A 112228-nucleotide genomic window follows, 5' to 3' on the forward strand; every position below is an offset into this window, starting at 1 on the left:
CGCCGGATAGATTTAAGCAAGCCAACCACACCACCCGTTAATCAGTATTGCAAAAATGGGGGTGACCATAGATTTTTATGGTCAGCCTAGAATCAGTCAAGAATCAGATGCGGCAAGAACCGGCTCGAATCCTTGGTGATCAGGCTGTTGTCTTCGCGCACACCAATCCCCGCCGCCTGATCACCGATTACCCACGAGCCGATCAGCGTGTAGCTGTCGTCGAACTTCGGCAACGGGGCAAATTCCTGCAGGATGAAGGGCGCGTCGGTGTAGGGCCCATCCTCTTTGACGATCAGGCCTTCGGCAGTCTGCAGCTCGATGTTGGCGCCTTCCCGGGAGAAATACGGCTTGCGCACCCAGCCCTTGGGTACCGCGCTGCCCGGATTCGGGTCGAGGTGCGCGGCCAGCAGATTCGGGTGGCCCTTGTGCAACTCCCAAAGCAGGGGCAGGGCGCCCTTGTTGGAAAGAATGGATTTCCACGCCGGTTCGAAAAACTGGGTGTCGCACTCGGCAATCGCCGCGCCGAACGGCTCATGGAAGATGAACTCCCAGGCGTGCAGCTTGAAGAGGTGCGGGATCCAGCGATCTTCGAGATCCACGAAACGACCGTCAGCGCTCAGGCCGATGTCTTCGATGTCGATGTGCCGCGATTCGATGCCGACCTTCTCTGCGATCAGTCGCAGGTAATCCGTGGTGCCTTTGTCTTCCACCGAGTCTTTCATCGAGGCGAAGTAAAACGGCCGCGTGAGTTTCAGTTGGGCAAAGGTTTCGTGCAGCCGGGTGTCGATGCTGTTGAACTGGTCGGCATGACGCGGCAGCATCCCGCGCTCGATGCATTGCTCCAGCCAGCCCCACTGAAACGCCGACGCTTCATAAAGGCTGGTGGGCGTGTCGTAGTTGAGTTCGAGCAGCTTCGCCGGGCCGTTGCCGCTGTAGGAGAAGTCCATGCGCCCGTACAGATGCGGATGTCCTTCCAGCCAGGACGTTCGGATCATGTCGTAGTACGGCGCCGGAATGCTCAGACGATCCAGCAGTTCTTCGCTGTGCACGACGCGGTCGACCAGGTCCATGCACATCTCATGCAGCTCGGTGGTCGGATCCTCCAGATCGTTTTCGATCTGCGCGAGCGTGAACTGGTAATAGGCGCGCTCGTCCCAGTACGGCTCGTCGTCGATGGTGTGAAACAGAAAACCGAGGCTTTCGGCGGTCTGTTTCCAGTCGTGGCGTTCGGCGCAGTGGATCTTCTTCATGGTCAGCTGCTCGAACGGCCCCAGCCGCCCCAACCGCTGCGTGCGCTGGACTGGCTGCCGAAACCGCCACGGGAGGTGGACGACGCCACGTTGACCGGTTTGCGGTAATCGCTGTCGTAGTCGCGCTGGCTGCGGCTCGGTGCCGACTCGATCCGCCGGTTCAGCGTCGAAGTGTCGTAGGTCTGGCGGGTATTGCGCTCACGGTAAACCGGCCGCGAATCACTCGCGCGGTTGTTGCTCATGGCATTGCCGATCAGCCATCCGGTGAGCCAGCCGTTGCCTGCACCGCTGGACGAGTGCGAAGTGCTGGTCTGATTGCTTTGCACGGCAGCCGCATCGCCGGCAGGCATCTGCGCATTGGCGATCGCATCGAGGTTCTGTGCCGGCTCACCGTCCTGCGGCACCTTGAAGCCACCGAGTTTCGGCACGAAACGGCCGGCGGAATTTTTCTGACACCAGTCAGCGGCAAAGTCCGCGTCGCAGGCAGCCTTGTCGTCGTAGGCCGGGGAGATCCGCCGGTGTTCGGCCAGGGCCGCGACGTAGGCGTTCGAGCAGACATCGGGCGCCAGTTCGGCATCGACGCATTGTTCGACGCTCTGGAAGTTGCGTTGCTGTTCCTGGGCGGCCACTTCACCGGAAATCGCCAGGGCCACCGAAGCGGCCAGCGACAGTTGAACGTACTTGCTTCGTTTCATCTCAGGCTTCCTGCCGATCAGTAGGACGGGGTCATGCACGCGGCGTTGAGCATGCCGACGCTGATCGCCACCGCCGCCACATAGATGCCCGCAGCGATTTCACCGTTGGCGATGCGCTGGGACGTGCCCTTGAGCACCAGCCCGGTCGCCAGGAAGGCCAGCAATTGCACCACGGCCGCGATCACCGCCCAGAGGACGAAGTCGAGAACGTTGATCGAATGAGCGATCACGTTGCTGGCCGGAATCGCGAAACCGATGATTGCGCCGGAAAGGGCAATGGCGGCGGCGACGTTGCCGGAACGGATCAGCTCGAATTCCTTGTGCGGCGTGACGCGGGTGTAGACGAACTGAAACAGCATGAACAGCAGCACGGCGCCGATCAGGTAGGCAACGAAACCGACCAGTGCGGCTTTGTTCAGGGAAATGGACAACGCTTCCAGCATGGAAAACTTCCTTTTAGATGGTGCTCAAATCGGTGGTGTACAGCGAGATGCCCAGCGAGGTGCTCAGGCTGACGGTGCCTTCTTCGTCCTGTTCGACGGAGAACAGCAAGAGCTCGCGGCGATCGGTCAGGCCGGTCTCCCGGGCGTATAGCATCGAGTGATGATTGATGGTGTAGGACTCGTCCGGGTTGATCACCTGTTCGGTGAGCGGCACCAGTTCGGTCTGGCCACGTTCGGTGCCCCATTCACGGGTGTATTCGACACCTTCTTGACGATAGGTCGGCAGGCCGATCTGACTGTTCGGGCCGGCCAGGCGCTGCAGTTCGGCGTCACTGTTGACCGTCACATAGCTGACGTAATTGAACAGCGTCACCGACTCGATCTGGTCGTCGCCCGTGACATGGATCTGTACCCAGAACTCTTCGTCGTTCAGATAGTAGCGATGCAGTTTGTTCGACTGGCCGAGGTCGATCCAGCCGGCGCTCCAGATGGCCTGGGCGTCGGGAACCCGCACTGAAGTGCTGCCGTCGAGCAACAGGCCGAGGGTCGTGTCGAAGCGGATCGCCTTGCCCTGCGCCAGTCCGAGCGGGCCGCCGGCAGACTCTGACGCCGGCGCGGCCGACTGCCAGTTGCTGGTGCCGAGCAAATCTTTGAACCATCCCATGGGTACATTCCTTGAAGCGGGTGGAGATATTCGTTGGCAAAACGCCGCTAGTGTACCGGCCTCGTGGCGAACGAGCAGGCAAAAAAGAAGGGCACCCGGTGCCCTTCTTTTTTCTCGCCGCCGTTACTGGGCGGACTTCTGCTTCAGACGCTCGAGGATGGCGTTGGCGCTGCCTTCGTTCGGCGTGATGCCGGCTTCGCGCAGCTTGCGATCCAGGTCGTTGCCGGTCGACGCATCGGCCAGCTCGTCGGCAGCACTCAGCTCGGCAGCGCGTTGCTGTTGCTTGGCTTGCAGACGGTTCAGGGTGCCGACAGCGGTTTCCAGCTTGCCGTTGGCGCCGCCGCTGGCGATCGAAGCACTGACCTGCGCTTTCTGCACGCTTTCACGGGCCTTGGCCATGTCCACTTGCTGGCGCAGGCTCTTGATCCGCGCTTCGGCCTTGTTGATGTCCTTGCGCATGTTGTCGGCGTAGGTGCCGAACTCGTCGCTCTGCTTCTTCTCGACGCCCAGGTCGTTGGTCAGGGTCGAGATCGCTTCGGCCACTTCCAGCGCCAGGTCTTCGCGGCCGGCGTTCAGGGCGGAAACAGCCTTGGCTTCCAGGTCCCTGATCTTGGCTTCGTACTCGCTCACGCGGTCGGCGGAGAGTTTGTGCTTGGCCATGATGGTGACCAGTTCGCGACGGGCGTTGGACAGCGCGCTGTCGGCGTCACGGATTTCCTGATCGAGGATGCGCAGGGCCTGTTGGTCGGCGATCGCTTCGCCGACTTCATTGGCGCCGCCGCGCAGCGCGGTGAACAACTTGCTCCAGATGGACTGAGTCATTGGATATTCCCTGTTGATTACTTGAAGAAGTGTTCGAAGGCTTCGCTGGCGCGCTGCACGTTGTCGACCAGGGTTTTCACCTCGGTGACCACGTTGGTCAGGCTCGAATCGGCACTCAGTGCACCGAACATGTTGTAGACGGTCTGGCCGTTGGGCATGGTCTCGATGCCGATCGACGACAGCGGGAACATTTCCCGGCTGCGCAGTACAGCGTCGTTGAACGCGCGCACGTCGGTGATCGAATCGATGTCCACCAGCACGGTGTCGACGATGATCTGCTGACCGGCGAGGGCGATGTGAATCGGCAGACCGCCGAATTCGTTCATTTCCAGCTTGAGGCTGGGTTCGGAGCTCTGGATCAGAGACAGCGTGATCTCTTGCGAAGCCACCTCGTCCAGCGCCTTGAAAGCGTTGTAGAGGCTATCGATATTCCAGTTGTTGCCTGCGCTCATGTAATTCTCCGACATGAAAGAGCCAGCCAGAATCGGTTGGCGTAGCTGTTGCTCCATTTGCTTGAGCAAGCTTCGGTTTTCCGGAAGCACCCAAGTTTCGTGTTTCACATAACCGGCGGCAGCCAGGCCCGCGCGCATCTGCTTCATATAGAAGCTCGACGGTTTTTTCGCGGACGGTGTCGAGCGCACTCCCTTCGGGCTCTCCGATTTTGTTGCTGGGGAGTTGCTTTTCATGGCGATGACTCCGTTATGAACATCTCACGCGTGAGCCACACTACAACCAATTCAAAGTGCCATCAATGGCTCACGCGTGAGATTTTTATGACACGCGAAAAAACGCCCGCAACTAGGCGGGCGCAGGTTTTCCGGGTGTGTCCTAGCGGGGCTCAGTGGCTGGCAGCGAGGAATTCGTCGGTGGACACCACGCTGGCGTAGGCAAACCCCAGCGCCGACATGAACGCCGCATGCACGTGGGCGGCGGGGACGGTCAGGCCGTTGAATTCCAGATCACGGCTGGCGCAGGCATCGTGAATCACCGTGACGGTGTAGCCCAGATCTGCCGCCGCACGAGTGATGCCGTCGACGCACATGTGGCTCATGCTGCCGACCACCACCAGCTCCTTGATGCCCTGTTCGTCGAGGATCGATTGCAGTTCGGTTTCGCGGAACGAGTTGACGAAGTGCTTGAGCACCACCGGCTCATCGGCGCGGTTGAGCACTTTCGGATGCAGCTTGGCGCCTTCGGAGCCCGGAGTGAAAAACGGCGCCTCGGGCGAGGTGAATTCGTGGCGGATGTGCACCACCGAATCACCGGCCTCGCGGAACGCCGCGATCAACCGTGCGGCGTTGTCGGCGGCGGCCTCGGCACCGGCCAGCGGCCACTTGCCTTGGGGGAAGTAGTCGTTCTGGATATCGACTACGATGAGCGCTTGCTTGGCCATGGGTGTGTCCTCGAAGTGAACGTTGGGTGTGGGCTCAGTATTGGCGCTGGCCACGTTTTCGAGGATTGGCCGCACCGACAATACACAGGGGAAAACTGACAATGGACGCGAAACCGGCGGTCGTCGAACTGGGTGTGCTGATCTATCCCGGCGCGCAGCTGGCGGCGGTGCATGGGTTGACCGACCTGTTCGCGGTGGCCAACCGGGTCGCTGCCGAGCACCAGAGTGTGCAGTTGCCGCGCTTGCGTGTCAGCCATTGGCAGGTCGAGGGCGATCAGACGCCGGTGCGGGTTCACGACAGCGACCCCGGCGCCGAAGCCGGTCTGGTCGCGGTCGTGATTCCGCCGTCCATTGGCGGTTTTTCCGCGGCCCAGGTGCCCGCCGGGCTGATTCACTGGCTGCGCGAGCAACACGCCAGTGGCGCCACACTCGGCGGGGTGTGCGTCGGTTCGCTGCTGCTGGCCGAAAGCGGTCTGCTCGACGGTCGCAGCGCTACCACGCACTGGACGTCGGCCAAGGCGTTCGCCGAACGGTATCCACATATCAACCTCAAGGCTGACACGCCGATTGTCGATGACGGCGACCTGATCACCACGGCCGGTTTGATGGCCTGGTCAGAACTGGGGCTACGGCTGGTCGATCGTCTGCTCGGGCCGAGCATCGCCAGCGCGACCGCGCGGTTTCTGGTGGTGGAACACAGCGACAGCGCCAGTGCCTGCGGCAGCAATTTCGCCCCGATCCTCAATCATGGCGACGGCGCGATTCTCAAGGTTCAGCACTGGCTTCAAGGCAATGGCGCGACCGATGTTTCACTGACGGCGATGGCCGAACGCGCGGGTCTCGAGGAGCGTACGTTCCTGCGCCGTTTTCGTGCGGCGACCGGCCTGAAACCCACCGAATACTGCCAGCACCTGCGGGTCGGCAAGGCCCGGGAAATGCTCGAATTCACCAACGGCACCATCGACCACATCGCGTGGACGGTGGGCTATCAGGATCCGGGAGCTTTTCGCGCGACGTTCAAGAAAATTACCGGGCTGGCGCCGAGTGAATATCGCACGCGATTCGGCGTGAGTCCGCCGCCGGCCGTGGCGAAGTAATACGCACTCGTCGTGCAAAATGCCGGAGCCCACAGCGCAGTCGTGCAGATTGAAACAGGCGCGGTGCCAGCACGGGTTTTTCAAGTGGCTGATTTTCTAAGTGTTTCAGGTAAACCCCGGTTGGCCTGATCTCTGCACCCTCTGACCTACATTCAACAAGCCGTTGGAAGGGGGACGCATGACCCCGACATCCCGCAGGAAAGTGGTCGTCGCCCACTCGGTTCGACCCGGCGCGCCGCAACATGAAGTGCAGACCAACAAAGCCCTCGCGCGATGGCTGGCGCAGATCCTCGGCCTCAAGTTCGGCGGCAGCTACGACGCCGAAAAGCATCGCGGCCGGGATATTTATCTGCTGCCGACCCAGACCCTCGTCGGCGCGGCGGCCCGCGAACTGGGTGTGAGTGGCCCGGATGATCTGTGGGGCGGTTTCGTCGAGCACGATTTCATCTGCACCAAAGCCATCAGCCACGGTTTGCGCAGCCATCAGGCCCATGCGCCGCACGGCTGGTCGCCGCTGTTTTCCGAGCGGGTGCGCACCGTGGTGCTGGACGGGCTCAGCGTCTTTGCGCTGGAGGATGCACGGCCCGCCGCCGAACATCTGTTGTACAGCGGACCGATCCGGATCAAGCCGATTCACGCCTGCGCCGGGCGCGGTCAGGAAGTGATCAAGAGCCTGGATGCGTTCGACGAATTTCTCGCCCGACCCGAGGCTGGAGAACTGTTCAGCGATGGCGTGGTGCTGGAGCAGGATTTGAGTCAGGTGGTCACCCACAGCGTCGGCCAGTCGTTCATCGGCGACCGGGTGCTGAGTTATTGCGGTGATCAATACTTGACCAAGGACGCCCACGGCGAAGAGGTGTACGGCGGCTCGAACCTGCTGGTGGTGCAGGGCAGTTACGAGGATCTGCTGGCGCTGGATCTGCCCGACGACGTGCGTCTGGCCATTCAGCAGGCGCAGGTGTTCGACCGGGCGGCGGACGAAGCCTATCCGCGTTTCTATGCCTCGCGGCGCAATTACGACATCGCCCAGGGCCTGGACAGCGAAGGCCGGCCGCGCAGTGGCGTGCTCGAACAGTCCTGGCGCATGGGCGGCGCCAGCAGCGCGGAAGTGGCGGCGTTGCAAAGCTTCGTCAACGATCCCTCGATGCGCGCGATCCGCGTATCGTCGGTGGAAACCTATACCGATCAGGACCTGCCGGCGGATGCCATCGAGGTGTATCGCGGGCCGGCCGAGAACAGCGACTTTCTCCTCAAATACGTAACGGTCAAATCCTATGACGGCTAGAAGCGAAAGCATTCAAATCGACATTGATGATGAACAGATGAGCGGGACATTCCTCAGTCCCAAATCGAAAGTCCCCGGCGTGTTGTTCGTGCACGGCTGGGGCGGCAGTCAGGAGCGGGATCTGGAACGGGCCAAAGGCATTGCCGGCCTGGGCTGCGTGTGCCTGACGTTCGACCTGCGCGGGCACACCGGCGGCACCGGCATTCCGCTGAGCCGGGTGACCCGCGAAGACAATCTGCGTGATTTGCTGGCGGCCTACGACCGGCTGCTCGCCCATCCGGCACTGGACACCTCGGCCATCGCGGTAGTGGGCACCAGCTATGGCGGTTATCTCGCCTCGATCCTCACCTCGCTGCGTCCGGTGCGCTGGCTGGCGCTGCGAGTGCCGGCGCTGTACCGCGACGAGCAATGGCACACGCCCAAACGCGATCTGGACAAGGCCGACCTGCGCGATTATCGCGGCACCCTGGTGCGCGCCGACAGCAACCGCGCCTTGCATGCCTGCTCGCAATTCACCGGAGACGTGCTGCTGGTGCAGTCGGAAACCGATGACTACGTGCCCCACGCGACGATCATGAGTTACCGCGCCGCGTGTCAGCAGACGCACTCGCTGACCCATCGCATCATTGATGGCGCCGACCATGCCCTGAGCGATCCGACCTCGCAGCAGGCCTACACCTCGATCCTGGTCGACTGGATTACCGAGATGGTGGTGGGCGAGCGGTTGAGCATCATTCAGTCGCGCTGATCAGGACTTGGGTTTCTTCTCGATCCGCAACGCCTTGGCCTTGGCTTCCACCACCAGGTACATCAGCACGGTGATCAGCAGCGGCAGCAGGAAATAGATCGCCCGGTACGCCAGCAACCCCGCCACCAGACTGCCGCGCGAAGCCTCGTGTTGCAGCAGCGCCACGAACACCGCTTCCAGCACGCCGAGCCCGGCGGGAATGTGGGTGATGACCCCGGCAATCGCGCTGATCAGCAGCACCCCGAGCACCAGCGGATAGTCGAGCTTGCTCGGCAGCAAGGTGAAAATCACCGCCGCCATCAGCGACCAGTTCAGCGCCCCGAGCAGCAATTGCAGGACCGCCATGCGCAGCGACGGCAGGTTGATTTCCACCCCGCGAATCGACCACTCGCGCCGCCGGGAAAACTGGCAGGCGACCAGATAACCGGCACTCACCAACAGCAGCAACACACCAATGCCCTGCAACGCATCACTGCTGACTTTCCAGCCCGGCGGCATGCGCACCAGCCCGCTGCTGAATACCACGCCGGCGATGGTCATGTAGCCGAACCAGTTGGTCGCCAGGCTCAGGCCGAGGATCTTGGCGATGTTGCTTTTACTCACCCCGAGCCGCGAATACAGGCGATAGCGCATGGCGATTCCGCCGACCCAGGCGCTGAGGTTGAGGTTGAACGCATAGCTGATGACGCCCACCGGCAGGATCTGTTTCCACGTCAGGTCCTGACGAATGTAAGTGCGGCCGATCAAATCGAAACTGGCGTACACCAGAAAGCTCAGCAGGGTCAGGCTGGAGGCGATGATCAGCGTGCGCACCTTGAAGTCGGCGAGGGTTTGCAGCACTTCGGCCCATTCGATACGGCTGGCGAACATCGTCAGCAAAACGATCAACGCAAGAAAGAACAGCAGGGTCAGCGGACGTTTCCAGCGGCTCCAGCGAGACTTGCCCGCCGGTGCCGGATGCACCGCCGCGTGGGCTTCGGAATGGCTCATGACGGATCGCTCCCGGCGGCATGGGTAAAGGGTTTGAGCCGTGGCTTGTGCGCCGGCAGCCAGCCGGCCATCGCCGGGAAATGCCGCAGGAAGTGAAACACCAGAAAGCCCACGGTCATGTGCCAGATCCGCCCGCGCGGCGACTTCGCGGCGTCCATCGCCTTGCAGTGGTTGTGGCTGAGGTCTTCGAGGCGTTCGAACAGGTGGCGATTGAAGGCGCGGTCGCGGATCAGCACGTTGGCTTCCAGGTTCAGCGACAGGCTCAGCGGATCAAGATTGCTTGAGCCGACGGTGCTCCATTCCTCGTCCACCAGCGCCACTTTGCCGTGCAGCGGCCGCTCGCAATATTCGTGAATCTGCACCCCGGCCTTCAGCAGATAATCGTAGGTCATGCGCGCGGCGAGTTTGGCCACCAGCATGTCCGGCTGCCCCTGCAGAATCAGTCGCACCTCGACCCCGCGTCGGGCTGCATTGCGGATCTCGCGCAGCAGGCGATAGCCGGGAAAGAAGTAGGCGTTGGCGATCACCACCCGCCGTTGGGCGCGGCGCAGTACCTGCAAATAAACGTCTTCGATGTCGGTGTTGTGCCGGTCGTTGTCGCGAAACACCAGGCGTACCTGACCGTCGTGATCATCGAACGCCATCTCCGCGCGGCGCTGTCGGCGCCGTTGCCACCAGAATCTTGCCCGACCCGGTCGGCCGCTCTGCAGCAGGGCGAAATGATGGATGTCGGCCACCGCCGGGCCCTGAACCTCCACCGAATAATCCTGCTTCGCTTCGGGGCCGAAATCGGCCAGGTGATCGCCGGAAAAATTGATCCCGCCGATGAACGCAATCAGCCCGTCGACCACCACGATCTTGCGGTGCAGGCGGCGGAACCAGTTGGTGCGAATGCCCAGGCGCTTCGGGGCCGGATCGAAGATTTGCAGATGCACGCCGGCATCGCTCAGCGCGGTGAGATAACCGGTGCTCAGTTCGCCACAACCGAAGCCGTCGAGGCTGACGGTGGTACGCACGCCACGCCGGGCGGCATCGATCAGGATCTCCTGCAATTCCTTGCCGACCTTGTCTTCGAAGACGATGAAGGTCTCCAGCAGGATTTCGCTTTTCGCCGCGCGCATCGCTTCGAACACCCGGGGAAAATACTCCTCGCCGTTTTCCAGCAGCTCGAGCCGGTTGTTGCCCTGCCAGCGATACTCGACATCGACGGTGCCCGGCTCGCGAACGGGCGGGGTGATACTGACCGGTTCCACGGCGGATTTCTCCAACGGTGCACTGCTCATAGTTCTATCTCCACCGACAGCGGCGCGTGGTCGGAAAGGTGTGACCAGGGACGGTTCGCCAGCACTTTGGGTTGACTGGCTTTTAGGTTGCGCACGTAGATCCGGTCCAGGCGCAGCAGCGGCATGCGCGCCGGGAAGCTGCGAGCCGGTTTGCCGTGATGCGCCGCAAACACTTCACGCAGGCCACAGGGTTCAAGCAAGGCATCGGCGCGCTGGCGCCAGTCGTTGAAATCGCCGGCGACGATCACCGGCGCGTCACTGGGCAGCTCGGAAAGGCGTTCTCGCAGCAGGCCCAGTTGATCGTTGCGATGGCTTTCGCGCAGGCCCAGATGAACGCAGATCGCGTGCACTTCACGGTCGTCTCCCGGCAGGCGCAGCACGCAATGCAACAGGCCGCGGTTTTCGTGGCCGCTGATCGAAACGTCGAGGTTGTCATGGCGCACGATCTGGAATTTCGACAGCACGGCATTACCGTGATCGCCGTCCGGGTACACCGCGTTGCGCCCGTAGGCAAACTGCGGCCAAAGGCTGTCGGCGAGAAACTCGTACTGCGGCATCGTCGGCCAGTTTTCGTAGCGTTTGGGATGGTGCTCGTGGGTGCCGTGGACTTCCTGAAGAAACACCACATCGGCGGACACGCTGCGCACCGCTTCGCGCAATTCCGGCAGGATGAAACGCCGGTTCAGTGCGGTGAAGCCCTTGTGGGTGTTGACCGTCAGCACGGTGAAACGGCGCACCGTGCTGATGACCGTGGTCTGCTCGTCGGTGAAGCCGACCGGCTCGGGAATGCTCATGCGAGTACCCCTTCGGCGGCCGGTTCGCCGGGCACGGTTTCGAGGTTCTTATCCAGATCGAATCGCTGCAACAGGCTGCGGGCATCGAAAGGCGCGCGAACCTTGATGTCGTTGTCGAAGTAGCAGAAAACCTCGCGGGATTTACGGGCACGAGGCTTCAGGCGCGGCGCGATCAAATGGGCGTCGCCCGGTTGCCGGCCATGGTGCCAGGCGTCGATCCGTTCGGCCCAGCGTTGCAGCGCGGCGCGGGTGTAGCCGCTGGCGTAGAGCTCTTCGGCACCGTGCAGGCGCAGGTAGACAAAATCGCTGGTGAGGTCTTCGCGGTACGGCCATTTCCCGGCGGTGTCGGCGATCACCAGCGCGGTGTTGTAGCGTTTGAGCAAGCGCACGAAGTCGGGGTCGATGAAACTGTCGTTACGGATTTCCACGGCATGGCGCAGCGGTTTTTTACCGTAGGCTTTCATGCTCGCGTGGCCGTGCAGGTGTGAGTCGTGCTGACGGGCGAGGTCGGCGGCGGCCTGGGTGTCGTGGGGCAACTGATCGAGAAAGGCTTCGAAACGTTCGGGGTCGAACGTGAAGTTGGGCGGGAATTGCCAGAGGACCGGGCCGAATTTTTCCTTCAGTTCCAGCACCCCGGAGGCGAAGAAATTGGCCAGGGGTTTTTCGATATCGCGCAGGCGGCGGATGTGGGTGATGAAGCGGGGCGCCTTGATGCTGAACACGAAGTCATCCGGCGTCTCGGCGTACCACTGGGCGTAGCGTTCGGGCCGTTGCAGGGCGTAGAACGATCCGTTGATTTCGATGCTGTTGACCGCCCGTGAGGCGAACTGCAATTCGCGTTTCTGCGCCAGCCCCTTGGGGTAAAAGTCCCCGCGCCACGGGGCGTAACGCCAGCCTGAAATACCGATATGAATCGTTGCCATGCCGCCCTCCCGTCGAAAGTCCCCGTACGGCCTCTGTCTGTGGATGACTGCGGGCGGTTCGGGAAAGTTTCGACGGGATTACGGACGGTCAGGCTGCGCCGGATCAGTGCCCGGTGACGATCCGGGCCGAGCCTTCGGCGGGTTCGGCATACACCGGGCCCAGGCGATCGAGGCGACCGCTCCATGCCGTCAGGGCCAATGCCACCAGCACCACCAGTCCGCCGATCCATGCAGTGTGAATCAGGCCGATGTGCTCGACGATCAAGCCGCCACCCCACGCGCCGCCGGCAATCCCGAGGTTGAACGCGGCAATGTTCAGGCCCGAGGCCACGTCCACGGCGTGCGGTGTGTGATGTTCAGCCTGACGCACCACATACACCTGCAAGCCCGGCACGTTGCCGAAGGCGACTGCGCCCCAGACCAGCACGGTGGCCAGCGCCAGCCATGGGTTGCCGGCGGTGAAGGTGAGCACGAACAGCACGGCGGCGAGCAGGGCGAAGATGATTTTCAGCGCGCTGATCGGCCCGCGTTTGTCCGCGAGTTTGCCGCCCCAGATGTTGCCGACTGCCACTGACACACCGTACACCAGCAACACCAGGCTGACGGTGCCGGCGCTGAAGCCGGAGATGTCCTGAAGGATCGGCGCCAGGAACGTGAAGGCAATGAACGAGCCGCCGTAACCGATGGCCGTCATGGCGTACACCAACAGCAGGCGCGGTTGCTTGAGCACCTGCAATTGCTGCAACAGCGATGCGGGTTTGCTGTGGGCAATGTTGTTTGGGACGTACAGCACGCTGCCGATGAACGCGATCACGCCGAGCGCCGACACGGCGAGGAAGGTTTCACGCCAGCCGAAATGCTGACCGATGAACGTGCCCAGCGGCACGCCGGTGACCAGTGCCACGGTCAGGCCGGTGAACATGATCGCAATCGCACTGGCGGCTTTTTCCTTGGGCACCAGGCTGGTGGCGATGGTCGAACCGATGGAGAAGAACACGCCATGGGCCAGACCCGTGACGATCCGCGCCAGCACCAGTGATTCATAACTCGGCGCCAGCCAGGCCAGCAGGTTGCCGAGGGTGAACAGCACCATCAGCGACAGCAGCAACAGTTTGCGCGGGACTTTGCCGGTGAGGGCGGTCAGCACCGGTGCACCGATGGCTACGCCGAGGGCGTAGAGACTGACCAGCAGACCGGCGGACGGCAGGCTGACGCCGAGATCGGCGCCGATGGTGGGAAGCAGGCCAACGATGACGAACTCGGTCGTCCCGATGGCGAAAGCGCTGAGGGTCAGCGCGAGCAAGGCAATGGGCATGACGGCACTCCGGTGGGGGATTGAATGGAGCGCAGTGTCGGGGTTTGGTGGGGGTGGAAAAATACGGGGATGGGCATTTGATATTTGACCTGAGAGCAAAGATCAAAAGCTTACCCCCTCATCGGAACGCCGCCCGCCCAGCCCTCCCGAAACGTCGGACCGCCCCCAAGGGGGCGAGGGGGAAAGGGAGCAGATCTTCATGCTTTTCAACACCTGAGTTCGACCTCGATCTTCCAGGTCGACGGAACTGGATTCGGCACCTCGGTCGGCTCCCTCTCCCTCCGGGAGAGGGCTGGGGTGAGGGGGCTCTTGAACTTTGCCGGCCAAATGTCGATCAGTTCCTTACAGGTTCAACCAAGGGAGCTCTGCGTTTTGACCAGGTTCAGGATCGCGATTCTATTGGGGGCATTGCTGTTATTCGGCGGCAATGCAGTGCAAGCCGCCAGCCTGCCGGGCGTTCCGGCGGCCAGTGAAGAGCCGGCCAAACCGGAGCCGATCGTCCAGGGCGGTCTGCTCGGCGCCATCAGTTCCAGCATCGACGACGTGCAGGACAAACTCGATCTCAACGAGCATCTGGTCGACGCCTGGCGCCTGCGCGCCGACCGGGCGGCGGATGAAGTCGACAGGCTGGTCAATCAACCCTCGAACCGCTCCGGCTGGAGCGTGGCAGGGGATTTCCTGATGCTCTCCGGCGTGTGGCTGGGCACGTTTGCCGTGTTGACGGTGCTCGGCAGCGTGCTGGGCAAACGCCTGCGGGAAGGGCGCTGGCTGCGCACCCGCCAACGCAGTCAGGACCTGCTCGGTTACCTGTTGCCCTACACGCTGCCCGCGCTGATCTGCCTGCCGCTGACCCTGTACGTCAGCCATTTTCTGTCGGCCTCGGTCGGTCGCGCGCTGGCGCTGTGTTTTGCCTACGCCACCAGCAGCGGGATATTTTCCACATCGATGCTGTTGTGTGTGGTGGTGATGTTCAACACCGGCCACAAGCGCCGCGCGGTGCAGATCATCCGCGACTACTGCCCGAAACCGCTGTTCCTGATCGGCTTTCTCGCTGCGTTGAGTGACGCCCTGACCAGCCCGCAGATCGCCCGGCAACTGGGCGGCAACATCACCAGCAGCATCGCGGTGTTCACCGGTCTGCTGGCCTCGATCATCTTCGGTCTGCTGGTGATTCGCCTGCGTCGGCCCGTGGCGCATCTGATCCGCAATCGCTCGCTGGCCCAGCGTCTGAAACAGCCGTCGCTGCAAGAGTCACTGCGGATTTTTTCCGGGCTCTGGTACTGGCCGATTGTGCTGATGGTGCTGGTCTCGGCGGTCAATCTGATCGGCATCGGCGAGGACAATCAAAAGGCCCTGCGTTGTGCGCTGTTCACCACCGTGCTGCTGATCGGCACGGTGTTCCTGAGCACCGTGCTGCAACACCTGTTCAAGTCGCGCAAGGCCGAGGCGATCCAGCGCAGCAGTGCCTACAAGGAACGTTTCCTCAGCCTGTTGCACGCCTTGCTGCGGATCGTCATCGCGATTGCGTTCATCGACATACTCGGGCGGATCTGGGGCGTGTCGCTGCTCGACTTCGCCCAGAGCAGCACGGTCGGTCGGGCGATCAGCAATGCCCTGAGCAGCATCGGGTTGATCTTCCTCGTGACGTGGCTGCTGTGGGTGGTGCTCGACACGGCGATTCAGGAGGCGCTGAAACCACCGGTCAGCAAACGCTCGGCGCGCCAGCCCAGCACCCGGGTGAAAACCATCCTGCCGCTGTTGCGCAACGCGATCAAAATCATCCTGGTGGTGATCTGCGCGATCACCACCATGGCCAATCTCGGGATCAACGTCGCGCCGCTGCTGGCCGGTGCCGGGGTGGTCGGCCTGGCCATCGGTTTCGGCTCGCAGCAACTGGTGCAGGACGTGATCACCGGGCTGTTCATCATCATCGAAGACACCCTGTCGATCGGCGACTGGGTGGTGCTCGATTCCGGGCATGCCGGCACGGTCGAAGGCCTGACCATTCGCACCTTGCGCCTGCGCGACGGCAAGGGCTTCGTGCACTCGGTGCCGTTCGGTCAGATCAAGGCGGTGACCAATCAATCGCGGCAGTTTGCGTTCGCGTTTTTCTCGGTGCAGTTCACCTACGACACCGATGTCGACAAGGCCATCGAGCTGATCCGCGAAGCCGGGGATTCGATCCGCGAAGACCCGTTCCTCAAGTACAACCTGCAAGGGCCGCTGGATGTGTTCGGTGTGGACAAGATGGACCTGAACGGCGTGGTGCTGACCGCGCAATTCCGTACGGTTTCCGGTGGGCAGTACGCGGTGAGCCGCGCGTTCAACCAGCGTTTGAAAAAGCTTGTGGATAACAGCCCGTGGGTGCATTTCGCGCAGACTTATCCACAGCAGGTTTTGCTGCCCAAACGCCAGGAAGAAGAGGTGGCGCCGGCGCATTCGTCGGTGGTGTTGCCGGAGCAGGCGCGCACTCAGTGACGGGTCAGCCTGTTGCGGATTTCGCTCATGGCGGCGGAGTCCAGCTCCACCCAGAATTGTTGCTTGCCCGCGACCTCGGCAGCGACCGGCAATCCGTCGCGATACACCAGCCGATTGCTCGCCAGCGCCGGTACTTTCGCGCCCGGCAACAAGGTGCCGGCGAGGTTCAGCGGATCGACGCCGCACACCGCAATCAGGCTGCCGTCATGGGGGCAACGGCGGACTTCGCGCAACAGCGGAATCGCCTCGGGCAGGGCGAATTGCTCGCCGGCCAGACCGCTGACAAACCGACCGCCACGAATCTCGCCCCGGGCCTCCAGCCGATGGAACGTGCGCAACAGTTCGCGCCAGCTCGGCAACCAATCGGCTTCGCGTTCCAGCAGGCGCCAGAACACCACGCCATAGCGGCGCAACAAGGTCATGGCGACGTGTTCGAGAGTTTCAGGTGACGCTGTTTGACGGTTTTCCACAACCGGCCCGCGACGCAACAACGCCCAGCGCCCGGCATCGTCCATGCCGCCGACAAACGCACCGCGCCCGCGTCGACTGCTGCGCTGCTGGCGCTTGCTCGCCGGGGTAATCAGCGCCCGCAATCCGGCAAAGCTGTCAGCATTCACAAGCCCGGCGCCGACCAGTTCCTGCAAGGCGATTTCCAGCTCGGTGCGCAGCAGGTGCGCTTCATGCATCAGCTCATCGAAAAACAGCGCGCCGTGCTGGCTCAGCGCGTCGAAAACCTTGCGGGTCTTGGGCGACAGTTCACTGACCGGCGTCTGCTCGGCCAACGCACTCCACAAGCCGACCTGACTGCGCGGCAACAACACGATCGGTGTGCTGCGCAACGCCGTGCCGCTGATGTTTTGCCGGGCACTGAGGCGAGTCCACACCAGTTTTCCGCTGCGGCACAGATCGTCCAGCCAGCTCGGTGAATAGTCCTTGAGCCGCGCGGGAAGGAGGTCGCTGTCCCACGCCGAAGCTGCAGCTGGGTAGCCTTCGAACTGACCGACAATCGCCGGCAACACGCCGTTGCCCTGACCACGGGTTGACGGGGACAAGTGCTGCCAGTCGAACAGAAACCGCATGAAATCCTGCAATGCCACCGGCTCGATTTCCCGGCGCAGACGCTTGACCGTGTAGCGGTGAATGCGCGCCAGCAGATGCCGTTCGCACCATTCCTCAACGGTCGATCCCGGCGTGAAGTGGCCGCGCAGTACATAACCTTCGCGCTCCAGATGAGCGAGGGCTTGATGAACAGAGGCCGGCATCAGGGCCAGCGGTTCGGCAATCGCCGCCAGCGGTAGCGGGCCGAATGCGCCGAGCCGCGCGCGGATCACTTCGATCAGTGCGTCATCGGCTGCCCATGGTTCGTCGAAACCGGGCAACGCGGGCAGTGCCGACTGCGCCTGTGGATAAAGCGCTAGCAGACAGGTCAGGCGTTCTCTTGCCAGCCACAGTGAATGCTCGGGATCGATCTGCAACTGGCAGGCTCGCCCGGTTTCGGCCAGGGCACTCAGCCAGTCGCGCCACTGCGGATTGGCCTCGACTTCACGGTCGCTGATGCAGGCCAGGCTCATCAGCGCTTCGTGCATTTCATCGGCGCTGTTCGGCGTCGTCCAGGCCTCTTCGCGCACGGCGTTGATCGCGTCGGCGTCCAGCGCACCGAGGTCATCGGTGGATTGCGGATCGCTCCAGCGGCGGTTGAGCACGGCCTGGGTGCGCCGCTCTTCCAGCGGCGCATCGTCGAGAAAGGTGTAGGGGCGGGCGCTGAGGATTTCCGCCGCCAGCGGCGAGGGCGCCGGCAGGTCACGGGCGATCAGGCGCACTTCGCCGCGCTCCATGCGCCGCAGGAGTTCGAGCCAGCCTTCGCTGTCCATCGCCTCGTGCAGGCAGTCGTCGAGGGTCTGCTCCACCAGCGGATGCTCGGGAATTTCCCGTTCGCCGGCGAGGTTTTCCAGGCAGGCGATCTGATCGGGAAACACGCTGGCGATCAGGTCTTCGCTTTTCATCCGCTGCAATTGCGGCGCGACCTTGCGCCCGCCGGTGTAGCGCGGCAGGGCCAGCGCCACGCCGGCATTCCAGCGCCAGCGCACACCGAACAGCGGCGCATCCAGCACCGCTTGAATCAGGATGTGCTCGGCGCTGTTGCTGTGCAGGTAACGCCAGACTTCATCGAGTTCGAAACTGTGGCTGGTGGACAGTGACAGCACTATCGCGTCTTCGCTGGCGGCAGCCTGCAATTCGAAGTTGAAGGTGCGGCAGAAACGCTTGCGCAGGGCAAGGCCCCAAGCACGGTTGATGCGACTGCCGAACGGCGAATGAATGATCAACTGGGTGCCGCCGGACTCGTCGAAAAACCGCTCCATCAGCAGCGTGTCCCGCGACGGCAGCGCGCCGAGGGCGAGGCGGGCGCGGGCCAGGTATTCCACCAGCTGTTCGGCGCTGGCCAGGTTCAGGCCGAGGGTGTCGGTCAGCCAGTCGAGGGCCGGTTGCAGGTTGCCGGGGCTGGCGCTGAGCAATTGATCGAGCTGCGCGTGCAGGCGCGCCACGGCCGCCGACAACTCATCGCTGCGTCCCGGTGCTTCGCCGAGCCAAAACGGAATGGTTGGCGGCTGACCCTGGGCGTCCTCGACCCGCACCTTGCCGGTTTCCACCCGCAGGATGCGATAGGAGGCGTTGCCGAGCTGAAACACGTCGCCGGCAATGCTTTCCACGGCGAAGTCTTCGTTGACGCTGCCGATGTTCAGGCCCTGGGGTTCGAGCAATACGCTGTAGTCGGCGTTGTCGGGGATGGTGCCGCCGCTGGTGACGGCGGTCAGCCGCGCGCCGCGTCGCCCGCGCAGGGTTCGGCTGACGGCGTCGCGGTGCAGGTAGGCGCTGCGGATGCCCTGACGGCCGTTGTAACCCTCGGCGAGCATGCCCAGCAGCGCCTGATAATGTGTTTCGTCGAGGCGGGCGTAGGGCTCGGCCCGGCGGAACAGCGCGAGCAAATCGTCCTCGGCCCATTCCTGGCAACTGACCTCGGCGATGATCTGCTGTGCCAGCACATCCAGCGGTGCTTCGGGAATGTGCAGCGTATCGAGTTCACCCCGGCGCACGCAGTCGAGCAGGGCGGCGCATTCGATCAGGTCGTCGCGGGTGGTGGCGAACAGGCGCCCCTTGGGCGTGCCGCCAACCTGGTGTCCGGAGCGGCCGACCCGTTGCAGAAACCCGGCAATCGAGCGCGGCGAGGCGATCTGGCACACCAGGTCGACTTCGCCGATATCGATCCCCAGCTCCAGCGACGCGGTGGCGATCAGCACTTGCAGCTCGCCACGCTTGAGCCGCTGCTCGGCGTCGAGGCGAAACTCCTTGGCCAGACTGCCGTGGTGCGCCGCCACCGCGTGTTTGCCGAGGCGTTCGCTCAGGTGCCGGCTCAGGCGTTCGGCCAGGCGTCGGGTGTTGACGAAAATCAGCGTGGTGCGGTGTTCCCGGGCCAGGGTGGCGAGGCGGTCGTAGACCAGTTCCCAGACGTCATTGGCCATCACCGCCGACAACGGCACCGGCGGCACTTCGATGCCCAGATCCCGTGGGCGCGCGTGGCCGATGTCGATGATTTCGCACGGGCGCTCATGGCCGACCAGAAACCGTGCGACCGCATCGATCGGTTTTTGCGTGGCCGACAGACCGATGCGGGTCAGTGGTTCAGGACACAGCGCCTGCAAGCGTTCGAGGCTCAAGGCCAGGTGACTGCCGCGTTTGCCGGCGGCGATGGCGTGGATCTCGTCGACGATCACCGTGCGCGTGGTGCCGAGCATTTTGCGGCCGGATTCCGAGCCGAGCAGCACATAGAGCGATTCCGGGGTGGTCACCAGAATGTGCGGCGCGCTCTTGCGCATGGCGGCGCGGTCTTTCTGCGGGGTGTCGCCGGTGCGCACGGCGGTGGTGATTTCCAGCGCCGGCAGACCCATTTGGCGCAACTGGTCGGTAATCCCGGCCAGCGGGTTCTGCAGGTTGATGCGGATGTCGTTGGACAGCGCCTTGAGCGGCGAAACGTAGACCACCAGGGTTTCGTCCGGCAGACCGTCCGGGGTTTCCAGGCCACGGTGGACCAGATCGTCGAGCACCGCGAGGAATGCGGTGAGGGTTTTCCCGGAGCCGGTGGGCGCGGCGATCAGCGTCGAACGGCGCTGGCGGATCAACGGCCATGCGCGGGCCTGGGCGGCGGTCACCGTCGGGAATGTGCTGCTGAACCAGGCGCTGACGGCGGGGTGGAAGCCTGCCAGGGCCGCGTCCTTGGGAAGGGGCAGATTCATGGCTTCAGTTATGCGGGTGGGCGGGCGAAGTTGCAAGTACCGCTCGGGATCTACACTTTACGGGTGACGGTTGCGCACTAAACCCGCAAAATGCAACGATTCCGGCAATTATCGACGACGCTGCCACGAGCATCGTCGCCAAAGCCATCGTTCCAATCAGACTGGGCCTGCTGACTCTATGCGAATGCGCCTTATGTTACTGGGCGGCGGAAATGCCCTTGGGCAGGCGCTGATTCGCCTCGGTGCAGAGGAAGACATCGGTTTCCTCGCCCCCCGCCCGCCCGAAGACGGCTGGGATGCCGCGAGCCTGACCCAATTGCTCGACGACACCCGTCCCGATGCATTGATCAACCTTGCCTACTATTTCGACTGGTTCCAGGCCGAGGCCGTCAGCGAAAGCCGTCTGGCCGGGCAGGAACGCGCGATCGAGCGACTGGCCGAACTGTGCCAGCACCACAACATCGTGCTGGTGCAGCCGTCCAGTTATCGGGTGTTCGACGGTTCCCGCGCCACCGCCTATAGCGAAAAGGACGAACCGGTGCCGTTGGGCCTGCGCGGTCAGGCCCTGTGGCGGATCGAGCAAAGCGTACGCGCCACCTGCCCGCAACACGTGCTGCTGCGCTTCGGCTGGCTGCTCGACGACAGCCCGGAAGGCACCCTCGGGCGCTTCCTGGCCCGTGCCGAACAGCCGGAAGAATTGCTGCTGGCCGACGACCGCCGTGGCAATCCGACCCCGGTCGACGATGCGGCGCGGGTGATCATCTCGGTGCTCAAACAACTCGATTGCGCCGCGCCGCTGTGGGGCACTTACCATTACGCCGGCCACGAGGCGACCACACCGCTGGCGCTGGGCCAGGCGATTCTCACCGAAGCGCGCGGCCTGCACCCGCTGGCCATCGAAGCGCCGACCGCCCAGGCCCACGCCGCGCGGCCGGATGCCGCCGAAGAGCCGCAACACGCGGTGCTCGCCTGCAAGAAAATTCTGCACACCTTCGGGATCAAGCCGCGCGCCTGGCGTGCCGCGCTCCCGGGCTTACTGGATAGGTTTTATCGTCATGGCTGAAGGCCCTGTTCTCATCACCGGCGGCGCCGGTTTCATCGGTTCGCACCTGACTGACGCGCTGCTTGCCAAGGGCCATTCGGTTCGGATCCTCGATGACCTGTCGACCGGCAAGCGCAGCAATCTGCCGCTGGATAATCCCAGGGTCGAACTGATCGTCGGCGATGTGGCCGACGCCGCATTGGTCGCGCAAGCGATGCAGGGTTGCAGCGCTGTCGCCCATCTGGCCGCGGTGGCTTCGGTGCAGGCGTCGGTGGACGATCCGGTGAAAACCCACCAGAGCAATTTCATCGGCACGCTGAACGTCTGCGAAGCCATGCGCGAGGCTGGCGTCAAACGTGTGCTGTACGCCTCCAGCGCAGCCGTCTACGGCAACAATGGCGAAGGCGAGTCGATTGACGAAGACACGCCCAAGGCGCCGCTGACGCCTTATGCGTCGGACAAACTGGCCGGCGAGCAGTACTTCGATTTCTATCGCCGCCAGCACGGTCTGGAACCGGCGATCTTTCGCTTCTTCAACATTTTCGGCCCGCGTCAGGATCCGTCCTCGCCGTACTCCGGGGTGATCAGCATCTTCAGCGAACGCGCGCAGAAAGGCCTGCCGATCACTGTGTTCGGCGATGGCGAGCAGACCCGGGATTTCATGTACGTCGAAGATCTGGTCGATGTGCTGGTGCAGGCGATCGAAAAGCCGCAAGTGGACGTCGGTGCGGTGAACGTCGGCTGGAATCAGGCGACCAACCTCAAGCAGATGCTGGCCGCGCTCGAAGCGGTGGTCGGCGAGTTGCCGCCCGTCAGCTACGGTCCGGCGCGCTCCGGTGACATCCGTCATTCGCGGGCGAACAACAGTCGGTTGCTTGAGCGATTCAAGTGCCCGACGCCAACACCGATGAACGTCGGGCTGGCCCGTCTGCTCGGCCGCTGAGCTTCTCGCAGACATGAAAAAGGCGCCTTTTGACAGGCGCCTTTTTCACGGCCGGAATTCGGGTTTAACGCCGGTTTCCTGTAGCGAGGGAGCTTGCTCCCCGGTCGATTGCGTAATATCGCCGTCAGTTCTGAGCCTGCCCGCCACCAAGCCTCATTCACCACCACGTGAACGTTCTTTGATTGCTGCTTAGAACTTGTAGCCCAGACCGACCATGTACACAAATGGATCGACGTCGACATTCACTTTTGCGCGAGTGCCCGGCGCCACGGCGTTGTTCTCGACGGTGGCGCGGGTGTCGATGTCGATGTAGCGCACCTGGGCGTTGAGCATGATGTTGTCGGTCAGCATGTAGTCGGCGCCGACCTGCCAGGCCAGGCCCCAGGAGTTTTTCGCCTTGAAGTTGCTGAAGCCGTTGGACTGGGCTTCGCTGCCGACGTGCTCGTCGTAGATCCAGGTGTAGTTGATGCCGCCGCCGATGTACGGCTGGAAGGCCGACTTCGCGTCCAGCGGGTAGTAGACGACGCTCAGGGTCGGCGGCAGGTGTTTCAGGGTGCCGAGTTTGCCGTTGGCGGCTGGCAGGGCAGTGCCCTTGAGCTTCACGTCATGTTCGAACGGGGACGCGGCCAACAGCTCGATACCGATGTTGTTGGTCAGCATGTAAGCGAAGTTCAGACCCAGTTGGGTGTCGCTGCTCATGGTCGCCTTGCCGCCCAGGTTGGTGCCGCTCAGCGGACCCTGATCGACCTTGACGCTGGAGCTGTCGGCCTTCGGGTTGACGGTGATCGCACCGGCACGAACGATGATGTCGCCGGCTTCGTGGGCGTGGGCGAGCGGGGCTGCGAGCGCGAGGGCAAACAGCGAGGCGCTGAGCAAGGACTTGTTCATGGAAGCTCCCAAAGGACGTTAAAAATGTTTGATGTCCTATGGTACGAATCCGTCTGATACGGTCTTTTGACTCAGCTCAATGAAACAGTGATGGGCGGTTTTTTTGTGGAACCTTTGCTCGCAAAGCCGATGGAGCGGGCTATAACTGACTGCCGGAGTTACTCCGGCAGCTCGTACACATAAATCTTGTCTGCTTCCATCTGATATCCGGCGTCGGCCAGTTCGCTGGTGGACTGCTTGACCTGCAACGGCCCCTCCACCCAGTACGGCTGATACAGCTCGTCGAGCTTCACGCCGAGTTCGCTTTTCACGTGCACGATCTGGTTCGACGGCGGTGGCGGCACGTGGATGCAGGCGCCGAAATACGGCACCAACAGGAAGTCCGTGGTGCGGCCTTCTTCGCTGACTTCCAGCGGCACGATGTAACCCGGCAGACGAATGTTCTGGCCGTCGAGGCTTTGCACCACGGGGGCGTTGGGCATGTCCTGCTTGGCTGCCGGCGCCGATTCGGCCGACAGCGCATCGCTCATCTTCGACAGGTCATGCAGCGGCGTCATGTTCGGCACTTCCGGCGCCGCGTCCGGCGGGATCATCTCCGACCAGGTCAGATCTTTCGGCGCCGCCGCCCACACGGGCAGGGCGACCAGCAACAGCAGCGCAAGCACGGCGCGGGGCATGGTGAACATCCTCATAATCGGATCGACAGGCCATCGGCCAATGATTGGCGATACGCGCGCCAGGCCGGCACGCTGCCCATCAGCAGCGCGGCAGCCAGAATGCCACCGAGCAGCGTCCATTCATACTCGCTTGGCCAGGCCAGCGGCAGATACAGCCCGTAATTGGCCTGCACATAACCCTGAGCAGCGGCGATGCCGAGGTACAGCAACGCCAGCCCGGCGATCACCCCGGTCAGCGCCAGAGCAAAGGCTTCCAGCACCAAAAGACTTGCGATATGCCACGGTCGCGCGCCCACCGAACGCAGGATCGCCATCTCGCGGCGGCGTTCGTTGAGGCTGGTGAGAATCGCCGTGAGCATGCCGATCAATCCGGTCAGCACCACGAACAGCGAGACCACGAACAGCGCTTTTTCGGCGGTGCTCATCAGGCTCCACAACTCCTGCAAGGCCACGCCCGGCAGGATCGCCAGCATCGGCTCGCCACGGAATTCGTTGATCTCCCGTTGCAACGCGAAAGTCGAAATCTTGCTGTTGAGGCCGAGCATGAACGCGGTGATCGCTTGCGGCGTCAGGTCCATGTTGCGCGCCTGATCGGCGCTGATCCGGCCGTTGCCACGGGCCGGCACACCGTTGTGCCAGTCGATGTGGATCGCCTCCATACCGCCGAGGCTGATGTGCAGCGTGCGGTCCACCGGGGTGCCGGTGCGCTTGAGAATCCCGACCACGGTGAACGGCTTGTCGTCGTGCTTGACCAGACTGATCGCCGCCACACCGTGGGCCAGCACCAGTTGGTCGCCGAGCTTGTAGTGCAGCGCCTCGGCCACTTCGGCACCGAGCACCACTTCGAACGGATCGGTGGCGAAGGCGCGGCCGTCCGCCAGTTCCAGATGTTGCTGGCGACCGTACTGGTAATGCTCGAAATAGGCTTCGGTGGTGCCCATCACCCGGTAGCCGCGATGGGAATCGCCGAGTGACATCGGGATCGCCCACTTCACCTTCGGGTTGCTGGCGAAGTGTTCGAAGCTGTCCCAGCGAATGTTGTTGGTGGCGTTGCCGATGCGAAACACCGAATACAGCAACAGGTTCACCGAGCCCGAGCGGGCGCCGACGATCAGGTCGGTGCCGCTGATGGTGCTGGCGAAACTGGCCTTGGCTTCGGTGCGCACCCGCTCAACCGCCAGCAGCAGGCAGACGGAAAGCGCGATGGCGAAAGCGGTGAGCAGGGCGGTAAAGCGGCGGTTGGCGAGGCTGGCCATGGCCAGACGGAACAGATACATCTCAGACCTCGGCAGACGTGGCGGCGCGATTGAGTTCGGCCAGGGACAGGTGACGGTCGAACAGCGGCGCCAGGCTCTGGTCGTGGCTGACGAACAACAGGCTCGAGCCGGCTTCGCGGCATTCGGCGAACAGCAGGCGAATGAAGTTTTCCCGGGCGTCGTAATCCAGTGCCGAGGTCGGTTCGTCGGCGATCACCAGTTCTGGCTGACCGATCAACGCACGGGCCGCGGCGACCCGCTGTTGCTGACCGATCGACAGCGAATCGGCGCGGCGACTCAGGATACTTTCGTCCTTCAGACCCAGGTGGGCAAGCAGGGTGGCGGCGGCCTGATCTACGCTGCCGTGACGCTGTTTTGCACGCTCGGCACGCAGCTTCGAGAAGTGGCACGGCAGTTCGACGTTCTCGCGCACCGAGAGAAACGGCAGCAGGTTGAACTGCTGGAAAATGTAGCCGGTGTGATCGACGCGAAAACGATCACGGGCGCCGGCACCCAGGTCGGTCAGTTCCTGGCCGAGCAGGCGAATGCTGCCGCGGCCGGGTTTCTGCACCCCGCCGAGCAGGCCGAGCAGGGTGGTCTTGCCGCTGCCGCTGGGGCCCTTGAGGAACAGGGTTTCGCCGGCCTCCAGGCGAAACGCCGGGATGTCCAGCAGCGGCGGGTGGCCGGGCCAGTTGAAGCCCAGGTCGGACAGTTCGATGAGTGCTTGGGTCATGGCGCCGTTTCGTGTCAGAACTTCAGGGCGGCGGCCTTGGCCGTCACTTCCGTGCCTTGCTGGCCGCTCGGGCTGATCAGTTGTACCTGAATTTTCTGGGTGGCCGGGAAGGTGTTGAACAGGTTCGCCAGATCCAGGGTTTTCAACGCACCCGGCGCCGCACAGCTGAACTGGTAGTGGGCGTGGATTTCGCTGTGGTCGTGATGGTGCTCGTGACCGTCCTTGCCGGCTTCCTCTTCGTCATGGTCGTCGGCATCCGGCTTGTCGCCGAACAGCGGGCTTTCCAGTTCCTGGCTGGTGACTTTGCAACCGGCGGCGGCCGGCAGGCTGAACAGCGCCAGCGGTTTTTCCAGCTGCGCACGCGCGGCTGCGACCTTGGCCTTGTCGGCATCGCTGGTGGCGACGTGCTCAAAACCGACGAGGTTCATCGCCGGGCTTTCCAGCTCCAGTTCCAGAGTCTGGCCGTCGAGGGCGGCGTTCAGGCGTCCGACGCCATGTTCGTGGGCACCGAGGCTGCCGTGCTCATGGTCGTGATCATGCTCATCGGCGGCATGGGCGATGGCCAGCGGCAACAGGGCAAACGGCAAAGCGAGCAGCAGACGACGCATGGCGGTCTCCGGGAAGTAAAGTGAAGAGTTTGTTATGTAATCTTATAACGAAAGTGCGCAGAGTTTGCCCGCCCGCTTGGCGTTACACAAGTCCCATGGGAGCATGCAGGTCAGAAATGTGCGGGAGCGAAGCTTATGTTGCGGATACGCGGAACCGTCGGCGAATTGCCGGTGGATTTGACCCTGGAACTGGATGAAAGCGACTGGGCGCGGCTCGGTGCGCAGTTTGGCGTGCAGGTGCAGACGGCCCAGCCGCAGGCAGCAGCGGCGGCGCCTGTGGCGAAACCGGTGAATCAGGATGACGCGTTGTGGCAGGTCGCCAGGGATCTGTTGCGCAAGGCCGGACAACTCAGCGGGCCGGAATTGCTGGATCAGCTCGAAGGGCTGACCGGCAGCGCGGCAGCGGGCAAGCGCTTGCTGGTGCGCCTGCGTCATTCATCCGATGTGAAAGTGCTGAGCGGCGGGGATACGCCGCTCTACAGCTGGATCGAGTAGGCGCTTAGTACAGCGCCGCAAACACCTTGCGCCGGTAAGCGGTCACCAGCGGGTGATCGTTGCCCAGCAGTTCGAACACTTGCAGCAAGGTCTTGTGTGGCAGGCCTTCGCCGTAGCTGCGGTTGCGGATGAACAGCTTGAGCAGGGCGTCCAGCGCCGCTTCGTATTGTTGACGGGCCAGTTGCTGGATCGCCAGTTGATACACCGCTTCATCGTCCTGCGGGTTTTGCGCCAGACGGCTCTTCAGGTCGGCGGCGTCCGGCAGGTCGCGGGCCAGACCAAGGAACTTGATCTGCGCCTTGGCACCGGCCAGTGCAGCCTTGTGCTCGTCGCTCTTGACCGCGTCGAGCACGGTTTGCGCTTCGCCCAGCTCGCCGCGTTCGGTCAGGCAGCGAGCGTAGAGGATCAGCGCCTTGGCGTTGGTGTTGTCTTCGCCCAGCAGCGTAACCAGTGTCGCTTCAGCGTCGGCGTAACGGCCTTCGTCAAACAGTGCCTGAGCCTGTTCGAACGGATCGGCGGCGGACGGCACCGGCATCTGCACATGCGGTTCAAGCAGGGCGCGCACGGCGGATTCCGGTTGCGCACCGGCAAAGCCGTCCACCGGTTGACCGTCCTTGAACAGCACCACGGTTGGCAGGCTGCGGATGCCGAAGCGCGCGACGATGTCCTGCTCGATATCGCAATTGACCTTGGCCAGCAGCAACTCGCCCTGATAGCTCTCGGCGATGCCTTGCAGCATCGGCATCAGCGCCTTGCACGGCGCACACCATTCGGCCCAGAAATCCACCAGCACCGGTTTTTGAAAGGAAGCCTCGATCACCGACTGGTCGAAGTCGGCCGTCGTGGCGTCGAAGATGTACGGCGTTTGCTGACTCATGGGGTATCTCGTAAAAGCGTGAATGGGGCAACTATACGGTCAGGCGCGGGCCGCATGGTAGAGGCTGACATGGCGAAACTCTTCGGGCTCGGCCAGATCAGGCAAGGTCATGGCTTCGAGCATTTCGATGCGCCGGTACAACGGATGACGGAAATCCCGAACCCGCGAATCCGCCACCAGCGCTTCGCGGCCACGGCTCAGGAAGGCATCGAGCAGCGGCAGGTTTTCCCGATCGTAAAGAACGTCGGCCACCAGGATCAGATCGAAGCGATCCGCCTCGGCGAAGAAATCCGTGGAATAGCTCATCTGCACATCATTGAGTTCGGCATTCGCCCGACAGGCGGCAATCGCCAGCGGGTCGAGGTCGCAGGCCACCACCTCCAGCGCTCCGGCTTTCACCGCCGCGATGCCGGCAATCCCGGAACCGGCGCCGAAATCCAGCACCCGCTTGCCTCGCACCCACTCGGGAAACTCCGCCAGATAACGCGCCACCGCCAGACCGCTGGCCCAGCAGAAACTCCAGTACGGCGGCTCATGCAGGATTCGTTGGGTTTCTTCCTGGCTGAATTCGCGCGCCATGTTGTCGCCGTCGATCAGCCACAGCTGCAAATCGGTGTCCGGCAACGCACAGGCTTTCAGTCGGGCGTCGCCGAGCAATTCGCCCAGCGACTGTTGCAGGTCTAACGGTGCATTCATGGTGCTTTTACAAATTGCAGCTGGCCCAGCGCCTGGGTGGTCGGCTGAGTGATGGTCTGCGACGGCAGGTGCAGGATCAGCTGGCCGGACTGGCTGGCGCGGCCGCGCAGTTCAACCCGCGCCCCGGCCGGAAAAGCCTCGGGGTTGAAGCGCAAGTGGAACGGCAGAATCTGGTTGTTGCCGATCAGGCTGGAACTGGCGAGCAATTGTTGCGGGCGATCTTTTGCGTCGATCACCAGCAGCGCCAGTTCGACTTCGGCACCGGCCGGCACGCCTTGCAGGGTGCCGCTCAGTTCGCGCTGATAGGCCGGCAGCGGGCCGAGGTCGGCGGCTTCGCGGGCTTTTTTCTGCGCCTGTTGCGGCGCCGGGCCCGGCGTGGGCGGCTGAGGCTTGGGCGCATCGCTGCCACAGGCCACCAGCAGGCTGAAAACACTGAGCAAAACGAGCGGTCGTAGGGACATTGGCGGCTCCAGCAAAATGAAATCCATGGATCAAACGATCATGGCAGTCTGTATACCGCAAAGCCTATGGCTTGTCTTGCCACCGGGATGCGCTACCATGGCCCTCCCTTTTTTTGTTGCCAGCCACCATGCACTGTCCCTTCTGCGGTGCCAACGACACCAAGGTCATCGACTCGCGTCTGGTCGCCGAGGGCGAACAGGTGCGCCGCCGGCGTGAATGCCTGGCCTGCGGCGAACGTTTCACGACGTTCGAGACGGCCGAACTGGTGTTGCCGCGCCTGATCAAAACCGACGGCAGCCGCCAACCGTTCGACGAAGAAAAACTCCGCGCCGGCATGCAGCGCGCCCTGGAGAAACGTCCGGTGAGCGTCGAGCGCCTCGAATCCTCGCTGGTCCATATCAAGCACAAGCTGCGCGCCACCGGCGAGCGCGAGGTCAAGTCCCTCGTGGTCGGCGAACTGGTGATGGCCGAGCTGCAAAAGCTCGATGAAGTCGCCTACATCCGTTTCGCTTCCGTGTACCGCCGCTTCCAGGACCTCAACGAGTTCCGCGAAGAGATCGACCGCCTGGCCCGCGAACCGGTGAAAGAATGACCACCGCCGCCGAGCAGGCCATCCTCGACGCCCACTTCATGGCCCGGGCCCTGGAATTGGCGCGCAAGGGGCATTACACGACGCACCCCAATCCACGGGTTGGCTGCGTGATCGTGCGTGACGGGCAGATTGTCGGCGAAGGCTGGCATGAACGTGCCGGCGAACCTCATGCCGAAGTCCACGCCCTGCGCGCCGCCGGTGAACTGGCCCGGGGCGCCACGGCTTACGTGACCCTCGAACCTTGCAGCCACCACGGTCGTACGCCGCCGTGCGCCGATGCGCTGGTGAATGCCGGTGTTGGCCGGGTGGTCGCGGCGATGCGTGATCCGAATCCACAAGTCGCCGGGCGCGGTCTGCAGCGTCTGGCCGATGCCGGCATCGCCACCGAAAGCGGTGTGCTGGAGGCCGAAGCCCGCAAGCTCAATCAAGGTTTTCTGAAGCGCATGGAACACGGCTTGCCGTTCGTGCGGGTCAAGCTGGCCATGAGCCTTGACGGTCGCACGGCGATGGAAAGCGGCGAGAGCCAATGGATCACCGGCCCTGCCGCGCGTGCGGCGGTGCAGCGTCTGCGCGCTCAGGCCAGCGTGGTGCTGACCGGCGCCGACACGGTGCTGGCCGACGGTGCTCGCCTGACCGTTCGCGGCGAAGAGCTGGGGCTGGATGCCGAACAAACCGCGCTGGCCCTGAGCCGTCCGCCGCTGCGGGTGTTGATCGATGGTCGTCTGCGAGTGCCGCTGGATGCGCCGTTCTTCAAGGCCGGCCCGGCGCTGGTCGCCACCTGCGTGGCCATCGAAGAACAGTACGCCCACGGTCCGGAATGCCTGATCGTGCCGGGCGATGACGGTCAGGTCGATCTGCATCGATTGCTGATCGAACTGGCCAACCGTGGCGTCAATGAAGTGCTGGTCGAGGCCGGTCCTCGACTGGCCGGCGCATTTGCCCAGCTCGGTCTGGTCGACGAGTTCGTGATTTTTATCGCCGGCAAGTTCCTCGGCTCCACGGCGCGTCCGCTTCTGGACTGGCCGCTAGCCTATATGAAGGATGCGCCGGAGCTGAAAATCACTGAAATTCGCGCGGTTGGCGATGACTGGCGAGTCACTGCAATCCCTGTCTCATCGGCGAGCGTATAATTCCCGGCCATCGCGTTAGCGCTGGCTTCGTTCTCAAGGAGAACCCCATGTTTACCGGCATCATCGAATCCATCGGCAGTATCCGCGCACTGACCCCAAAGGGCGGTGATGTGCGGGTGCATGTCGAAACCGGCAAGCTCGACCTGAGCGACGTCAAACTCGGCGACAGCATCGCGGTCAACGGCGTGTGCCTGACCGCGGTTGAACTGCCGGGCAACGGCTTCGCCGCCGACGTCAGTCGCGAAACCCTCGACTGCACCGCCATGAATGACCTGAAAAGCGGCAGCCCGGTCAACCTGGAAAAAGCCCTGACCCCGACCACCCGTCTCGGCGGCCATCTGGTCAGCGGTCACGTCGACGGTGTCGGCGAAGTGGTTTCGCGCAGCGACAATGCCCGCGCCGTGGAATTTCGCATCCGCGCGCCGAATGAGCTGGCGAAGTACATCGCCCACAAAGGCTCGATCACCGTCGACGGCACCAGCCTGACCGTGAACGCGGTCGATGGCGCTGAATTCCTGCTGACGATCATTCCGCACACCCTGAGCGAAACCATCATGGCGTCGTACAAGCCAGGTCGTCGGGTGAACCTGGAAGTCGACCTGCTGGCGCGTTATCTCGAGCGTCTGCTGTTGGGCGACAAGGCTGCAGAGCCAACGTCCGGTGGCATCACTGAAAGCTTTCTGGCCGCCAACGGCTACCTCAAATCCTGACTGAAGGGGGTGCCTTGTGGCGCTCAATAGCATCGAAGAACTGGTTGAAGACATCCGCCAAGGCAAGATGGTCATCCTCATGGATGACGAAGACCGCGAGAACGAAGGCGACCTGATCATGGCCGCCGAATGCTGCAAGGCCGAGCACATCAACTTCATGGCCAAGCACGCCCGTGGCCTGATCTGCATGCCGATGAGCCGCGAGCGCTGCGAAACCCTGAAGCTGCCGCTGATGGCGCCACGCAACGGTTCCGGTTTCGGCACCAAGTTCACCGTCTCGATCGAAGCCGCCGAAGGCGTGACCACCGGCATCTCCGCCGCTGACCGCGCACGCACCGTGCAAGCGGCCGCCGCGAAGGACGCGAAAGCCGAAGACATCGTCAGCCCGGGCCACATCTTCCCGCTGATGGCCCAGGCCGGTGGCACCCTGGCCCGCGCCGGTCACACCGAAGCTGCCTGCGACCTCGCGCGCATGGCCGGATTTGAGCCAAGCGGCGTGATCTGCGAAGTGATGAACGATGACGGCACCATGTCCCGTCGCGCCGAACTGGAAGCTTTCGCCGCTGAACACAACATCAAGATCGGCACCATCGCCGACCTGATTCACTACCGGATGATCCACGAACGTACCGTTCAGCGGATTGCCGAGCAGCCGCTGGACAGCGAACTGGGCCAATTCAACCTGGTGACCTATCGTGATTCCGTGGAAGGCGACGTGCACATGGCACTGACCCTGGGCACCGTTTGCGCCGAAGAACCGACCCTGGTTCGGGTGCACAACATGGACCCGCTGCGCGACCTGCTGATGGTCAAACAACCGGGCCGCTGGAGCCTGCGCGCCGCCATGGCTGCGGTCGCCGAGGCCGGCAGCGGTGTGGTGCTGTTGCTCGGTCACCCACTGGATGGCGACGTGCTGCTGGCGCACATCCGCGAAACCGGCGATCAGGCGGCGGTGAAAAAACCGACCACCTACAGCATCGTCGGTGCCGGTTCGCAGATCCTGCGTGACCTCGGCGTGCGCAAAATGCGCTTGATGTCTGCGCCGATGAAGTTCAATGCGATATCCGGTTTCGATCTGGAAGTTGTAGAATACGTGCCCTCCGAATAATGACCGGTTGTTTCCGGCTCCGAATTCGCGGCAAATAAATCACTGAGGGACGCGAAACAGACGCGTCCCGGCTCTTTAAGAGATCTGACGAATGACCCTGAAGACCATCGAAGGTACCTTCATCGCCCCTAAAGGCCGCTACGCTTTGGTAGTGGGCCGCTTCAACAGCTTCGTGGTTGAAAGCCTGGTCAGCGGTGCAGTTGATGCCCTGGTTCGCCACGGCGTGAGCGAAAGCGACATCACCATCATCCGCGCACCTGGCGCCTTCGAAATCCCGCTGGTTGCGCAGAAAGTCGCCCAGAAAGGCGAGTTCGCAGCAATCATCGCCCTGGGCGCGGTCATTCGTGGCGGTACTCCGCACTTCGAATACGTGGCTGGCGAGTGCACCAAGGGCCTGGCCCAGGTGTCCATGGAGTTCGGCGTACCGGTCGCTTTCGGCGTCCTGACCGTTGATTCCATCGAGCAAGCCATCGAACGTTCCGGCACCAAGGCCGGCAACAAAGGTGCTGAAGCTGCCCTGTCCGCTCTGGAAATGGTCAGCCTGCTGGCGCAGTTGGAGGCCAAGTGATTAGCGACGAAAGCGATCGTTTCAACCCGCGCGATCCGAAACCTGCGGATGCCGGCAAGCCATCGAAAAGCGCCAAGCGCCGCGAAGCCCGTCAGCTCGCGACCCAGGCCCTGTATCAGTGGCACATGGCTCGGCAGTCGTTGAACGAGATCGAAGCGCAGTTCCGGGTCGATAACGATTTCACCGATGTCGACGGTGCTTACTTCCGCGAAATCCTGCACGGGGTTCCGCAGTTCAAGACCGAAATCGACAACGCGCTCACGCCTTGCCTGGACCTGGCGATCGAAGAGCTGGACCCGGTTGAACTGGCAGTTCTGCGCCTGTCCACCTGGGAACTGCTCAAGCGCGTCGACGTGCCGTACCGCGTTGTGATCAACGAAGGTATCGAGCTGGCCAAGGTGTTCGGTTCGACCGACGGCCACAAGTTCGTCAACGGCGTGCTCGACAAGCTGGCTCCGCGCCTGCGTGAAGCTGAAGTGAAGGCGTTCAAGCGCTGATTGGCGCTTGAACACTTTTTTCAGCCATGGGCGAGTTTGAGCTGATCCGCAATTTCTTCGCCGCCGCGCCTTGTGCGCAGGGCGGCGAAGGCGTTGCACTGGGGATCGGCGATGACTGCGCCTTGCTGGCGGTTCCTTCCGGGGAACAGCTGGCGGTTTCCACCGATACGCTGGTGGCCGGCGTGCATTTCGCCGATCCCTGCGATCCGTTTCTGCTCGGTCAGCGCTCGCTGGCCGTGGCGGTCAGCGACCTCGCTGCCATGGGCGCCATGCCCGTCGCCTTTACCCTTGCCCTGACTCTGCCGACGGTGACTGCCGATTGGCTGCAAGCCTATGCCCGCGGCTTGAACCGCATGGCGCAGGGCTGCAGCGTGGCACTGGTTGGCGGCGATACGACGCGCGGGCCGTTGAGCCTGACCGTCACCGTGTTCGGCCGCGTCCCGGCCGGCAAAGCGCTGACCCGCAGCGGCGCACAACCGGGCGATCTGCTGTGTGTCGGCGGTGAGCTAGGCAATGCCGCCGGGGCCTTGCCGCTGGTGCTGGGTCAGCGTGACGCCGAGCCTCACATCGCCCAGCCGCTGCTCGATCATTACTGGTCGCCGCAACCGCAACTCGCCCTCGGTCAGGCCCTGCGTGGCAAGGCCACCTCGGCGCTGGACATCTCCGATGGCCTGCTCGCCGATTGCGGTCACATCGCACTGGCTTCGAAGGTTAGCCTCGAAGTCGAGCGCGAGCGTGTTCCGCTGTCGGATGCGCTGGTGGCGTTTCTCGGTCAGCGCGGTGCCGAACGTGCGGCGTTGAGCGGCGGCGATGATTACGTGCTGGCTTTCACCTTGCCGTCCGTCGAGTTGCCGGCGCTGCTCGCCGATGGCTGGCCGATCCATGTGATCGGCCGCGTGACGCAGGGTCAGGGCGTGGTGCTGCTGGATCGCGACGGGCACGACATCACCCCGCAAATCCGGGGTTATCAACATTTTCAGGAGTCACCGTGACAGATCACCCGAAACAGGTTCCGGCCGAATTCGTTCCGCCGTCGGTCTGGCGCAATCCCTGGCATTTTCTCGCGTTCGGCTTCGGCTCGGGCACCTTGCCCAAGGCGCCGGGCACCTGGGGCTCGTTAGTTGCGCTACCCTTTATCCCGTTGTGGCAGATGCTGCCCGACTGGGGTTACTGGCTGATGCTCGGAATCACCATGCTGTTCGGCTTCTGGCTGTGCGGCAAAGTGGCCGACGATCTGCGGGTGCACGACCACGAAGGCATCGTCTGGGACGAAATGGTCGGGATGTGGATCACCCTGTGGCTGGTGCCGGAAGGCTGGTACTGGTTGCTCGCCGGGTTCCTGGTGTTCCGCTTCTTCGACATTCTCAAGCCGTGGCCGATCCGCTGGATCGACCGGCATGTTCACGGCGGCGTCGGCATCATGCTCGACGACGTGCTGGCCGGCGTGTTCGCCTGGCTGGCGATGCAGGGACTGGTGTGGATTTTCGCCTGATTTCCAGGCGTGGATGAGGGACACAGGGATGACTCGACGCTGGTTGGCGATAGTGGTTTTGACCTTGCTTGGCGCCATGGCCCAGGCACAGGACGCAGCGCCGTCGGTCATTCACCTGGCCAGCGAAGAGTGGGAAGACTACACCGCCGCTGACGGTCATGGCCTGGGCTGGGATGTGTTGCGCAAAGTGTTCGAGCCGGCCGGCGTGACCCTGGATATTCGCACTGTGCCCTACACCCGCTCGGTGGGTTTGGTGCAGTTGAAGGAAGCCGACGCACTGGTCGGCTCCTATCGCGGTGAAGCCGAGCAGGTGCTGTACCCGAAATGGAATTTCGATTCCGACCACATCTACGCGCTCGGTCTGGCCAGCAATCCTTCGCCGACCCAGGCGACGCTGGGCAAATACCGACTGGCCTGGGTGCGCGGCTATCGCTACGAAACCTACCTGCCGAACGTCAAACGCTTCAACCAGATCGAGCGCCGCACCGGCATCCTGTCGATGCTCAAGCAGGGGCGGGCGGATTACTACATTGATGCGTTGACGGAAATCGAGGCGGTGGTGAGAAACGCCGCCGATCCGTCGCAGTACCGTTATTCACATCTGGCGGAATTGCCGCTGTACCTCGGTTTCGCCGACACTCCGCAAGCCCGCGCACTGATGTCGATCTACGACCAGCGCATGGAGCAACTGGTGAAAAGCGGCGAGTTGAAGCCGATCTTCGAGCGCTGGAAGCAACCGTATCCCTTCGAATGAACGCGATAAGGGCGAGCCTGTTATCAAACTTTTTGATCGTTATGGCCGATAATTCAGCCTAAGCGCCTGCGGGAACCTGCTGTTACAATGCCGCCCAGCGAATCTTCAGACTTTTCAGATCAGGAGCACACCGGTGCCTGTCGTTTTTGTCGCCGCTTCCAAGCTGCCAACGCCTTTTGCGCAATTCACCATGCACGGTTTTCTCGATGAAGCCACCGGCCGCGAGCACGTTGTGCTGAGCCTGGGTGAGATTGCCGACGGTGCCCCGGTACTCGGCCGTCTGCACTCCGAATGCCTGACCGGCGATGCCTTGTTCAGCCAGCGTTGCGACTGCGGTTCGCAACTCGAAGGCGCCCTCAAGGCCATCGCTCGTGAAGGCCGTGGCGTGTTGCTGTACCTGCGTCAGGAAGGGCGCGGTATCGGTCTTTTGAACAAGATCCGTGCCTACGAATTGCAGGATGGCGGCGCCGACACCGTTGAAGCCAACGAGCGTCTGGGCTTTGCCGCCGACCAGCGTGACTACGCCATGTGCCTGCCGATGCTCGAGCATCTGGGCGTCAAATCCCTGCGCCTGATGACCAACAACCCGCGCAAGGTCAAAGCCTTGACCGACATGGGTATCGTCGTCGCCGAGCGCGTGCCGCTGCACACCGGCCACAACCCGCACAACAAACTCTATCTGGCGACCAAGGCCAGCAAGCTCGACCACATGATGGGCAACGAGCATCAGGGCGAGGTAGACCGGGCGTGACCCGCGGGCAAGTGCGGCGCCGTCTGTCGATCGCCTGGTGGAAATACCTGGCGCTGGCACTGGTGCCGCTGTTCGTGATCAACGCTGTGTTCGGCCAGGGCGAGGCAATTCTGCCGGTGCTGGCAATGCCTTTCTTTATCGCTGGCGTGGCCTCGATGTTTGTCAGCTTGAAGTTTTTCGGGCGCTACAAACATGCGCTGATCGCCACGCAAAAAGCCCTCGATACCCCTGAAGAACCCGCTGCCTGGATCGCCCTGGCGGCCTGCCTTCGCAGCGCGTTCGTCGTCGCGGCGCTGCCGGCATGGATTGGCGCGCTGGCGGTATTTGTCGGCCTTGAAGCGGTGCCGCTGATCTTGCTGGCGCTGTCCACGGCGGTGCTGTTCTACCTCTACCGTATCCCGCGTCAACTCGCTTGATGCGTCGTCTCTGGCTGGCGGTTCTGCTGCTGGCCGTCAGCGGTGAAACGCTGGCCGCCCTGCGTGTGGTCAGCCTCGCGCCATCCCTGTCTGAAATCGTGGTTGAACTGGATTCGGCGGATCTGCTGGTCGGCGTGCTGGATGCCGGTGAGCGGCCATCTGCGATAAAGGACGTGCCTTCGGTGGGCCGTTACGGCCAGCTCGACATGGAACGGCTGCTCAGCCTCAAACCTGACCTGTTGCTGTTGTGGCCCGGCAGTGTCGGCCCGGCTCAGCGCGATCAGCTCAAACGCCTGAACATCCCTACTTTCGTTGCAGAGCCCCACAGCCTCGAACAGCTGACCGCGCAGATTGAAGCCATCGCGACACAGCTTGGTCGTCCTGAGCGTGGGGTCGCGCGGGCCAGCGAGTTGCGGCAAAACCTCGATAAGCTGCGCCAGCGCTACCACCGTGAATCGCCGTTGCGGGTGTTCTACCAGGTCTGGGACAAGCCTCTGTACACCGTCGGCGGCGGGCAGATCATCAGCGATGCGCTTGAAGTGTGCGGCGCGCGCAATGTGTTCGGCGACCTGAGCCTGCCGGCGCCGCAGGTGAGCATCGAAGCGGTTTTACAGCGTGATCCCGAAGTGATTCTGGCCGGCGATCAGCCGCAACTGGATGCGTGGAACGCCTGGCCACAAGTGGCAGCGGTGAAGCATCGGCAATTGCTGCTGGTGACCGATAAAGGTCTGGAGCGCCCCAGCGGGCAGATGATCGAGGCGACCGCAAAGCTCTGCCAGCTGATTGCGCCAGATCGTTAGAGCTGCGGCGTCCAGGTCACCCCGAACATGAACGCCCGACCTTCTTCGCGATAGCCATACTGACTGCCGTCATGGCTGTACAGCGCACGGCTGTAACCCTTGTCCAGCAGGTTATCGACCTTGAAATCCAGTTTGATCTCGCGGTTCAGCGCCCAGCTGCTGCGCAGTCCGAGCAGTGCATAACCACCCAGTGGTTGCTGATTGTTCAGATCGTCATAACTGCTGCTGACGGCCTGCCAACTGGCGCCGAGGCCAAGGCGATCGAACTGTCGATCCAGATCCCAGCTCAAGGTGCGACGGGCACGACGTGCCAGGGTGTGGCCGGTGTCGCGGTCGCGGGGATCGATGATCGCCACGCCGAGGTTGCTCTGCCAGCCGAACAGCTCCTGTTTCAGCGCTGCTTCGAAACCGTTGATTCGCGCCGAGGCGACGTTTTCCGGGCGTGAGTTGCTGCCGAAGATGATCGCGTCTTCCAGATCGGTCCGGTACAGCGAGGCTTCGAGGCGAGTGCTGTCGCTCAACTGGCTGCGCCACTGCAGCTCGTAGCTTTTCGAGGTTTCCGGTTTCAGGTCGGGGTTGCTGAAATCCGGGTAATACAGATCGTTGAAGGTCGGCGCGCGAAAGCCTTCGCTGTAGCTGAGCAGCAGATCGTTGTCCGGGTTAACCGGCAATGTCAGCGTGCCGCTCCAACTGTTCTGGCCGCCGAATTGCTGGTTGTCGTCACGACGCAGACCCAGTTCGGTGGAGAAGCTGTCGGCCTGGAAGCGATGCTGGATAAAGGCTGCGCGATTCCAGCGGCTGTCTTCGTCGAACGCGGTGCTGCTGTTGACCCGGTCTTCGTACCAGTCGCCGCCAAGGATCAGGCTGTTGCGCGCATCGAGGGTCAGGTCGTTCTGCCAGGTCACCGAATCACGGTAGGTGTTGAACACCGAGCGCTCGTCGCTGAGCTTGTCGAAGGACTTCTCGCGGTTTTCGCTGTGGCCGAGTTCCAGGCGCGACTTCCAGCGCTCGTTGATCCGTGCGTCGATGTAGCTGCTGAAACTGCTGACGGTGAAATCGCTGTACGGTTGCTGCTGCACAGAGTCGAAGGTCACCGGGTCGAAGCGCCCGAACGGGTTGTCGAACTCGCTTTTGCCACGGTTATCCAGCAGGTTGGCGCCGACTTCGATGTCATCGGTCAGCGCGTGGCTGAGGCTCAGGCTGATGGATTTGTTGCGGTAGGCGTCATGATCGCTGTCGCTGGGATACGACTCGTGGGTGCGGTCGAGGCCGGCGGTTTCATCGAGGCTGGCGCCGAGGTTGAAACGTGTTTTCTCATCACCTCCGGACAGACCGACACTGCGCTCCCAGGTCTGGTTGCTGCCGAATCCGACATGCATCCGAGGCTGCAAGCCTTGCTCGCCACCCCGCCGGGTGAAGATTTGGATCACCCCGCCAATCGCATCGCTGCCGTAAATCACCGAACGCGAACCGCGCAAAACTTCGACCCGCTCGATCTGCTCGATGTTGAGGTGTTGCAGGTTGCTGTCGCCGGACGTCGAGTTGCCGATGCGCTGGCCATCGACCAGCACCAGGCTCTGCGCCGATTGCGTGCCGCGAATGTAGATCCCCGGCAGGCTGCCGCGTCCGCCGGTTTGCGCCACTTGTACGCCCGGTACCCGTTGCAGCAGATCAGTGACGCTGCGCGGTTGCAGGCGCTCGATGTCTTCGCGGGTGAACACGGTGTTGGCGGCACTGCTGTCGTTGCGGGCTTCGACCTGACGGTTGGCGCTGATCAGCACGTCCGGCAGCTTCAGGGCCTGATCGCGTTTGAAATTGTCGGCGAGGGCATTGGCGGAGGGCAGCAGCAGGAGGGGCAGGGCGAGGCGCGAGAGGTTCATCGGTATTCCGTTGGTATTTCTGGTGTTTACAAAATTTCTAGCGACACAAAACACTGTGGGAGCGGGCTTGCCCGCGATGGCGTCGGTACATCCAACATCAATGTTGACTGTGCCGACCTCATCGCGGGCAAGCCCGCTCCCACAGGGATGGTGATTACTTGTTGAGCAGAGTCAGGCGCTCACGCACCGCCGCTTCGATCCCCACTTCATCCAGCCCGCACTCGGCCAGCATCTGCGCCGGCTTGGCGTGCTCGACGTAAACGTCCGGCAAGCCCAGGTGCAGCACCGACTTGAGGATGTTCTCGCGGGCGAGGAACTCGCTGACCGCGCCACCGGCGCCGCCCATGATCGCGTTCTCTTCGATGGTCACCAGCAGGTCGTGGCTGTTGGCGATCTCGCGCACCAGCGCTTCGTCCATCGGTTTGACGAAGCGCATGTCGACCACGGTCGCGTCCAGCGTCTCGGCGACTTTCAGGGCTTCGGCCATTTGCACGCCGAACACCAGCAGGGCGACCTTGCTGCCCTGACGCCGGACCACACCCTTGCCGATCTCGATCGGTTCGAGGTCTTTCTCGATGGTCGCATTCGGGCCGGTGCCGCGCGGGTAACGCACCGCCGCCGGGCCGTTGTACAGGTGGCCGGTGGTGAGCATTTTGCGCAATTCGTTTTCATCGCTCGGGGTCATGATGACCATGCCCGGGATGCAGCGCAGGAACGACAGGTCGAAGCTGCCGGCGTGGGTCGGGCCGTCTTCGCCCACCAGACCGGCGCGGTCGATGGCGAACAGCACGTCGAGGTTCTGCACCGCGACGTCATGCACCAACTGGTCGTAGCCGCGCTGCAGGAACGTCGAGTAGATCGCCACCACCGGTTTCGCGCCTTCGCAGGCCATGCCGGCCGCGAGGGTCACGGCGTGTTGCTCGGCAATCGCCACGTCGAAGTAGCGCAGCGGGAAGCGCTCGCTGAACGCCACCAGATCCGAGCCTTCCTTCATCGCCGGGGTGATACCCACCAGACGCGGGTCGGCAGCGGCCATGTCGCACAGCCACTCACCGAACACGCCGGAATACTTCGGCCCGCCGGCCTTCTTCGGCGCAGCGGCCGGGGCGTCCAGCGGTTCGAGTTTGGTGATGGCGTGGTAACCGATCGGGTCGACTTCCGCCGGGGCGAAGCCTTTGCCTTTCTTGGTGACGATGTGCAGGAACTGCGGGCCTTTCAGATCGCGCATGTTGCGCAGGGTGGCGATCAGGGTCGGCAGGTCGTGGCCGTCGATCGGGCCGATGTAGTTCCAGCCCAGTTCTTCGAACAGGGTGCCGGGGACCAGCATGCCTTTTGCGTATTCTTCGGTGCGACGGGCGATTTCCCAGGCGCCGGGCAGGCGCGACAGCACTTTCTTGCTGCCTTCACGCATGCTCGCGTAAGTGCGGCTGGAAAGGATCTTCGCCAGATAGTTCGACAGCCCGCCGACGTTGCGCGAGATCGACATGTCGTTGTCGTTGAGGATCACCAGCATGTTGGCGTCGACTTCCGGCGCGTGGTTCAGCGCCTCGAACGCCATGCCGGCGGTCAGTGCGCCGTCGCCGATCACCGCAATCGCCTTGCGATCGCTGTTCTGCAGGCGGGCGGCGATGGCCATGCCCAGCGCGGCGCTGATCGAGGTGCTGGAGTGACCAACGCCGAAGGTGTCGTACTCGCTCTCGGAGCGGCGCGGGAAGGCGGCGATGCCGTCCTTCTGGCGCAAGGATTCCATGCGCTCGCGACGACCGGTGAGGATCTTGTGCGGATAGGCCTGATGACCGACGTCCCACACCAGCCGGTCGTCCGGGGTGTCGAAGACGTAATGCAACGCGATGGTCAGCTCAATGACGCCCAGGCCGGCACCGAAATGCCCACCGGTCTGGCCGACCGTGTAGAGCAATTCCAGGCGCAACTCATCAGCCAGGGTTTCCAGCTCGGCTTCGCCTAACCGGCGCAGACCGTCCGGCGTGTTCGCGCGGTCGAGCAGGGGCGTGGTCGGGCGCTTGCGGGGAATCTCATGGAACGTCGTGGGCATCAGGCGAATCGTTATAGGTATAAAAGATGCGGCAGTTTACCTGATGCATCGCCCCCTGCCCACGCGTTGGTCTTTTTTGGCTGATTAGCCTTCAGTTACGCCGATCGACGATATACCGGGCCAGATCGCGCAACGGCTCGGCAGCCGCGTCAAACGGTCGCAGCGCGTGCAGGGCCTGATCGCGCAGTTCCAGCGCATAGGCCTTGGCGGCGTCCAGACCGAGCAGCGCCGGGTAGGTCGGCTTGTCGCGGGCAATGTCGGCGCCCTGGCGTTTGCCGAGGGTTTCGGTATCGCTTTCGACGTCGAGGATGTCGTCCTGGACCTGGAATGCCAGACCGATGGCCTGTGCATAAGTCTGCAGGGACTTGAGTTCATCCTTCTCGGCACGGCCGCTGGCCAGGGCGCCGAGCTTGACGCTGACTTCGATCAGCGCGCCGGTCTTGTGCCGGTGCATCTGTTCCAGCGCTTTCTGATCGAGCTTGAGGCCGACCGAACCGAGGTCGATGGCCTGACCGCCGACCATGCCGGCCGGGCCTGCCGCGTGCGCCAGCGCCGTGACCTGTTGCAGGCGGATGTCCGCACTCAGGTCGCTCAGGCGCGGGTCGAGCAGGGCGCTGAACGCCAGGCTCTGCAAGCCGTCGCCGGCCAGAATCGCGCAAGCTTCATCGAATTTCTTGTGAGTGGTCGGCTGGCCGCGACGCAGATCGTCGTCGTCCATCGCCGGCAAATCGTCGTGCACCAGCGAATACGCGTGGATCAGCTCAACCGCACACGCCGCGCCGTTGGCCTGTTCGGCCTTGCCGCCAAGGGCTTCGCACGCCGCGTAAGCCAGCAGCGGACGCACGCGTTTGCCACCGTTCATCACGCTGTAGCGCATGGCTTCATAGAGGCGCGCCAGTTCTGGCAGCGGGGCGTTGAACAGGGTTTCCAGTGCCGCGTTGACCCGCGCCTGGCTGGTGGCCGAATACGCTGCAATCATTCTGGCTGATCCGCGTCGAAGGGTTCCTCGGCGAGTTCGCCATCGCGCTCCAGCAACACCTGGACCTTCTGCTCGGCCTGGGCCAGCGCCGCCTGGCAGTCACGGGTCAGGCCGATGCCCTGCTCGAAAGCGGTCAGCGAGTCTTCCAGCGACAATTCACCGTTCTCCAGACGCTCCACCAGCATTTGCAGGTCGGCGAGGGACTGTTCGAAATCCAGTGCAGCTTTTTTGCGGGCCATGGCGGCTATTTCCGGTTGACGTTAAACCGGCGCGACACTAGCAGATAGGGGGGGTATGGGCAAATGAGCGGGGCTTGGATCACTCCGCGGATTTGCCAGGAAAACTGATCTGATAGCGCGTGCTGCGCCCACCGCCGGGCAGGCGTTCGAGACAACCCTTTTCCAGCAGCTCCGCGAGATGTCGGGTCGCCGTCGCCTTGGATACTTTCGCCACGGCCTGATACTGCGCCGCACTGATACCTTGCTCGAAACCACGTTCACCACCGTCGAGCAAGCGGTTGAGCACTTTGATCTGCTCCACCGAAAGCTCGGATTCCCGGTGCGTTTGCCAGAAGCGTGACTTGCCCAGTACGCCTTCAATCCGCGCGATGGCCTGTTGCAGGCTGCGCAGCAGGGTTTGCAGGAACCATGCGAGCCAGTCGGTGATGTCCAGCGTGGCTTTCTGGCTGGATTCGAGAATCCGGTAATAGCCCGCACGATCATCGAGAATGCTGGCGGACATCGCATAAAAACGAATGGCCTGCGCTTCGCCCTGAGCCAGTGCCAGATCGGTGAGAGTGCGGGTAAGACGGCCGTTGCCGTCATCGAACGGGTGCAAGGTGACGAACCAGAAATGTGCGATGCCTGCTCGCAGTAAAGGATCGAGGCCTGCCTGATGCTGACTGGCGTCGAACCACTTGAGAAAACTGTCCAGTTGTCGTTCAAGCCCCTGTCGCGGTGGGGCTTCGAAGTGCACGGTCGGGCGGTCGATTCGCCCGGAAACCACCTGCATTGGCTCATCGCCGCGTAGAGCGCCGACATTGATCGCGCGCGCGAAGAATCCGTTTTCCTGTTCTGGAAACAGCCACGAATGCCATTCCAGCAAACGCTCCAGCGTCAGCGGTTCGGCGAAGCGCCGGGTCGCATCAAGCATGAGCTGCGCCAGCCCCTCGCTGCGTTGACTGACTTTGTCACCATCGGGTAATTCCAGCCCCAGGCGCCGTGCCAGCGAAGATCGCACGGATCCGACATTCAACTGCTCACCCTCGATGGCCGAGGAGGTCACGATGTTTTGCAGCAAAGCGTCCAGCTCTGTCTGCGCGCTCAGTGAATGGCTCACCGATCCCGCCATGCCCATCAATTGACCTTGTGCCTGAACACACTCGCGCAACAACGGTGCCAGGCGTTCCGCCTGCCAGTTGAAGTCGGGCCAATCAGGTTGCTGCCAGATCCAGTGAGTTGCCATGAAATGCCGTTCCTGAGTGCGTGAGCCGAATAGAAACGCTATTCGGCTCATTTCGTGAGCCGAATATGACGCCTATTCGGCTCACCGTCCACCGGTCGCCGTGATTCCCACCGCAAAACCACATGTATCCGATTGTTAAAAAACTGCCGAATCGCTAACCTTCGCGCCTTCTACGACCCGACAGTCACGGGTCTTTCAGACGAAACGCAGTATCGCCCACTGTGAAGCGCCGAGGATCGGGTGCAAGGTTTCGTTCAGGCATGGCAGGAGGCATCACATGCGTTCACTTCTTTTGCTGCTGATCGGCCTGGCCTGCGTGTCGGCGCTGTCGGCTGCACCGAGTGCCGAGATGTCGGAGCCGGTGGGCGGCTGGCGCTATCACGGTCTGCTCGATCGCACGGAAAACCCGCAAGTCGCCTATCCCACGCCGCCCATCGATCGCGGCATCCAGCGCAATCGCACGATGATCGAGGGCCAGCTCAAGGCCATCGGACATCTGCGTCCGCCCCACAGCCTGGCGGTGAATGGCAATCCACTGAATCTGTACACCGACGACCAGGGCCGTTTCGCCCGACCGTATGCGTTTGGCGCCGGTTCCAACAGCGTCGAGGTGATCAGCGCCGACGGCCAGTCGCTCAAGCGCGTTCAATTCTACGAAGCCAACAACCTGCGCACGCCGGCGCGGATCCGCGTGGTGCTCGGTTGGGACGACCCTAAAGCCGAACTTGACCTGCACGTCATTACCCCTGACGGCCAGCACGCCTTCTGGGCGCGTCCGGCGATGAGCAATGGCGGCGGCCTCGATCCGGACGGCGTCGATGGCCCCGGCCCGGAAATGTTCACCATGACTGCGCCGCTGCACGGCACCTATCTGGTTTACGTCAACTATTGGGGCAACTTCGGTAACGGCGGCTATAACTTCGAGGAGACCAGCAACCAGAACGAGGTCATCACCTCGCAAATCACGCTGGTACTCAACGAAAACACCGTCGACGAAAAACGCGAAACGTTCATCGTGCCCCTGCGGGCCATCGGTGATCTGCTGCTGGTCAAGACTTTCAACTATTAAGCATCCCGCCACGGATGAACTCGGGTTCTGGAAAGATGAGCGATAACACTGCTACACCGGCCGCCGTAACACCTGCGGGCAAACCTTCCCGGCGCTGGCCGTTGCTGGCGGTCGGGCTGTGCCTGGTGGCCGGCGTGGCGGGCGGGCTCGGCTGGCTGATGCACAAACCGAAGGCGCCGCCGGCGGAACTGGCCAGCGACAAGCTCGGCCTGAGCCGCCCGGACGCGCTGCTGGAAACCCGCTCCCTGAGCCAGTTGCCGAAAGACCTGCTGACGGTGCCGTTCCTCAAGGCCACGCTCACCGAGGATTTCGTCTTCTATTACGAAACCCATGCCGACCGTCTCGGGCTGATCGGCAGTCTGCGGCGGATCATTTACGAGCATGATCTGAAGCTGCAGGACAGCCTGATCGAGCAACTCTTCGATCAACCGGCGGACGTAGCGTTGTGGCGTGGCGCCGACGGTCGCTTGAAGGATTTCCTGCTGGTGATGGATCGCGGCGGGCTGGCCAAAGTGCTCGAGCCGCTGGCGAAAGTCGCGCTGGATGATTCGCAACTGAGCGTGTTCAGCACCCTGAAAGTCGGCGGCGATGAAGTGCCGCTGTACCAACTGACCTACAACGCCGGCAAATCCCTGTTGTTCGCCTCCCGTGGCGACAAACTGGTGGTGCTGTCCAATCCGACCAAATTCTATGACCCGGAAAGTGGTGCTTCCGAGGAGTCCGGCCACGTCTCGCCGCAAGCGCTGGCGGCGCTGCTCAACGGCGAAAAACTGTTCCCCGAAGCGTTCGGGCTCACGGCCAAGACACCTGAAACCAGACAGCGCCTGTCGGTCAATTCCAGCGTCCTGGCCATGGGTTACCAGCGCTTCATCCCGAACTTCGCCGGCCTGCGTTTCGACATGGACGACAAGGGCTGGCACAGCTATCTCGCCATGGACGAGCTGGAGAACCAACCGGACTTCGATTTCAAACCGGTCTGGCAAGCGATGCCACTGGGCGCCAGTGCTTGCGTGACCTTGCCGATTGCGGCCGAGCCGCAGAAACCGCTGCTGGTAAAACTCGGCGCCGAAGAAGCCGTCGCGCAGAAACTCACCGAGCACGTGGCCGGCGCGGCGGGCCTGTGCTGGTACGCCGATTCGCGGCTGTACACGCCATTGCTGGTGGCCAGTCTGAACGACGAAGACAACGGCAAACTGGACAAAGATATCGGCACGCTGTTCGATTCGATGGTCGGCGCGTACGAAGGCAAGGTCGACGAGCACGCGTTCCCGGTGGTCGAGAAACAGGAAGGCCAGAGCCACCTCTGGCAGCGTCAGGTCAGTTCCAACTTCGGCCCGTACGCGGCCAAGGATGCCGAGAACCCGGACGCGATCACCGGCCGCGCCTTCATGAAAGTCAGCCTGGCGCGCCACGGTTCGACGCTGCTGTTTTCCCTCGACGACAAACTGGTCGACAAGGCCCTCGGCACCCTCGACAAACGCTTTCCGCCGATGGCCGATGTGCTGCCGAAAGACGTGCTGATGCCGATCTATTTTGGCCCAGACTCGATGGCGCAGTTGATCCAGCAGGAAACCCTCGACAGCCTGCCGCAGGACATGGAGCCGGTGTTCTACAACGCCGCGCAGACCTACCTGATCCCGAAACTGCGCACCCTCGGCGGCATGGGCAAATACGCCCTGACCCTGCCCGAGGGCAGCGAGCCTGACGGTCACTGGCAATGGCTGCCGCTGGAGTGGAAAGCGCTGTGACCGGACTGATTCGCAGCCTTGGCTTGCTGGCGCTGTTGCTCAGCGCCGGCGCCCGAGCCGTTGAGGCGCCGCCCCTCGATCCGCAGCAGTCCCAGGTGTTTCGCGCCTGGTTCGTGCGCATCGCCCAGGAGCAGTTGAGCAAAGGACCGAGCCCGCGCTGGTATCAGCAGGACTGCGCGGGGCTGGTGCGTTTCGCCGCCAACGAAGCGCTGAAAGTCCATGACGACAAATGGCTGCGCAGCAATGGTGTGTCCAATCGCTACCTGCCACCGGAGCTGGACCTGAGCGCCGATCAGCGCAAGCTCGCCCAGCAATGGCAGCAGGGCGGCGGCAAGGTCGGGCCCTACGTCAACGCGATCAAACTGATTCAGTTCAACAGCCATCTGATCGGCCGCGACGTGTCCCAGGCACGGCCCGGCGATCTGATGTTTTTCGATCAGGGCGACGACCAGCACTTGATGATCTGGATGGGCCGCTACATCGCCTATCACACCGGCACGACCACCCCAACCGACAACGGCATGCGTTCGGCAAGCCTGCAGCAACTCATGACATGGAAGGACACCCGATGGATACCCGACGCAGCCAACCCCAACTTCATCGGCGTCTATCGACTGAACTTTCTCTCCCAATGACCGGTGCCCGCATGCTGCGTTTACTGCCTTTTCTGTTGCTGTTAGCCCTGCCGTTTTCGGCCGTGAATGCCGAAGACACCGTGGAGCCAAGCGGCTATACGCCGGTCTCCGGTGAGAGCTTTTTCCTGCTGGCCGACAGCAGTTTCGCCGTCGACGAACAGGCGGTGGTGCGCCTCGAGGCACCGGGTCGCGACTATCGCCGTTTCCGCATGGAACCGTACGGCGGCGCCGACATCCGCGTGTACAAAATCGACAAGCCGCTGGACTTCCTCAAGCGCCAGAAGAACCTGCACCGCGTGGTCAGCGACGGCCAGTTCAAGGGTGAAGGCCTGTCGAACACCCTCGCGTACCTGTGGGACAACTGGTACCGCAAATCCCGTCGGGTGATGCAGCGTGCGTTCTCCTACGAGTCGCGTCAGCAGGTCACCGAAGAGGTGCCGGAGCTGAAGATGGGCAACGCCATCGCCGCGCCGACGCCGTACGACGCACAACCGCAGTTCGCCCTGATTCCGGGTCTGCCGGTGGTCAGCCAGTTCCGCTATCCGCTGTGGCAGGCCAAACCGATCCAGCCGCCGACCGGGGTCAATCTGGCCGGGTCTTCCAGCGAGTTTGTCAGCGTCGCACCGGGTAACGTCTACATCCCGCTGGGCAATCTTAAACCGGGCCTCTATCTGGTCGAAGCGCTGATCGGCAAGTACCGCGCGACCACCATGGTGTTCGTTTCCAACACCGTGGCGGTGAGCAAGATTGCCGGTGATGAATTGCTGGTATGGGCCGCGCGCAAACACGAAGGCAGCTCGGTGCCGAAGGTCAATGTGCTGTGGACCGACGGCCTCGGCGTGATGAGCAGCGGCGCCACCGATACCGATGGTCTGCTGCGCCTTAAGCACGTCAGCCCCGAGCGTTCGTTCGTGATCGGCGAGGACGAAGAGGGCGGGGTGTTCGTCTCGGAAAACTTCTATTACGACAGCGAAATCTACGACACCAAACTCTATGCCTTCACCGACCGGCCGCTGTATCGGCCGGGCGATTGGGTGTCGCTGAAAATCGTCGGCCGTGAATTCAAGAATGCTCGGGATTCAGTGTTGCCGGGCGCAGCGGACGTCAATGTCAGCGTGCTCGATGCCACCGGCACCGAGTTGCAGCGGCTCGACCTGAAACTCGATTCGAAGGCCGGTACCCAGGGCCGTTTCCAGTTGCCGGACAACGCGGTGGCCGGTGGTTACGAGCTGCGTTTCAACTACAAGGATCAGGCCTACAGCAGTGCGTTCCGGGTGGCGGAGTACATCAAGCCGCACTTCGAAATCTCGCTGAATCTGGCCAAGCAGGATTACCGCACTGGCGAGCCGGTGAAGGGCAGCCTGGTGCTGCTGTACCCGGACGGCAAACCGGTGGCGAACGCCAAACTGACCCTGAGCCTGCGCGCCCAGCAACTGTCGATGGTCGACAACGAGCTGCAATACCTCGGGCAATTCCCGGTGGAGCTGACCAGCACCGAACTGACTACCGACAGCAAGGGCAACGCGACCCTCGACCTGCCGGCCGCCGACAAGCCGAGCCGCTACATGCTCACCGTGTTTGCCAGTGATGGCGCTGCGTATCGGGTCAAGACCACCAAGGAAATCCTCATCGACCGGGGCGCCGCCAGCTTCCGCCTGACCGCGCCGCAGCGTTTCAGCGCGGTGGGTGACAAGGTCGCGTTCAGCTACGCCAACGAGGGCGGCAGCGAACAGGCAAAGGCCGTTGTGCCGAGCAGCTACAGCTGGGTTCGACTCGAAGACCAGACCACCGGCGAAGGCAAACTGATAGCGAAAGACAAAGGCTTCAGCGTGGCCTTCGATCGCCCGGGCACCTACAACCTGTCGCTGAAAGATCAGCACGGTCGAGTGCTGGGTGCGACCGGTCATTCGGTCACCGGCAATGGCGTCAAGGCAGTGCCGGGCACCGTGGAAATCGTCCTCGACAAACCCGAGTACAAGGCCGGTGATGAAGCGCTGGCGCTGATCACGTTCCCCGAACCAGTCAGCGATGCATTGCTGTCGCTGGAGCGCGACAAGGTCGAAGCCACCGCGCTGCTGGCCAAGGGCGGCGACTGGCTGAAACTGGAAAAACTCAGCGACACCCAATACCGCGCACGCATCCCGGTGAAGGACAACTTTGCGCCGAACCTGACGTTCTCGGTGCTCTACACCAAGGGCGGTCAGTACAGCTTCCAGAACGCCGGGATCAAGGTCGTCGCGCCGCAGATCGACGTGGCGATCAAGACCGACAAAGACACCTATCAGCCGGGCGATACCGTGACGGTCGACCTGACCACGCAGTTCGCCGGCAAGGCTGTGCCGGCGCACCTGACAGTCAGCGTGGTCGATGAAATGGTCTACGCGCTGCAACCGGAAGTCGCGCCGACCATCGACCAGTTCTTCTACCACCCGCGCCGCAACAACGTGCGCACCAGCGCCAGCCTGTCGTTCATCAGCTACGACGTGGCGTTGCCGGGCAGCCCCGGCGCGCCGGGCAAGGCCAACCGCAGCGAACGCGGGGTGAAAGTGCTGGAGCGGCCGCGCCGCGAAGACGTCGATACCGCTGCGTGGCAGCCAGAATTGCTGACCGATGCCGACGGCAAGACCCGCTTCACCTTCAAGATGCCGGACTCGCTGACCCGCTGGCGCATCACTGCGCGGGCGATTGCCGATGACGGTCAGGTCGGGCAGAAGAAGCAGTTTGTCCGCTCGGAAAAACCGCTGTACCTGAAGTGGAGCGGGCCGAGCAAATTCCGCAAGGGCGATCAGCCGCAGCTCGGCGTGTTCGCCTTCAGCCAGGCCGAGAAACCGGTCAAGGCTGAGCTGGTGACGCACTACGCTGGCGCCGAACAGCGCCTGCCGGTGACACTCAACAACGGCATCAACTACCTGCCGCTGCCAGCGTTCGCATTGGCAACCGGCGAATGGACCGCCGAGCTGGTGCAGGACGGCAAGACCGCCGACGCCCTCGCTGTGCGCCTGACCGCAACCGGCGAAGGCTGGCAAGTGACGCAGACCCAGAGCCTTGATGTGGCCAGCGGCGACACACCGCTGAGCCTGCCGGCAGACGCCACCGACATTCGCCTGCGTCTGGATGACAGCCCGCAAGCGCTGTTCCGTTCGGCCCTCGACGATCTGCTCAGCTATCCGTACGGCGGCGTCGAGCAGACCGCCAGCCGCTTGCTGCCGCTGAGCATCGCTTATCCGTCGCTGGCGTCGAGCCCGCAGATCCGCGACCGCTTGCGCCTGATCATGCAGAACAGCCGTCTGCGTCTGGTGCAAATGGCCGGGCCGTCGGCGAGCTTCACCTGGTGGGGTTTCGATGGCGAGCCGGATGCGTTCCTCACCGCTTACGCCTACTACGCCGACTGGAACGCCAGTCAGGTGCTGGATCTGACCCTGCCGCCGGAGCACTGGCAGCGGGTGCTTGAGGTTTACGCCAAGCAGGCGCCGAACACGCCATTGCTGCAACGGGCGCTGATCCTGTCGTTCGCCAAGCAAATGCATCTGCCGGTCAACACGCTGCTCAGCGGTTTGATGGAGGATCTGGCCAAGGCCGGGGAAGGTAATGCCGAAACCCTGATGGACGATGGCGAAGACAGTCTGGTGATGGGCGATCCGGATTCGGCGCTCGGTCTGGCGGCGGCGCGGGTCTTGACCGCATCGCTGGCTACGCAGTCGAAAGTCGCTTTGCCGGAAGCGTTCAATCGTCAGCTGGGTGCTGCGCAACAGCGCTTGTCCGTCAGTTCGCAGCCGTTTGCCGAAGCGCTGAACCTGTCGCTGCAACCGTTCGATCAGGCTCGCGCGACAGCGTTGTTGCAACGCCTGTTGCCGCAGCAATCGACCCTCGAACGTGCGCTGGCGCTGACCTGGCTGCAACGCAGCATCGCTCAGGCGTCGCCGACCATCGCGCTGGCACCGGGCGAAGGCTGGAAGAAAAACTACGGCGCGACCGGCGAGATGTACTGGACGTGGCAGGGGGCTGCGCCGGTGCCGAGCGTGTTGTCGGTGTCGGGCACTCAGGAGCGTCCGTTGCGTGCGGCGCTGAGCTTCCAGACTCAACAACCGGCGGTCGATCCGATGGCCGTGACCATCACTCGTCGCCTGTCGCGTTTGGTGCCGGGTGACGAAGCCTTCACTTTCAAACTGGAGCCGGTCGGCAGCAAGCCGTTGTCCAGCGACAGTCTGTATCTGGACGAGGTGATCCTCACCAGCAAGGCACCGAAACCGCTGCGCTACGGCATGCTCGAAGTGCCGTTACCGCCGGGTGCCGATGTCGAGCGCACCACGTGGGGCATCAAGTTGCAGGGCAAGGACGGCACCGAGCCGACCGCGTTGGAGAAGGCGCGATTCGAACCGGGCCAACTGGCCTACGCGGTGCCGGTGGATGCGCTGAGCGGTGAATTGCGTCTGCGGCATCTGGTGCGCTTCTCGCAGAAGGGCCAGTTCAACCTGCCGCCGGTGCGTTTCACTCAGGTCTACGCGCCGCAGCATCAGGCCTGGGAAGCGAAGGCCCCCCTTGGTCAGGTCACGGTCAACTGACATGACCCGGCCGCTGCTGTGGCTGCTGATGTGTGTGATTCCTGCGTTGGCGACAGCGCAGGATGAACCGTTGCGTGTGGCCTACAAGGGTGAATTACTGTCGCTGAACACCACGCAACTGACTGCTCGCGAGCCGTTGCCTTCGTCGCTGGAGACGCCGCTGGGCAGTCTGTGGAAGGTGTTCGTTTACGCGTGGCTGGTGGATACCGGCGCGCAAGAACCGGCGTATGTATGCCGCGGGCAGTCGAAGGAAGAAGTCTATTGCTGCACCGCGGGCGGCAAGATCGAACGTGATCAGGCGCTGGTGAAATCCTGCGGGCTGTATTTCGAGCCGGCGCGATTGGGCATAACCGCTGGCGACTGGAAAACCTATTGGCAGGCGCGACAGGCGCCGTCGTGGTTGCTGGACCTGCCATCGGTGCAACCGGCTACTCGGGTTTCCGTGGCTGACTTACTGAAGGTTTTATCTTGGGTGCCGGCTCAGGATCAGATGCGCCGGGTGCTGCTCGATGTGGTGCTGAACGCGGCAGACGGCAATGTCGTCGGCGAACTCGGCGGACGCTTGCGGGTGAAAACCTGGAGCTGGCTCGGCGATCAGGACCCGCAATCACGTCAGGGCGGATTCGCCGGCTGGACCGCGGACGGCTCGCCGATCTGGGCCGGTGGCCGGGGTACCAGTCAGATGGTTTTGCGGCATTACGGTTCGGCGTTGGCGACGGTGTTGCCCGCATCATGGCCAGCGGAAGCGGGGCGCTGCGTTGAAGTGGGGCTGTTCTCGCGTTATCCGGTTTCGCGGGTTCTTTCGGGTGAACGCGTTGCTGGCTCCGGCCCGTTGCAGGGCGACTTCCGCGTCGAATTCGCCAACGGCAATGCGCTGGATATCCACAGCGATGGCGAACTGTTTCTGCTCAACGACAAACTGGTCGCCCGGCTGGATCGCGAAGAGTACGTCGCCCGTGTGCTGGAGCGTGAAGCCAAACCCGAACCCGCCGAAGCCGCCAAAGCGTTGGCCGTGGCGATCCGCACGTACCTGCTGCAAAACGCCACGCGTAATGGCGAATGTTTGAGCATCGACGACAGCAGCACCCGCCAACGCGTCGCCCCGCGTCCGGCCTCCGCCGAATCCCGCAACATCGCCGCATGGACGGCGGATCTGGTATTGGCCGGCAGCACCGTCACCTATCACTCCGATCAGCCCGGCCCGGACAAGCTCGCCTGGCAACAAGCCGTCGAGCAAGCCAATGCCGGCCAGCGTTACGACGCGATCCTGCTGCACGCCTATCCGCGTGCCAGCCTCAGCCGCTGGGACAATCCGGTGGCGTCCTGCGAAGCGCTGCCCGCCGCGCAGGACTGGCTGCAAAAACAACGTCGCGGATGGCGTCCCAGGCTGGAAAGCGAAACCGGCTACAACGAAGTCAGCACTTTCGCCGTCTGCAAACTCGCGTTCGGGCGACCCTTCGTCGACCGCGAACGCCAGCGCATATACGTGCGCGGCGTACTGTCGTTGCAGGACCGCCTCGACCTGACTCACGAATACCTGCACCTGGCTTTTGAAGCACACCCCAACGGCCAGGATGAAACCTATATCGAAGGGCTCGCCCGTCACCTTTTGCTGGAATAGACCATGACACTCCGTTATCCACAGGTCTTGATGTTGCTCTGCGTCTTTGCCGCCGTTTCGCCGGTGATCGCTGCTGAGGGCGTCAAACTCGACACCCCTGTCGGCGGCTGGCGCAGCGGCGCCCCCGAAGGCGAGGGCGAAAGTTTCCGCCAGACCGTCAACTACCCGGCCTCCTCGGTGAACACCCCGCTCGGCCAGGCCAACACCGCCCGCATCAGCGGCGAAATCAAAGCCACACCGAAAAACAAAGAGCCCGGCCGCCTGATCGTCAACGGCGTCAGCATGCCGCTGAAAATCGACGACAGCGGCCGCTTCGACCGCCCGTTCTCGTTTCCCAACGGCAGCAACAGCGTCGAAGTCCGCAGCCCGGACGGCCAGCAACGGCACCGCACGCAGTTCCTCAACACCAGCGGCGGCGCTACTCCGGCGAAACTGCGGGTGTTGCTGGCGTGGGACAGCGATGGCACCGACCTCGACCTGCACCTGATCACGCCCGACGGCGCACACATCTGGTACGGCGACCGGGTCGCGCCCAATGGCGCGGCCCTGGATGTCGACGTGACCACCGGCTACGGCCCGGAAATCTTCGCCATGCCAGCGCCGATCAAGGGGCAGTATCTGGTGTATGTGAACTACTTCGGCGGTGGCTATCGCGGGGATGACGAGGGCGGGGAAGAGGCGGTGCAGCCTTTGACCACGGCGCAGGTTACGGTGATTACGGAAGAGGGGACGCCTAGCGAGAAGATGGAGACTTTCATCGTGCCGATGCGGGCGGTGGGGGAGTTGACGTTGGTGAAGTCGTTTAGTTATCCGTGAGGGGATTGTGCAACGAGCTGTTGCACAACTGAGTTGGGCAGCAGCCTGTTGCCCGATTGAGGGATCAAATCTCCCGAAACTACGGCTCGACGGGATTCCACGTTACAAGTCATCCAGGCTTATCTTGACTCGCTGAGGGGTGACAAGACGTTCGTTGACTGCGGCGATAAGCGCCACATCCTCCTTGCAACGTAACTCTGCTTCGAGCAGTAACTGATCCGGATCAGAGAAGTGCGGCTTCTGACCGTCATCATTTCGGATTTCGGAGGAGTTCATGTTGGAACACCGTGACGAGTTTTGCCGCTACGGTAACAAGGAAGATTTCTGGACGGTAGATTTGGTTTTCTTTCAGGCATTAAAAAGCCGGCTTGTGGCCGGCTTCTCGGGGACTGGCTTGGTTTATTTTTGGTAAACCGCGCCAGCCTTCAAAACGTACATCCGGATCTTGCGTCCGGCTGTGGGACTTGGTCAGACAGTGGTCTGCCGCGTCAGGCGTCATCTGGGCCGCTTGGCGGGTCGATGCGCGAATGTGGGGCGCAGGATACTGAGTTTTGTTGGGGATTCCCAGTCTCAAGTGCGGAATAGAGCGATTTCTGCGGCAGGAAGCAGGGATTTGTACCGGGTATCCGGGCCTCTTCGTCGGATCGCCGCCCGGACCAAGCCCGCTCCCACAGCGCTCTGTGCAGGGGCTGGGCGTGACGGAGGGTCAGAGAAACGGCACCACCGGCCGCCGCTTGCCCAGTGTCGACCACCAGAACACCCACCCCAATACATGAATCCTCTGCTCTTCAATTTGCGAGGCCCGGAAAATCTCGTCCGGGTATTCGGCGCTGTTGTGGCTGCGCAGGCGCAGGGCGTTGCCGGGCATGCGGTGCAGGTATTTGATGCGCAGCATGCCGTCGTGTTCGATGGCGTAGATTTCGCCGTCCACCACCTGGGTGAGGCCGCGGTCGATGGCGAGGGTGGAGCCGTCTTCGATTTTCTCGGCCATGCTGTTGCCGATCATGTGGGTGCAGATGGCGTCGGTGTGGCGGATTTCCAGGGCTTCGAGGTGGCTTCGAGGCAGGCGGATGGTTTGTTCCGGGTCCTTGATGACGTGGGTCTTGCCGGAGCCGGGGGCGGTCGGGGTTTCCTTGTAGAGGGGCAGTTCGATGTCGTTGGTGTCGAGCACCGTGTAGACGCCGCGAATGGCATGGGCATCGAGGATGTCGCCCGACTCCGTATGCAGGTGCGGGGCGTCTTTGGGGCCTTCGCCGGTCTTCAGCCATTGGCTGTTGACGGACAGCAGGCGCGCAACTTCTTCCATGCGGTACGCGGGTACGCCCCGGGTGTACCAGTTATGAACGTTTTGGGCTTCCGTGCCCCAGAACTTTGCGAATCCCGTGGTGGTGATGTTCGCAGCTTCCAGGAGTGCCTTGAATCTTGGACCGCTAGTGTTCTTTCTCATAAACACGAGTCTACGACCGGCCTAGAGCGGTTTGAATAAACCTTGCGTTCAAAATCAGGGCAAATTTTGCGACGGGATGTAAGACGTCCTTGTGGGAAATTACACACACCAAAACTTTTCTGTAGGTCGCCGTAAACAAGCTGTTTAAGCACTGGGCGGCCAGGCACAAAAAACCCCGGATCAACCGGGGTTTTCTTCAAGCGTGTCGCAGGTCGCGAGGCTTAGCCTTTGTAGGCAGCAACCGACTTGGTGATCGCGGCGCGGGCAGCGTCAGCGCCGTCCCAGCCTTCGATTTTCACCCATTTGCCTTTTTCGAGATCTTTGTAGTTCGCGAAGAAGTGCTCGATCTGCTGGATCAGCAGGGCTGGCAGGTCGGTGTATTCCTTCACGTCCACGTACAGCTGGGACAGCTTGTCGTGTGGAACTGCGATGACTTTGGCATCGCCGCCGCCGTCGTCGGTCATGTTCAGGATGCCGACCGGACGCGCGCGGATCACCGAACCTGGAGCAACCGGGTAAGGGGTTACAACCAGCACGTCCAGGGGATCACCGTCGTCAGCCAGGGTGTTCGGGATGTAACCGTAGTTGGCCGGGTAGAACATCGGGGTGGCCATGAAACGGTCAACGAACAGGCAATCGCTGTCTTTGTCGATTTCGTATTTGATCGGCGCGTGGTTGGCCGGGATCTCGATCGCGACGTAGATGTCGTTCGGCAGGTCTTTGCCAGCCGGAATCTTGCTGTAGCTCATTGGGCGTTGCCCCCGTTAGTTGACCAAAAACACTTGGCCGGATTGACCAAAAAGTGGCGGCGATTATAGGCATATTCTGCCGTGGACGCCACGTACCGGAAGTCGTGCAGACCTTTACTCGTGAGCCTGATAGACCGGGTCGGTGGCCTGAAGTTGCTTCAGGCGGGCCAACGGATCCTGGCGATAGAAAAGCTGCAACTGCGCATACACCTGTGGATAAGCCTCGTGCAGCAGATCCGGAGCGCTGAAGAAGTACTCGCTGGTGACGGCGAAGAACTCGGCCGGGTTCTCGGCGGCATACGGGTCAATGGCGGTTTCGGCGTCAGGATGGCGGTCGAGCTGGCGGTTGAGGTCGTCGTAGGCCGCCTGCATCACCTCCGCCCAGTCGCTGACCCGCATGTCGGCGTGCAGCGGGGGCAGGCCGTTGGCGTCGCCGTTGAGCATGTCGAGTTTGTGCGCCAGTTCGTGGATCACCAGGTTGTAGCCTTCCCAGCCACCACTGGCCATCACCCCGGGCCAGGCGAGGATGATCGGGCCTTGCTGCCAGGCTTCGCCGCTGTGTTCGCCGTCCCACTCGTGTTCGACACCACTGGCATCGCGATGGCGCTGGGGGCTGAGGAAGTCGTCGGGGTAGAGGACGATTTCGTGGAAACCCTGATACCAGTTCAGATCGCCAAGATGCAAAAGCGGCAATTGCGCCTGGGCGGCGAGCAGCAGGCGTTGCTCCTGGTGCAGTTCGACGCCGGGCAGGGCGGTCAGGTGTTTGTCTTCGAGGAACAGCACGCTGGCTTCGCGCAGCCACTGGTCTTCAGCGGCACTGATGCCATCGAGAAAACTCAGGTGATGGCGCACCCGCTGCCACAGTTCGTCGGCAATCGGGTGCCTGGCCAGAATGCGCCGGCGGCGCCAGGCGCTCAGCGACCACATCGGCTTAGTGCGATTGGGCTTTGGTGCCGCCGAAACGGCTGCGAACCACGCCGATGATCATCGGAATCAGCGACAGTAGGATGATGCCCACCACCAACAGCGACAGGTTCTTCTTGATGAACGGCACGTTGCCGAAGAAGTAGCCCAGCGTCACCAGACCGCCGACCCACAGGACCGTGCCGAACACGCTGAAACCGAAGAAGCGCGGGTAAGGCATCTTCGCGACACCGGCAACAAACGGTGCAAAGGTGCGGATGATCGGCAGAAAACGCGCCAAAGTCACGGTTTTGCCGCCGTGCTTGTCGTAGAAATCGTGGGTCTGTTGCAGGTAATCGCGGCGGAATATTTTCGAGTTCGGGTTGCTGAACAGCTTCTCGCCCGCCGTTCGTCCGATCACGTAGTTGGTGCTGTCGCCAAGGATAGCGGCCAACATCAGCAGGCCGCCCAGCAGCACCGGGTCCATGCCGCCGCCCGCAGCCACTGCGCCGGCGATGAACAGCAGGGAATCACCCGGCAGGAATGGCATCACCACCAGACCGGTTTCGCAGAAGATCACCAGAAACAGGATGGCGTAGATCCATGGCCCGTAATTATTCACCAGCAGATCGAGATAAACGTCGAGATGCAGGACAAGATCGAGCGGGTTGAAATCCATGGAGGCACCTGTGGTGACGGCCTGACTCGGCAGACCTGTGCGGATGACTTCGTGTAAGCCTACAAGCGGGTGTAGTTTTTCTTACAAGCCGGAAAGCTCGGGATTATACGGTTTGAGAGGTGAAAAGCGCGTTGGTTTTGTAGCGGGGGATGTCGGTGTGAATAAATGTCGGGTTGGGATTCATTTTGGGGAGGGAGTCTGCTCCCTCCCCGCAGGACACCCCGCGATCAGAGCTCGTCGCTGATCGGCAGCACGTAGTTCTTGAACTCGGTGTCTTCCTTGAACCCGATGGATTCGTAGGTTTTCTGCGCCACTTCGTTGTCGGCACTGGTGGAGACGCGCATGCGCACGGCCTGGGTTTCCTTGGCCATTTTCTTCGCGGTGCGGATCAGGTTGTCGGCCACCAGCTGGCGGCGGGCGTCTTCGGCGACGTAGATGTCGTTGAGGATCCACACGCGTTTGAGCGACAGGGAGGAAAAGCTCGGGTAGAGCTGGCAGAAGCCCATGAGCTTCTTGTCGTCGTCATCAGCCAGGGCCAGGTAGATCACCGATTCCTTGCGTCGCAGGCGCTTCTCGAGAAAGGCCCGGGACGAGTCCGGATAGGGCAGGGAGCCGTAGAACTCGCGGTACTTAACGAACAACGGGGTCAGCAAATCCAGGTGTTCGAGGGTCGCTTGGATAATCCGCATGGTAGGTCTCGTCCTTCAAGTGGCTGTCTTCACGTGCTCTGACGGCGATGGGAAACCCGGGCGGCCGTGCATCGATCCTGCCTCAAACCCGCGCAGAAAGGCAATGCGGAAACGGTTCAGGCAGGGGGCGGATCGAGTAGGAAATTACTCTTCATGTCTGCACCGGCTTCCGATTCCAGCGTCTGAACCTGCGCCTCGTCCTTCAGATTGACGCCTGACAGCTGTCGCCGACAGGCTTCGCGCATCAGGTACAGCAAGCGATGCGCCGCCATGCCGTAGCTGAGCCCTTCCAGCCGCACATTGGAGATGCAATTGCGGTAAGCATCCGTGAGGCCGACCTTTGGATTGTAGGTGAAATATAAACCCAGGCTGTCCGGTGAACTGAGGCCCGGACGCTCTCCAATCAGCATCACGACCATTTTGGCGCCCAGCAACTGGCCGATTTCATCACCGATCGCCACTCGACCCTGTTCCACCAGCACTACAGGCGCTGTCGACCATTCGTCGGCGCTCATCTGTTCATCCAGGCGGGTGAGAAACGGCAGGGTATGCCGATGCACCGCCAACGCCGAGAGACCATCCGCCACCACAATCACCAGATCCACGCCGCCCGGATGCGCCTGGGCGTATTCGCGCAGGGCCTGCGCCGATTGATCGCTCAACATGCGCCCCAGGTCCGGGCGTTGCAGGTAGCTGTTGCGATCCGCCGCCGCACTGTGCAGCAGCAGACTGTCACGCTGGCGCTCGGTCAGTTGGGCGCTGAGCCCGACGTGATCGAACGGCAAATGCACGGCGTCCCTTGCTTGCGCGTGGGCGTACTGGAAATCCAGCTGTGCGCTGGTCGGCAGGCTGGTGCCGGTACGACCAAGGGCAATACGCGCCGGGGTCAGACGACGCAGTTCCAGCCACGGGTTTTGCGGATCGACGGGCGGTTTTTCCATCTGACTCATCCCAGTTGCGCCAAGGCCTGGCGGAAGGCCGGCGGCAGGTTGTTGCCGAAGCGGACCTTGCCGTCCGCCTGGGTGAAGATGCCCATGTTCGCCAGCCACTGCTCGAACTCCGGCGCCGGTTTCAGGCCCAGGGTCTGGCGCGCGTAGAGCGCGTCGTGGAACGAGGTGGTCTGGTAGTTGAGCATGATGTCGTCGGAGCCGGGAATGCCCATGATGAAGTTGATCCCGGCCACGCCGAGCAGGGTCAGCAGAGTGTCCATGTCATCCTGGTCGGCCTCGGCGTGGTTGGTGTAGCAGATGTCGCAGCCCATCGGCACGCCGAGCAACTTGCCGCAGAAGTGGTCTTCGAGGCCGGCGCGGATGATCTGTTTGCCGTTGTAGAGGTATTCCGGGCCGATGAATCCTACGACGGTGTTCACCAGAAACGGCTTGAAATGGCGAGCCACGGCGTAGGCCCGGGTCTCGCAGGTCTGTTGATCGACGCCGTGGTGGGCGTTGGCCGACAGGGCGCTGCCCTGGCCGGTTTCGAAATACATCAGGTTCTGCCCAAGCGTGCCGCGATTGAGGCTCAGGCCCGCTTCATAACCTTCCTGCAAGATGTTCAGGTTGATGCCGAAACTGGCGTTGGCCGCTTCGGTGCCGGCAATCGACTGGAACACCAGATCCAGCGGTACTCCACGGTTGATCGCTTCTATAGAGGTGGTGACGTGGGTCAGCACGCAGGCCTGGGTCGGAATGTCGTAGCGCTGGATGATCGCGTCGAGCATTTCCAGCATCGCGCAGATCGAGGCGATGCTGTCGGTGGCCGGGTTGATGCCGATCATCGCGTCGCCGTTGCCGTACAGCAGACCGTCGAGAACGCTCGCGGCGATGCCGGATGGTTCATCGGTCGGGTGATTGGGTTGCAGCCTTGTGGATAACCGTCCACGCAGGCCCAAAGTGCCGCGAAATTTGGTGACGACACGGATCTTCTGTGCCACCAGCACCAGATCCTGCACGCGCATGATTTTCGACACGGCCGCGACCATTTCCGGCGTCAGGCCGGGGGCGAGGGCACGCAGGCTCGACTCATCGGCCGCTTCGCTCAGCAGCCAGTCGCGAAAGCCGCCAACCGTGAGATGGCTGACGACCGCAAAGGCCTGTTTGTCGTGACTGTCGATGATCAGCCGGGTGACTTCATCGGATTCGTAGGGGATCAACGCTTCCTGCAGGAAATGCGTGAGCGGGATGTCGGCCAGCGCCATTTGCGCGGCCACCCGCTCGCCGTCGTTGAGCGCGGCGACACCGGCCAGGAAGTCCCCGGAGCGCGCGGGGCTGGCCTTGGCCATCACGTCCTTGAGGCTGTCGAAGCGGTAGGTCTGGGCGCCGACGGTATGGGCAAATGCGGCCATGGGGCGCGTTCCTCCTGAATGAATGCTCTTAGTGCGGGCACCGAGCCCGAGGCCCGATGCCGGTGCAGCTCAGTTAGCGTTTAGATACCTTCGAGCATAGCGTCTGCCGGTGCCTCGGAGCGTTGCTTGGCGGTCAGCTGGAAGTACAGGTAACCAGCAGCCATGAAACCGAGGAACACGCAGCCGATCAGCGTGTTGAACCAGGCCATCGCCACCAGGCACACCACCGCCAGGAACAGCGCGATGGCCGGCACCACCGGATAGCCCGGTGCGCGGAAGGTGCGCTCCAGGTTCGGCTCGGTTTTGCGCAGTTTGAACAGGCTGAGCATGCTGATGATGTACATCACGATGGCGCCGAACACCGACATGGTGATCATCGCCGCCGTCAGGGTCATGCCTTGCAGATTGACCAGTCCGTCGCTGTAGATCGCCGCGATGCCGACCACGCCGCCAGCCAGGATCGCCCGGTGCGGGGTCTGGAAGCGCGAGAGTTTGGCCAGGCCTTTTGGCAGATAACCTGCCCGGGCCAAAGCGAAGAACTGCCGCGAGTAGCCGAGGATGATCCCGTGGAAACTCGCCACCAGCCCGAACAGGCCGATCCACACCAGCATGTGCATCCAGGTCGAATTGTTGCCGACTACCGCTTTCATCGCCTGTGGCAGCGGGTCGTTGATATTCGACAGTTGACGCCAGTCGCCGACGCCGCCGGCCATCACCATTACGCCGATAGCGAGGAACACCAAAGTCAGGATGCCGCTGACGTAGGCCCGTGGAATGGTGCGTTTCGGATCCTTGGCTTCCTCGGCCGCCATGGCCGCGCCTTCGATGGCGAGGAAGAACCAGATCGCGAAGGGAATCGCCGCGAAAATGCCCGGAATCGAGCCCATCGTGAACTCATTGGCACCCGACCAGCCGTTCAGCACGAAGTTGCTGAAGCTGAAGCCCGGCGCAACCACGCCCATGAATACCAGCAATTCGGCGACGGCGAGCACGGTCACCACCAACTCGAAGGTCGCGGCGATGCTGACGCCAAGGATGTTCAGGGTCATGAACACGAAATACGCGCCGACCGCCGCGAGTTTCGGATCGAGTCCCGGATATTGCACATTCAGATACGCGCCGATGGCCATGGCGATGGCCGGCGGGGCGAACACGAATTCGATCAGGGTGGCGATCCCGGCGATCAATCCGCCTTTCTCGCCGAACGCCCGGCGGCTGTAGGCAAACGGCCCGCCCGCGTGGGGAATGGCGGTGGTCAGCTCGGTGAAACTGAAGATGAAGCAGGTGTACATGGTTGCGACCATCAGGGCCGTGACCAGGAAACCCAGGGTTCCCGCCGTGCCCCAGCCGTAACTCCAGCCGAAGTATTCGCCGGAAATCACCAGGCCGACGGCAATGCCCCAGAGGTGCAGGGTGCCGAGTGTGGGTTTGAGCTGTGTGGTGGAAGTCATAAGTCCTCTCTGTCTTTTTTATTGTTCGATCTGTTGGACTTTCGGGTGCAGCGGTTGAGTGAGTGGATGCTGTTCACGCAGCGGCAGTGTTCACGCAAATCCTGAATGACGGGTATGCAAGGCCCGTGCCAGAGCGGCCAGGCCAGGGGTTGTCATCGGGATGGAAAGGGCGACACCGACAGTTCGGTGTCGCCCGGTTTTTTAGAAGAAGCCCAGCGGGTTGATGTCGTAGCTCACCAGCAGGTTTTTGGTCTGTTGGTAGTGGTCGAGCATCATCTTGTGGGTTTCACGGCCGACGCCGGATTTTTTGTACCCGCCGAACGCGGCGTGCGCCGGATACAGGTGGTAGCAGTTGGTCCACACACGACCGGCCTTGATGGCGCGGCCCATGCGATAGGCGCGGTTGATGTCGCGGGTCCAGAGGCCGGCGCCGAGGCCGAACTCGGTGTCGTTGGCGATCGCCAGGGCTTCGGCTTCGTCCTTGAAGGTGGTGATGCTCACCACCGGGCCGAAGATTTCTTCCTGGAACACACGCATCTTGTTGGTGCCCTTGAGCAGGGTCGGCTGGATGTAATAACCGGAAGCCAGGTTGCCTTCGAGTTTTTCCACCTTGCCGCCGGTCAGCAGTTCGGCACCTTCGCCCTTGGCGATTTCCAGGTACGAAAGGATCTTGTCGAATTGCTGCTCGGACGCCTGGGCGCCGACCATGGTGTCGGTGTCGAGCGGGTCGCCACGTTTGATCTGGCTGACCTTCTTCATCACCGCTTCCATGAACTGCGGATAGATCGATTCCTGAACCAGTGCACGGGAAGGGCAGGTGCAGACTTCGCCCTGGTTGAAGAACGCCAGCACCAGGCCTTCGGCGGCTTTTTCAATGAAGCTTGGCTCGGCCTGCATGATGTCTTCGAAGAAGATGTTCGGCGACTTGCCGCCCAGTTCCACGGTGGACGGAATGATGTTTTCGGCAGCGCATTTCATGATGTGCGAGCCGACCGGAGTCGAGCCGGTGAAGGCGATCTTGGCGATGCGTTTGCTGGTGGCCAGGGCTTCGCCGGCTTCTTTGCCGAACCCTTGCACCACGTTGAGCACGCCCGGCGGCAGCAGGTCACCGATCAGTTCCAGCAGCACGCTGATGCCCAGCGGGGTTTGCTCGGCAGGTTTGAGTACCACGCAGTTGCCGGCGGCCAGAGCTGGCGCGAGTTTCCACGCGGCCATCAGGATCGGGAAGTTCCACGGGATGATCTGGCCGACCACGCCCAATGGTTCATGGATGTGATAAGCGACGGTGTTGCCGTCGATCTCGGCGGCGCTGCCTTCCTGAGCGCGCAGGCAACCGGCGAAGTAGCGGAAGTGGTCGGCAGCCAGCGGGATGTCGGCGTTGAGGGTTTCGCGGATGGCTTTGCCGTTGTCCCAGGTTTCGGTGATCGCCAGGGTTTCGAGGTTCTGTTCGATGCGGTCGGCGATTTTCAGCAGGATCAGCGAGCGCGCCTGGGCGGAAGTGGAACCCCAGGCATCGGCAGCGGCGTGGGCGGCGTCCAGGGCTTTTTCGATGTCTTCGGCCGTGGAACGCGGGAATTCGGCAATCGGTTGGCCATTCACTGGCGAGGTGTTGGTGAAGTACTGACCTTTGACAGGCGCGACGAACTCGCCGCCGATGTAGTTACCGTACTTGCTCTTGAACGAGACTTTGGCGCCTTCAGTACCGGGGTGAGCGTAACGCATGATGTTCTCCTTGGCTGTTGTACTTATCAGAGAGACGCGCATGAGCGCTTGCTATAAGCGTAGAGCAAAGGTCGGGCCACTGCCGTGCAGGTCAGGCAAATCAAGGCCTTGCGTGATTTCTGTCGGACAAGTGGCAAGCGTCTGTGACGGTATCGGTACAGCTTGGGTGACAGTTTGTACCGCTTCTGGCACAACCCGTGACCGGGTGGTCCTGCCAGCATTGCAAAGACCGGTTGGCTGGAGGATGCTGGGCACCACTTCACGCATGGGCCGATGAGCCTCGGGGAGAATAATAAGAAATGCACGACAACCATTTGAGTCGCCATGCCCAACAGGTTCTCACCGTCACCCAGGGCAAGCCGCACCTGCATGGCCCCGGTGCCGACCCGTCGATTGCCCGCTCGTGGCTGCGTTGTCTTGAGGACTATCACCTCGACCCGGCCCTGACCATGGCGCCGACCGTGCTCGAACACGGTCGCGTCCTCGAAAGCCGCGAACGGCTGCAACAGGTGTTGCAGATTGCCGGCAATGAAATGAGCAGCCTGCATCAACAACTCTCCGGCGCCGGCCACGCGGTATTGCTGACCGACGCGCGCGGGGTGATCCTCAACTGCGTCACCGCTCCCGCCGAACGCAAGATCTTTGAACGCGCCGGCCTGTGGCTGGGTTCCGACTGGAGCGAGGCCTGCGAAGGCACCAACGGAATCGGTACCTGCCTGGTGGAACGTCAGGCCCTGACGATTCATCAGGACGAACACTTTCGCGGCCGCCACACCGGCCTGACCTGCTCGGCGAGCCCGGTGTTCGACCCGCACGGCGAACTGCTGGCGGTGCTCGACGTTTCCTCCGCGCGGCACGACGTCTCGCGCCAGAGCCAGTTCCACACCATGGCGCTGGTCAATCTGTCGGCGAAGATGATCGAGAGCTGCTATTTCCTGCGCTGCTTCGATAATCAATGGTTGTTGCGATTCCATCTTCAGGCGGAGTCCGTCGGGCTGTTCAGCGAAGGGTTGCTGGCGTTTGACGGGGAAGGGCGGATCAGTGCGGTCAATCAGAGTGCATTGAACCTGCTCGGCCATATTCGTGGCGGCTTGCTCGGCAAACCGGTGGAGGCGTTTTTCGATTGTTCGCTGGATGAATTGCTGGGACGCGCCAGTGCCAACGCCAGCGCCAGTTGGCCGTTGCGCACTCGCGATGGGCGGCATCTGTTTGCGGTGCTGCGCGGCGAAACCCGTCGGCCGCTGCCGGTTGCGCCGACTCCCGCGCCTGTCGAAGCGCCGCGTCTTGCCGGGATTTGCCTGGGGGATGCGGCGTTGCAGGCGGATTTTCGCAAGTCGCTGCGGGTGTTCGAGCGCGACGTGCCGCTGCTGATCAACGGTGAAACCGGCTCCGGCAAGGAAGCATTCGCCAAGGCTGTGCACAACGCCAGCCAGCGCGCCGGCAAAGCGTTCGTTGCTCTCAACTGCGCGGCAATTCCAGAAAGCCTGATCGAGAGCGAGCTGTTCGGCTATCGCGGCGGCAGCTTCACCGGCGCGCGCAAGGACGGCATGCGCGGCAAGCTGCAGCAAGCCGACGGCGGCACGCTGTTCCTCGATGAAATCGGCGACATGCCGCTGGCCTTGCAGACCCGTTTGCTGCGAGTGCTGGAAGACCGGCAAGTGGTGCCGATCGGCGGCGAGCCGGAAGCGGTCAACGTGCGGATCATCAGCGCCACCCACCGCAATCTGCTGGAGCGGGTTGGCGACGGCAGTTTCCGGGAAGACCTTTACTACCGGCTCAACGGGCTGGAAGTGGCGCTGCCACCGTTGCGCGAGCGCAGTGACAAATCGCAGTTGCTGGATTTTCTGCTGGCCGAAGAGGCGGGCGGGGAAGCGATCCTGATCGACGAGCCGGCGCGTCAGGCGCTGCTCGGGTTCAACTGGCCGGGTAATGTGCGGCAGTTGCGCAATGTGCTGCGCACGCTGGCGGCGTTGTGCGATGAAGGGCGGATCGGGCTGGATGATCTGCCGGCGATGTTTCGGCAGGTGCAGCCGCTGTTGGTCAAAACCGAGGAAGCGTCGTCCGGGCAGCCGCTTGAGGATGCCGAGCGGCTGGCGTTGCTCAATGCGCTGGAACACACGCGCTGGCACATGACCCACACGGCGCAGCAACTGGGTGTGAGCCGCAATACGCTCTATAGAAAGTTGCGCAAGCACGGGATCGCCCGCAGCGCCTGAATACTCCTGCCGATCGTTCCCACGCTCTGCGTGGGAACGCCTCCCCGGACGCTTCGCGTCCGCTTTTGGACGCAGAGCGTCCTGCGCTGCATTCCCACGCAGAGCGTGGGAACGATCATGTCGGGTGATCAGCTAAAGAGTGCGATTTCCCCCTCCCTGCGCTAACCTGCGGCCATGTTTTACGAGGTCGACTATGCACATTCATATTCTGGGTATCTGCGGGACTTTCATGGGCTCGATGGCGGTTCTGGCCAAAGAGCTGGGCCATCACGTGACTGGCTCCGATGCCAATGTCTATCCGCCGATGAGCACCCAGCTCGAAGCCCAGGGCATTCAGTTGACCCAGGGTTACGACCCGGCGCAGCTTGATCCGGCACCGGATCTGGTGGTGATCGGCAACGCCATGTCCCGCGGCAATCCGGCAGTGGAATATGTGCTGAACAAAGGCCTGCCGTACGTGTCCGGCCCGCAATGGCTGGCCGACCATGTGCTGCAAGGTCGCTGGGTGCTGGCGGTTGCCGGTACGCACGGCAAGACCACCACCAGCAGCATGCTCGCCTGGGTCCTGGAACACGCCGGCATGAGTCCGGGCTTCCTGATCGGCGGCGTTCCGCAGAATTTCTCGGTGTCGGCACGTCTGGGCGGCACGCCGTTCTTCGTGATCGAGGCCGACGAATACGACAGCGCGTTCTTCGACAAGCGTTCGAAGTTCGTCCACTACCGTCCGCGCACGGCGATCCTCAACAACCTTGAGTTCGATCACGCCGACATCTTCCCCGATCTTCCAGCCATCGAGCGCCAGTTCCACCACTTGGTGCGGACCATTCCGAGCGAAGGCCTGGTGATCCACCCGACCACCGAACCCGCCTTGCAGCGCGTGATCGAGATGGGCTGCTGGACCCCGGTGCAAACCACCGGTGCCGGCGGTCAGTGGCAGGTCAAGTTGCTGAAAGACGACGGCTCGGCATTCGAAGTGATGTTCGAAGGCGTGTCCCAAGGCGTCGTCGAGTGGGAACTGACCGGTCAGCACAACGTTGCCAACGCCTTGGCCACTCTGGCCGCAGCACGTCACGTCGGCGTTGTGCCGTCGATGGGCATCGCCGGGTTGAGCGCGTTCAAGAGCGTCAAACGCCGGATGGAGAAAGTCGCGGAAGTGCGCGGCATCACCATTTATGACGATTTCGCCCACCACCCGACCGCGATTGCCACCACCCTCGACGGCCTGCGCAAACGGATTGGCGATGCGCCGCTGATCGCGATCATCGAACCGCGTTCCAACTCGATGAAGCTCGGCGCCCACCGTGACGGTCTGCCGGACAGCGTGGTCGATGCCGATCAGGTGATCTGGTACGCCCCGGCCAACCTCGGCTGGGATCTGGCAGGCACCGCCGCGTTGTGCACCGTGCCGTCGATCGTCAGCGATTCGCTGGAAGGCATCATCGAACGCGTGAAGAGCCAGGCCCAGCCCGGCACCCACGTGGTGATCATGAGCAACGGCGGCTTCGGCGGCCTGCACGGCAAACTCGCCGAGGCGCTGAAATGAACACTCGTCTGGCGAGCAATGGCCCGGAACGCATCACGCTGGCGATGACCGGCGCATCCGGCGCCCAGTACGGCTTGCGCCTGCTGGACTGTCTGGTGCGCGAGGATCGCGAGGTGCACTTCCTGATCTCCAAGGCCGCGCAACTGGTGATGGCCACCGAGACGGACGTGTCGCTGCCGGCCAAGCCGCAAATGATGCAGGCGTTCCTCACCGAATACACCGGCGCGTCCGCCGGGCAGATCCGTGTGTACGGCAAGGAAGACTGGATGTCGCCGGTGGCCTCGGGCTCCGGCGCCCCGGCCGCCATGGTGGTGGTGCCGTGCTCGACCGGCACTTTGTCGGCCATTGCCACCGGCGCCTGCAACAACCTGATCGAACGGGCGGCGGACGTGACCTTGAAGGAGCGTCGCCAGTTGATTCTGGTGCCGCGCGAAGCGCCGTATTCGAGCATTCACCTGGAGCACATGCTCAAGCTGTCGAACATGGGCGTGACCATCCTGCCGGCGTCGCCGGGCTTCTATCACCAGCCGCAGACCATCGATGACCTGATCGATTTCGTGGTGGCGCGGATTCTCAATCTGCTGGGCATTCCCCAGGACATGCTGCCGCGCTGGGGCGAGCATCATCTGAGCAGCGATGAATAAGCTGCTTGCGATCCTGCTGGCGCTGCAACTGACCGGCTGCGCCACGGCGCGCACGCTCGATGCCGCCAAGCCCGGTGCGCCGGTGGTGTATTCCGGCACCCGGCTGGATTTGTACGCCATGAACGGTGGCTGTTGCGCGATGGACCGGTTCGGCGCCGAGGCCCCGAGTTATCCCGGCGTGGATCTGCCGGCCAGTGCGTTGCTCGATACGCTGCTGTTGCCGTTGTCGTTGCTGACGGTCATCGGAGTGGGGTTTCAGGCGACTGGGGGGTTATGAAAATCAATGGTTCGACCGCACAGGGTCGAACCATTGACACTTTCTAGAGCGTGATCGTTTCTGGCGGAAAGACGATGTCATCGGAGTACATGTCCTGTCCCGCCGGCAATTCGATAATGCGTTTGCCGGCTGTCGCCACTTCATCGATCAACACGTCATATTCGTGCCGGTTCAATTCTCCTGCCCGTGTGCGGGCTTCGATGGCGTCAACCGGGTTCTGATCCGTCGCGGTGGCGTGGGTCTGCGCCTGCAATTGGACATCCTCCACCAGGGCAGCGCGGGTTTTGGCTGAGTTGACCAGCCACACCCGTCGGGACGTGAAGCCGATGGAAGACATCGACACATGGCCTTCCATTTTCATGCTCGGGAACCACGTTTTGCCGTCCGTGGGGCTGCGTTCGAGCCGCGTCGGGTTGTAAACGCGATTATCCTGCCCCGCAACAACCTCGACATTGCGGGTATCAAGCAGGTAGCAAAACAGGATGCGCTGAGCGTGGAGCGTCGAAGTGCCGCTGGTGTTCTGGTGCGATTCGTTGTCCGTCAGCGGATCCACCGGTCGGGTTTCGTAGGCGCTTGCCACTCCTTTGTCTTCATTCGCAAAGTCCATGGCGGTCTTGAGGCTGAACATCACGCTGACGGGGGTCTCGCTCGTGGTACCCACGGCGGATACCACTCGCGGCACCATGGCTCCGGGCCGGGCGATTTCGAAAGGTGTCCGGTCATCCACTTTGAACACAGCCGGGATGTCGGTTCTGTACAGGTAGTTGTGCCTGTTGCGTTTAAAACCGGCAAGGCGCAACAACTCCTGAAAGAACGGTTCGGTGAGACTGGCCTTCAGGAGGCTGGTGCCTTCCCCCTGATTTCTCAGATGGATGATTTCATCATTGATTTCCGACAGAAACGGTTCGAAGTGTTTCGGGTTGTCTACAAGTCGCGTGCGATGTTGATGTGCAGCGACCCACGCGGGCAGCTCATCATTGATCAGGTTCTTGAATTGCCCTGTGGGTGAAATTTCCTTGCACAGCCTTGCCAGCTGAAGACTGGACAGGTTGTAGGGCTGGAAGCGGGCAATAACCTGTTCTTTTGATTTGAGCGGGGCATCCGGATTGGTCCACAGGCGCAGATAGTCGATCGACCGTTCACGCAGGGACGGATATTCCCGTTGCTTGGCCCAGACAGGCTGCTTCAGATGGAGTGCAACGTCCTGACGAAAACGCACAATGTCCTGCCCTTCGATCCTGTACAGGTTCCAGATATCGATGTCGCGCCAGTAGGGCCGAAATGCCCGTTGATCGGCCGAATACTGGATGGGTCTGACGGGGATCAGTCTGGCGCCATCAGGAAAGGCCATCTGGTTGAGCGGTCCGTGACTGTCATCCAGGCCAGGCTTGCGCTGCATCTCGACATAGCCATGAGCATTCGCCTTGTCGAGATCCCAGGTGTAGTAACGCTGGTCACCGTACGCCGGCGTGGCGTCTGTTGTTTCGAATGTGTCGGGTGTTGGTAGACGCGGGAGTGGCGAATCGGGTGTCGGCGGGCCTGGCAACGGCGTTTGCGTGCCAGATGTGCTGCGGTGCAACGTGACGGACTCAAGGTGTTTTACCCATTGGGCGGGAGTGCGGTTCTGATGGCTCAGGAGGCTGTTGAACAGATCGCGATCCATGTCCATGCCAGACCAGCGGTATAGCTCGTCAAACAGGTAGGTGTTCTCCATCCGTTGGACCCGAACGGTCGCCCACAGAGGTTTCTTGCCGGTGCTGTGCGCTTCGGTGCGGAAACGGGTGATTTCTGCGCCCTGTATTCCATAGAGATCCCAGATGTTACGGTCTGTCCAGGCAGACAATAGTTCGGCGGGTTGATCGATTCGCGAGGCAGAAGGTTCAACACTGACAAACGATCCGGTGTCGTCGACGAATGCATGATGCAGCAGCGGCCCGACCTCGTCCCCCCGCCGCATTTTTCGATGCATGACCACATAGCCATGGTGATTGGTGGCGTCTTTGTTCCATACGTAGTGTTGGGTGTCGACGTAAATCGCTGCATTGTCCGGTTGTGTCTGGGGTGTTTGTGCCGGGTTATCGTCGGGGTTGTCTGCCTGTCTGTGTACCGTGGATTCGATGGTCTGACTGATAATCTGCGGCTCAGCGACCCGGTAGGTATTGCTTTCGGGGTCGAAGTGCAGGACGGGGCCCGACGGTTGCGTTTCCCGTAACCGCATGGCTCGGTAGGCTTGGAGGCCTGTGTCCCAACCCACCTTGACCGTCGTGGTGTATTGCACCTCGGCGTAAATGCCTCCCTTGTAAACTCGCAATCCTTCGGTGATGACGGTAGGCAATTGCGTTCGCAGTTGCATCGGCAACTCGTAGTGATGGATCGATCCGCTCGCGTGTGGGTTGCTGGTTGAACCTCCTTCAGTGTCTCCAGCCCGGTGGGTCAGATCCTGAATCTGTATCGCGGGCAATGTGTCACTTGAAGAATGGGGTGCAGGCGTCTCCGTGGGGCGGATGGTGGTACCTGTTTCCGGGGATCGAATCAAACCTGGAAAATCATGACGCTGAGTTGACGACGTTTCCGGAGTCGACCTGTCGAGGGTGGGGGTAGTTTTACTGGTGCCTTTCGACGTTTTTGTTTGCGGTGCCATCAAGTAATCCTTTCATTGATTGCCTGACGTGCTGTGGTGTCATTCCATGGCGGGATGGACGCAGACGCAGGCGTGCTGGAGGGCACGTTATCGATGAAAGGAAAGGGGCGCGTGGTAGATAGTTACGACACGATGGTTGGTTCGATTCAGCTCATTTCAGTTGGCGGGCAGTTCAACGCAGGATTTGGAACTAGCTGTCCCGATCCGCGTTGAACCGCTGTGACGCGCGTGACTTTACTTGCCGAGTTTTCTCAATTCGTCCGATTCGACGACCCGCACACCATCCTGTTCTTCCAGCGCCAGGCGCCACATGGCGCGGGCCAGTTGGCAGGCTTCGATGCCGCGGTATTTGCCGGGAATCAGCTTCGAGAACGGCGCGGCAAGCTGCTCGCCCAGGCGGGGCTCGCTGCGTTCGCCGAGCAACAGCGATGGCCGGCAGATGGTCAGTTGCGGCCAGTCCTGCGCGCGCAATGCGTATTCCATCTCGCCTTTGACCCGGTTGTAGAACACCGAGGATCGGCGGTCGGCCCCCAGGGCACTGATCACGATCAGATGCCGCGCGCCCATTTCCCGGGCGCGCTTGGCGAAGGCCACGACCATGTCCAGATCCACGGCGCGAAACGCTTCTTCGGAGCCGGCCTGTTTGATCGTGGTGCCGAGGCAGCAATAGGCGATGTCGACCCGACCGGCCAGTTGCGGCAGGAAGGTCTGTGGATCGCCGACCGGGTTTTCCAGATGCGGATGTTCGGCCAGCGGCCGGCGTGAGGGGGCAAGGACGCGGCTGATCGTCGGCTCGTTGAGCAGGCGGTCGAGCAGATGTTCACCGGTCAATCCGGTGGCTCCGGCAAGCAAGACATGCTGAGGCGTCAAGTACATAGTGTCTCTCCCTTGATACTGTTCAGCTTAGTTGCTCTTTATCGCTCCGTCGTTCAACGCAGCACTTTGCAATGCTTTTCTCGCTTGCTGTTTACGCAGCAGTTGCCAGTGCGCCACCACGGTCTTCGGCGCCCAGATCTGCGGTTCAGAGGCTTCGAAGTTGTCCGCCAGTTCGCGCTCGGCGACGGTGGCCTTGGCCAGCTTGAAGGCTTGTTCCAGGTCGTCGGTCTGGTTCAGCGCCTGGGCAAACAGGGCATCGCCGAAGTAGGTGAAGTTGGCTTCCTCGGAGCAGCCGAACGACACGCGGTCGGCGCGCGAGGCGGTCATGATCAGCGTGCGTTCATCCTTCAACGCCGGAATGAAGCCCCCGGAATAGCACGAGGAGATGACGATGATCTTGTCGCGATTCTTCAGCGGTGCAAGCACGGCAGCGAGTTCGTCGGCGGGCAGGTCGGCCAGTTCCATGCGTGGCTGGTCGAGCACCAGCTCGTGTTCGGCGGTGCCGTGGCTGGTCAGGTAAATGAAGACCAGATCTTCCGGGCCGCTGCGTTCGGCCAGGGTCAGGGCTGCGCGGCGCAGGTTCTCGCGGGTGGCCATCGGCCGGTCGCCGAGGTGGTCGCGATGGTTGACCAGGCGAATCTGGCCAAACGCGCCGAAACGGCTGGTGAGCATGTTGGCCACATAATCGGATTCACGCAGGAACACGCTCTGCTTGCCGTCGCCGCCGAGGGTCAGTGTGTACAGCTCCACTGCAGGGGTCGAGGCCGGCACATTGGCCAGCGCTTCATCGAGCAGGCGACCCTGGGCCAGCAGGCCGAGTTCGAGGGTGTCCGGCAGTAATTTGCCGTCCGCATCGCGTACCCGTTGGCCGTTGATCCAGGTGCCGCTGAGCACGCTGCCATCGGTGAGCACCAGGGTGCCGCGTCCGGAATAGCTGTCGCTGTCGAACCCGCCGACGTAAAAACTGCCATCGGACAGGTTCAGCCGGCCCTGGCCGCTGAAGCGCCAATCATTGAAGTAACCGATGTAATGGCTGCCGTCGGCGCCGATCAGTTCGCCCTTGCCGGTCAGCGCGCCTTCCTTGAACTGGCCGAGCCAGACATCGCCATCGGCGTTTTCGTAGCGACCCTTGCCGTGCAATTGATTGTTCTTGAACCCGCCGACGTAGATGTCGCCGTCGGCGCTGTTGAAGGTGCCGTTGCCTTCGAGCTGGCCGTTGACGAAATGGCCGGTGAACTGATTGCCGCTGGCATCGCCGCGCTGGCCTTCGCCATTGGGTTTGCCGTGGGCGAACTGGCCTTGATAGGAGCTGCCGTCGTCCAGCTCGAGGCGACCGAGCCCGGAATACTGGTCGGCCTTGAATTCGCCGCGATAGGTCATCGCGTTTTCTTTGAGGGTGCCTTCGCCGTCACGTCGGCCCAGCTTGAAACCGCCGGTGTAGCTGCCGGCCGTGGTGGTCAGCGTGCCCTGTCCGTCGAACAGTCCCTGCTGGAAGTTGCCGCGATAGACCTCGCCATTGCTGCCGTGCCATTCGCCCTGGCCATGCCATTGCCCCTTGTCGAATGCCCCGGCGTACCAGCTGCCGTTGGGGTAATCGACCCGGCCCTGACCTTGCAGCAAGCCATCGACCAGTTCACCGCGATAGCGGCCGCCGTCGGGCAGGCGCGCATCCGGCGGCAACAGCGATTCGCCGTCGCCACACGCGGCCAGCAACAGGGTCAAGGCAAGGGGAGCAAGAGGAGCGAATGAGCGCATAGCGGGATCCGGGCAATTAGGCGACCGAGTATGCCGCAGCTATGTGACCTTATACAGCCGGCGGGGAGGAGCGGATGCGAAACAGCGTGAGCCGCTTCGCATCCAGGCGCTTAAACGAAGCAGAGCGACAGCGGTTCGGCGATGTAGGCCGGTTTGTCCGAGCCTTCGATCTCCAGGGTGGCGGTGGCCTTGAGCAGCCACTGGCCAGGTTTTTTCTCGGTCACTTCACCGAGATCGACCTTGAGCCGGACTTTGGAATTGACCTTGACCGGCTGGATGAAACGCACGCTGTCCAGGCCGTAGTTGACCACCATCTTCACGCCTTGCGGCAGGATCAGGATGTCTTCCATCAGTTTTGGGATCAGCGACAACGACAGGAAACCGTGTGCAATGGTGCTGCCAAATGGCGTTTGCGCGGCTTTGACCGGGTCGACATGGATGAACTGGTAATCCCCGGTGGCTTCGGCGAACAGGTTGATGCGCTCCTGATCGATGGTGAGCCATTCGGAACGTCCGAGTTCCTTGCCGACATAATCTTTGAGCTCTGCAACTGGAACATAGGGCATTGAGACTCTCCTTGGGTTCATCGGTTTTATAGTTTTTCAGGTGGGGGATTTGACCGCCCTGCGAACCACTGTAGATCATCATGGCGATTTGCTCAGGTCAACCGACCATGCTTTTGGCGAATGCCGATCCATAGCGCAGGCGTGCTTATAATGCCCGGCCCGTGCTTGTCGGGATGTCGGACGGAGATGACGGATGTTGCTACGCGGCCTGACCATGCTGGTGCTGTTTCAATTGCTCGGCACGGCCCTCAATCACTTGCTGTTGCCGGTGCTGCCGGGGCCGATCATCGGCCTTTTGCTGTTGCTGGTATTCCTGATCGTGCGCGGTGAAGTCGGCGAGCCGCTGAACCTCGCCGCCGGCAGTCTGTTGCGCTATCTGCCGCTGCTGCTGGTGCCGCCAGCGGTGGGCGTAATGGTGTATGCCACGGCGATTGCCGCGGATTTCTGGGCCATCGTCGGTGCGCTGGTGGTCTCGCTGATTCTGTCGATGGCCTTCGCCGGCGTGCTGATGCAACGGCTGGTCAAGCGTCACGCGCCGCATTCGGAGGATTCCTGATGCTGTTCGACTGGCAAGGTGCCTGGGCGTCGGTGATTCACCATCCGCTGTTCGGCATCGGGATCACCCTGGGGGCTTATCAACTGGTGCTGGCGGCGTTCGAGAAAACCCGCTGGATCTTTCTGCAACCAGTGCTGGTCTCGATGCTATTGGTGATCGGCGTGCTGGTCGGCTGCGGCCTGACCTATGCCGAGTACCGCAAGAGCACCGAGATCCTCAGTATTCTGCTGGGCCCGGCGACCGTTGCGCTGGCCGTGCCGCTGTATCTGAATCTGCGACGCATCCGCCAATTGTTCTGGCCGATTTTTACTACGCTGGTGATAGGCGGCGTGGTCGCCACGGGCATGGGCGTGGCGCTGGGCTGGTGGTTCGGTGCCGATCACATGATCCTGATGACCATGGCGCCCAAATCGGTGACCTCGCCGATCGCCATGCTGGTGGCCGAACAGATCGGCGGTGTCGCGGCATTGGCGGCGGTGTTTGTGTTGATCACCGGGGTGATTGGCGCGATCTTCGGCCCGGCGCTGCTGACCCGCCTCGGCGTGCACAGCCCCGAGGCGCGCGGGATGGCGCTGGGCATGACGGCGCATGCGGTCGGCACGTCGGTGGCGTTACAGGAAAGCGATGAATGCGGCGCCTTCGCGGCGCTGGCGATGAGTCTGATGGGCGTGGCCACGGCGGTGTTCCTGCCGTTGGCGGTGTCGATGGTGGTGTAAGGAAATGTCTATGAGTCTGCCGCTTTTTCCGCTGAACACGGTGCTGTTTCCCGGCTGCAATCTGGATCTGCAGATCTTCGAAGCACGCTACCTGGACATGATCGGCCGCTGCATGAAACAGGGCGGCGGGTTCGGCGTAGTGTGCATCCTTGAAGGCAGCGAAGTCGGCGTCGCGCCGGAAGGTTTCGCCATGGTCGGTTGCGAAGCGCGCATCACCGATTTCCAGCAGCAGGACAACGGACTGCTGGGCATCCGGGTGCAGGGCGGGCGGCGCTTCATCGTGCAGCGCACCGAAGTGCAACGCGATCAATTGATCATGGCCGAGGTCGAGTGGCTGGACGAAGAACCCGAGCAACCGTTGCAGGATGAAGACGCCGATCTGGTGGCGCTGCTCAAGGCCCTGGCCGAACACCCGATGGTCGAAGCGCTGAACATGGGGATCGAAGCGGCGGGGCAGCAATCGCTGGCCAATCAGCTGGCGTATCTGCTGCCGTTCGCCGAGGAAGACAAGATCGACCTGCTGCAGCTCGACGACCCGCAGCAGCGACTGGATGCGATCCAGGCGCTGCTCGATGAATTGCAGGGCGAGTTGTTCGCTTAAGACTCGGTCCGGTTACTCGGGCCAGACGATGTCGTTGGCGAACCAGTCCTTGCCGCTCGGCAATGAAAGGATCGGCTTGCCGGCCTTGGCCACCTTATCGATCAAGTCATCGTATTCACGCTGATTGGCCACGCCACTGTGGGTCCGCGCCTCGATGTCATTGCCGATGTAGCTGCTTTGGGCGAGGGCGGCAACGTCGTCGACCTTCGCGGCGCGGGTGAAGGTCGAGTCGAGCAGCCACAGACGCTCTGACTCGATGCCCCGCTTCGACGTGGAAATCAGGGCTTCGAGTTCGTCTTCGGGAAACCAGGCGTTCTTTTCCAGTGCCGCCAGATTGAGCAGATGATTCTCCTCGTTGAGGACCACCTCCATCCTTCGCGTATCAATGACGTAAGAGAAGATGAACTGCTGATCGTGGCGAATCGTCTCGTAATTGCGTTCGGTGTCCAGTTCGATGTCTGACGCATCGGACCATTCGTTATCGGAGTTCCCCGATTCGTTATCGGATTCGCCCGGTTTCTTGCCGGGGTATTTGTTTCTCTGGCTGTTGTAACGCAGGTATTCCGGATCGGGGGCATCGGTGCCCTTGGCGCCATACATCTTGACCAGTTTGTGGCTGACCGTGGCACTGATCGGTTTCTCCGTCGTGGCGCCGCGCGGGTGTTTCAAGCGAGGCAGCATGCGCCCGTCGTTGTAGAACTCGAACGGGGTACGCTCATCGGCCCTGAACAGACCCGGAATGTCAGTGCGGTACAGGCAGTCGTTGCTGTTGCGCAGGTAACCGAGTCTGGTCAGAAATGCATCGAGAAATTCGCGGGTGACACTTTTGTCGAAATCCACCAGATCGCTGCGCAGGATTCCGTTCCTCACGGGCAGGAGCAGCGGTCCGATTTCCTCCTGCAGTGGATCGAAGCGGGTCGGATCGCTCTCGTCCCGAGAGCGAATGTGGTGCTGCTCGGCCCACTCCGGCATCACTCGCGGATCGGCGAGCAAATCGTTGCGCAACTGAATGTGCTGCCGTGGCGACAGGTTGTAGGCACGTAGCAACTCGACACGTTGGGCGTGCGTCATCAGCGGGTACATCGTGAGCAATGAGTCGTTGAGCAGTTGGGTGGTGGCCTCGTGCGCCGACAAGGCAGCGATCAGAGACTGTTTGACGGGCACCTCTGTATTGAGGTGATCAACCTGCGGCCAGGGACGTTTCAAGGATGTGGGCGAGCCCGTTTGCCGGGCCGGGCTCCAGGTCGACTCGCCGGTATTTCGGTAGAGCGCAGGTCCGGGGGGCAGCTTCTTGTACAGGTCCATGGCCCGATAAGTGCCCAGGTTCGCATCGAACTCCACGAACACCGTGCCGCTGTCTTTCACATCGACGAACGCGCGCCCGACGATATGGCGCAGGCCTTCATCGTTGGCCGGTTGCATGTTGCGCAGCAGTGCGGGATTCAGCAGGTAGCTGTTCATCCCGGTTGCCGTTTCACGGGAAGCGACCAGCAGATCCGACATCTCGATTTTCGGTCGTTCGGGCGCGTCAGCAGGAGGCAGTGTTTGCCCCGGGTTTCGCTGATGCAGGGCTGTCAGGTCAGGTACCACGTGAGGTAGCGGCGAGTTCTGAGCCGGCGGGCGCAACCGCGGGGATTGCGCGAGAGAGTCGGTGGGCGAACTGCCTTTGGAGAGGCTTGGCTGCGAGGGCGGTTTCGGTCGCATGGTGTCATTCCTTGACGATGGTCAGTTGCTCGACGGGTATGGCGCGGGACGGAGTGGTTTCGCTGCTCCAGACGTTGGTGGCGACGTTGTATGTGATCCTGTCGGAAGCGGACTCGCTCAGGCGAATGTTGTGAACCGGCACCTCGCTGGATTCGAGCTCTGCGCGTAGTTGATGCTCACGAACATCCTGGGCGATGGCCTGAACCGATGGGTAGGCGCGTGCATCGATGGCGCACAGACCAATCACCTCGAACAGGGCATTGACCCTGTAACGGTTCCCCGAGGAGACCACGACTTCGATGGTTTCCAGTGGCAGTTGTGGGTCGTTGCTGTCCGGCAGTTGAATCTGGATGCTGCCGATCCTGAGCAGGTCGTTCCTGATGGTCAGGTTGCGGTGGTGAACCTGCTCCTGCAGATGTTGCGTGTGAATGATCCAGGTGGAAGAGCCCGAGACGCTCGCATCTGCTTCTGTGGTGGACAACCGGATGGATATTGCGCTGGCGGGGAACAGCTCATAGCGTGCGGATCGACCTACCAGCCAGTAGGCTGCGTTGTGCTCGGCCGCCAGGAAGTCGACCCGTTGCGGGGTTGCCTTCAAGGTGCGCTTTTCGACAGAGGGTCGGATGAAAAGGTATTGGCCTGCTCGCTCCCGGAGTGAGGCGCGGCTTTGCAGGACGGTATAACCCGGCTTTTTTGCATCGTCGAAATACGAATTGCGAGGGACGTCGAGGTGATAGGACACACCGTCGCGCATGACCAGCGTCAGGGGATGGTTGATCTGCCAGCCCGAGGCCATGATCCCGCCTCCCATGTCATGTTTCCTGCCCGGATTTTCTCTGATTGCGCCGTGCAATGAGAGCAGGCCGCCTCCCTGGTGGAAGGTGATGGTGAAGTGGACGTTGGTGTAGCTGAGGAAGGTGAAGGCATTCGGCTTTATCGGGGTGACGACGTAGATGGCCCGGACTTCGTCGATTTCCGTGCTGTCACGGTCGATGTACAGGGTACTTCGGGTCGGCGTTTCATAGGGTGTTGCCACCAGCGTCGTGTGATGAACCTTGCGGGAGACGAAGTAGTACGAGTGTGGTTTGTTCGAGGTCTTGTAAGGACGATCACTGACCGGCACCGGCGAGGTCCCGGTCACGCCGACGGTCAGGACCGTAACGCTTACGGTCAAGTCGGCCAGATCCGGGGTTTCAACCGGCCATGCCGGCTGCAGGTGATAGCCGTCCTGCGTGATGAACGTCCATTTATCGTTGTACAGGGAGCGCTTGCCGTCGACCGTCCGGTACACCGCCTCCAGCGCCAGTTCGCGCATCGGCGACTGGATGTCATCGTCGCGCAGTGATTCGATCACCACGGCGTCATTGCGCACGTACCAGCGCTGGATCGCTTCAAGCGGCACGCCCAGATAGACCTTGCTTGGTTCCTGGCCATCTTCGTGAATGGAGACCTTCAGGCAGGTCGGGTCAATGTCATAGCTGTCGCTGCCGCTGCCTCCGTCGACCATGCCATGAAGGCCGCGCACGGAAATGCGGTCATCCCCGGCCCCGGCATTGACGTGGTCGTCGCCATTGGCGGCAATGATGTCGGCGTGCTCGGAACCGGTCACACGATTGCGTGCGCCGACCAGTGTCTCGACCTTTTCGATGGACTGGAGCGTCGAATGCAGGACCGGTTCAACAGCCGGGTCCGCAGGTCGCACTGCCAGCCTGCCGTTTTTCAGGTCGATGTCGAAACCGGTATGACGTGGCGGGTTGGCGCCATGGTCCTCGTTTTTGTGTTTGCCTTGCAGCCAAAGCAGATCGGTCCCGTCACCTCCCGACAGTTCACTGACGGTAGTCGGGTCTGCAGACAGTGCTTCGGATGCCGACTGAAACAGAAAGGAGTCATCCTTGTTGCCACCGCCGAGGGTTTTCTCGCCGTTGGCGTAGGCGAAGAAATTTGGCTTGTCCTGTACGCCTTGCACCGTGTCATGGCCGCCTCCCAGGTTCCAGAAAACCCCTTTGGCAGGATCACTTTTCGCCCCGCTGATGACGGCGTCCGAGTCGGGCAAACCCTTCGTCGCATCGTAGGTGTCATCCGTGTCATTGATGGCCGGGAAGTTTTCGGTGGTATAGGGCGCTTCCCCCTTGGCTTCGTCCCATTGGTAGCGATAGACGCGAGTCGGCCGCAGCTTGACCTCGAACCGGCCGTTGACGATCACGTCGACACTTTCCTTGAATTCATTGTCGAGCCAGCCGAGGCTGCGGGTCTTCAAGGCTTTGGCGTAATCACTCGTGGTCTTGGCGACCAGGTAGCGATCCATCAGCGCCTTGTCCTGGCTCTGTCCGGTGAACGCGAACCAGCCGGCGCGCCAGCGTTCGTGCACGGTCAGTTCGATGTAATCGTCGATGTCGTCGACCATGCGCGCGGCACCGTAGATTCGGGCACCGACAATCATGATGGCCGCCGCTGCAATCCCCACCGGGCCCGCCGCCTGAAAGCCCATCAGTGCTGCGCAGCCGAGGGCGATGGACAGCGCGCCGCTGAACACGCTCAGCCCGCCGGTGACGTACAGATCCTGAGCTTCCTTGCCCTGGGCCTTGGCGGCATCGTTGAAGGACTTGATGGCGGTGTAGATATCGAAGGGCAGCGTCAGCACGCTGGCGATCAGACCCGCGCCCCGGCACAGCCATTTGCCCAGGGTGGTCTTGCTGAATTGTTCGAGGGCCATGGAACCCTGACGGATCATCTGTTCGCCGGTCTTGTTCAGCGCGTATTCGAGGCCCAGTGAAGTGATCTCGGCGAGAGCGCCGCCCACATTGATCAGTACTTCTCCCATCTGGCCTTTCTTGAGTCCGTCGATGGCGCCCATGTAGGCGCTGTACAGCCCGTACGCCTGCAGCCCGGCGCCCATGCTGGTCATCCCGCGGCTCTTGGCCTTGTCGACCCAGCCCGGCAGATGTTCAGGCAGCGGGCTTCTGTGGATATCCAGCTGTTGAGTGGCGGTCAGCAGTTTGCTGATTTTCTGCATGGGGTGCTCAGCATCACTGGCGGATATTTCGCGCAGAAGCGGTGCTGCGTCGGGGGAGCGCAGGGTGACGATTTCGTAGAGCAATTCCGGTACCCGTTGACGCTCCTGGCCGTCGACTGACTGGATTCGTTGCTCAACCTGGGCGGGATCGAATTCCAGCCGATCGGTAAAGAGCTGATCGGGCTCGGGGAAGTAGGTGTTGGCCGCTGTAATGGGCTCGCCGTTGACGCGTGCTCCGAGGGCCTGAAGTGTCTGGCGATTCACGGTCAACTCGCCAAATCGCAGGGGGCCGAAAAGATTGTCCAGATCTTTAAGGTCCGGTTTTTTGCCGGAAGGTATTTTATTTTCGGTAGTTGCAGCGCTGGATGGAATATCAATGTCGGAAATTGTAATCGGTGCTGTAAGAATAGTTTCAGTGTTGATACTAAATGGTTGGCTCAAGATCAATGCTCTTTGGTGAACTGTCGAGCGACTCTGGCATGAGGAGTGGTCAAGTTCAGTCTTTATTGTTTTTCTGATTGTATTGTTGTTTTTTGTATTGTCTTTGAAGTGGTTTGCCGGTTGTTTTTGATTTAGCTTGAATTCCGGCTTGCAGGGAGCGGCTACATGATCAAGGAGAACGGTATGACGATTTATGAAGATGAGTGGGCATTCTGGGATGACATTGCCGGGAAGTATATTTTCAAACATGCGGGCGTCGACCTGAATACCGACATCATCCTCAAGGCCGCCGGCTATTATGCGGATTCGATGGTCCTGGAGCGGCGCAAGCGCAAGCGGGTGAAGAGCGATTCAGGTCTGGGGAAGCCGACGGCCGGCAAATGAAGTTTTATTTGTGATCTGGTTTTTAATATTAGAGTGTTGTCATATGTCTGATGAAAATAATATTACCTTTACCGGGCACCTGTTTGCAGGTGGACTTCCACTGGTGCTCAACTATCAAGTCATGGAGCAGCGCTTGAAACATCCCCGGATCACGACGGGGCAGCGACTGAGTGCCGAGATTTCTCTGAATGATGAAGTCCGTTCGCCGATCATGACTGTCGCGGATCATGATGATGCCGAACCGTTGTTGTTGGAGTTTGCTCCGGACAATCAGGGGCGATATGCGATAAATATCAAAACGGCTGGTCGTTACTTTGATTGGCAGCTGCGACTTGATCAAAGTACAAGGCATCTTCTGGCCGCAAAAAGTGGCGGTAGTTACTTTGAGCTGGAAACGTATGCCGGAAAGCTCAAGTCGTTTGGTGACCTGCCGTCCAATCCGGTTTCTGTGGCACTGTTCAGCGTAGAGAAGAAGATGCGCCTGTTTCAGCATGAAACGAAGGAAGGGCTCACGTACTTCCTGGACAAGAATCCGAACGACACCGGGCACAATGCCTACAACGCTTCGTCGGTGTCGTTCGTCTTGAGGACCAACCCCTCGGTGCTGTCTGCCGTCGCCTAGTACGAATAGCGCAGCAAGGTATGCGGCAAGTGACGCAGCACGAAGAAGCCGAACAGGGCGACCAGCGCCGGCAGCACCAGCCACCAGACTTTCTGCGGCATGGCGCCGAGCGGTGACTGCCGTTGGCTGAGCCAGAGCCCGGCCGCACATACGCACGCGGCAAGCATGGCCCCGGCCAGCACATCCGTCGGCCAGTGCGCGCCCAGATACACCCGCGACAAGGCAATCGCCAGTGCCGGAATGCAGCCGATCAGCAGCCAGGTCAGTCGCAGCCTTGGCGGTTGCCCGCGTCCGGCGAGTACGGCCAGGGTCAGGAACAGCGCGAACGATCCGGACGCATGGCCGCTGGGCATGCTGTAACTGGTGAGTGGGTCGGTCAGCACTTCCGGGCGCACCCGGGCGAAAAACATTTTGGTGCCGGTGTTGGCCAGGGCCGTGACGAGCAGGGTGCCGCCCACGAAGATCGCGTGGCGCCACTGGCGGCACAGCAACAGCAGTGCAGTCAGCAGGGCGCTGAACAGCAGCATGTTGCGGAACTCACCGATCAGGGTGAAAACCACTGCCACCTCATCCAGCGCCGGGCGGCGGTGTTCCTGCACCAGGGTCATGACGCCCTGATCGAGGGCGGTCAGGTACGGGTAACCGATGAACAGGCCGATCAGGATCAACAGGCTCATGCTGCTGATCCAGATGGTCGCCCGGCGATGGCGGCGCAGGCTGCTGTTGGCGCTCAGGCCGACCATCACCGCGATGCTGCCAGCGACGATTCCGGCCTGCAGCCAGAAGCCTTCCGGCAACGGCAGACGAATCGCCGCCCCGGTGGCCCAGCCCGGCAGCAGGTACGCAAGGCTCCAGCCGGCCGCCGCCAGCAGACTCACGGCGGCGAAGCGCGGGAAGGGCATGTCGCACATCCCGGCGACCATTGGCAGCATCGGCCGCAACGGGCCGATGAAGCGCCCGACCAGCAGGCTGGCGATGCCGTAGCGCTGGAAATAGGTTTCCGCACCGGTCATCCATTCCGGGTGATGGCGCAGGCCCGGCAGACGCCGGATGTTCTGGTGGAAGTGGCGACCGAGGAAATACGAAATCACATCGCCGAGAATCCCGCCAAGGAAACCCAGCAACAGGGTTTCGCTCAACGACAGGGCACCGCTGCCGGCCAGCACCGCCACGGCAAACAGCAGCACCGTGCCGGGCACGATCAACCCGGCAATCGCCAGGCATTCCACGCAGGCCACGACAAACACTGCAGCGGCCAGCCACTGCGGATTGGCGGCCAGCCACCCGGTCACGCTATCGAGCCATGGGCCCATACAAACCACTCCATTTCATTGATGTCCCTGATCGGCGAGCCGAAGGGTGTGCATTCACAGCAGAAAATAATCGCGACCTTCGACCTGACCCCGGCGCAGCGGGTTCCGCGTGCACCACTGGGCATAGGCGGCATCGACGAAGCGATACATCAAGTGTTCGTCACGGCCATGGGGAATGCCCAGACGGGTGGTCTGAATCACATGAGTTGGCGCAGGGCCGGTGTCTTCCACCAGCAGAATTTCGTGATCGAAGCGCTTGGCATCCCACACCGGCACTTTCAGTCCCAGCGCCTTGCACAGCAGCGTCTGCCCGGCACAGAGTTTCTGCGACGGGCGCGGGCGCCCCTGGGCATCGGGGTTGTTCAACAGCATCTGCGCCAGACTGGCCGGGCCGCTGATCTCGTCGACCCACGGATAGGCCGATTTGATCAGCACCGCGTTGCCCGGACCCTGCGCGCTGAAGTTCAGCGAATCGCCGCCACGGGCGTAGTACATATAGATGTGCCCGCCGTCCAGAAACAAAGCCTTACGCTTTTCTGTGTAGCCGAGGGACGCGTGGCTGCCTTTTTCTTCGCAGTAATACGCTTCGGTTTCGATGATTCGGGCGCTGAGCCACAAATCGCCGACGCGGTGGCGGATGACTTTACCGAGTAGATCGCGGGCCAGCGTCTGGGCGTCGCGGTCGAAAAAGGCGTCCGCAAGGCCGACAGGCTGGCGCGCGGAGGTGGCGCGAACGGTCAGGTTGGACATGGCAAACAGTGTTTATCCAGGCGGAGGAGGTCGTGATGATAACAATTCGCGGCTTAATCCCGGCTGAACGTCGGCAAATCACCGTCCATTTCGACCATCCGCCCGTCACCGCTGTTAGTCCCGGGACGCGACAGCTATAATCTGCCGCTTTCCTCTTTGCCAAGACCCCAGCAGACCATGACTGAGTCCGTTCTTGACTACATGACCCGATTGGGTCGCGCCGCCCGCGAAGCCTCCCGCGTCATCGGCCGTGCCAGCACCGCGCAGAAAAACCGCGCCCTGCTGGCTGCCGCCAATGCCCTGGACGCCGCCCGCGCCGAGCTTGCGGCAGCCAATGAACAGGATCTGGCCGCCGGTCGCGCCAACGGTCTGGAGCCGGCGCTGCTGGAACGTCTGGAACTGACCCCGGCACGCATCGACGGCATGATCGTTGGCCTGCGTCAGGTCGCAGCGCTGCCGGATCCGGTCGGTGCGATCCGCGACATGAGCTTCCGTCCGTCGGGCATTCAGGTCGGCAAGATGCGCGTACCGCTGGGCGTGATCGGGATCATCTACGAATCCCGTCCCAACGTGACCATCGATGCCGCGAGCCTGTGCCTGAAGTCCGGTAACGCGACCATCCTGCGCGGCGGTTCCGAAGCGATTCATTCCAACCGCGCGATTGCCGCCTGCATCCAGCGCGGTCTGGCCGAAGCCGAACTGCCGGCTGCCGTGGTGCAAGTGGTGGAAACCACCGACCGCGCCGCCGTTGGCGCGCTGATCACCATGCCTGAATACGTCGACGTGATCGTGCCGCGCGGTGGCCGTGGCCTGATCGAGCGCATCAGCCGTGACGCCCGGGTGCCGGTGATCAAGCATCTGGACGGCATCTGCCACGTCTATGTCAGCGAACACGCCGACCTGCCGAAAGCCCAGCGCATCGCCTTCAATGCCAAGACCTATCGCTATGGCATCTGCGGCGCGATGGAGACCTTGCTGGTCGATCAAAGTGTTGCGAAGGATTTCCTGCCGTCGATGGCGAAGCAGTTCCGCGAAAAAGGCGTCGAACTGCGTGGTTGCGAACGTACCCGGGCGATCATCGAGGCCATAGCGGCAACCGAAGAAGACTGGAGCACGGAGTACCTGGCGCCGATTCTGTCGATCCGCGTGGTGGATGGCCTGGATCAGGCCATTGAACACATCAACCATTTCGGCTCACATCACACCGACTCGATCGTCAGCGAAAACCTCGCCGACACCCGCCAGTTCGTGGCTCAGGTCGACTCGGCGTCGGTGATGATCAATACCCCGACCTGCTTCGCCGACGGATTCGAATACGGATTGGGTGCCGAGATCGGCATTTCTACTGATAAGCTGCACGCCCGTGGCCCGGTGGGCCTCGAGGGACTGACCTGCGAGAAGTACATCGTGGTCGGTGATGGCCAGTTGCGCGGCCAGGCGACGGTCTGACTTGTCCGACCTCGACCTGAAAGCGCCGAAACCCGGCAAGAAATCCCGTCCCCGGCGCATTGGCGTACTGGGCGGGACGTTCGACCCGGTGCACGTCGGCCATTTGCGCGGCGCGCTGGAAGTGGCCGAAGCGCTGGGGCTCGACGAGCTGCGCATGATGCCCAGCGCCCGGCCGCCGCACCGCGATACGCCGCAGGTGTCGGCGCAGGACCGGCTGGCAATGGTTGAATGTGCGGTGGCCGGTGTGCCGCCGCTGGTGGTGGACGCCCGCGAATTGCAGCGGGACAAACCGTCCTGGACCATCGATACCCTGGAGTCGCTGCGTGCCGAAATGGCCGCCGAGACCCAGGTTTTTCTGCTTCTGGGCTGGGACGCATTTTGCGGCCTGCCCACTTGGCACCGCTGGGAAGAGTTGCTCCAGCATTGCCACATCCTGGTGCTACAGCGCCCGGACGCCGACAGCGAACCGCCGGATGCCTTGCGCAACCTGCTGGCAGCGCGTTCGGTGAGCGACCCGCTGGCCCTGAAGGGGCCGAGCGGACAGATTGCATTCGTCTGGCAGACACCGCTCGCGGTTTCCGCCACCCAGATCCGTCAACTGCTGGCCAGCGGTAAGTCGGTACGTTTCCTGGTGCCCGACGCGGTCCTGGCCTACATCGATGCGCACGGTCTGTACCGTGCGTCGAACTGAACAAGGCGTGCTTCACTGATACGAATCCACGTGTCGCCAAGCCGCCGAAAATATGAGCAAAACGAGTTTTATATGACTGACAAAGACCAAACCAAAGTAAAGCGCAAAGGCACATTCAAGAGCGCCCCGCTGCCAGAGCCGGTCAACACCAACGAACCGCTGAAGGGCGACGAGCTGGTCAAGGTGGCCGTTGCAGCCCTGGAAGACGTCAAGGCCCAGGACATCCAGATCATTGATGTGCGCGACAAGCAGAGCATCACCGACTACATGATCATCGCCACCGGTACTTCCAACCGCCAGATCAACGCGATGCTGGACAAGGTTCGCGAAGAGGTCAAAAAGAACGGCGCCAAGCCGCTGGGCGAAGAAGGCAAGGGCGACAGCGACTGGGTACTGCTGGACCTGGACCTGGTGATCGTGCACATGATGACCGCCTCGGCTCGTCAGTTCTACGATCTGGAGCGCCTGTGGGCCGGTGCCGAGCAAAGCCGTGCGGCGGACGCCAAGCACCACAGCCCGGAAAACACCCACGAGCATTTCACCAAGCTCAACAAAGACCAGCTGTAAGGGATTGCTGTGCGACTGCGACTGATCGCCGTCGGTTCACGCATGCCCAAGTGGGTGGAAGAAGGCTGGCACGAATATGCCAAGCGTCTTCCGTCCGAGCTGGCGCTGGAACTGGTGGAAATTCCGCTCAATACCCGTGGCAAGAACGCCGACGTGGCCCGGTTCATCCGTCAGGAAGGCGAAGCCATGCTGGCCAAGGTCGGGCCGAACGAGCGGATCGTCACCCTCGAAGTTCATGGCAAACCGTGGAGCACCGAGCAGCTGGCGGTCGAACTCGATCGCTGGCGCCTGGACTCGCGCACGGTCAACTTCATGGTCGGTGGCCCGGAAGGGCTGGCGCCGGAAGTCTGTGCCCGCGCGGATCAGCGCTGGTCGTTGTCGCCGCTGACGCTGCCGCACCCGCTGGTGCGCATCCTCATCGGCGAGCAGTTGTATCGTGCCTGGACCGTGCTGTCCGGCCACCCTTACCACAAGTAATCCGCCCTCATGTCTCAGCCGATCCGCATCAAGGACCACGAAAAAGACGCCCGTCTGGTGCGTGGTCGCGTCGTGTTCGGCGCAATTGCGGTGGTGGCGCTGATCTGCGTGCTGATTGCGCGTCTGTATTACCTGCAGGTGATTCAGTACGAATATCACTCGACCCTGTCGGAAAACAACCGGGTGCATGTCCAGCCGATCCCGCCGACCCGTGGCCTGATTTTCGACCGCAACGGTGTGGTGGTGGCGGACAACCGTCCGAGCTTCAGCCTGAGCATGACCCGCGAGCGCTCCGGCGACTGGCAGCAGGTGCTCGACGTGATCGTCGAGGTCTTGCAGCTGACGCCGGAAGACCGGGTGATCTTCGAGAAACGCATGCGCCAGGGCCGTCGGCCGTTCGAGCCGGTGCCGATCCTGTTCGAGCTGAGCGAAGAGCAGATCGCCCGGATCGCGGTGAACCAGTTCCGTCTGCCGGGCGTCGAGGTGGTCGCGCAACTGGTGCGTCATTACCCGCAGGGCGCGCATTTCGCGCACTCGGTGGGTTATATGGGGCGGATCAACGAGAAAGAGCTGAAGACCCTCGATCCGGTCAACTACAGCGGCACCCACCACATCGGCAAGACCGGCATCGAGCGCTTCTATGAAGCCGAACTGCACGGTCAGGTGGGTTACGAAGAAGTCGAGACCAACGCCCGTGGCCGCGTTCTGCGCGTGCTCAAGCGTACCGATCCAGTGCCGGGCAAGGACATTGTCCTGAGCCTTGACATCAAGTTGCAGGAAGCCGCCGAGGCCGCGCTGGGCGGTCGGCGTGGCGCGGTGGTGGCGCTCGATCCGAAAACCGGCGAAGTGCTGGCGATGGTCAGCCAGCCGAGCTTCGACCCAAACCTGTTCGTCACCGGCATCAGCTTCAAGGCTTACGCCGAGCTGCGTGATTCGATCGACCGGCCGCTGTTCAACCGCGTGCTGCGCGGTCTGTACCCGCCGGGCTCGACGATCAAGCCGGCGGTGGCGATTGCCGGTCTCGATGCGGGCGTGGTGACGGCGTCGAGCCGGGTATTCGACCCCGGTTACTACATGCTGCCCAACTACGATCACAAGTACCGCAACTGGAACCGCACCGGGGACGGCTTCGTCGACCTCGACACGGCGATCATGCGGTCCAACGACACCTACTTCTATGACCTGGCCCACAAGCTGGGCATCGACCGGTTGTCGGCCTACATGAACAAGTTCGGCATCGGCCAGAAGGTCTCGCTGGACATGTTCGAAGAATCCCCCGGCCTGATGCCGTCCCGCGAGTGGAAACGCGCGACCCGGCGTCAGGCGTGGTTCCCCGGCGAAACCCTGATTCTCGGGATCGGCCAGGGCTACATGCAATCGACCCCGCTGCAACTGGCCCAGGCCACGGCGCTGGTGGCCAACAAGGGTGTGTGGAACCGCCCGCACCTGGCCAAATCTCTCGAAGGCGTGAAACCGGTGGACGAGAATCCGATGCCGGACATCATCCTGCGCGATCCGTCGGACTGGACCAAGGTCAACCATGGCATGCAACAGGTGATGCACGGTGCACGAGGTACGGCGCGTAAAGCGGCGATCGGCGCGCAATACCGGATCGCCGGCAAGTCGGGTACGGCGCAGGTCGTGGCGATCAAGCAAGGTGAAAAGTACGACCGCTCCAAGGTTCAGGAACGCCACCGCGACCACGCCCTGTTCGTCGGTTTTGCGCCGGCGGATGACCCGAAAATCGTGGTGTCGGTGATGGTCGAGAACGGTGAGTCCGGTTCCGGCGTCGCGGCACCGGTGGTGCGGCAGGTCATGGATGCCTGGCTGCTGGATCAGGACGGACGGTTGAAGGCCGAATACGCCAGCCCTATCAGTGCGGAGGCTACGGCCCGTGATGAATAATTTCGATCGCATGCTCTCCAGCGAGGATGTGATGCGTCGCCGGGCGACGCTGTTGCAACGTTTGCATATCGACGGCCCGTTGCTGGTGCTGCTGCTGATTCTCGCGGCCGGCAGCCTGTTCGTGCTGTATTCGGCCAGCGGCAAGAGCTGGGATCTGCTGGCCAAACAGGCCACGTCGTTCGGCATCGGTCTGGTGTCGATGATCGTCATCGCCCAGTTCGAGCCAAGGTTCATGGCGCGCTGGGTGCCGCTCGGCTACGTGATCGGGGTGGTGCTGCTGCTGGTGGTGGACATCATGGGCCACAACGCCATGGGCGCGACCCGCTGGATCAACATTCCCGGGGTGATCCGCTTCCAGCCCTCGGAGTTCATGAAGATCCTGATGCCGGCGACCATCGCCTGGTACCTGTCCAAACGCACGCTGCCGCCGCAGCTCAAGCATGTCGGCATCAGTCTGCTGCTGATCGGCGTGCCGTTCGCCCTGATCGTGCGTCAGCCAGATCTCGGCACTTCGCTGCTGATTCTGGCCGGCGGCGCCTTCGTACTGTTCATGGGCGGGTTGCGCTGGCGCTGGATTCTCAGCGTACTGGCGGCGGCGATTCCGGTGTCGGTTGCGATGTGGTTCTTCATCATGCACGACTACCAGAAGCAGCGGATCCTGACGTTCCTCGACCCGGAAAGCGATCCGCTGGGCACCGGCTGGAACATCATTCAGTCGAAAGCCGCGATCGGTTCCGGCGGGGTATTCGGCAAGGGCTGGCTGCTGGGCACCCAGTCGCACCTGGACTTCCTGCCGGAAAGCCACACCGACTTCATCATCGCGGTACTGGGTGAAGAGTTCGGCCTGGTGGGCATCTGCGCACTGTTGCTGATTTATCTGTTGCTGATCGGTCGTGGCCTGGTGATTACTGCCCAGGCCCAGACGCTGTTCGGCAAATTGCTGGCCGGCGCTCTGACCATGACGTTTTTTGTTTACGTTTTCGTCAACATCGGTATGGTCAGTGGCCTGTTGCCGGTGGTGGGGGTGCCGTTGCCGTTCATTAGCTACGGCGGAACTTCGCTGGTGACGCTGCTGTCAGCGTTTGGGGTTTTGATGTCGATCCATACCCATCGCAAGTGGATCGCACAGGTTTGAATAAGGTGAAGAGTTCAATGCAAGTAATGCGTGACTGGGCGACACGATACGCACCGTGGCTCGGCCTGGTAGGCATCCTTGGCAGCGCGCAGGAAGCGTTGGCCGGCGATTACGAAGGCTCGCCCCAGGTGGCCGAATTCGTCGGTGAAATGACCCGCGACTACGGTTTCGCCGGCGAACAGCTGATGGCCGTGTTCCGCGAGGCCCAGCGCAAACAGGCGATTCTCGACGCCATCTCCAAACCGGCCGAACGGGTCAAGCAGTGGAAAGAATACCGGCCGATGTTCATCACCGACGCGCGCATCGCCCGCGGTGTGGACTTCTGGCGCCAGCACGAGGCCACGCTGGCCCGCGCCGAGCAGGAATACGGCGTTCCGGCCCAGGTGATCGTGTCGATCATCGGCGTTGAGACCTTTTTCGGACGTAATACCGGCAATTACCGGGTGATCGATGCCTTGTCCACGCTGGGTTTCGACTATCCTCCCCGTGCCGAATTTTTCCGCAAGGAGCTGCGTGAGTTCCTGCTGCTGGCGCGCGAAGAGCAGGTCGACCCGCTGACCCTCAAGGGTTCCTACGCCGGGGCGATGGGCTTGCCGCAGTTCATGCCGAGCAGTTTCCGCGCCTATGCGGTGGATTTCGACGGCGATGGCCACATCAACATCTGGAACAACCCGGATGATGCGATCGGCAGCGTCGCCAGCTATTTCAAGCGTCACGGCTGGGTCGCCGGCGAGCCGGTGGTCAGTCGCGCAGATGTACGGGGAGAGCAGGTGGATGAAGGCCTGACCACCGGCATCGAGCCGACGAAAACCGTCGGGGAGTTGCGAGCGCTGGGCTGGTCGAGTCATGATGCGCTGCGCGATGACATGCCGGTCACCGCATTCCGCCTCGAAGGCGACAATGGCCCTGAATACTGGATGGGCCTGAAGAATTTCTACGCGATCACGCGTTATAACCGCAGCGTGATGTACGCCATGGCCGTACATCAACTGTCTGAACAGCTGGTACAAGCACGGGGCGTCAAGTAATGCGGGCATTGCCTATCAATAAACCCCTGAAGCTGGTGGCTTTCGCTGCGTTGGCGGTGCTGGTCGCCAGTTGTTCGACCAGCCGTTCGCCGAGCCAGAAGCCGACCACCGCCGTGCGTTCGCAGCCGGGTCTGGACATCAACCGGGCCCACAAGGACGGCGCGCCGTGGTGGGACGTCGACGTATCGCGCATCCCGGACGCCACGCCGACCCTGCACACCGGCCCGTACAAGGCCAACCCGTACACCGTGCTGGGCAAGACCTACTTCCCGTTGCAGGAATCCAAGACCTACGTGGCCTCCGGCACCGCGTCCTGGTACGGCACCAAGTTCCACGGTCAGAACACTGCCAACGGCGAGGTCTACGACCTGTACGGCATGAGTGCCGCCCACAAGACATTACCGCTGCCGAGTTACGTTCGGGTGACCAACCTGGACAACAACCGCACGGTGATCCTGCGAGTCAACGACCGTGGCCCGTTCTACTCGGACCGGATCATCGACCTGTCCTACGCCGCCGCGAAAAAGCTCGGTTATGCCGAAACCGGCACCGCACGGGTCAAGGTCGAAGGCATCGACCCGCAGCAATGGTGGGCCGCCAAGGGCCGTCCGGCGCCTTTGATGCTCAACGAGCCGCAAGTCGCGCAGAATAGCGCCCCGGTGATCACGGCCTCGGCCGGCACCGTCGAGCAATGGACTCCGCCGCCGCAGCAGCACGCCGCGGCCGTCGTGCCGGTTCAGCTCGATGCAAAAAAAAACGCTTCTGCACCAGCGTCTGGCCAGTATCTGCAGGTGGGCGCGTTCGCCAACCCGGACGCTGCAGAACTCCTGAGGTCGAAGCTCAGCGGGATGGTGAGCGCTCCGGTGTTCATCAGCTCGATCGTGCGCAATCAGCAGACCCTGCACCGGGTTCGCCTGGGACCGATCGGTTCGCCGGGTGAAATTGCCCAGGTACAGAACAGCGTGCGCCTGGCCAACCTGGGTTCGCCAAGTGTGGTCACCGAGTAAACGTAGGACTTGATTGACGGTTCACCAGCGATTGGGGGGTGAACCAGGTTGTTGGCTCGTCGAAGAACAAAAGCCCGGCAAGGGTGACTGGAGTGAGCAACTGAACACGCGATGGCCCGTTAGAAAGCCATCTGATTAATTTTGTCCGCAAGGACAGTTTCCATTAGCGATTTCGAGAGACGGATGAACATCACCACCTTTGCCAAACGCCTGTGTCTGCTAGTCCCGCTGCTCCTCTCGCCTGCCGCGTTCGCGGCCGAGATGATGCCGTCGCCACCACAACTGGCCGCCAAATCCTACGTGCTCATGGATGCCAACAGCGGCAACGTGCTGGTGGAGAACAACGGTGACCAGCGTCTGCCACCGGCCAGCCTGACCAAACTGATGACCGCGTACATTGCCACGCTGGAAATCCGTCGCGGCCAGATCGGTGAAAATGACCCGGTGACCGTCAGCGAAAACGCCTGGCGCACCGGCGGTTCGCGGATGTTCATCAAGGTCGGCTCGCAAGTCACTGTCAGCGACCTGCTGCACGGCATCATCATCCAGTCCGGCAATGACGCCAGCGTCGCGGTTTCCGAGCACATCGCCGGCAGCGAAGATGCGTTCGCCGACCTGATGAACAAGACCGTCGCCGATCTGGGCATGACCAACACCCACTTCATGAACCCGACCGGTCTGCCGAACCCTGAGCACTACTCGTCGGCTCACGATATGGCGATCCTGGCTCGCGCGATCATCCACGAAGATCCGGCTCACTACGCGATCTACTCGCAGAAAGAGTTCTTCTGGAACGGCATCAAACAGCCTAACCGCAACCTGCTGCTGTGGCGCGACAAGACTGTCGACGGTCTGAAAACAGGTCACACCGACGAAGCCGGCTACTGCATGGTGTCCTCGGCCGTACGTGACGGCATGCGCCTGATCGCCGTGGTGTTCGGCACCAACAGCGAAGTGGCCCGTGCCGCCGAAACCCAGAAGCTGCTGACCTACGGTTTCCGCTTCTTCGAAACCCAGACCTTCTACCAGAAGGGCACCGAACTGGCTCAGGCCCCGGTGTGGAAAGGCACCACCAGTCAAGTCAAGGCCGGCCTGGCACAAGACCTGACCATGACCCTACCGAAAGGCCAGCTGAAGAAGCTCGCTGCCAGCATGACCATGAACCCGCAACTGACCGCGCCAATCGCCAAAGGCGACGTGATCGGTAAAGTCGAAGTGAAACTGGACGACAAGGTGGTGCACAGCGCCGACCTGATCGCCCTGGACGCTGTCGAGGAGGGTGGTATCTTCCGCCGCATGTGGGATAGCATCCGTCTATTCTTCTACGGCTTGTTCAACTGATTTGAGTTGACCTGCATGGCCCCGTTCCGATCCGGAGCGGGGCCTTGTTCGTTACCGGGCTTACGCTTACGAGGCCGTTACGCCATGACCGATACCGAAGTAAAGGCGCCAAAGATCGAATTTCCCCAGGTTGATTATCCGGTTAAGGTGATCAGCGATACGGGCGTCGGCAACAAAGACAAGATCATCGACATCGTCAAGAAACACGCCAAGATCAACGATGAGCGTGTCGACGAGCGTCAAAGCAGCAACGGCAAGTACACCACCATCCAGTTGCACATCGTCGCGACCGACCAGGATCAGCTGTACAACATCAACAGCGAACTGCGGGCTACCGGTTTCGTGCACATGGTGCTGTGATGCCGGGCACGCTGGGCTTTCGCGAGCTTGGCCAGATGGCTTACGAGCCGGTCTGGCAGGCCATGCAACGTTTTACCAACGAGCGTGGCACCACGGCCCCGGACGAAATCTGGCTGGTCGAGCACCCGCCGGTGTTCACCCAGGGCCAGGCCGGCAAGGCCGAGCACCTGTTGCTGCCGGGGGATATTCCGGTGGTGCAGGTCGACCGCGGCGGTCAGGTGACCTACCATGGCCCCGGCCAACTGGTGGCGTACCTGCTGCTGGACGTGCGCCGACTCGGTTTCGGCGTGCGCGATCTGGTCAGCCGCATGGAGCGCTGTCTGATCGAACTGCTGGCCAGCTACGGCGTGACCGCCGTGGCCAAGCCGGATGCTCCCGGCGTCTACGTCGACGGAGCGAAGATCGCTTCTCTGGGTTTGCGGATTCGCCACGGTTGTTCCTTTCATGGCCTGGCCCTGAACGTGGACATGAACCTGGAACCGTTTCGACGGATTAATCCCTGCGGCTATGCCGGGCTGGCGATGACCCAGCTGAGCGAGCACGCAGGATCGATTGAATTTGCCGAGGTAAGTGCCCGGCTGCGCGCGCAGCTCGTCAAACACCTCGACTATGCTGAGCAGACGACCCTGACGGGCGGAATCGACTGATATGACTACTGATGCAGTGCAAACCATGATCCCGACGCTCGACGTGACCGAGCGCCCGGCCCCGCGTCCCAAGGTTGAAGCCGGCGTCAAGCTGCGCGGCGCCGAGAAGGTTGCACGCATCCCGGTAAAGATCATTCCGACCACCGAACTGCCGAAGAAACCCGACTGGATCCGCGTGCGCATCCCGGTTTCGCCGGAAGTCGACCGCATCAAGAGCCTGCTGCGCAAGCACAAGCTGCACAGCGTCTGCGAAGAGGCATCCTGCCCGAACCTGGGCGAGTGCTTCTCCGGCGGCACCGCGACCTTCATGATCATGGGTGACATCTGCACCCGTCGCTGCCCGTTCTGCGACGTCGGCCACGGTCGTCCGAAACCACTGGACGTCAACGAGCCGGAAAGCCTGGCCATCGCCATCGCCGACCTGAAACTCAAGTATGTGGTGATCACCTCGGTTGACCGCGACGACCTGCGTGACGGCGGTGCCCAGCACTTCGCCGACTGCATCCGCGAAATCCGCAAACTGTCGCCGAACGTGCAACTCGAGACCCTGGTCCCGGACTACCGTGGCCGCATGGACATCGCCCTGGAAATCACCGCGGCCGAGCCGCCGGATGTGTTCAACCACAACCTGGAAACCGTACCGCGCCTGTACAAGGCTGCGCGTCCGGGTTCGGACTACCAGTGGTCGCTGACCCTGCTGCAACGCTTCAAGCAGATGATGCCGCACATCCCGACCAAATCCGGTCTGATGCTGGGTCTGGGCGAGACCGACGACGAAGTCATCGAAGTCATGAAGCGCATGCGCGAACACGACATCGACATGCTGACCCTGGGCCAGTACCTGCAACCGTCCCGTAGCCACTTGCCGGTGCAGCGTTTCGTGCACCCGGACACCTTCGCCTGGTTCGCCGAGGAAGGTTACAAGATGGGCTTCAAGAACGTCGCGTCCGGCCCGTTGGTGCGTTCTTCGTACCACGCCGACGAACAGGCGAAACTGGTCAAGGCCGAGCTGCTCGGTTCCTGATTCAGCGCTGAATGAAAAATGCCCGCCGGGGTTTATCGCCCGGCGGGCATTTTTTTGCCCGGCCTACACTCGTTACTGACTTTTCCTGCAATCTGCGGCGCAGCCGAGCCTCTTCTGTTTGTCGCCGTTCCTGACTACTGTGTGAGCATGACTTCACACAGGGAGATCCATGGATGACCGTTCGACCGACCCACACCCTTTTTCCGCACAAGCCTGTTCCGGCACTGCCGTCGGAAGGGCTGATAGGCGTCATTGCGCCCGCCGGCCCCGGCGCTCTGGATACCGAAAAGGCTGTTCAGTGGATGCGCGCCCGGGGTTACGGATTGCGGGTGTTCCCTGGCGTCTACGAGAAGGATGGCTATCTGGCCGGCAGCGACGAGGTGCGGCTCAACGATCTGCACGCGGCGTTCGCTGACGAACAGGTGGATGCAATCATTTGCCTGCGCGGTGGCTACGGCACGCCAAGGTTGCTGGACCGGATCGACTACGACTTGCTGAGCCGCCATGCCAAGCCCTTCGTCGGTTACAGCGACATCACCGCGCTGCATCTGGCCATCAGTCGCTACGCCGGGTTCGTGACCTTTCATGGGCCATTGTTGAATGCCGATCTGCTGGGGGACAAGGAGCCGCCGACGGTGACGTCGTTCTTCGCCATGCTGCGCGGTCAGTTGAAGGCTGGGAGCGTGCTGAGTCATCCGGCGGCTTATCCATTGACCACCGTGGAGCCCGGCATTGCCCACGGGCGTTTGCAGGGTGGCAATCTGGCGATGATCGCCGCGACCCTGGGCACGCCTTACGAAATCGACGTCGAAGGGGTGATTCTGCTCATCGAGGACATCAACGAGCCGCTGTACCGGATCGACCGCTTGCTGACCCAGATGCGTCTGGCGGGCAAACTGGCCAGATTGCGTGGCGTGCTGGTCGGTGACGTGGCGGGCGTGGATGTCGAGGCCTTGAACCGCTTGCTCAAGCAGACCTTTGAACCACTGCGGATTCCTGTGCTGTCCGGCTGGCGCAGCGGGCATTGCGATCCGAACCTGACGTTGCCGCTGGGGGCGCTGGTTCGACTGGATGCGGGGAAGAAGGAATTGATGCTGGAGCAGGATGTGGTGACTCGTTAAACGAGCCACAAAAAAAGACCGCCGCCTGAAGAGGCGGCGGTCTTTTTGTTTTTACTGGCTGCGCAGGCTTTCGAGCAGCTTGTGCGTCGGGTAACCGTCCGCGGGCCAGCCAAATGACTGCTGCGCACTGCGGATCGCCTTGCGCGTATTGGCGCCGATGATCCCGTCTGCCGCACCGGCATCGTAGTTGCGTGCGGTGAGCAGGTTTTGCAGTTCGATCCGTTCGGTGCGGCTCAACGGCAGGTCATCTTTTGGCCAGGTGCCATTGATCAGGCCGGCACCGTTGAAGCGCTCGGACAACAGGCTCACGGCCAGTGCATAGGACGACGAGTTGTTGTATTTGAGGATCGCCCGGAAGTTATCGAGGATCAGGAATGCCGGGCCACGGTAGCCAGCTGGCAGCAGCAGGGCAGCGGACAGTTGCTCGGAACCGGCCGGCACCTGGCCGCCGTTTGGCAGGATCACGCCCAGTTGCCGCCATTCGGCGACGCTTTTGCGAATCGTGCCATCTGCGAGGGTGTAATTGAAACCGCTCGGCAGTTGCACTTCGAAGCCCCACGGCTGGCCACGCTGCCAGCCGGAGCTTTGCAGGTAATGCGCGGTGGACGCCAAGGCGTCAGCCGGGCTGCCCCAGATGTCGCGGCGGCCGTCACCGTCGAAATCCACGGCGTGGGTGTTGTAGGTGGTCGGGATGAACTGGGTCTGGCCCATGGCGCCGGCCCAGGAGCCGAGCATTTTTTCCGGCGTGATGTCGCCCTGTTGCAGGATCTGCAGCGCCGCGATCAGCTGCGCATGGGCAAAGCCCGGACGGCGGCCTTCATAGGCCAGAGTGGCCAGCGAGTTGATCACCGACTTGCTGCCCTGGAACTGGCCGAAATTGCTTTCCATCCCCCACACCGACACCAGCGCCTGACGATCGACGCCATAACGCTGTTCGATGCTTTGCAGGATGTCGGCGTACTGGCTGATCAGGGCCTGGCCTTTGCGCACGCGCAAGGGCGAAAGGGCACCGTCCAGGTATTCCCAGACCGGCCGGGCAAATTCCGGCTGGCTGCGGTCGGCGCGAATCACGCTGGCATCGAAACTGACATTGGCGAACGCGCGGTCGAACAGGTCGGCACGGATGCCGGCAGCCAGAGCTTCCTTGCGGAAACCGGCCTGCCATTCGGCAAAGGTCTGGGTCGGTTGCAGGTCGAGGTTGTCACCGGACGGCACTACCGGCGGGATGACCGCTGGGGCTGTGGCAACGGGGACGGTCTGAAGCGGTTGAGCGTCGGCGGCGGTGGGTTTTTCCGCGCAGGCGACGAGCAGTACGAAGCTGGAGGCAGCGATCAGTTGGCGGAAGGGCCAACGACGGGAAAGACTGAGGGGCATGCACAGGTCCAGGGGATACGAATCAGGTGCAGACCTTAACATGAGGAAGGGGTGCTGTGCTTCAAGCCGCCAGAAAGTAAGAAGCCTCCCAGCTGTCAGACTGGAAGGCTTCGCGGCGGTAGCTGCCTTTACCCTTGGTTGGTCGTTCCTGGCGGCTGCGGAACAGGGGTTGGGCGACGATGGATTTGGCCTTGTTGTGGCCATGTTTCGATGGCTTTTTGCTCATGAGGATTCTCTCGGTTGAGTGAGGTTTTGCGCGGCAGATAATCTGCCGATCTCGGGCGTCTGTCTATAGGACCGAAGGCGGGATGTTCTGTAGGAAATGGACTCGGCAAAAAAGCGGGATCGCAGCGCGCGACCCCGGATTTCATTCGGCAGGCAATGTCAGACGCTGACCGGCCATCAGCAGCGCCAACCGGCTGAGGCTCATCCATGGCGAGCCCGCCGCCTGACCCTTGATCTGCGCATCGATGCGCTGGGCTTCGAGCAGCAACTGCGCCCAGCGTTGCGCCGAGTAGCGTTGCAGGGCCTTGCTCATCAGCGGTTTGCGCTTGTCCCAGACTGGCGGCTTGGCCTGACTGAAACACTTGTCCAGCGGCGTGCCCTGACTGTATTGCAACGAGATGTTGGCCAGCAGGCGCAACTCACGGGCCAGGGCCCAGAGGATCACCGGCGGCTCGACCCCTTCACCGCGCAGCCCTTCGAGCATGCGCAGGGCGTGAGCCGGTTCGCCGTTGAGCACCGCGTCGGTCAGGCCGAACACGTCGAAGCGTGCACTGTCGGCCACGGCCGCCTGCACGGTTTCGACGGTGATCTGCCCGCCCTCGGCCATCAGCTTGAGTTTTTCGATCTCTTGCGCGGCAGCCAGCAGGTTGCCTTCTACCCGCGCGGCAATCAGTTCGACCGCGTCCTGGCTGGCCGACAAGCCTGCCTGAGAGAGGCGCTGACGAATCCAGCTCGGCAGCTGGTTGGCGTCCACCGGCCAGATCTGCACGAACTGGGTCTGCTGACCCTCGACCAGCGCCTTGCCCCACTTGGTCTTCTGCGCACTGCCATCAAGCTTCGGCAAGCTGATCAGCAGCACCGTGTCTTCAGCGGGGCGCGAGCAGTATTCGATGAGTGCGGCAGCGCCCTTGTCACCGGGCTTGCCCGACGGCAGGCGCAGTTCCAGCAGGCGCTTTTCGGCGAACAGCGACATGCTGGCGCCGGCCTGCAGCAACGTACCCCAATCGAAATTGGCGTCGGCGGCGAAGACCTGGCGTTCGTCGAACCCTTGCTGACGGGCAGCAGAGCGAATGGCGTCGGCGGCTTCCTGACACAGCAGCGGGTCATCGCCGCTGATGATGTAGACCGGCGCAAGAGCGCCTTGCAGGTGTTTGCCGAGTTGGGCGGGAGCGAGCTTCATAAGAGAGGGCGAACGGGGCGCCTGAGCGCCCCGTACGTCTTACTGCTGCGGCAGTTCGAGCGGCGACTGACGCGGGGTTTCCGCTTCAGCCTTCTGCGCCGCTTCGAGGGCGTCGGCCTCTGCCTTGGCACGGGCGTTGGCGGTTTGCTGCAGAGCGTCCAGCTGTGCCGGCGTCAGCTGTTGCAGACGCAGCATCATGCGTTGTACCAGCTCGCGCTGGGTTTCACGGCGGGCATCGTTGGCTTCCTGGTCGGAACCCACCAGGTTGTTGCCGTCGTGAATGAACACTTTCTGCACTTCAAGCTTGTCGCTTTTCAGCAGCAGACCTTTCTCGCCACGGATGTCATAGCTGAGCACGGTGCTCACCTGGTACTCACCAGTGCGACCCGCGCCGGCGTAACTGAGGATGCGCTGAGATTCCTGTTCATCGGAAAGGTAAAGCTTGTATGGCGCACCGGAGACAACCTTGACGCCACTGGACTCAAGCACCTGGCGCAGTTGCGTCACGGTTTCGCCATAGGCGTTGCGGGCGCTCAGATCGAGTTCCTTGATCGTCAGTTCGGTAGTGCCGGTACCGCGCAGCTGAAAACCGCAGGCGCTCAACAGGACCGCGAGGCCCATCACCAGCAGATTGCGTTTGATCATTGTGTTGCTCCCCTTGAAACCATGTGGGCCGACCCTGCGGCCCGAAAGGTTTTACTGGGCGTCAGACAAATCTGACGCCCGATCCAATTAGCTGGCGACGATGTTGACCAGTTTCCCGGGCACCACGATCACTTTGCGAATCGTCAGGCCGTCGACAAAGCGCAGCACGTTTTCGTTGGCGCGGGCTGCCGCTTCGACTTCTTCACGGGTGGCGGCGGCCGGCATTTCGATCTGGCCACGCAGCTTGCCGTTGACCTGGATCACGAGGGTCAAGCTGTCCTGCACCAGCGCGCTTTCGTCCAGCACCGGCCAGCCGGCGTCGATCACAGGGTCAGCGTGACCCAGGCGGCTCCACAGTTCGTGGCTGATGTGCGGCGTGATCGGAGCGAGCAGCAGCGTTACGGTTTCCAGACCTTCCTGAACCAGTGCGCGATCCTGTTCGGTCGCTTGCGCGGCTTTTTCCAGCACGTTCATCAGCGTCATCACCTGGGCAATGGCGGTGTTGAATTTGTGGTTCTGGCCGACGTCATGGCTGGCCTGCTTGATCGCCTGGTGGATCGCACGACGAATGACTTTCTGCTCGTCATTCAGGCCGGCGATGTCCAGTTTGCCCGGCAGGCCCTGAGTGACGTGGGCCTGAGCCAGACGCCAGACGCGCTTGAGGAAACGGTGCGAACCTTCCACGCCGGAGTCGGACCATTCAGCGCTCATGTCAGGTGGCGAGGCGAACATCATGAACAGACGGCAGGTGTCTGCGCCGAACTGATCGATCATCGACTGAGGGTCGACGCCGTTGTTCTTCGACTTGGCCATCTTCTCGGTGCCGCCGATTTCCACCGGCAGGCCGTCGGCGATCAGCCTGGCGCTGATGACCTTGGCTTTGCTGTCGCGCTCGAGTTCCACGTCCGCCGGGTTGAACCAGGTGTAGGCACCGTTGGCTTCACGACGATAGTAAGTCTCGGCGACCACCATGCCCTGGGTCAGCAGGTTCTTGAACGGCTCGTTGGAGCTCACCAGGCCTTCGTCGCGCATCAGCTTGTGGAAGAAGCGCGCGTAGAGCAGGTGAAGAATGGCGTGTTCGATACCGCCGATGTACTGATCCACCGGCAACCAGTGGTCGGCCGCGGATTTTTCCACCAGACCGCCTTCGAAGTGCGGCGAGGCGTAGCGGGCGTAGTACCAGGACGACTCGACAAAGGTGTCCATGGTGTCGGTTTCACGCTTGGCAGGCTGACCACATTTCGGGCAGCTGCACTCGTAGAACTCGGGCATGCGCGCCAGCGGCGAACCGGCGCCGTCCGGCACCACGTCTTCCGGCAGAACGACCGGCAGTTGATCTTCCGGCACCGGCACGTCACCGCAGGCATCGCAGTGGATGATCGGGATCGGGCAGCCCCAGTAGCGTTGACGGCTGATGCCCCAGTCGCGCAGGCGGAACTGGGTGCGCGAGGCGCCAAGGTTTTTCTTGATCAGGGCGACTTCCATGGCGTCGAACGCGCCAGCGAAGTCCAGACCGTCGAACTCGCCGGAGTTGATCAGCGTGCCGTGCTCGCCGTAGGCGTCTTGCCATGGCGCCGGGTTGGTTTCACCGGAGCTGGTGCGAACCACGGATTTGACCGGCAGGTTGTACTTGTGGGCGAATTCGAAATCGCGCTCGTCGTGCGCCGGCACAGCCATGACCGCGCCATCGCCGTAGTGCATCAGCACGTAGTTGGCGACCCAAACCGGCAGTTTCTCGCCGGTCAGCGGGTGCTCGACGAACAGGCCGGTCGGCAGGCCTTTCTTCTCTTGGGTGGCGACGTCGGCTTCGGCGACGCTGCCGCCCTTGCATTCGGCGATGAACGCTTGCAGCTCAGGGTTGTTCTTCGCGGCGAGAGCGGCCAGATGGTGCTCGGCAGCCACGGCGACATAAGTCGCGCCCATCAGGGTGTCCGGACGGGTTGTGAAGACTTTCAGGGTGCCGCTTTCGCCGATCGAATCGACGTTGTACGGGAACTGCACTTCCATCCCGCGCGACTTGCCGATCCAGTTGCGCTGCATGGTCTTGACCTGCTCAGGCCAGCCGGTCAGTTCGTCGAGGCTCTCCAGCAGCTCATCCGCGTAGGCGGTGATCTTGAAGTAGTACATCGGGATTTCGCGCTTCTCGATCAGCGCGCCGGAACGCCAGCCGCGACCGTCGATCACCTGTTCGTTGGCCAGAACGGTCTGGTCGATCGGGTCCCAGTTCACGGTGCCGTTCTTGCGGTAGATCACGCCTTTTTCGAACAGGCGAGTGAACAGCCATTGTTCCCAGCGGTAGTAATCCGGTTTGCAGGTGGTGACTTCGCGCGACCAGTCCACCGCCAGGCCCAGGCTGCGCAGCTGGGATTTCATGTAGGCGATGTTTTCGTAGGTCCACTTGGCCGGGGCCACGTTGTTCTTCATCGCGGCGTTTTCCGCCGGCATGCCGAAGGCGTCCCAACCCATTGGTTGCAGAACGTTCTTGCCGAGCATGCGCTGGTAGCGGGAGATCACGTCGCCGATGGTGTAGTTGCGCACGTGCCCCATGTGTAGCTTGCCGCTGGGGTAAGGGAACATCGACAGGCAGTAGTAAGTCTCCTTGCCTGGCTGTTCACTGACTTCAAAGGACTTTTGCTCGTCCCAGAACGACTGGGCGGCGGCTTCGATTTCACGGGGCTGATATTGTTCGTGCATGGCTACTTTTGTACTGGATAGGGGTGGCCTAATCCTCTTCAATGCGACATCCGGGGCGTGCCGGACGAGCTGGAAGTGGAGTTACAGGAAGCGCCGTAGCATACATGACCGCGCTCGGCCTAGGGAAACCCTGATTGCAGCCGTTTGACCGGCTGAAATCGCGGCGAGGGCCGTTGGTCGCGGCGTGCAGCCGGTTTGTGCAGCGAAGCTAAGCTCTAACTGGGGAGTGAGTCTTATCTTCAATGAGGTGAGGGATGGTGGAGTCACAGCAAAAAAACGTTACCAAACCCGAGTTGTACGAGCGGTTGATCGATCGTCTGGGTATGGCCCTGGACGCGGCAAAAACCGCTGGAAGGCTGCGCGACGAGCGCCCCCTGGAGCTGGAATTGCGTGGCTTGAGTCCCGCCGAGTTCAAACTGGTCAAGGCCTATCTGGATCGCAGTGAGCGTGAAACCCACGGATACCTGTCACAAGCAGTGAAACAACTCGATGCAGCCCATACGGCCAAGGTCATCTGGCTCAAGGACAAGGCGCCCGGCAGAGACACCGTCAAGGTGCGGACTCTGCAGGCCAAGTAAACGCATGGCAGGTCAAAAAACGGATCTTTTTCAACGGGATCCGACCCTACTGGTTGTCGCGCTGTATCAACCCACTTAGGCTTCGGGCATCTCTGGAGATGCTCGATGCCTTTTCGTTATTTCATTAAACAACTTCTATTGCCGCCCGGCCTTCTTTTGCTGCTGTTGCTGGCGGCCTGGTGGCTGCGTCGCTCGCGGCCACGGCTGGCGGGGCTGTTTTTTGCTCTGGGTTTTGGCGGGTTCTGGCTGATGAGCCTGCCGGTGGTCGTGCAATGGGGTGCCAAGGCCCTGGAGCGCGAGCCGCCGCTGGCCCGGGATTCATGGACAAGCCTGGTGCAGCGCGCCGATGCGATTGTGGTGCTGGGCTCCGGTCGCGAGCGCGGCGATCTGGCCTGGGGCGAAGATCAACCGACCGGTGTCGGACTGGAGCGCCAGCGTTATGCGGCGCGACTGGCCAAGGCGTCGGGGTTGCCGATTCTGACCAGCGGTGGCCTGCATTACGGTACGCCGCCGAGCGAAGCGAAACTGATGGCGGATTCATTGCGCGATGATTTCGGTGTGACGGTGCGCTGGCAGGAGGGGGAGAGCCGCACCACGTGGGAAAACGCCGAATTCAGCGCCAAAGTGCTGTTGCCGGAAGGCGTCAAACGCATCGTGCTGGTGACCCAGGCCTGGCACATGCCGCGAGCGGTGTGGAGTTATCAACAGGCTGGATTCGAAGTGGTGCCGGCGCCGGTCGGTTTCCTCGGCACGGACAATGCCCGGCCGTTTGGCGGCTGGCTGCCGGAGTTCAAGTCGATCTGGCAGAGCGGGCAGTTGATGAACGAGGCAGTGGGGCAGATCGGCTATTCGCTGTTCTATCGAGGGGATGAAAGCGCCGATTGATCACTCCCGCGCAGAACGCGGGAGTGAACAGGTTCTCAGAGCGTCTTGGACATCCGGTTGGTCATCAGCGCCCAGCCGAACAGCACCACGCACAGGATGATCAATGGCCACGAGCGCCATTGCAGGTAGGGCGTCAGGTTGTGCATCGGCACCACTTCACCGTACAGCACACCCTGTTCGAACTGCGGAATGCGTTCGGTGATCTGGCCAAACGGATTGATCAGCCCGGTCACGCCATTGTTCGTCGCTCGAATCATCCAGCGTCCGGCTTCAAGCGCGCGCATCTGCGCCATCTGCAAGTGTTGTAGCGGGCCGATGGACGTACCGAACCAGGTGTCGTTGCTGATCGTCAGCAGCAGATCGCTGCGTGCCGCCAGACCGGCGGCGAATTCCGGATACACCACTTCGTAGCAGATGAACGGCGCGATCTGATATCCCTTGGCCTGCAACAGCGCCTGATCGGCAGGGCCGCGGGCGAAGTCGGACATTGGCAGGTCAAAGAAGGCGATCAGTCCGCGCAGGATGTCCTGCAACGGTACGTATTCGCCGAATGGCACCAGCTTCTGTTTCAGGTAAGTGCCATCGCCTTCACCGACTACGGTGATGCCGTTGAAGAAGCGTTTTTCATGACGGACCACTTCGCGGATCGGTACGCCGGTGATCAGCGCCGATTTACGCTCGGCAGCGAAGTTGCCCATCATGGTCAGGTAGCCCTCGGCGGACTCCTTGAACACCGGCACGGCGGTTTCCGGCCAGATCAGCAGGTCGACCGGTTTGGAGCGGAAACTCAGGTCGCGGTACAGCGCCAGTTGCGCATTGAGCTCGGCCGGATCCCATTTCATGCTTTGCGCGACGTTGCCCTGGATGGCGGCAACGGTCAGCGGCGCGCCGGCCGGGCTGGTCCAGGCATGGCCCTTCAGCGCAATGCCCGCTGCCCATGGCCCGATCAGCAATACCAGGCCGGCAGCGATGAAGGCTTTGCGGCGGGTTTGCAGCAGGCGCGGTGCGTTGTAGATCAGTGCAGCGGTCAGCGCCAGAACGAACGACACCAGCCACATGCCGCCCACGGGGGCGAGCCCGGCCAGCGGGCCGTCGAGCTGGCTGTAACCGGAATACAGCCACGGGAAACCGGTGAGGAACCAGCCTCGGAAAGCTTCCTGACCGACCCACAACGCCGCAAACGCCAGGGCATCGGCCACCGGCGCTTCGTTACGCCGCAACCAGCGCGCCCAGAGCCACGCAGGCAGAGCGAAGAACCAGGCAATGGCCGCCGTAAAGATGAGCATCAGGAACCCGGCCAGCAGCACCGAAGCACCGCCGAAATGGTGGATGCTGTAATAGATCCAGCTGGTGCCGGCGCCGAAAAGGCCGAAGCCGAAGCACCAGCCACGACCCAGGGCCTGGCGCGGGCTCAGCTCGCGCAGGCCGGCGTAGAACAGGCCGACCGCCAGCAGGGCCAGCGGCCAGAGATCGAACGGTGCCAGAGCGAAGGTGGTGATTGCACCGGCCGCCACGGCCAGCAGGTTACCGGGCCAGCCGGGGCGGGTTGTCCAGCGCATTTCAGTCCTTAAATTTACCGGGCGATTGGCGTGAGTCGCAGCAAGTGAATCCGACGGCTGTCGGCGTTCAGGATGCGGAAACGATAGGCGCCGATTTCAGTGATTTCGTTGCGTTTTGGCAAGTGCCCGAACGCGCTCATCACCAATCCGCCGACGGTATCGAACTCGTCGTCGGAGAATTCGCTGTCGAAGAACTCGTTGAAGTTTTCGATCGGCGTCAGGGCCTTGATCAGGAAATCACCGCTGGGCAGCGGCTTGATGTAGCTGTCTTCTTCGACGTCGTGCTCGTCTTCGATGTCGCCGACGATTTGCTCAAGCACGTCTTCGATGGTCACCAGACCGGCCACGCCGCCGTATTCGTCGATGACGATGGCCATGTGGTTGTGGTTGGCGCGGAATTCACGCAGCAACACGTTCAGGCGCTTGGACTCCGGCACGAAGGTGGCCGGGCGCAGCAGGTCCTTGATGTTGAAGCTGTCGCCGTTCTCCTTGAGGATCAGCGGCAGCAGATCCTTGGCCAGCAGCACGCCCATCACGTCGTCATGGCTTTCGCCGATGACCGGGTAGCGCGAGTGGGCCGAGTCGACCACGGCAGGGAGGAATTCGCGGGGTGTCTGGGTCGCCTTGATGCTGATCATCTGCGAGCGCGGCACCATGATGTCGCGAACCTGCAGGTCAGCCACCTGGATGGCGCCTTCGACGATGGCCAGCGCTTCGCTGTCCAGCAGTTTGTTCTGATGTGCATCGCGCAGCAGCTCAAGCAGCTCCTGGCGGTTCTTCGGCTCGTGGGCAAAAGCCTGGGTCAGTTTACCCAGCCATGACTTTTGCCCGTTGCTCGATCGATCTTCGCTCATAGCGATTACTCTGAATCCTTTGTTGTAACAGTAGGGGATGTTTCGGTTTCGTCGTCCGCGTACGGATCGGGATAACCCAATTCGGCAAGCAACTCGCGTTCCAGTGCTTCCATTTCTTCGGCTTCCTCGTCATCTATATGGTCGTAACCAAGCAGATGCAAGCAGCCGTGAATGACCAGATGTGCCCAGTGGGCCTTTAGTTCCTTGCCCTGTTCGGCAGCTTCGCGCTCGACCACCGCCACGCAGATCACCAGATCGCCCAGCAATGGAATGTCGAGAAACTCGTCGGGCACTTCGGCGGGAAAGGACAGGACGTTGGTCGCGTAATCCTTGTGGCGCCAGGTGTGATTCAGTTCGCGGCCTTCTTCCTCGTCGACCAGACGAATGGTCATTTCCGAGTCGGCGGTGCGCTGGCGCAGGGCCAGTTCGCACCATTGGCGGAATTCGGCTTCGGTCGGCGCAGACGCTTCGGTCGCGATTTGCAGGTCAAGCTCAAGCATCGTGGCGGGTGTCCTTTGGCGCTTCATCGGCCACGCGATTCTCGAAGCGCTCGTAGGCTTCGACGATGCGTTGCACCAGCGGATGGCGCACCACGTCTTTGGGCTGGAAGTGGGTGAAGCTGATGCCCGGCACATCTTTCAGGACTTCGATGACGTGATGAAGTCCGGATTTGGTGCCGCGCGGCAGGTCGACCTGGGTGATGTCGCCGGTGATCACGGCCGTGGAGCCGAAACCGATCCGGGTCAGGAACATCTTCATCTGCTCGACGGTGGTGTTCTGACTTTCATCGAGGATGATGAAGCTGTTGTTCAGCGTACGGCCGCGCATGTAGGCCAGCGGTGCAACTTCGATCACCTGACGCTCGATCAGCTTGGCCACGTATTCGAAGCCGAGCATCTCGTAGAGTGCGTCGTAGAGCGGGCGCAGGTACGGGTCGATCTTTTGCGACAGGTCGCCGGGCAGGAAGCCGAGTTTTTCACCCGCTTCGACCGCCGGACGCACCAGCAGGATGCGGCGGATCTGTTCACGCTCCAGCGCATCGACGGCGCAAGCGACAGCCAGATAGGTCTTGCCGGTACCGGCCGGGCCGATGCCGAAGTTGATGTCGTTGCCGAGGATTTCCTTCACGTAGCGCAGCTGATTCAAGCCGCGTGGGCGAATCATGCCTTTCTTGGTGCGCAGGGCGACGGAGGCTTCGGCGGGAGCGTGGTTGTCCAGCTGCTCGACGGCCGATTCCTGGAGGAACAGGTGAACCGTATCCGGCGACAGCTCTGAACCCTTGGTTTCCCGGTACAGGCGGCGAATCAGGTTTTCCGCGGAAGTGGTGAGCTTGGGTTCGCCGATCAGCTCGAACTGATTGCCGCGGTTGCGGATCTCGATGGCCAGGCGCTGTTCGATCAGCCGCAGGTGCTCGTCGAACTGCCCGCACAGATTGGCGAAGCGGCGAGCCTCAAAGGGCTCGAGGATAAAACGATGTGGTTCGATGGGTGCGTTCAAGGTCGTATTTAGCCGCCCTGGGGCAATTAGGATGAAATCAAGGATAACGCCAGCGGCTTGGGTGCGAAAGCTCTTAAAAAGCCTTGCATCGATTCAGCCGTCTGGCGCGGTCTCCTTGTGGTGTTACTGGATCAGCGACCCGCGCAGCGAGTGCGGTTGCGCCGCGTCGATGTGGACGTCGGCGAACTGTCCGATCAGGGTCGGATTATCGCAGCGGAAGTTGACGATACGGTTATTCTCGGTGCGCCCTTGCAGCTCGCCCGGGTCCTTCTTCGAATAGTCGGTCACCAGAATCCGCTGGATCGAACCGACCATTTGTCGGCTGATCTCGAACCCTTGCTGATTCAAGCGGTGCTGCAAGGCGTTCAGGCGTTCTTTCTTCAGTTCTTCCGGGGTGTCGTCGGCCAGATCGGCGGCCGGGGTGCCCGGGCGCTGGCTGTAAACGAACGAGTAGGAAAAGTCGAAACCGACGTCGGCAATCAGCTTCATGGTCTGTTCGAAATCTTTCTCGGTTTCCCCCGGGAAGCCGACGATGAAGTCCGAGCTGATGCAGATGCCCGGTACGGCGGCGCGCAGTTTGCGCAGCTTGGATTTGTACTCCAGCGCCGTGTGGTTGCGCTTCATCGCGGCCAGGATCCGGTCCGAACCCGACTGCACCGGCAAGTGCAGGTGCTTCACCAGTTCCGGCACTTCGGCGTGGGCCTGGATCAGGCTGTCGGAGAACTCCAGCGGGTGCGAGGTGGTGTAGCGGATGCGGTCGATGCCATCGACCGCCGCGACCACGCGGATCAGTTCGGCCAGATCCGCCAGGCGACCGTCGTGGGTCAGCCCGCGATAACCGTTGACGTTCTGGCCCAGCAGGGTCACTTCACGCACACCGTTTTCGGCCAGGTGAATGATCTCGGCGATCACGTCGTCGAACGGCCGGCTGACTTCTTCGCCGCGGGTGTAAGGCACCACGCAGAACGTGCAGTACTTGCTGCAGCCTTCCATCACCGACACATAGGCGCTCGGCCCATCGATGCGCGGCTCGGGCAGGTGGTCGAATTTTTCGATCTCCGGGAACGACACGTCGACTTGCGGCAGCTTGCTGATGCGCGCGGCGTCGATCATTTCCGGCAGGCGGTGCAGGGTCTGCGGGCCGAACACCACGTCGACGTACGGGGCGCGATCACGGATCGCCGCACCTTCCTGGCTGGCCACGCAACCGCCGACGGCGATCACCATGTCCGGGTTGGCCAGTTTCAGTTCGCGCCAGCGGCCGAGCTGGGAATACACCCGGTCCTGGGCGCGTTCGCGGATCGAGCAGGTGTTGAGCAGGATCACGTCGGCATCTTCGGCGCGCGCCGTGACTTCCAGGGCCTGGTGTTCGCCCAGCAGATCGACCATGCGCGAGCTGTCGTACTCGTTCATTTGGCAACCGTGGGTTTCGATGTAAAGCTTCTTGGCCATGGAATAGGGTCGTCACGTGGTTCAAAGAACCGCGCATTATAGGGAACATGTCCCCAGGTTCCTACCGCTGCGCGTCCGGTGGCTATGCTATAGTTCGCGCCCTCATTTTTACCCCGATGTCGTCCGCCCGCCATGACCAAACGCGAAGCTCCAATCTACAAGGTGATTTTCCTCAACCAGGGCCAGGTGTTCGAAATGTACGCCAAGCAGATCTATCAAAGTGATCTGTGGGGCTTCCTGGAAGTGGAAGAGTTCGTCTTTGGCGAGCGCACGCAAGTGGTCGTCGACCCGAGCGAAGAAAAGCTCAAGGCGCAGTTCGAAGGCGTGGTGCGCAGCTTTGTGCCGATGCACTCGATCGTGCGCATCGATGAAGTCGAGCGACTGGGGACGCCGAAGATCAGCGAAGCCCGTGGCGGTGTTGGCAACGTGATGCCGTTTCCGGTGCCGATGCCCGAGAAGTAAAACCGGGTTTTATGGAAGTGATCGTTCCCATGCTCTGCGTGGGAATGCCGCCTTCGACGCTCCGCGTGGAAACTATCGTTAGTCAGGGCAGGGGCGAGAACGGCGTACGCCCGTCGGCGCTCTGCAGTTCCATCAGGTATTTACGGAAAATTTGCCCGAGCACCTGGGTCGCGGTTTCCAGGTCTTCGCGGGGCATTTTTTCGGCCACTTCGTCAGCCGTGTCCAATGCCTCTTCAGCACCGTTGACCGCCGCCATCTTCAGCACGATGTAGGCCTGAATGTTGTTGGCCTGCACGCCTTCGCCGTGGAAGAACATGGTGCCGAGCTTGAATTGCGCCTGGGCGTGGCCTTGCAGCGAGGCCTTTTCGAAATAGCTCAGGGCTTGATTGAGGTCGCGCGGCGCGTTCTTGCCGTCGTAGTAGAACTCACCCAACTCGTATTGCGCTTGCGCATCTCCCTCATCCGATGCCTTTTGGCAGGCGGCGAGGGCCTGCGTGACATCTTGCGGCTGAGTATTGAGGGTGCAGCGACCCATCGCCGGGATCAACAACGAGTTGCCGCCTGCTTGTGCATGTGCGAGCAGCGGCTGAAGGAGCAACAGGCAGCCCAAGGCAAGGGTGCGGCCGGTGCGGTTCATGGGAATCGACTTACCTCTGAAGGGCGCGCGGACCCGTCGAGGGA

At 62.0% G+C, this 112228-nt stretch carries 105 protein-coding genes; 50 read left to right on the forward strand and 55 right to left on the reverse strand.

Features of this window, described 5'->3' with window-relative positions:
* Window positions 1–92 precede the first annotated feature (92 nt).
* The 7 genes from AC1RT4_RS25820 to AC1RT4_RS25850 all read right to left on the reverse strand — a co-directional run bounded on the left by AC1RT4_RS25820 (window position 93) and on the right by AC1RT4_RS25850 (window position 5267).
* Complete coding sequence (locus AC1RT4_RS25820; protein WP_493088844.1) at window positions 93–1250, reverse strand: glutathionylspermidine synthase family protein; 1158 nt, start codon at window positions 1248–1250, stop codon at window positions 93–95.
* A gap of 2 nt (window positions 1251–1252) precedes the next feature.
* Window positions 1253–1945 (reverse strand): DUF1190 domain-containing protein, encoded by a 693-nt coding sequence (locus AC1RT4_RS25825; RefSeq protein WP_085609134.1) that lies wholly within the window; start codon window positions 1943–1945, stop codon window positions 1253–1255.
* Window positions 1946–1962: 17 nt separating this feature from the next.
* Window positions 1963–2388, reverse strand: a complete 426-nt coding sequence (locus AC1RT4_RS25830; protein WP_007955627.1) for a DUF350 domain-containing protein — start codon at window positions 2386–2388, stop codon at window positions 1963–1965.
* A gap of 13 nt (window positions 2389–2401) precedes the next feature.
* Complete coding sequence (locus tag AC1RT4_RS25835; protein ID WP_493088847.1) at window positions 2402–3052, reverse strand: DUF2491 family protein; 651 nt, start codon at window positions 3050–3052, stop codon at window positions 2402–2404.
* Between the two features lie 123 nt (window positions 3053–3175).
* On the reverse strand, window positions 3176–3874 hold the full coding sequence (locus tag AC1RT4_RS25840; RefSeq protein ID WP_103385518.1) for a PspA/IM30 family protein: 699 nt from the start codon (window positions 3872–3874) through the stop codon (window positions 3176–3178).
* Window positions 3875–3891: 17 nt separating this feature from the next.
* The gene (locus tag AC1RT4_RS25845; protein WP_064382238.1) at window positions 3892–4560 is read right to left on the reverse strand and encodes a YjfI family protein; all 669 of its coding nucleotides are present in this window, start codon (window positions 4558–4560) and stop codon (window positions 3892–3894) included.
* A gap of 152 nt (window positions 4561–4712) precedes the next feature.
* On the reverse strand, window positions 4713–5267 hold the full coding sequence (locus tag AC1RT4_RS25850; RefSeq protein WP_493088850.1) for a cysteine hydrolase family protein: 555 nt from the start codon (window positions 5265–5267) through the stop codon (window positions 4713–4715).
* Between the two features lie 101 nt (window positions 5268–5368).
* Here AC1RT4_RS25850 and AC1RT4_RS25855 point away from each other — a divergent pair, with 101 nt between their 5' ends.
* From AC1RT4_RS25855 to AC1RT4_RS25865, 3 genes are all read left to right on the forward strand, one after another.
* Window positions 5369–6364: a GlxA family transcriptional regulator gene (locus AC1RT4_RS25855; protein WP_493088852.1), complete on the forward strand. Its 996-nt coding sequence runs from the start codon at window positions 5369–5371 to the stop codon at window positions 6362–6364.
* Between the two features lie 178 nt (window positions 6365–6542).
* Window positions 6543–7649, forward strand: coding sequence for a DUF3182 family protein (locus AC1RT4_RS25860; protein WP_493088854.1), 1107 nt, complete (start codon window positions 6543–6545; stop codon window positions 7647–7649).
* Window positions 7639–8397, forward strand: a complete 759-nt coding sequence (locus AC1RT4_RS25865) for an alpha/beta hydrolase family protein (RefSeq protein WP_007955615.1) — start codon at window positions 7639–7641, stop codon at window positions 8395–8397. Before AC1RT4_RS25860 ends, AC1RT4_RS25865 begins: the two co-directional genes overlap by 11 nt.
* Here the strand turns inward: AC1RT4_RS25865 and AC1RT4_RS25870 are convergent, their stop codons facing one another.
* From AC1RT4_RS25870 to AC1RT4_RS25890, 5 genes are all read right to left on the reverse strand, one after another.
* Window positions 8398–9387 carry a lysylphosphatidylglycerol synthase domain-containing protein gene (locus AC1RT4_RS25870; RefSeq protein ID WP_127800175.1) on the reverse strand — a complete coding sequence of 330 codons (990 nt, stop codon included), beginning with the start codon at window positions 9385–9387 and terminating at the stop codon, window positions 8398–8400.
* Window positions 9384–10670, reverse strand: coding sequence for a cardiolipin synthase ClsB (gene clsB / locus AC1RT4_RS25875; protein WP_007955611.1), 1287 nt, complete (start codon window positions 10668–10670; stop codon window positions 9384–9386). The genes AC1RT4_RS25870 and clsB overlap by 4 nt, the downstream gene beginning before the upstream one ends.
* On the reverse strand, window positions 10667–11464 hold the full coding sequence (locus tag AC1RT4_RS25880) for an endonuclease/exonuclease/phosphatase family protein (protein ID WP_493088857.1): 798 nt from the start codon (window positions 11462–11464) through the stop codon (window positions 10667–10669). Before AC1RT4_RS25880 ends, clsB begins: the two co-directional genes overlap by 4 nt.
* The gene (locus AC1RT4_RS25885; RefSeq protein WP_493088859.1) at window positions 11461–12387 is read right to left on the reverse strand and encodes a DUF72 domain-containing protein; all 927 of its coding nucleotides are present in this window, start codon (window positions 12385–12387) and stop codon (window positions 11461–11463) included. Before AC1RT4_RS25885 ends, AC1RT4_RS25880 begins: the two co-directional genes overlap by 4 nt.
* A 103-nt stretch (window positions 12388–12490) precedes the next feature.
* On the reverse strand, window positions 12491–13702 hold the full coding sequence (locus AC1RT4_RS25890; RefSeq protein WP_493088861.1) for an MFS transporter: 1212 nt from the start codon (window positions 13700–13702) through the stop codon (window positions 12491–12493).
* Between the two features lie 372 nt (window positions 13703–14074).
* On the opposite strand from AC1RT4_RS25890, the gene AC1RT4_RS25895 reads away from it, so the two are divergent.
* Window positions 14075–16180: a mechanosensitive ion channel family protein gene (locus AC1RT4_RS25895; protein ID WP_493088863.1), complete on the forward strand. Its 2106-nt coding sequence runs from the start codon at window positions 14075–14077 to the stop codon at window positions 16178–16180.
* Here the strand turns inward: AC1RT4_RS25895 and AC1RT4_RS25900 are convergent.
* A complete protein-coding gene (locus tag AC1RT4_RS25900) occupies window positions 16174–20469 on the reverse strand; it encodes a DEAD/DEAH box helicase (protein WP_493088865.1) in 4296 nt (1431 codons plus the stop codon). The genes AC1RT4_RS25895 and AC1RT4_RS25900 overlap by 7 nt on opposite strands.
* A gap of 178 nt (window positions 20470–20647) precedes the next feature.
* Here AC1RT4_RS25900 and AC1RT4_RS25905 point away from each other — a divergent pair, with 178 nt between their 5' ends.
* Entirely contained in the window at window positions 20648–21532 is an 885-nt protein-coding gene (locus AC1RT4_RS25905; protein ID WP_045121788.1) for a sugar nucleotide-binding protein, read from the forward strand.
* Entirely contained in the window at window positions 21525–22454 is a 930-nt protein-coding gene (locus AC1RT4_RS25910; protein ID WP_064599748.1) for an NAD-dependent epimerase/dehydratase family protein, read from the forward strand. The genes AC1RT4_RS25905 and AC1RT4_RS25910 overlap by 8 nt, the downstream gene beginning before the upstream one ends.
* Window positions 22455–22643: 189 nt before the next feature.
* Here the strand turns inward: AC1RT4_RS25910 and AC1RT4_RS25915 are convergent, their stop codons facing one another.
* The 5 genes from AC1RT4_RS25915 to AC1RT4_RS25935 all read right to left on the reverse strand — a co-directional run bounded on the left by AC1RT4_RS25915 (window position 22644) and on the right by AC1RT4_RS25935 (window position 26616).
* Window positions 22644–23342, reverse strand: coding sequence for an OmpW/AlkL family protein (locus tag AC1RT4_RS25915; protein ID WP_007955593.1), 699 nt, complete (start codon window positions 23340–23342; stop codon window positions 22644–22646).
* A gap of 158 nt (window positions 23343–23500) precedes the next feature.
* A complete protein-coding gene (locus AC1RT4_RS25920; RefSeq protein ID WP_064384123.1) occupies window positions 23501–24019 on the reverse strand; it encodes a DUF3299 domain-containing protein in 519 nt (172 codons plus the stop codon).
* A gap of 11 nt (window positions 24020–24030) precedes the next feature.
* Complete coding sequence (locus AC1RT4_RS25925) at window positions 24031–25296, reverse strand: ABC transporter permease (protein WP_443578939.1); 1266 nt, start codon at window positions 25294–25296, stop codon at window positions 24031–24033.
* Window position 25297: 1 nt separating this feature from the next.
* Window positions 25298–26008, reverse strand: a complete 711-nt coding sequence (locus tag AC1RT4_RS25930) for an ABC transporter ATP-binding protein (protein ID WP_011336144.1) — start codon at window positions 26006–26008, stop codon at window positions 25298–25300.
* Between the two features lie 14 nt (window positions 26009–26022).
* The gene (locus AC1RT4_RS25935; RefSeq protein WP_007955585.1) at window positions 26023–26616 is read right to left on the reverse strand and encodes a DUF2796 domain-containing protein; all 594 of its coding nucleotides are present in this window, start codon (window positions 26614–26616) and stop codon (window positions 26023–26025) included.
* 135 nt (window positions 26617–26751) lie between these two features.
* Here AC1RT4_RS25935 and AC1RT4_RS25940 point away from each other — a divergent pair, with 135 nt between their 5' ends.
* Window positions 26752–27111: a hypothetical protein gene (locus AC1RT4_RS25940; RefSeq protein ID WP_492620790.1), complete on the forward strand. Its 360-nt coding sequence runs from the start codon at window positions 26752–26754 to the stop codon at window positions 27109–27111.
* 4 nt (window positions 27112–27115) lie between these two features.
* On the opposite strand, the gene trxA is transcribed toward AC1RT4_RS25940, so the two are convergent.
* The 3 genes from trxA to AC1RT4_RS25955 are packed head-to-tail and all read right to left on the reverse strand — an operon-like array spanning window position 27116 to window position 29145.
* Window positions 27116–27988: a thioredoxin gene (trxA, locus tag AC1RT4_RS25945; protein WP_493088870.1), complete on the reverse strand. Its 873-nt coding sequence runs from the start codon at window positions 27986–27988 to the stop codon at window positions 27116–27118.
* A gap of 39 nt (window positions 27989–28027) precedes the next feature.
* On the reverse strand, window positions 28028–28684 hold the full coding sequence (locus tag AC1RT4_RS25950) for a class I SAM-dependent methyltransferase (protein WP_085747612.1): 657 nt from the start codon (window positions 28682–28684) through the stop codon (window positions 28028–28030).
* The gene (locus tag AC1RT4_RS25955; protein ID WP_273897666.1) at window positions 28681–29145 is read right to left on the reverse strand and encodes a YbaY family lipoprotein; all 465 of its coding nucleotides are present in this window, start codon (window positions 29143–29145) and stop codon (window positions 28681–28683) included. Before AC1RT4_RS25955 ends, AC1RT4_RS25950 begins: the two co-directional genes overlap by 4 nt.
* A gap of 128 nt (window positions 29146–29273) precedes the next feature.
* Here AC1RT4_RS25955 and nrdR point away from each other — a divergent pair, with 128 nt between their 5' ends.
* The 12 genes from nrdR to AC1RT4_RS26015 all read left to right on the forward strand — a co-directional run bounded on the left by nrdR (window position 29274) and on the right by AC1RT4_RS26015 (window position 37964).
* The gene (gene nrdR / locus AC1RT4_RS25960; protein ID WP_003228656.1) at window positions 29274–29738 is read left to right on the forward strand and encodes a transcriptional regulator NrdR; all 465 of its coding nucleotides are present in this window, start codon (window positions 29274–29276) and stop codon (window positions 29736–29738) included.
* Entirely contained in the window at window positions 29735–30868 is a 1134-nt protein-coding gene (gene ribD, locus AC1RT4_RS25965; RefSeq protein ID WP_493088873.1) for a bifunctional diaminohydroxyphosphoribosylaminopyrimidine deaminase/5-amino-6-(5-phosphoribosylamino)uracil reductase RibD, read from the forward strand. The genes nrdR and ribD overlap by 4 nt, the downstream gene beginning before the upstream one ends.
* A 47-nt stretch (window positions 30869–30915) precedes the next feature.
* Window positions 30916–31578: a riboflavin synthase gene (locus AC1RT4_RS25970; protein ID WP_493088875.1), complete on the forward strand. Its 663-nt coding sequence runs from the start codon at window positions 30916–30918 to the stop codon at window positions 31576–31578.
* A gap of 16 nt (window positions 31579–31594) precedes the next feature.
* Window positions 31595–32686, forward strand: a complete 1092-nt coding sequence (gene ribBA / locus AC1RT4_RS25975; RefSeq protein WP_065259547.1) for a bifunctional 3,4-dihydroxy-2-butanone-4-phosphate synthase/GTP cyclohydrolase II — start codon at window positions 31595–31597, stop codon at window positions 32684–32686.
* A gap of 91 nt (window positions 32687–32777) precedes the next feature.
* Window positions 32778–33254, forward strand: a complete 477-nt coding sequence (gene ribH, locus AC1RT4_RS25980; protein ID WP_003228649.1) for a 6,7-dimethyl-8-ribityllumazine synthase — start codon at window positions 32778–32780, stop codon at window positions 33252–33254.
* The gene (gene nusB / locus AC1RT4_RS25985; protein WP_007955566.1) at window positions 33251–33751 is read left to right on the forward strand and encodes a transcription antitermination factor NusB; all 501 of its coding nucleotides are present in this window, start codon (window positions 33251–33253) and stop codon (window positions 33749–33751) included. The genes ribH and nusB overlap by 4 nt, the downstream gene beginning before the upstream one ends.
* A 26-nt stretch (window positions 33752–33777) precedes the next feature.
* Complete coding sequence (thiL, locus tag AC1RT4_RS25990; RefSeq protein ID WP_493088877.1) at window positions 33778–34743, forward strand: thiamine-phosphate kinase; 966 nt, start codon at window positions 33778–33780, stop codon at window positions 34741–34743.
* Window positions 34740–35243 carry a phosphatidylglycerophosphatase A family protein gene (locus AC1RT4_RS25995; RefSeq protein WP_007910933.1) on the forward strand — a complete coding sequence of 168 codons (504 nt, stop codon included), beginning with the start codon at window positions 34740–34742 and terminating at the stop codon, window positions 35241–35243. The genes thiL and AC1RT4_RS25995 overlap by 4 nt, the downstream gene beginning before the upstream one ends.
* 28 nt (window positions 35244–35271) lie before the next feature.
* Window positions 35272–35997, forward strand: a complete 726-nt coding sequence (locus tag AC1RT4_RS26000) for a substrate-binding periplasmic protein (protein WP_493088880.1) — start codon at window positions 35272–35274, stop codon at window positions 35995–35997.
* Window positions 35998–36130: 133 nt separating this feature from the next.
* Window positions 36131–36748 carry a GTP cyclohydrolase II gene (gene ribA / locus AC1RT4_RS26005; protein WP_007955551.1) on the forward strand — a complete coding sequence of 206 codons (618 nt, stop codon included), beginning with the start codon at window positions 36131–36133 and terminating at the stop codon, window positions 36746–36748.
* Window positions 36745–37164, forward strand: coding sequence for an MFS transporter (locus tag AC1RT4_RS26010; protein WP_493088881.1), 420 nt, complete (start codon window positions 36745–36747; stop codon window positions 37162–37164). The genes ribA and AC1RT4_RS26010 overlap by 4 nt, the downstream gene beginning before the upstream one ends.
* Entirely contained in the window at window positions 37164–37964 is an 801-nt protein-coding gene (locus tag AC1RT4_RS26015; protein ID WP_493088882.1) for a cobalamin-binding protein, read from the forward strand. The genes AC1RT4_RS26010 and AC1RT4_RS26015 overlap by 1 nt, the downstream gene beginning before the upstream one ends.
* On the opposite strand, the gene AC1RT4_RS26020 is transcribed toward AC1RT4_RS26015, so the two are convergent.
* The 5 genes from AC1RT4_RS26020 to AC1RT4_RS26040 form a co-directional block, all read right to left on the reverse strand.
* Window positions 37961–39844, reverse strand: a complete 1884-nt coding sequence (locus AC1RT4_RS26020) for a TonB-dependent receptor domain-containing protein (protein ID WP_493088883.1) — start codon at window positions 39842–39844, stop codon at window positions 37961–37963. The two genes, AC1RT4_RS26015 and AC1RT4_RS26020, sit on opposite strands and share 4 nt — an antisense overlap.
* Before the next feature lie 154 nt (window positions 39845–39998).
* The gene (gene dxs, locus AC1RT4_RS26025; protein ID WP_102716664.1) at window positions 39999–41897 is read right to left on the reverse strand and encodes a 1-deoxy-D-xylulose-5-phosphate synthase; all 1899 of its coding nucleotides are present in this window, start codon (window positions 41895–41897) and stop codon (window positions 39999–40001) included.
* Window positions 41898–41988: 91 nt separating this feature from the next.
* Complete coding sequence (gene ispA, locus AC1RT4_RS26030; RefSeq protein ID WP_064599720.1) at window positions 41989–42876, reverse strand: (2E,6E)-farnesyl diphosphate synthase; 888 nt, start codon at window positions 42874–42876, stop codon at window positions 41989–41991.
* The gene (locus AC1RT4_RS26035; RefSeq protein ID WP_493088884.1) at window positions 42873–43115 is read right to left on the reverse strand and encodes an exodeoxyribonuclease VII small subunit; all 243 of its coding nucleotides are present in this window, start codon (window positions 43113–43115) and stop codon (window positions 42873–42875) included. The genes ispA and AC1RT4_RS26035 overlap by 4 nt, the downstream gene beginning before the upstream one ends.
* Window positions 43116–43194: 79 nt before the next feature.
* Window positions 43195–44340, reverse strand: coding sequence for a Fic family protein (locus tag AC1RT4_RS26040; RefSeq protein WP_493088885.1), 1146 nt, complete (start codon window positions 44338–44340; stop codon window positions 43195–43197).
* Between the two features lie 277 nt (window positions 44341–44617).
* Here AC1RT4_RS26040 and AC1RT4_RS26045 point away from each other — a divergent pair, with 277 nt between their 5' ends.
* The 6 genes from AC1RT4_RS26045 to AC1RT4_RS26070 are packed head-to-tail and all read left to right on the forward strand — an operon-like array spanning window position 44618 to window position 54791.
* Entirely contained in the window at window positions 44618–45409 is a 792-nt protein-coding gene (locus AC1RT4_RS26045; protein WP_493088887.1) for a YfaP family protein, read from the forward strand.
* Window positions 45410–45444: 35 nt separating this feature from the next.
* Window positions 45445–47157 carry a DUF2138 domain-containing protein gene (locus AC1RT4_RS26050; protein WP_493088889.1) on the forward strand — a complete coding sequence of 571 codons (1713 nt, stop codon included), beginning with the start codon at window positions 45445–45447 and terminating at the stop codon, window positions 47155–47157.
* Window positions 47127–47792, forward strand: a complete 666-nt coding sequence (locus AC1RT4_RS26055) for a DUF1175 domain-containing protein (protein WP_236190125.1) — start codon at window positions 47127–47129, stop codon at window positions 47790–47792. Before AC1RT4_RS26050 ends, AC1RT4_RS26055 begins: the two co-directional genes overlap by 31 nt.
* Window positions 47789–52354 carry an alpha-2-macroglobulin family protein gene (locus AC1RT4_RS26060; RefSeq protein ID WP_493088891.1) on the forward strand — a complete coding sequence of 1522 codons (4566 nt, stop codon included), beginning with the start codon at window positions 47789–47791 and terminating at the stop codon, window positions 52352–52354. Before AC1RT4_RS26055 ends, AC1RT4_RS26060 begins: the two co-directional genes overlap by 4 nt.
* 1 nt (window position 52355) lies before the next feature.
* Window positions 52356–53975, forward strand: a complete 1620-nt coding sequence (locus AC1RT4_RS26065) for a DUF2300 domain-containing protein (protein ID WP_493088893.1) — start codon at window positions 52356–52358, stop codon at window positions 53973–53975.
* A gap of 3 nt (window positions 53976–53978) precedes the next feature.
* Window positions 53979–54791 carry a YfaP family protein gene (locus AC1RT4_RS26070; RefSeq protein ID WP_493088895.1) on the forward strand — a complete coding sequence of 271 codons (813 nt, stop codon included), beginning with the start codon at window positions 53979–53981 and terminating at the stop codon, window positions 54789–54791.
* A 102-nt stretch (window positions 54792–54893) separates the two neighbouring features.
* Here AC1RT4_RS26070 and AC1RT4_RS26075 read toward each other — a convergent pair whose 3' ends face one another.
* The 10 genes from AC1RT4_RS26075 to exaC form a co-directional block, all read right to left on the reverse strand.
* Window positions 54894–55067, reverse strand: coding sequence for a hypothetical protein (locus AC1RT4_RS26075; RefSeq protein WP_493088897.1), 174 nt, complete (start codon window positions 55065–55067; stop codon window positions 54894–54896).
* Between the two features lie 430 nt (window positions 55068–55497).
* A complete protein-coding gene (locus AC1RT4_RS26080; protein ID WP_493088899.1) occupies window positions 55498–56238 on the reverse strand; it encodes a S24 family peptidase in 741 nt (246 codons plus the stop codon).
* Window positions 56239–56459: 221 nt separating this feature from the next.
* The gene (gene ppa / locus AC1RT4_RS26085) at window positions 56460–56987 is read right to left on the reverse strand and encodes an inorganic diphosphatase (RefSeq protein ID WP_007933577.1); all 528 of its coding nucleotides are present in this window, start codon (window positions 56985–56987) and stop codon (window positions 56460–56462) included.
* A gap of 114 nt (window positions 56988–57101) precedes the next feature.
* Window positions 57102–57914: a M90 family metallopeptidase gene (locus AC1RT4_RS26090; RefSeq protein ID WP_493088902.1), complete on the reverse strand. Its 813-nt coding sequence runs from the start codon at window positions 57912–57914 to the stop codon at window positions 57102–57104.
* Between the two features lie 4 nt (window positions 57915–57918).
* On the reverse strand, window positions 57919–58569 hold the full coding sequence (locus tag AC1RT4_RS26095; RefSeq protein WP_192562537.1) for a DedA family protein: 651 nt from the start codon (window positions 58567–58569) through the stop codon (window positions 57919–57921).
* Window positions 58570–58796: 227 nt separating this feature from the next.
* Window positions 58797–59258 (reverse strand): GNAT family N-acetyltransferase, encoded by a 462-nt coding sequence (locus AC1RT4_RS26100; protein WP_007958617.1) that lies wholly within the window; start codon window positions 59256–59258, stop codon window positions 58797–58799.
* 116 nt (window positions 59259–59374) lie between these two features.
* A complete protein-coding gene (eutC, locus tag AC1RT4_RS26105; protein ID WP_493088904.1) occupies window positions 59375–60208 on the reverse strand; it encodes an ethanolamine ammonia-lyase subunit EutC in 834 nt (277 codons plus the stop codon).
* The gene (locus AC1RT4_RS26110; protein WP_493088906.1) at window positions 60205–61599 is read right to left on the reverse strand and encodes an ethanolamine ammonia-lyase subunit EutB; all 1395 of its coding nucleotides are present in this window, start codon (window positions 61597–61599) and stop codon (window positions 60205–60207) included. The genes eutC and AC1RT4_RS26110 overlap by 4 nt, the downstream gene beginning before the upstream one ends.
* A gap of 80 nt (window positions 61600–61679) precedes the next feature.
* Entirely contained in the window at window positions 61680–63050 is a 1371-nt protein-coding gene (gene eat / locus AC1RT4_RS26115; RefSeq protein ID WP_011336115.1) for an ethanolamine permease, read from the reverse strand.
* Window positions 63051–63251: 201 nt separating this feature from the next.
* Entirely contained in the window at window positions 63252–64772 is a 1521-nt protein-coding gene (gene exaC, locus AC1RT4_RS26120) for an acetaldehyde dehydrogenase ExaC (RefSeq protein WP_007958625.1), read from the reverse strand.
* Window positions 64773–65071: 299 nt separating this feature from the next.
* On the opposite strand from exaC, the gene AC1RT4_RS26125 reads away from it, so the two are divergent.
* The 4 genes from AC1RT4_RS26125 to AC1RT4_RS26140 all read left to right on the forward strand — a co-directional run bounded on the left by AC1RT4_RS26125 (window position 65072) and on the right by AC1RT4_RS26140 (window position 69452).
* Window positions 65072–66988, forward strand: a complete 1917-nt coding sequence (locus AC1RT4_RS26125; protein WP_493088909.1) for a sigma-54-dependent Fis family transcriptional regulator — start codon at window positions 65072–65074, stop codon at window positions 66986–66988.
* A gap of 193 nt (window positions 66989–67181) precedes the next feature.
* On the forward strand, window positions 67182–68531 hold the full coding sequence (mpl, locus tag AC1RT4_RS26130) for a UDP-N-acetylmuramate:L-alanyl-gamma-D-glutamyl-meso-diaminopimelate ligase (protein WP_007958628.1): 1350 nt from the start codon (window positions 67182–67184) through the stop codon (window positions 68529–68531).
* A complete protein-coding gene (gene ubiX / locus AC1RT4_RS26135) occupies window positions 68528–69175 on the forward strand; it encodes a flavin prenyltransferase UbiX (protein ID WP_007958630.1) in 648 nt (215 codons plus the stop codon). The genes mpl and ubiX overlap by 4 nt, the downstream gene beginning before the upstream one ends.
* Window positions 69168–69452 (forward strand): YceK/YidQ family lipoprotein, encoded by a 285-nt coding sequence (locus AC1RT4_RS26140; RefSeq protein WP_064382190.1) that lies wholly within the window; start codon window positions 69168–69170, stop codon window positions 69450–69452. The genes ubiX and AC1RT4_RS26140 overlap by 8 nt, the downstream gene beginning before the upstream one ends.
* Before the next feature lie 43 nt (window positions 69453–69495).
* Here the strand turns inward: AC1RT4_RS26140 and AC1RT4_RS26145 are convergent, their stop codons facing one another.
* The 4 genes from AC1RT4_RS26145 to AC1RT4_RS26160 form a co-directional block, all read right to left on the reverse strand.
* Complete coding sequence (locus AC1RT4_RS26145) at window positions 69496–72093, reverse strand: hypothetical protein (protein WP_493088914.1); 2598 nt, start codon at window positions 72091–72093, stop codon at window positions 69496–69498.
* 234 nt (window positions 72094–72327) lie between these two features.
* The gene (locus tag AC1RT4_RS26150) at window positions 72328–72969 is read right to left on the reverse strand and encodes an oxidoreductase (protein WP_493088916.1); all 642 of its coding nucleotides are present in this window, start codon (window positions 72967–72969) and stop codon (window positions 72328–72330) included.
* Between the two features lie 27 nt (window positions 72970–72996).
* Complete coding sequence (locus tag AC1RT4_RS26155; RefSeq protein ID WP_493088918.1) at window positions 72997–74724, reverse strand: C13 family peptidase; 1728 nt, start codon at window positions 74722–74724, stop codon at window positions 72997–72999.
* Between the two features lie 110 nt (window positions 74725–74834).
* Window positions 74835–75290 carry a MaoC family dehydratase gene (locus AC1RT4_RS26160; protein ID WP_007909575.1) on the reverse strand — a complete coding sequence of 152 codons (456 nt, stop codon included), beginning with the start codon at window positions 75288–75290 and terminating at the stop codon, window positions 74835–74837.
* Window positions 75291–75483: 193 nt separating this feature from the next.
* Between AC1RT4_RS26160 and AC1RT4_RS26165 the strand changes: the two genes are divergently transcribed.
* From AC1RT4_RS26165 to AC1RT4_RS26175, 3 genes are read left to right on the forward strand one after another with little or no spacing between them, the layout of a single operon-like run.
* Window positions 75484–75846, forward strand: a complete 363-nt coding sequence (locus tag AC1RT4_RS26165) for a CidA/LrgA family protein (protein ID WP_493088920.1) — start codon at window positions 75484–75486, stop codon at window positions 75844–75846.
* Window positions 75846–76562, forward strand: coding sequence for an LrgB family protein (locus AC1RT4_RS26170; RefSeq protein ID WP_007958637.1), 717 nt, complete (start codon window positions 75846–75848; stop codon window positions 76560–76562). Before AC1RT4_RS26165 ends, AC1RT4_RS26170 begins: the two co-directional genes overlap by 1 nt.
* A gap of 10 nt (window positions 76563–76572) precedes the next feature.
* Window positions 76573–77163, forward strand: coding sequence for an LON peptidase substrate-binding domain-containing protein (locus AC1RT4_RS26175; RefSeq protein ID WP_346628521.1), 591 nt, complete (start codon window positions 76573–76575; stop codon window positions 77161–77163).
* A 12-nt stretch (window positions 77164–77175) separates the two neighbouring features.
* Here the strand turns inward: AC1RT4_RS26175 and AC1RT4_RS26180 are convergent, their stop codons facing one another.
* Both AC1RT4_RS26180 and AC1RT4_RS26185 read right to left on the reverse strand, forming a co-directional pair.
* Window positions 77176–78666: a hypothetical protein gene (locus AC1RT4_RS26180; RefSeq protein WP_493088922.1), complete on the reverse strand. Its 1491-nt coding sequence runs from the start codon at window positions 78664–78666 to the stop codon at window positions 77176–77178.
* Between the two features lie 205 nt (window positions 78667–78871).
* Window positions 78872–82327, reverse strand: coding sequence for a calcium-binding protein (locus tag AC1RT4_RS26185; RefSeq protein WP_493088924.1), 3456 nt, complete (start codon window positions 82325–82327; stop codon window positions 78872–78874).
* A 159-nt stretch (window positions 82328–82486) separates the two neighbouring features.
* Between AC1RT4_RS26185 and AC1RT4_RS26190 the strand changes: the two genes are divergently transcribed.
* Window positions 82487–82705 carry a hypothetical protein gene (locus AC1RT4_RS26190; RefSeq protein ID WP_493088926.1) on the forward strand — a complete coding sequence of 73 codons (219 nt, stop codon included), beginning with the start codon at window positions 82487–82489 and terminating at the stop codon, window positions 82703–82705.
* A gap of 43 nt (window positions 82706–82748) precedes the next feature.
* The gene (locus AC1RT4_RS26195) at window positions 82749–83327 is read left to right on the forward strand and encodes a hypothetical protein (RefSeq protein ID WP_493088928.1); all 579 of its coding nucleotides are present in this window, start codon (window positions 82749–82751) and stop codon (window positions 83325–83327) included.
* Here the strand turns inward: AC1RT4_RS26195 and AC1RT4_RS26200 are convergent.
* A complete protein-coding gene (locus AC1RT4_RS26200) occupies window positions 83324–84640 on the reverse strand; it encodes a bifunctional DedA family/phosphatase PAP2 family protein (protein WP_493088930.1) in 1317 nt (438 codons plus the stop codon). The two genes, AC1RT4_RS26195 and AC1RT4_RS26200, sit on opposite strands and share 4 nt — an antisense overlap.
* Window positions 84641–84694: 54 nt before the next feature.
* A complete protein-coding gene (locus AC1RT4_RS26205; protein ID WP_007958648.1) occupies window positions 84695–85390 on the reverse strand; it encodes a DNA-3-methyladenine glycosylase in 696 nt (231 codons plus the stop codon).
* A 177-nt stretch (window positions 85391–85567) separates the two neighbouring features.
* Between AC1RT4_RS26205 and AC1RT4_RS26210 the strand changes: the two genes are divergently transcribed.
* The 13 genes from AC1RT4_RS26210 (at window position 85568) to AC1RT4_RS26270 (ending at window position 98142) form a co-directional block, all read left to right on the forward strand.
* Window positions 85568–86839, forward strand: a complete 1272-nt coding sequence (locus AC1RT4_RS26210) for a glutamate-5-semialdehyde dehydrogenase (RefSeq protein ID WP_493088933.1) — start codon at window positions 85568–85570, stop codon at window positions 86837–86839.
* A complete protein-coding gene (gene nadD, locus AC1RT4_RS26215) occupies window positions 86808–87530 on the forward strand; it encodes a nicotinate-nucleotide adenylyltransferase (RefSeq protein WP_007958652.1) in 723 nt (240 codons plus the stop codon). The genes AC1RT4_RS26210 and nadD overlap by 32 nt, the downstream gene beginning before the upstream one ends.
* 72 nt (window positions 87531–87602) lie before the next feature.
* Window positions 87603–88097 carry a ribosome silencing factor gene (rsfS, locus tag AC1RT4_RS26220; RefSeq protein WP_007958654.1) on the forward strand — a complete coding sequence of 165 codons (495 nt, stop codon included), beginning with the start codon at window positions 87603–87605 and terminating at the stop codon, window positions 88095–88097.
* Window positions 88098–88106: 9 nt separating this feature from the next.
* Window positions 88107–88574 carry a 23S rRNA (pseudouridine(1915)-N(3))-methyltransferase RlmH gene (rlmH, locus tag AC1RT4_RS26225; RefSeq protein ID WP_003185785.1) on the forward strand — a complete coding sequence of 156 codons (468 nt, stop codon included), beginning with the start codon at window positions 88107–88109 and terminating at the stop codon, window positions 88572–88574.
* 9 nt (window positions 88575–88583) lie between these two features.
* Entirely contained in the window at window positions 88584–90479 is a 1896-nt protein-coding gene (gene mrdA, locus AC1RT4_RS26230) for a penicillin-binding protein 2 (protein WP_007958656.1), read from the forward strand.
* A gap of 31 nt (window positions 90480–90510) precedes the next feature.
* On the forward strand, window positions 90511–91614 hold the full coding sequence (gene rodA / locus AC1RT4_RS26235; protein ID WP_052026248.1) for a rod shape-determining protein RodA: 1104 nt from the start codon (window positions 90511–90513) through the stop codon (window positions 91612–91614).
* Window positions 91615–91631: 17 nt separating this feature from the next.
* On the forward strand, window positions 91632–92642 hold the full coding sequence (gene mltB / locus AC1RT4_RS26240; protein ID WP_007958658.1) for a lytic murein transglycosylase B: 1011 nt from the start codon (window positions 91632–91634) through the stop codon (window positions 92640–92642).
* Window positions 92642–93649 carry a septal ring lytic transglycosylase RlpA family protein gene (locus AC1RT4_RS26245; RefSeq protein WP_127800096.1) on the forward strand — a complete coding sequence of 336 codons (1008 nt, stop codon included), beginning with the start codon at window positions 92642–92644 and terminating at the stop codon, window positions 93647–93649. Before mltB ends, AC1RT4_RS26245 begins: the two co-directional genes overlap by 1 nt.
* 183 nt (window positions 93650–93832) lie before the next feature.
* Window positions 93833–94990 carry a D-alanyl-D-alanine carboxypeptidase family protein gene (locus AC1RT4_RS26250; protein ID WP_007958662.1) on the forward strand — a complete coding sequence of 386 codons (1158 nt, stop codon included), beginning with the start codon at window positions 93833–93835 and terminating at the stop codon, window positions 94988–94990.
* A gap of 84 nt (window positions 94991–95074) precedes the next feature.
* Entirely contained in the window at window positions 95075–95350 is a 276-nt protein-coding gene (locus tag AC1RT4_RS26255) for a DUF493 domain-containing protein (protein WP_007958664.1), read from the forward strand.
* Window positions 95350–95997, forward strand: a complete 648-nt coding sequence (gene lipB, locus AC1RT4_RS26260) for a lipoyl(octanoyl) transferase LipB (protein WP_039771855.1) — start codon at window positions 95350–95352, stop codon at window positions 95995–95997. Before AC1RT4_RS26255 ends, lipB begins: the two co-directional genes overlap by 1 nt.
* Before the next feature lie 25 nt (window positions 95998–96022).
* A complete protein-coding gene (lipA, locus tag AC1RT4_RS26265; protein WP_162130488.1) occupies window positions 96023–97021 on the forward strand; it encodes a lipoyl synthase in 999 nt (332 codons plus the stop codon).
* Between the two features lie 173 nt (window positions 97022–97194).
* Complete coding sequence (locus AC1RT4_RS26270) at window positions 97195–98142, forward strand: S66 peptidase family protein (RefSeq protein ID WP_493088939.1); 948 nt, start codon at window positions 97195–97197, stop codon at window positions 98140–98142.
* 51 nt (window positions 98143–98193) lie between these two features.
* Here AC1RT4_RS26270 and AC1RT4_RS26275 read toward each other — a convergent pair whose 3' ends face one another.
* The 5 genes from AC1RT4_RS26275 to leuS form a co-directional block, all read right to left on the reverse strand.
* Window positions 98194–99516 (reverse strand): lytic murein transglycosylase, encoded by a 1323-nt coding sequence (locus tag AC1RT4_RS26275; protein ID WP_493088941.1) that lies wholly within the window; start codon window positions 99514–99516, stop codon window positions 98194–98196.
* 61 nt (window positions 99517–99577) lie between these two features.
* A complete protein-coding gene (gene arfA, locus AC1RT4_RS26280; RefSeq protein ID WP_007958672.1) occupies window positions 99578–99742 on the reverse strand; it encodes an alternative ribosome rescue factor ArfA in 165 nt (54 codons plus the stop codon).
* A 141-nt stretch (window positions 99743–99883) separates the two neighbouring features.
* A complete protein-coding gene (holA, locus tag AC1RT4_RS26285; protein WP_007958673.1) occupies window positions 99884–100921 on the reverse strand; it encodes a DNA polymerase III subunit delta in 1038 nt (345 codons plus the stop codon).
* A 39-nt stretch (window positions 100922–100960) separates the two neighbouring features.
* Complete coding sequence (locus tag AC1RT4_RS26290) at window positions 100961–101566, reverse strand: LPS-assembly lipoprotein LptE (protein ID WP_493088943.1); 606 nt, start codon at window positions 101564–101566, stop codon at window positions 100961–100963.
* 87 nt (window positions 101567–101653) lie between these two features.
* The gene (gene leuS, locus AC1RT4_RS26295; protein ID WP_493088945.1) at window positions 101654–104260 is read right to left on the reverse strand and encodes a leucine--tRNA ligase; all 2607 of its coding nucleotides are present in this window, start codon (window positions 104258–104260) and stop codon (window positions 101654–101656) included.
* A gap of 254 nt (window positions 104261–104514) precedes the next feature.
* Between leuS and AC1RT4_RS26300 the strand changes: the two genes are divergently transcribed.
* Window positions 104515–104838, forward strand: coding sequence for a hypothetical protein (locus tag AC1RT4_RS26300; protein WP_085747655.1), 324 nt, complete (start codon window positions 104515–104517; stop codon window positions 104836–104838).
* 105 nt (window positions 104839–104943) lie between these two features.
* Window positions 104944–105723, forward strand: a complete 780-nt coding sequence (locus tag AC1RT4_RS26305) for a YdcF family protein (RefSeq protein WP_493088947.1) — start codon at window positions 104944–104946, stop codon at window positions 105721–105723.
* 35 nt (window positions 105724–105758) lie between these two features.
* Here AC1RT4_RS26305 and lnt read toward each other — a convergent pair whose 3' ends face one another.
* The 5 genes from lnt to miaB all read right to left on the reverse strand — a co-directional run bounded on the left by lnt (window position 105759) and on the right by miaB (window position 111085).
* The gene (gene lnt, locus AC1RT4_RS26310; RefSeq protein WP_493088949.1) at window positions 105759–107282 is read right to left on the reverse strand and encodes an apolipoprotein N-acyltransferase; all 1524 of its coding nucleotides are present in this window, start codon (window positions 107280–107282) and stop codon (window positions 105759–105761) included.
* A gap of 14 nt (window positions 107283–107296) precedes the next feature.
* Window positions 107297–108136, reverse strand: coding sequence for a CorC family transporter (locus AC1RT4_RS26315; RefSeq protein WP_007909641.1), 840 nt, complete (start codon window positions 108134–108136; stop codon window positions 107297–107299).
* Window positions 108137–108141: 5 nt separating this feature from the next.
* Entirely contained in the window at window positions 108142–108636 is a 495-nt protein-coding gene (gene ybeY, locus AC1RT4_RS26320; RefSeq protein ID WP_007958682.1) for an rRNA maturation RNase YbeY, read from the reverse strand.
* The gene (locus AC1RT4_RS26325; protein WP_493088952.1) at window positions 108629–109633 is read right to left on the reverse strand and encodes a PhoH family protein; all 1005 of its coding nucleotides are present in this window, start codon (window positions 109631–109633) and stop codon (window positions 108629–108631) included. Before AC1RT4_RS26325 ends, ybeY begins: the two co-directional genes overlap by 8 nt.
* 123 nt (window positions 109634–109756) lie before the next feature.
* A complete protein-coding gene (gene miaB, locus AC1RT4_RS26330) occupies window positions 109757–111085 on the reverse strand; it encodes a tRNA (N6-isopentenyl adenosine(37)-C2)-methylthiotransferase MiaB (protein ID WP_064382169.1) in 1329 nt (442 codons plus the stop codon).
* Between the two features lie 132 nt (window positions 111086–111217).
* On the opposite strand from miaB, the gene AC1RT4_RS26335 reads away from it, so the two are divergent.
* On the forward strand, window positions 111218–111547 hold the full coding sequence (locus AC1RT4_RS26335) for a DUF1820 family protein (protein ID WP_007958692.1): 330 nt from the start codon (window positions 111218–111220) through the stop codon (window positions 111545–111547).
* Between the two features lie 82 nt (window positions 111548–111629).
* On the opposite strand, the gene AC1RT4_RS26340 is transcribed toward AC1RT4_RS26335, so the two are convergent.
* Window positions 111630–112184 carry a tetratricopeptide repeat protein gene (locus AC1RT4_RS26340; protein ID WP_493088955.1) on the reverse strand — a complete coding sequence of 185 codons (555 nt, stop codon included), beginning with the start codon at window positions 112182–112184 and terminating at the stop codon, window positions 111630–111632.
* Window positions 112185–112228: the final 44 nt, after the last annotated feature.

The sequence above is a fragment of the Pseudomonas sp. GW821-FHT11D10 genome (genome assembly GCF_058808435.1).

Excerpts from the sequence above, each read along its gene's own strand:
- AC1RT4_RS25820 (WP_493088844.1), bottom strand. The coding sequence starts at position 1,250 with ATGAAGAAGATCCACTGCGCCGAACGCCACGACTGGAAACAGACCGCC.
- AC1RT4_RS25825 (WP_085609134.1), bottom strand. The coding sequence starts at position 1,945 with ATGAAACGAAGCAAGTACGTTCAACTGTCGCTGGCCGCTTCGGTGGCC.
- AC1RT4_RS25830 (WP_007955627.1), bottom strand. The coding sequence starts at position 2,388 with ATGCTGGAAGCGTTGTCCATTTCCCTGAACAAAGCCGCACTGGTCGGT.
- AC1RT4_RS25835 (WP_493088847.1), bottom strand. The coding sequence starts at position 3,052 with ATGGGATGGTTCAAAGATTTGCTCGGCACCAGCAACTGGCAGTCGGCC.
- AC1RT4_RS25840 (WP_103385518.1), bottom strand. The coding sequence starts at position 3,874 with ATGACTCAGTCCATCTGGAGCAAGTTGTTCACCGCGCTGCGCGGCGGC.
- AC1RT4_RS25845 (WP_064382238.1), bottom strand. The coding sequence starts at position 4,560 with ATGAAAAGCAACTCCCCAGCAACAAAATCGGAGAGCCCGAAGGGAGTG.
- AC1RT4_RS25850 (WP_493088850.1), bottom strand. The coding sequence starts at position 5,267 with ATGGCCAAGCAAGCGCTCATCGTAGTCGATATCCAGAACGACTACTTC.
- AC1RT4_RS25855 (WP_493088852.1), top strand. The coding sequence starts at position 5,369 with ATGGACGCGAAACCGGCGGTCGTCGAACTGGGTGTGCTGATCTATCCC.
- AC1RT4_RS25860 (WP_493088854.1), top strand. The coding sequence starts at position 6,543 with ATGACCCCGACATCCCGCAGGAAAGTGGTCGTCGCCCACTCGGTTCGA.
- AC1RT4_RS25865 (WP_007955615.1), top strand. The coding sequence starts at position 7,639 with ATGACGGCTAGAAGCGAAAGCATTCAAATCGACATTGATGATGAACAG.
- AC1RT4_RS25870 (WP_127800175.1), bottom strand. The coding sequence starts at position 9,387 with ATGAGCCATTCCGAAGCCCACGCGGCGGTGCATCCGGCACCGGCGGGC.
- clsB (WP_007955611.1), bottom strand. The coding sequence starts at position 10,670 with ATGAGCAGTGCACCGTTGGAGAAATCCGCCGTGGAACCGGTCAGTATC.
- AC1RT4_RS25880 (WP_493088857.1), bottom strand. The coding sequence starts at position 11,464 with ATGAGCATTCCCGAGCCGGTCGGCTTCACCGACGAGCAGACCACGGTC.
- AC1RT4_RS25885 (WP_493088859.1), bottom strand. The coding sequence starts at position 12,387 with ATGGCAACGATTCATATCGGTATTTCAGGCTGGCGTTACGCCCCGTGG.
- AC1RT4_RS25890 (WP_493088861.1), bottom strand. The coding sequence starts at position 13,702 with ATGCCCATTGCCTTGCTCGCGCTGACCCTCAGCGCTTTCGCCATCGGG.
- AC1RT4_RS25900 (WP_493088865.1), bottom strand. The coding sequence starts at position 20,469 with ATGAATCTGCCCCTTCCCAAGGACGCGGCCCTGGCAGGCTTCCACCCC.
- AC1RT4_RS25905 (WP_045121788.1), top strand. The coding sequence starts at position 20,648 with ATGCGAATGCGCCTTATGTTACTGGGCGGCGGAAATGCCCTTGGGCAG.
- AC1RT4_RS25910 (WP_064599748.1), top strand. The coding sequence starts at position 21,525 with ATGGCTGAAGGCCCTGTTCTCATCACCGGCGGCGCCGGTTTCATCGGT.
- AC1RT4_RS25915 (WP_007955593.1), bottom strand. The coding sequence starts at position 23,342 with ATGAACAAGTCCTTGCTCAGCGCCTCGCTGTTTGCCCTCGCGCTCGCA.
- AC1RT4_RS25920 (WP_064384123.1), bottom strand. The coding sequence starts at position 24,019 with ATGCCCCGCGCCGTGCTTGCGCTGCTGTTGCTGGTCGCCCTGCCCGTG.
- AC1RT4_RS25925 (WP_443578939.1), bottom strand. The coding sequence starts at position 25,296 with ATGTATCTGTTCCGTCTGGCCATGGCCAGCCTCGCCAACCGCCGCTTT.
- AC1RT4_RS25930 (WP_011336144.1), bottom strand. The coding sequence starts at position 26,008 with ATGACCCAAGCACTCATCGAACTGTCCGACCTGGGCTTCAACTGGCCC.
- AC1RT4_RS25935 (WP_007955585.1), bottom strand. The coding sequence starts at position 26,616 with ATGCGTCGTCTGCTGCTCGCTTTGCCGTTTGCCCTGTTGCCGCTGGCC.
- AC1RT4_RS25940 (WP_492620790.1), top strand. The coding sequence starts at position 26,752 with ATGTTGCGGATACGCGGAACCGTCGGCGAATTGCCGGTGGATTTGACC.
- trxA (WP_493088870.1), bottom strand. The coding sequence starts at position 27,988 with ATGAGTCAGCAAACGCCGTACATCTTCGACGCCACGACGGCCGACTTC.
- AC1RT4_RS25950 (WP_085747612.1), bottom strand. The coding sequence starts at position 28,684 with ATGAATGCACCGTTAGACCTGCAACAGTCGCTGGGCGAATTGCTCGGC.
- AC1RT4_RS25955 (WP_273897666.1), bottom strand. The coding sequence starts at position 29,145 with ATGTCCCTACGACCGCTCGTTTTGCTCAGTGTTTTCAGCCTGCTGGTG.
- nrdR (WP_003228656.1), top strand. The coding sequence starts at position 29,274 with ATGCACTGTCCCTTCTGCGGTGCCAACGACACCAAGGTCATCGACTCG.
- ribD (WP_493088873.1), top strand. The coding sequence starts at position 29,735 with ATGACCACCGCCGCCGAGCAGGCCATCCTCGACGCCCACTTCATGGCC.
- AC1RT4_RS25970 (WP_493088875.1), top strand. The coding sequence starts at position 30,916 with ATGTTTACCGGCATCATCGAATCCATCGGCAGTATCCGCGCACTGACC.
- ribH (WP_003228649.1), top strand. The coding sequence starts at position 32,778 with ATGACCCTGAAGACCATCGAAGGTACCTTCATCGCCCCTAAAGGCCGC.
- thiL (WP_493088877.1), top strand. The coding sequence starts at position 33,778 with ATGGGCGAGTTTGAGCTGATCCGCAATTTCTTCGCCGCCGCGCCTTGT.
- AC1RT4_RS26000 (WP_493088880.1), top strand. The coding sequence starts at position 35,272 with ATGACTCGACGCTGGTTGGCGATAGTGGTTTTGACCTTGCTTGGCGCC.
- AC1RT4_RS26015 (WP_493088882.1), top strand. The coding sequence starts at position 37,164 with ATGCGTCGTCTCTGGCTGGCGGTTCTGCTGCTGGCCGTCAGCGGTGAA.
- AC1RT4_RS26020 (WP_493088883.1), bottom strand. The coding sequence starts at position 39,844 with ATGAACCTCTCGCGCCTCGCCCTGCCCCTCCTGCTGCTGCCCTCCGCC.
- dxs (WP_102716664.1), bottom strand. The coding sequence starts at position 41,897 with ATGCCCACGACGTTCCATGAGATTCCCCGCAAGCGCCCGACCACGCCC.
- ispA (WP_064599720.1), bottom strand. The coding sequence starts at position 42,876 with ATGATTGCAGCGTATTCGGCCACCAGCCAGGCGCGGGTCAACGCGGCA.
- AC1RT4_RS26035 (WP_493088884.1), bottom strand. The coding sequence starts at position 43,115 with ATGGCCCGCAAAAAAGCTGCACTGGATTTCGAACAGTCCCTCGCCGAC.
- AC1RT4_RS26040 (WP_493088885.1), bottom strand. The coding sequence starts at position 44,340 with ATGGCAACTCACTGGATCTGGCAGCAACCTGATTGGCCCGACTTCAAC.
- AC1RT4_RS26045 (WP_493088887.1), top strand. The coding sequence starts at position 44,618 with ATGCGTTCACTTCTTTTGCTGCTGATCGGCCTGGCCTGCGTGTCGGCG.
- AC1RT4_RS26050 (WP_493088889.1), top strand. The coding sequence starts at position 45,445 with ATGAGCGATAACACTGCTACACCGGCCGCCGTAACACCTGCGGGCAAA.
- AC1RT4_RS26055 (WP_236190125.1), top strand. The coding sequence starts at position 47,127 with ATGGCTGCCGCTGGAGTGGAAAGCGCTGTGACCGGACTGATTCGCAGC.
- AC1RT4_RS26060 (WP_493088891.1), top strand. The coding sequence starts at position 47,789 with ATGACCGGTGCCCGCATGCTGCGTTTACTGCCTTTTCTGTTGCTGTTA.
- AC1RT4_RS26065 (WP_493088893.1), top strand. The coding sequence starts at position 52,356 with ATGACCCGGCCGCTGCTGTGGCTGCTGATGTGTGTGATTCCTGCGTTG.
- AC1RT4_RS26070 (WP_493088895.1), top strand. The coding sequence starts at position 53,979 with ATGACACTCCGTTATCCACAGGTCTTGATGTTGCTCTGCGTCTTTGCC.
- AC1RT4_RS26075 (WP_493088897.1), bottom strand. The coding sequence starts at position 55,067 with ATGAACTCCTCCGAAATCCGAAATGATGACGGTCAGAAGCCGCACTTC.
- AC1RT4_RS26080 (WP_493088899.1), bottom strand. The coding sequence starts at position 56,238 with ATGAGAAAGAACACTAGCGGTCCAAGATTCAAGGCACTCCTGGAAGCT.
- ppa (WP_007933577.1), bottom strand. The coding sequence starts at position 56,987 with ATGAGCTACAGCAAGATTCCGGCTGGCAAAGACCTGCCGAACGACATC.
- AC1RT4_RS26090 (WP_493088902.1), bottom strand. The coding sequence starts at position 57,914 with ATGTGGTCGCTGAGCGCCTGGCGCCGCCGGCGCATTCTGGCCAGGCAC.
- AC1RT4_RS26095 (WP_192562537.1), bottom strand. The coding sequence starts at position 58,569 with ATGGATTTCAACCCGCTCGATCTTGTCCTGCATCTCGACGTTTATCTC.
- AC1RT4_RS26100 (WP_007958617.1), bottom strand. The coding sequence starts at position 59,258 with ATGCGGATTATCCAAGCGACCCTCGAACACCTGGATTTGCTGACCCCG.
- eutC (WP_493088904.1), bottom strand. The coding sequence starts at position 60,208 with ATGAGTCAGATGGAAAAACCGCCCGTCGATCCGCAAAACCCGTGGCTG.
- AC1RT4_RS26110 (WP_493088906.1), bottom strand. The coding sequence starts at position 61,599 with ATGGCCGCATTTGCCCATACCGTCGGCGCCCAGACCTACCGCTTCGAC.
- eat (WP_011336115.1), bottom strand. The coding sequence starts at position 63,050 with ATGACTTCCACCACACAGCTCAAACCCACACTCGGCACCCTGCACCTC.
- exaC (WP_007958625.1), bottom strand. The coding sequence starts at position 64,772 with ATGCGTTACGCTCACCCCGGTACTGAAGGCGCCAAAGTCTCGTTCAAG.
- AC1RT4_RS26125 (WP_493088909.1), top strand. The coding sequence starts at position 65,072 with ATGCACGACAACCATTTGAGTCGCCATGCCCAACAGGTTCTCACCGTC.
- mpl (WP_007958628.1), top strand. The coding sequence starts at position 67,182 with ATGCACATTCATATTCTGGGTATCTGCGGGACTTTCATGGGCTCGATG.
- ubiX (WP_007958630.1), top strand. The coding sequence starts at position 68,528 with ATGAACACTCGTCTGGCGAGCAATGGCCCGGAACGCATCACGCTGGCG.
- AC1RT4_RS26140 (WP_064382190.1), top strand. The coding sequence starts at position 69,168 with ATGAATAAGCTGCTTGCGATCCTGCTGGCGCTGCAACTGACCGGCTGC.
- AC1RT4_RS26145 (WP_493088914.1), bottom strand. The coding sequence starts at position 72,093 with ATGGCACCGCAAACAAAAACGTCGAAAGGCACCAGTAAAACTACCCCC.
- AC1RT4_RS26150 (WP_493088916.1), bottom strand. The coding sequence starts at position 72,969 with ATGTACTTGACGCCTCAGCATGTCTTGCTTGCCGGAGCCACCGGATTG.
- AC1RT4_RS26155 (WP_493088918.1), bottom strand. The coding sequence starts at position 74,724 with ATGCGCTCATTCGCTCCTCTTGCTCCCCTTGCCTTGACCCTGTTGCTG.
- AC1RT4_RS26160 (WP_007909575.1), bottom strand. The coding sequence starts at position 75,290 with ATGCCCTATGTTCCAGTTGCAGAGCTCAAAGATTATGTCGGCAAGGAA.
- AC1RT4_RS26165 (WP_493088920.1), top strand. The coding sequence starts at position 75,484 with ATGTTGCTACGCGGCCTGACCATGCTGGTGCTGTTTCAATTGCTCGGC.
- AC1RT4_RS26170 (WP_007958637.1), top strand. The coding sequence starts at position 75,846 with ATGCTGTTCGACTGGCAAGGTGCCTGGGCGTCGGTGATTCACCATCCG.
- AC1RT4_RS26175 (WP_346628521.1), top strand. The coding sequence starts at position 76,573 with ATGAGTCTGCCGCTTTTTCCGCTGAACACGGTGCTGTTTCCCGGCTGC.
- AC1RT4_RS26180 (WP_493088922.1), bottom strand. The coding sequence starts at position 78,666 with ATGTCGGATCTGCTGGTCGCTTCCCGTGAAACGGCAACCGGGATGAAC.
- AC1RT4_RS26190 (WP_493088926.1), top strand. The coding sequence starts at position 82,487 with ATGATCAAGGAGAACGGTATGACGATTTATGAAGATGAGTGGGCATTC.
- AC1RT4_RS26195 (WP_493088928.1), top strand. The coding sequence starts at position 82,749 with ATGTCTGATGAAAATAATATTACCTTTACCGGGCACCTGTTTGCAGGT.
- AC1RT4_RS26200 (WP_493088930.1), bottom strand. The coding sequence starts at position 84,640 with ATGGGCCCATGGCTCGATAGCGTGACCGGGTGGCTGGCCGCCAATCCG.
- AC1RT4_RS26205 (WP_007958648.1), bottom strand. The coding sequence starts at position 85,390 with ATGTCCAACCTGACCGTTCGCGCCACCTCCGCGCGCCAGCCTGTCGGC.
- AC1RT4_RS26210 (WP_493088933.1), top strand. The coding sequence starts at position 85,568 with ATGACTGAGTCCGTTCTTGACTACATGACCCGATTGGGTCGCGCCGCC.
- nadD (WP_007958652.1), top strand. The coding sequence starts at position 86,808 with ATGGCCAGTTGCGCGGCCAGGCGACGGTCTGACTTGTCCGACCTCGAC.
- rsfS (WP_007958654.1), top strand. The coding sequence starts at position 87,603 with ATGACTGACAAAGACCAAACCAAAGTAAAGCGCAAAGGCACATTCAAG.
- mrdA (WP_007958656.1), top strand. The coding sequence starts at position 88,584 with ATGTCTCAGCCGATCCGCATCAAGGACCACGAAAAAGACGCCCGTCTG.
- rodA (WP_052026248.1), top strand. The coding sequence starts at position 90,511 with ATGCGTCGCCGGGCGACGCTGTTGCAACGTTTGCATATCGACGGCCCG.
- mltB (WP_007958658.1), top strand. The coding sequence starts at position 91,632 with ATGCAAGTAATGCGTGACTGGGCGACACGATACGCACCGTGGCTCGGC.
- AC1RT4_RS26245 (WP_127800096.1), top strand. The coding sequence starts at position 92,642 with ATGCGGGCATTGCCTATCAATAAACCCCTGAAGCTGGTGGCTTTCGCT.
- AC1RT4_RS26250 (WP_007958662.1), top strand. The coding sequence starts at position 93,833 with ATGAACATCACCACCTTTGCCAAACGCCTGTGTCTGCTAGTCCCGCTG.
- AC1RT4_RS26255 (WP_007958664.1), top strand. The coding sequence starts at position 95,075 with ATGACCGATACCGAAGTAAAGGCGCCAAAGATCGAATTTCCCCAGGTT.
- lipB (WP_039771855.1), top strand. The coding sequence starts at position 95,350 with ATGCCGGGCACGCTGGGCTTTCGCGAGCTTGGCCAGATGGCTTACGAG.
- lipA (WP_162130488.1), top strand. The coding sequence starts at position 96,023 with ATGATCCCGACGCTCGACGTGACCGAGCGCCCGGCCCCGCGTCCCAAG.
- AC1RT4_RS26270 (WP_493088939.1), top strand. The coding sequence starts at position 97,195 with ATGACCGTTCGACCGACCCACACCCTTTTTCCGCACAAGCCTGTTCCG.
- AC1RT4_RS26275 (WP_493088941.1), bottom strand. The coding sequence starts at position 99,516 with ATGCCCCTCAGTCTTTCCCGTCGTTGGCCCTTCCGCCAACTGATCGCT.
- arfA (WP_007958672.1), bottom strand. The coding sequence starts at position 99,742 with ATGAGCAAAAAGCCATCGAAACATGGCCACAACAAGGCCAAATCCATC.
- holA (WP_007958673.1), bottom strand. The coding sequence starts at position 100,921 with ATGAAGCTCGCTCCCGCCCAACTCGGCAAACACCTGCAAGGCGCTCTT.
- AC1RT4_RS26290 (WP_493088943.1), bottom strand. The coding sequence starts at position 101,566 with ATGATCAAACGCAATCTGCTGGTGATGGGCCTCGCGGTCCTGTTGAGC.
- leuS (WP_493088945.1), bottom strand. The coding sequence starts at position 104,260 with ATGCACGAACAATATCAGCCCCGTGAAATCGAAGCCGCCGCCCAGTCG.
- AC1RT4_RS26300 (WP_085747655.1), top strand. The coding sequence starts at position 104,515 with ATGGTGGAGTCACAGCAAAAAAACGTTACCAAACCCGAGTTGTACGAG.
- AC1RT4_RS26305 (WP_493088947.1), top strand. The coding sequence starts at position 104,944 with ATGCCTTTTCGTTATTTCATTAAACAACTTCTATTGCCGCCCGGCCTT.
- lnt (WP_493088949.1), bottom strand. The coding sequence starts at position 107,282 with ATGCGCTGGACAACCCGCCCCGGCTGGCCCGGTAACCTGCTGGCCGTG.
- AC1RT4_RS26315 (WP_007909641.1), bottom strand. The coding sequence starts at position 108,136 with ATGAGCGAAGATCGATCGAGCAACGGGCAAAAGTCATGGCTGGGTAAA.
- ybeY (WP_007958682.1), bottom strand. The coding sequence starts at position 108,636 with ATGCTTGAGCTTGACCTGCAAATCGCGACCGAAGCGTCTGCGCCGACC.
- miaB (WP_064382169.1), bottom strand. The coding sequence starts at position 111,085 with ATGGCCAAGAAGCTTTACATCGAAACCCACGGTTGCCAAATGAACGAG.
- AC1RT4_RS26335 (WP_007958692.1), top strand. The coding sequence starts at position 111,218 with ATGACCAAACGCGAAGCTCCAATCTACAAGGTGATTTTCCTCAACCAG.
- AC1RT4_RS26340 (WP_493088955.1), bottom strand. The coding sequence starts at position 112,184 with ATGAACCGCACCGGCCGCACCCTTGCCTTGGGCTGCCTGTTGCTCCTT.